Here is a 103,907-nt window from a genome sequence, read left to right as displayed (position 1 = left end):
ATAGCAATTAGGTTTGATAATTAGTTTATAACAATTTTAAGTGGGATTGGCTATATTGTTATTTTTATACAAGAACTTGATAGTTTATAATTAAGTTTGATAAAGCAAAAAATATATGTTGTAACAGCATGGAGGATAAGCGGTTAGCAACAAGGTGCGAACGGCATTTTCCTTGGAAATTTGTGAATCATTATACGAATCATCTATTTTATAAAAAATTTTATTACGTAAAAGCATTAACATTGTAGTTACAAAGCAATGATTTTCTGTATAAGAATGATAGATTCACATAAAAAAAGCGCTCTACATATGATGTAAAACGCTTTTGATAATGATTTCTTTATTTACAATTGTGGGTTGTCAGACATATGCTTTTCACGCAGTTTTTGACGTAATACTTTACCCACATTACTCTTTGGCAACTCGCTGACAAATTCGATATGACGTGGGCATTTATAGCCAGTCATATTGTCCAATGCAAATTCTTTAATGACGTCCTTGGTGACATTGTTATCGGCAGGGACGATATAAATTTTGACTGCTTCACCTTGATGCTCATCGGGAATACCAATCACCGCACAATCAATAATACCATCACAATCTAGCATCACTGATTCAACCTCATTTGGGAAGACATTGAAGCCGGAAACCAAAATCATGTCTTTTTTACGGTCTAATAATCTAAAGTATCCTTTTTCATCCATGCTGACGATATCGCCAGTGCGAAAGTAGCCATCTGCCGTAAAGTCATCACTACTGTCTCTGTTAAGATAACCTGAGGTTACGTTAGGACCTTTTACACACATCTCACCAGCTTCGTTGACACCAACGCGATTGCCTTCATCATCGATGACAATGACATCGACACTAGGAACAGGGACGCCAATCGTACCGTTAAACTTGCGATCAGTGATGACGTTAGCGGTACCTACAGCGACACCTTCTGTCATACCCCAACCTTCAATCATGGCGCAACCAGTGACTTCCAACCAGCGAGCAGCTGTCTGCTCAGTTGCTGCCATACCACCTGCTTGTGAGATGCGTAATGAGCTAAAGTCTAACTCTTTAAAGTTTGGATGATCAAGTAAGCCTTTAAATAAGGTATTAACCGCTGGCAATATATGGAACGGCTGTTTTGACAGCGTTTTAATAAATCCTGGTATATCACGTGGATTAGGTATCAAGATAAAGGTGTAGCCTGAGCGCATGCCGAGTAGACTGAGCATAAAGGCAAAAATATGATAGAGCGGTAACGCCATGACCATATTGATATAGACCTCATTAATCTCTGACGTAATCGGTTTGGTCCATGCTTCTGATTGCATCGCCGCGGCGACGATATTACGCTGCGTTAAGATAGCCCCTTTAGATAGTCCTGTTGTGCCACCTGTATACTGTAAAAATGCTTTTTGATCTAATTGCATTTTTGGTTTATGGAAAGGAAGGCTTTTGCCTTTCTTCAGCACATCAGGAAACTTGGTCACTTCGTGCTTAGGGTCATTCAACTTGTACTTAGGCACTAAGCGTTTGACCTGACGAATGATGGTATTCACTAAGATACCTTTTAAGCCCATCATGTCGCCCATTTTTGATAGGACAATCCGCTTAATATTGGTCTCATCAATGACTTGTTCGAGCGCTTGAGCAAAGTTATCAACCACAAAAATAACCTGAGCGCCAGAATCATTTAATTGATGGCGCAGCTCACGACCAGTGTAAAGTGGGTTAACTGGGGTACACACATAACCCGCCCGCAAAATACCAATCATCGTTGGCAGATACTGCGGCACGTTTGGCATCATAAGTGCGACTACACTGCCTTGAGGCAGCCCCTGCGCCTGCAACCATGCAGCAACGGCAAGTGAAGCTTTATCAACATCATCGTAGGTATGGGTCACGCCCATACAGATACTCATAGGGTGCAGACGAAAGCGCTCAAAGCATTCTTCGTACAGCTCCATGATGCTGCTATATCTATCGGGGTTGATAGTTTTTGGTACACCATTAGGATAATGGGCAAGCCAAGGTTTATTTGGCGTCATAGTCAGCGTCCTTGAAGTTTAAAATAGGGTGAATTCTGTCGTAAAGCAGTCATATCCGTGTCAATAAAACACATCAGCGCTGACGTAAACCGTTTGCCGCTGAGCGTGATAATATCCTTATCTATTGACTGGCTGCTAGGTTTTATTACTATAGTACAAAACGACTTAATCATTATTAAAGGATAATGAAGTCAATTGAACGAACAGATCGCTTAATCATAAAAGCATTTTTGCTCTTAAATAAGCTCTACCTGTTATCTAACACTAAGGTATCAGAAAATAATGATACATTTAAGCAATACAGTAGCATGAATGCCATCAAATACTATACTAATATGAGATACTGAGCAGTGCATAAATAAAGCTGAAAAATATGATTTCTATGGAATTTCACGTGACTGAATAGATGCGCTGTTTACCACTTAATAAGTATAGAAATGAATGAGTATAGAGGGGTGAGTGAAGCAAAAAATTTATCATAGCCAACATCAATATATCAACTATAGATTTGTCAGCACTCCAACTGAATGCAGTTATGCTCAATTATTCAGGTAATATCAGTTGCTTGTTTTGATTAAAAAAGCGTCGATAAATGAGTAAAGCGCTGATTGTACAGCCGAGCGTACTGCTCACACATATCAAAAACATAGTGACTATCTGATAGCGAATCGCTTGAGTGGGGTCAGCGCCAGCCAATATTTGACCCGTCATCATTCCGGGCAAGCTAACGATACCGACGACTAGCATAGAGTTCAGCGTTGGAGTCATGCCATTGACAATGGCGGCGCGTATTGGTTCATGCACTGCTTCAAATGGGCGAGCAGATAGGCTGAGCATCATCTCTATACGTCCTTGCTGCTCATGAAAGGATTCAATTAACTGGTTGCTGGTCAATGAGATAGCGGTGAGCGAGTTGCCCAATATTAGCCCCAATATAGGAATAACGAATTGCGGTGTGTACCAAGGCTGTACCTTCAAAATAATCATGATGGCTATGGCAGTGACTAATATAGCCGAAGCGCTCACTGCTAGCAAAGTGTCAGTTAACAAACCTTTATAGCTACGTTTGACGCGATTTTTGGCAGCAGCACCTGCAATCAAGGTCATGATGGTCAAAATTAACAGGACTTCATACCACTGTTCACGAGCGAAAATCCATGCCAATATCAAACCGATAAAACTAAGCTGGAGCACCGTGCGGATAGCTGCGATTAACAGCGTTTTGGTCAGCTGTAAGCGTAGCCGCCAAGAGATAATAAGAACGATGATAATTAAGCTGCTGACAAGGGCAATATCACCGTAAGTTAAAAATACTTGTATGTCATCTGTACCGCTCATAGTGGCTCATTATATAAACTGACGAATATAAGATAGACGTTAATACGAATTTGTTAAGAAAGATCATTTTAAAGAGTGACATGACAGGCTTAGCTCAACGTTAGAATATCTCAGTTAATAGCCCTGCTTGCATCTGCCAATGCTGATCGGCTAATGGCATGATGTCTTTTGTATCGTGAGTTACCCACAGTAATGTACGCTGACTATCTGCCTGTAACCAGTTCATGAGTAGATTGACGAGCTGGGCTGATGTGTCACTGTCTAAGGCCGCGGTAGGCTCATCTAGTAATAATACCCGTGGGTTCAATTGTAAGAGGCGTAACGTGTTGACCAGTTGCCGCTCGCCGCCCGATAGATGATAGATTTCTTGCTGCAAAAAGTCAGCGCTGCGTTGCAATTGCTCAAGCTGTGCGATATGCCAGTTAATATCAAAGCTGCGATGCTGATGCGCTTGTAGCTGATAAGGCATTTGCAAGTTTTCAAGCACACTGCCTTCTAATAATTGTGGGTGCTGGGCGAGTAGGGCAACATGCGTGCGCCACTGTATCGGTGCAGTATCATGGACACTACAATAAGCACTACTGGTTGATTGGTCATCAGAGCGCAAACGAACATTGCCACCGCTCATGGGCAATAGTCCAGCCAATACCCGTAATAATACCGATTTACCACTGCCAGAAGCGCCTGTCAACACGGTTACTTGACCTGCTAACAGCTTGCCTGTGGCGCCATCGATTAATAGTCTTTGACGAGCCGGTATGATTGGCTGAGAGACAGTGTTTGGTCTTAGTTTGCTGATCCATCTTTGGCAAATGGTAGATAGCGCAGATGTTGTGGCTTCTGTTGCTTCCATATTTTTGTCATTAATATTTTTATTGCCAACCTTGTCATTATTATAGGCAGGTATGCTGGCTGTACGTTTACTGTGTACTTGAATATTCTCGAATATCAGTATCGGTTTATTATTATGAAGATGCATAAGTCATTATCGCCAATTATTCAGCCACTAAGCATTCAACTGCTCGTGGATCGCTTGCTCAATGGCATCGCGTAAATGCTTTGGAACACGAATAGGGCGCATGGGCATGGCACTAGCAACCGCAGTATCTGCCTTACTATTGGATAGCGGTTTGGTTTTGACTTGGTTTTGCACACAAGCAATGACGATTTTGCCACTACTTAATAAGCTGCTAGCATTAGCATTGCTACTAGTATGATCAGGAGAAAGGCTGTCTGGACTGTGACGATGAATGCTCTGGTAAAAGATAATGCTGGCAGGTTTTAACTCGACTTTATCGATGCGCACACTGATGACTTCATCTAACAAAATAGCTCTTTTGTATTGCAAGTCTGCTTGACTGACGACAAAATGTTGGATTTCTCCATCGTCAGTCTGCAAAAAATACCCATTTAAATTCAGTTCCCCAAACCAATCACGGCGGCAGTTTTCAAAAAACACCAAATGATTGGCATGGTAGACTATACCGCCTGCATCAGTATGGTTAATATAGACATTATAATTTTTGGTAAACAATGGCACACATTCGCCGTCTACACTTGCCACTGTGTTTGTATTTTTGCTGTTATTTTTTATCATAAAGATGCTCGGTCATTGTTTTAGTAAATATTGTTCGATTTTCATGATTCGATGGCCAAAATTTGATAGCAGCCATATTAACCACAACTACTCTAGCTTAAGATATCAGGGCGCGCAATAGTTAGGGCGGTCGACGTCTGTTATGATAGCGGATTGTGCACTTTCATAGCCCATTTCTTTATATTAGCACCGTATTTTCATCAATTAGTATAGGATAATTTATGACCCGTTTTGTCAGTTTTAATATCAATGGTATTCGCGCTCGTCAACATCAGCTTGAGGTCGTGCGAGAAGTGATCGATCCTGATGTGATGGGTCTACAGGAAACCAAAGTACATGATGAGCAATTCCCCCTAGAGAACATAGAGAGTCTGGGCTATCACGTAGAGTACTTTGGGCAAAAAGCCCATTATGGTGTGGCGCTACTATCCAAGGTTGCACCTATATTTGTGCAAAAGGGTTTTCCTGGTGAAGATGACGAGGCGCAGAAGCGTTTTATCCATGCCCGCTATGAGTTTGACGGTCGTGAAATTGATGTGCTCAATGGTTATTTTCCACAAGGAGAGAGCCAAGACCATCCGACTAAATTCCCGATGAAGCGCGCTTATTATGCAGATTTGATGGCGTATATCGATACCCTAAAAGCAGAAGGTCGCTCGCTCATAATCATGGGTGATATGAATATTGCCCCAGAAGATACTGATATTGGCATTGGCGACGTCAATGCTAAGCGCTGGTTGAAAAATAGAAAGACCTCATTTTTACCAGAAGAACGCGAGTGGTATGCGGCGCTGATGTCACGCGAGCTGACAGATACCTATCGCTTACATTATCCAGAGAGCACAGAGCTATATAGCTGGTTTGATTATCGCAGCCGTGGGTTCAATGATGAGCCGAAACGTGGCTTGCGTATCGATCATATTTTGTGCAGCTCGGATCTTGTTGAGGCCTGTGTTGATGCTGGGATTAGTTATGAGCTACGGGCGATGGAAAAACCGTCTGATCATGCGCCAATTTGGTCGGCATTTGATTTAAAAAAAGGGTAATATTTATATAGGTCGTGTTTGATACTTCACCAGCCGTAGCCTCATGGTTGAAGGCTCAACGCGCCTCAGTATTTATCGCATCATCCGTTATAAATAATGATAAAAATTTTACAATAAGGATTGAACCATGGCAGTCGGAAATGTTGCAGTACCTGATATTATTTATCCTATCGAAGGAATCAAGCTAAGCGCCACTGCCGCAGGCGTACGCTATAAAGACCGAGATGATTTAGTAGTGATTGAGATCGCTGATACCGCGACCACTGCGGTTGTGACCACCAAAAACACCTTTTGTGCTGCGCCTGTACGGGTGTTGCGTGAGAATTTTGCCAAGATGAGTCCGCGTTATTTGGTCACTAACACAGGTAATGCTAATGCTGGGACGGGTGCTGATGGCAAACGTCGAGCCGTTGATATCTGTGCCGCTCTGGCGAGTAAGGCTGGCGTGGATAGTAATGCAATATTGCCATTCTCGACGGGTGTCATTGGCGAGCCATTAAATAGCGATGCGATCATCGCGGGCTTAGATAATGCACTTGCCAATTTGGGGGCTGATAATTGGCTTGCCGCGGCGAATGGTATTCGCACCACAGATACGATTCCGAAGCTCGCTAGCCAAAAAATCGACGTGGCGGGTGTTAGCTATCATATAACGGGTATGTCGAAAGGCTCAGGCATGATACGCCCTAACATGGCAACCATGTTGGGCTATGTGGCAACTGATGCCAATATTGCCGCTGACCTATTACAAGAAATGCTAAGTGCCATCAATGAACAATCTTTTAACCGCATCACTGTCGATGGCGACACTTCAACCAATGATTGTTGTGTGTTGATCGCCACGGGTGCTGCCAGCTCAGATATCATTGATAGTCCAGAACATCCGCATTATCAGGCTATATTTTCGACTTTGACCGAGGTATTTGTCCGTCTGGCGCAATTAATCGTACGTGATGGCGAGGGTGCTACCAAGTTTATGACCGTCAACGTCACTGGTGGCAAGACCACGCAAGAGTGCTGCGATGTGGCATATGCGGTCGCGCATTCACCGTTGGTCAAAACCGCGTTCTTTGCTAGCGATGCCAATTGGGGTCGTATCTTAGCAGCAGTGGGTTATGCTGGTATCGAAGACTTGGATACGGAACAAGTGGATGTCTATCTAGATGAAGTCATGATTTGCCAGAATGGTGGCGTAGCTCCTAGTTATACGGAAGAAGCGGGCAAAGCAGTCATGAGTCGCCCCGAGATTACCATTCATATTGACCTTGCACGTGGTGATGCCAGCGATACGGTATACACCTGCGATTTGTCCTATGACTACGTCAAAATTAATGCGGATTACCGTAGCTAAGGTAGCTAAGGGTTATCACTGTCAGCTAAGTAAAATACTGTTTAATGAATAACTGAGCCAGAGTGACTATCACTCTGGCTTTTTGATGTGTAAATTTTGCTCAGTATCAATTTACTCTACTATTCAATACGCGCGATTAACATCAGTTGCAAAAGCTGACGTTACTTTACAAAGCAGTTATAGAGCAGAAGACGAGTTGCGCTCTATACTGACCTCAGTAAACAAACAATAGACGACATTATTGAGACGTAATATGTTTATTCGGTAAAGCTAAATCAGAGTGAATACTCTTGCTCGGCTCCATATTGACAGCAGTATTACACCCATCATAAATATTGACTGATATTTTCAAATATATATTTACCAGCATGATGTGTCCAAAACAATAATCTCAAACCATCAATAATGTATTTATAACAATTAACTGAGGATTTAATAATGAAAAAATTAGTACTTGCAGCAGTAATGACCGCCTTTGCCCTGTCAGGTTGCTCTACCATGGGTATGGATAACGAACGTACGATGGTTGTCGATGGGCAACCTATGAATGTTAAAGTGGTTAACATTCCAAGTTTTGAAATAGAAGTAGCACCACTGAAAGCTGTCTGTGAGCTGTCAACAGCTGAGGGTACTAAGGTTGAAGCAGAATGCCTACAGTATCGCCAGACTTATCAGAAAAACTACACACCTTTAAACGGCAATATTCAGGGCTTTACTTATGAGCCAAACTATCGTTATATTCTAGATGTTCGCCAAGAAGTAATGATGGATGAAAATACTAACATGGCCAAGCCAGTTTGGATTTTAAACGAAGTGGTTTCAAAAACAGCTGAGTAATGAAGCATTGAGCATGTCTAGTTAGTAACCACATCTAACTAAAATAAAAAAGACCTCTAATTCTTCATTAGGGGTCTTTTTTTATTTCAGCAAATACTTGGGAATGTGATGTCAGGATAAGCTATATTAAACAATCGTTATGTTAGCACTGACTATATTTTACACTGACGCCATGAGTGGCAGTAGGGATACGATTGTCTGCATAAACGGCAAGACCGCCTCGTGAGGTTTCTTTGTATTTATCTAGCATATCCGCACCAGTGACTTTCATGGTTTCAATCACTTTATCTAAAGAGACAAAGTGCTGTCCATTACCACGGCAAGCAAGTCGCGCAGCATTGACAGCTTTGACAGCACCCATGGCATTGCGCTCGATACAAGGCACTTGCACTAGACCACCAACAGGGTCGCATGTTAGACCTAAGTTATGCTCAATACCAATCTCAGCCGCATTAAGGCATTTAGCTGGATCACCGCCTAAGATTTCTGCCAATGCAGAAGCTGCCATGGCACAAGCAGAACCAACTTCACCTTGGCAACCAACTTCAGCGCCAGAGATGGAGGCATTTTGTTTGATTAAGCTGCCAATAGCAGTCGCATTTAACAAAAACTTGCGTGCACCATCTTGGCTATAGCTTGATAAAAAGTCGCGATAGTAATGCATGACCGCAGGAATAATACCTGCTGCACCGTTGGTGGGGGCAGTGACGACATTTCCGCCATTGGCATTTTCTTCATTGACCGCCAAGGCATATAAATCAATCCAGTCCATGGCAGCGAGTTTGTCATTTTTGGTAATGGGTTGGTTTTTCTCGGCGCACAGCTGTAGATGTAATGCTTGGGCACGGCGCTTTACATCCAAGCCTCCAGGCAATATGCCACTGTTTTGACAGCCTCGCGTCACGCAGTCCTGCATTGACTCCCAAATAGAGTCTAAATAAGCAAAAACTTCTGGTTGATTGCGGTAATGACATTCATTCGCTAGCACCAATTCACTCACGCTTAAGTGGTGTTGACGACATTGCTCCAGCAATTCTGCGGCGCTATTAAAGGGGTAAGGAATGGCGTCAATGGTCGGCGTGGCGTTATCTTCATCCGGATTGGTGGCATCTTCTTCATTGATAACAAAGCCGCCACCTACCGAATAATAGGTTTGTTGATAATGACTGCCGTCGGTCAATAATGCACGGATAGTCAAGGCATTAGGATGGTAGGGCAAAACGGTTTCGTCATACCAATGAATATCGCGCTCTGTCTCAAAGGCAATAACATGCGTGCCTGCTATATTGAGCTGTTTGTCTGAAAAAATCGGCGACAAATATTGACTGGTCAAACGGGTATCGATCGTACTAGGAGCATGCCCAAGCAGCCCTAACAATATAGCAGTATCGGTTGCATGCCCTTTGCCTGTGGCTGCCAAAGAGCCATAAAGCTCAATTTCAACGCCTGTAATAGCCGTCAGCTCTGTTTGCTTGGTTAATGAGCCCAAAAAAAGATTGGCGGCGACCATGGGTCCTACCGTGTGTGAGCTTGATGGGCCAATACCGATTTTAAATAAATCAAAAACACTAATCATAATAACTTACCAAGTTTTTTAAGTGCACTAACATGTTGTATAGCTGCTTTAGGCACTTTCATTGAGAATATAACAGGCAGCTCTCGCTTATAGCACCGACAAAGGTGTAGAGGAAGCACCGCCCATGGAAGTATTAACGCAAAAGAGGAAAAATGGTGATTGAATAATAACTTTTATTTGTTTTGAAACTCCGCTATCATGCTCGGAGCTAATGGCTATGTAACATCCTGTAAGTTGATTGTCGCTGCAGAGTACACTGAGTCATAAGCGACCATAACCATTTTTTAGTTAAACATATCCGACCACATACATCTACCAAAACATGGTCATCATACCAAATAATACTTTTGGTTTGCCATATTGCAACATAAATGAATGAATCAGGGCGACATATTATAAATGAAAAGATGCGGATTTTACTCGTTATCGTAATTTCTAGCCACATATTCTTGCCGATTGATGCTCTGATTTAACGCAATTTTTATTTTTCATTTACTGTTGTCTATTATTTTAGCCCAGTTTACATAGGACAAGCGTGTATGCCCTCTCAAAAAGACCCTTCCTCGCCTTTAGAAAACAGCGCTCAAGCACCATCTGCTGAACATGGATTAGAGGCTGCGGCGATCAGTCCTCCGTACAATACAGACTTTGAAAATGGACGCTGGTTTCCGACATGGCGTCAGTATCAAGGCGATTTAGATCGTGATCCAGTCGGTATCAATGAATATTTGCCACCGTCAAAAAGCGTGCTATTAGGTGTACAGCATACTTTTGCGATGTTTGGTGCGACTGTGCTTGCACCGCTGTTAATGGGCTTTGATCCCAACTTAGCCATTTTGATGTCAGGTATCTGTACGGTGATGTTCTTTATGATCACTGGTGGGCGCATGCCGAGCTATTTGGGCTCAAGTTTTGCTTTCATTGGTCCTGTTATCGCTGTGACAGCTTATGCAGGCGCAGGGTTCAATGGTAATTTGAATGTCGCTTTGGGCGGCATCATGGCTTGCGGTATCATTTATGCGTTAATCGGGCTGCTGGTGATGAAAACGGGTACTGGTTGGATTGAGCGTTTGATGCCGCCTATCGTTACTGGTGCTATCGTGATGATTATTGGTCTCAACTTAGCGCCAGTGACCATTCAAGGGGTGTCTGCCAATCAGTTTGATGCTTGGATGGCTACCTTGACCGTATTACTCATCAGTGGTGTGGCTGTTTTTACACGCGGTATGCTGCGTCGTCTGTTATTACTGGTTGGTTTAATATTATCCTATTTTGCCTATTTTATCATGACCAACGTCATGGGTTTTGGTACGGCGATTGACTTTAGTAGTGTGGCAGCTGCTTCGTGGTTTGGCTTACCTACTATCCATACGCCTCGCTTTGAGATGAGTGCTATTATTCTGATTGCGCCTGTAGCCTTTATTTTAGTGGCTGAAAACTTAGGGCATTTTAAGGCTGTCGAAGGTATGACCAAAGCTCGTGTAACGCCTTATATGGGTCGAGCATTTTTTGCTGATGGTTTGGCAACCACTTTTTCGGCAGGATTTGGCGGTACTGGTGTGACGACTTATGCTGAAAACATCGGTGTGATGGCGGTGACTAAGGTATATAGCACAACAATATTTGTCGTGGCAGGCGTGGTAGCTATTTTATTGGGGCTATCACCAAAATTTGGTGCCATCATTCAGACGATACCAGCCGCTTTATTGGGCGGTGCGTCCATTGTGGTGTTCGGTTTGATTGCTATTGCAGGCGTCAAAATTTGGATAGACAGTCGTATCGACTTTAGCAAAAACAGTAACCTAATTATCGCGGCTGTGACCGTTATTATGGGTACCGGTAACTTTAGTTTGCATTTAGGCGGCTTTGATTTGGGCGGTATCGGTACGGCGACTTTAGCAGCGATTGTCTTAAATGCGTTATTTAACCAAGGATCTGAAGCAAAGGCCGCTCATCAATCATTGGCTAAATAATCAGCTTGTATGATGCTTAGGTTTTAAACCTATCAGTTAATGATGGTAACAGCATATTCATTCCATAAAAAGCGCCCATGCTACCGATAGCATGGGTGCTTTTTATGGAGTGGCAACAAGTGCAGAATAAAAGCTACTTGTAGTCTCGCTTGTAAAATTTTGAGAAAAACCGATAACGTCGTAGGGCGCGCGGCTTAGGTTTCAGTGAACCCAAATAGATTGCAAACATAGTCAGCAGAGCACCGCTCCACTGTAAGCTATTAATCGGTTTGTCCAGCCAGCTATAATCAATGACCAGTGCGGCAATGGGTTCTGATAATAATAATAACCCAGTTAACGCCAAAGACAGCTTAGGAATGGAGTAAGCAATTAAACCCCATGCCAAGCACTGCATCACTGTACCGTAGATGAGCACCCAGCCAATCTCAGACCAAGTGTTTGGCAAAATATGACCCATATCAAACACAAACATGGGAACAATCATCGCCAATACACCACCGATACTAATCAGCTGCATCAGCATAAATATGGGTGTGGGTTCAGTATCATGGGTCTTACGGATAAAGGTCATCGATGCCGCTAGCATTGCCCCTGAAACGATACCAGTGATGAACCCCCAAGTGGCGGCGCTGTTATGCGCAAACTCAGGACTGCCTATCATGGCCACACCAAACATGGCTAAAAACAAACTGATGAGCTGCAATATAGATTGGCGTTCATTAAAATATAAGAACCCAATGGCGGCTAAAAAGAAAATCTGTAGGCTATTCAGTAAAGTTGAGATGCCAGGGCCGACTGCATAAATACTCTCGTGCCAGAGCGCCAGATCTAAGCCTAAAAAGACACCTGATAATAAACCATAAAAAATAGCGCGCCTTGAGCGGGGTAGACGCTGTCCCATGATTTTGGCCAATACAGCGAATACGACACCTGAAATAGCCAAGCGCCAAAATGCCATTGCCCAACCGCCAATATCAACGTGAGCGACAATCAAACTACCTAGACCAAAGATAATACAACCAATGACCAACCCAGTAGAGGCAGAGCGTGAAGAAGCAATCGCCATATAATGTCCTTATATCCATATTATTATTTTATCTTACTGTATCAACGATGACGCCAATGAATACTGACGCTAATACAAGCCGTATTGTCTAGGTTTTGACGCTAAAATGAAATGGTCAAACCATCATTTATGCTTATTGTTTGATTTATTATCAAGATATTAGGTTTTATCTCTGTATATGCTAGGTATAAAATCAATGATGACCTTAAGCTTCACTCATATAAGAAAATCTCTATAACAATACGAATATATGGTGGAGACATCCTTACAGGAACGATGTTGGCGTGGTTATCACTATTTGTTAATCTAGTGGTTTATAATCTCTGTAGTGGCATAATAAAACAGGATAGTTTCTTATTAGTCTTTACCTCAAGTACTTCAATACCATTAGCCTAGGTTCATCTATGTTGCGACGTTCATTATCCCTACAACAACGACTATCGACATCTGGTTTTGCTATAGCCATCTTTGCTAGTACGCTATTTATGGCGCCAAGCGTACAAGCGGCCAGTTGCAAAATTCCAAAAAGTTATTATAAAAACGTGGCTTGTACGGCAAATAGCGGCTATTTTTTGGCGACAAAAGATTTCGGCGCGCCAGTTGCTCTGATTAATAGTAAGGGCAAAAGCGTCGTTGATTTATCACGTTATCAAAAAGTCGATGCCAGTAAGATATCGGCAGGTTTACTGCCTGTATTGCGCAATGGTCATGTCGGTTATCTTAATATGCAAGGTCGTGAAGTAGTACCTGCGATGTATGATGTGCTTAAAGAAGGACAGGGTTGGGCGCGTCCCGTCTCTAACGGGCGTATCGTGGTAAAGCAGGATGGTAAATATGGGGTCATTACTACTAGTAACAAAACCATCGTGCCGTTTTCATCCGCGATTAGTGACATTGATGATTACCAAAATGGTGTCGCCCGTGTACGTAAAAATCAAGCGATCAGTTGGATTGATGAAAATGGTAAAACGACCAGTGACCCAAATGGTAGTAACAACGAGCAATCCACGACGCCACGAGCACCTGCCAGCGCTAATGGCAATGCATCCTCATCCAACCAGACACTTCCCAATCGCTTTACGATGCTACAACCGCGTCAGCAAGATGGCAAATGGGGATTTATCGATGACAATAATGTGACCATGATTACCTATTCTTTTGACGAGGTGCGTCCCTTTGCCGAAGGCTTGGCTGGCGTGCGCATCGATGAAAACTGGGGCTTTGTTAATCTTGGTGGCGAGTTGGTGATTCCTTTTCGCTTTGCCAATAGCGGTGTGTCGGCTGGTGATCTTTATCAAGGCAAACCCGCCTTTACCTTTACTGGTGGTAAAGCGTGGATTGGCAATCTAAAAAACGGCAATAAAATGTGTATCGATAAAGAGGGTACAGGAGTGGGCTGTGATTAAGCGGCGCGTCCAAATCTAAAAACCTAAAGACCTACATAAAATAGCCAGCATAAAAAAGAGCGTAAATCCTATGAGTCAGTAGTAGGATTTACGCTCTTTTTTATGAATTGTGTGACAACTAAAACTATTCGTCTAATAAATGATTGCTGATTAAATCAACCATATAAGGTTGATAGTATTCAGGAATATCATGCGCCATACCTTCGATTAAATGAAACTTGGCATTCGGAATGGTCTTGGCAACCACACGACCTTGTGAGGCGGGCAGTAGTCCATCTGCGCTACCATGCAGTACGATAGTCGGTGCTTTGACTTGCTTGCTAAACCGGCTGATAGAGCCTGACGCTAAGATAGCATTGAGCTGTTGTACCGTGCCGAGCGGATGAAAGTTGCGCTGATAACGCAATTTGGCAATTTCACGCACCATCCGTACGTTGACATGCCCAGGCGTACCGACTGTCTTCATAAACCACACGCTATGGCGCACGATATCGCGCTCAGAATGACTTTCAGGGCGGTTGATCAGGGTATATAGCTGCTTAGGTTTTGGTGGTTTTAAAAATGCACGGTTGGTCGTGGTAAACATCAACGCCATACGCTGCACTAAACTTGGATAACGTGCCGCTACGATTTGCGCAATCATGCCGCCCATCGAAGCGCCAATCAGATGGGTTTTGCCCAACTGCAATGCCTTAATCAAACGAACAGTATCTTCTGCCATATCCGTTAAATTATAAGCAACTTGCGTACCTTTATTGGACAACCCGGTTTGCAGGCGCATCATCATTTTTAACTGACTGATACGCGGTAGTCCATCAATCTGCACTTTAGAAGACAGACCAATATCACGATTATCAAAACGAATGACAAAAAACCCGGCATCAATAAGGCGCTTGATAAAATTATCTGGCCAAAATATCATCTGTGAGCCAAGTCCCATAATCATGAGCAGTGGTGGATTATTAGGATTGCCACCTGCCTCAACACACAGCTCAATGCCATCGCCGATATCAATCATTGATTGATACAGATGCTTGCTAAGGTCAGAGTCTCGCCATTGGTGCGCGCCAAACTTTTGCCACTCAGGAGTAGGGTAGCCACCTAAGTCTTCTGGTAGGGTTACCGATGGTTTGATGTCATTCGATGTTGTCATGAAGTGTCCTAATTAGAGGGTCGTCTATTACAGCTCAAGCATCTCAAAATCAAGCTTGCCCACACCGCACTCTGGGCAGGTCCAATCATCAGGGATATCATCCCATTTGGTGCCTGGGGCAATCCCTTCTTCGGGACAGCCGAGTGCTTCATCATATATCCAGCCGCAGACGATACATTCATAACGTTTCATAAATAGTCCTATCGAGCATTATCAGTGTTTATAATCCGTGTTACAGGGTGTTTTTGACGTTCATATTTACAATCACAGCCGTTAAATGAGACTGTAAAAGCGCACATAGTTTAGCATATAACCGTGATTTTCGTCGTTAAGTTTACACTTGTATATTGAGATTGATTGGTTTTTATCAAGGGGTTTAGACCTTCTGTCTGTCAGTAAGCACCTGTACGCTTATGTGCTCAACTGCGATATTTCTATCAATTATGTTATAATAAGCGCCGCTAAATTCACAGTATTAGCCATCATTTATCGTTGATATATTATTATCTAAATTACATTATCTAAGTCATATACGCTAAGGGTTACCATGAGCATTAATGCTGCCGCTACATCTAAAAATGTCGAAAATGAGTCGTCTAATAAGCTCAATACGGATCATCCCTTCTGGCAAGTGATTCGCACAGTACCAGACTTCCCGAAAGTGGGTATTGATTTTTATGATATTACGCCGTTACTGCGCAGTCATATTAATGAGGTGATAGATGCATTGCTCGCCGCACTGCCTGAAGGGGTGATGGATGAGGTAGATTGTCTAGGTGCAGTTGAAGCGCGTGGTTTTGTCTTTGCAAGTTTGCTTGCAGGTCGATTGGGAAAAGGGATGATTTTGCTACGTAAACCCGGTAAGCTGCCACCGCCCGTTGCCAATAAAGCGTATGCTCTAGAATATGGTAAAGACACGCTTGAGATGCAAAACAATCTACCGCCTGAGCGTGTGCTATTGGTCGATGATATTTTAGCCACAGGCGGCACTTTAACCACCGCTTATGAGTTGTGTAAATCGGCAGATCATACTGTAGTGGGGGCGTTAGTATTGCTAGATTTGGTTGATTTGCATGGCGAATTTCCAGTGCCTGTCTATACGGTTTTAAAGGCTTAAAACTGGCAACGCTTAGTGAATAGTGTGAAATGAAGCAATCAAAAAAGCGCGCTGAATGAGTTTAGCGCGCTTTTTTAATTGCCTGTATTTGCTTTGTTTTAACGTACGTTACTTGTCTTGCTGGTAAGGTAAGTTTTACACGCCTGTTCTATTAGCATACGACTAATCGTTTTTGGCTTGGTTATCTTAAAATCTTTGGTGGTTAATATGGGTTTTTCTGATTGCCAAGATTCTAATACCTTGTTATTGGCATCATAGTTAACGTAAGCGCGTCTATAGTAACTGGCGTCTTTGCAAGAGATGAGCAATTGCTGATCGCTATGATGAATCACTTTTTCTTTACCTTCCTTATCTACTTTTGTTTCATCTTTTTGTGCAGGGTACGTTCTACGAATAGATACGGTGATGTTTTCGACATTTTTTTCGTCTATGATATTGATGTCGGAGCTTTCAATAGAGTCTAAGTCTAAGCTAAAAATTGATCCAGTAGGACTTTCTGATATTTTTGACCAGTTCACTGCATGCGTGCTGACTGCTAGAACACCACCCACTAATAACACTGATAGCCGTTTCATAATCAAGCCTTGCTTCTTGTTGTGAGAAGTGAGCCATGATAGCCAACTTACTATTAGCAGGCAAATTTCTTTTATAACCTGCGACTGAGGTTTGTAAAGTGTTGATCATACTCATCACCGTTTATAACACTCGACGCTCATATCAATGACGCATCGCTGCTAAAATCTGAGCAAGCTCATCACGAGCACCAATAAAGCCATCGATACCTTTTGGTAATAAATCTTGTGTAACCGTGTCTTGCTGATAGGCGCTACTATATTCCTCTCGCGTTAGACTCACGCGTTTCATGTCAGCCACATCTAATGACATGCTAGGTGACAGTTGCTGTATCACCTCAATATCCATCGCTGCCAGCGCGTCGATAAGGTCAGGCGCAATGGTCAATAGATCACACCCTGCTAGCGCCAATATCTGTTCAGTCGAGCGAAAGCTTGCGCCCATCACTTGCGTATTATAGTTATGCTGCTTGTAGTATTGATAAATGCGCTTTACAGACTGCACGCCCATATCATCAGAAGCGGGCACGTTTTGACGATTTTGTTGGCGTTTTTGCCAGTCTAAAATACGACCAACGAAAGGCGATATCAATGTCACACCTGCATCGGCACAGGCAATTGCTTGATGCTGTCCAAATAACAACGTTAAATTGCAGTGAATATTTTGGGTTTCAAGATAGCGTGCTGCCTCAATCCCTTGCCATGTCGCGGCCATTTTAATTAATACGCGCTCTGAGTTAACCCCTGCTTTTTGGTAAGCTTCCATAAATACTAAGGCTTTATCAATCGTCGCCTGAGTGTCATAAGACAAACGAGCATCCACTTCGGTAGAGACGCGGCCTTGAATAAGCTCTAAAATATCACAGCCAACCTGAATGGTCAGCGCGTCAATCACTGCATCTATATTGCCATTATGACGACTCATGGTTTCTGACAGCATGCCTTGGTTGTCAGGATGGAGGAGTGCTTTGGTAATGAGGCTTGGATTGGTGGTCGCATCGATAGGTTTTAAGCGCGCAATGGCGGCAAGGTCACCAGTATCAGCGACAATGGTGGTCATGGTACGAAGCTGTTGTAATGCGCTCATCAGATATCCTTTTTGATCAAAAACAGATTGTGTTCAGTTACGTGGTAATTTTCTACTTTATAGTGCTATTTGCTATCAGTTTTAGACTGTAACATAGTTTTGAGTGGATGTTCCTTCATAGTTTTGCCGTGCATCGCTGCCATATTGCCTCTGTTTGCCAATATTGACGAATTTACGCGCATTTACACATGGGCACTGTCGATAGTTTTTGTTATAGTAGAGCGGGTCAGCGATCTGGCTGCTACATTTGCATGCTGGTGTGTGTGACTAACATACGGCAATAGTAGACGATAGCGCTCGCCGTGCAGGGTGCTTTTGAGAGGCTGCCTGCTATTTAGTGTGATTTCTATCGAATATCATTGCTAGTATGCTTGACACCTTTGACCGTCATTGAGTGCTGATTCAGTAATGAGATGATTGGTTGTCGATAATTAGAAATACTTGAAGCCTTCAAAGTTAAAAAAGCAGTGCCTAATAGTAAAAAAACTCAGTAATAATTTTAGAAAAAGGATAGGCGGTAATGAGTGAGCAGTCATCAGAGCAAAATATGGATAAGCTAAATCAAGCCATCGCAGGGGCTAACGATACTGCAACTGAAAAAGCGTTTTTGGACGATATTCGCCAAAGTATTGATACAGTAGACTGCGAAATCCAGACATTGATTAATAACCGTGCCAAGTTGGCTCAGCAAGTGGCCGCAGTAAAGAAACAGCACATTGTCAATAACCCGACTGCCGACAATAGTAATCCTATTTTTTATCGCCCTGAGCGTGAAGCGCAAGTGCTAAAAGCGGTGATGGAACGCAACACAGGTCCGATCGCTGATGACAAAATGGCGCGGTTGTTCCGTGAAATCATGTCGGTCTGCCTTGACTTAGAGGCACCGCAGCGCATTGCTTTCTTGGGACCAGTAGGTACTTTTACTCATGCTGCTGCGCTCAAGCATTTCGGTAAAGCCGCTGATACCGTACCAATGACCACCATTACTGATGTATTCCGTGAAGTTGAAGCAGGCACAGCGATGTATGGTGTGGTGCCAGTCGAAAACTCGTCTGAGGGTGTGGTCAACCATACGTTAGATGGCTTTTTGTCTTCTACCTTAAAGATAATTGGAGAGGTTGAGCTGCCGATTCATCAGAATTTCTTGGTCGCTGAGCATACCAAACTTGATGGTTTAAGCCGTATTTACTCGCATCAGCAGTCACTAGCGCAGTGTCGTCATTGGCTCGATGTCAATTACCCGAATGTCGAGCGCGTGGCGGTATCGAGCAACGGCGAAGCTGCCCGCCGCTTGAAAAATGAATGGCATTCAGCGGCAATCGCCGGTGATGTGGCTGCTGCAGAATATGGCTTGCATAAGCTATATTCAAATATCGAAGACAACCCGAGCAATACCACGCGATTCCTTATCATCGGTCACGAAGCGATTGCGCCATCAGGTCAGGATAAAACGTCTATCGTCGTATCAGCACATGACAAAGCGGGTGCATTGATCGAGATTTTGAAGCCTTTGTCTTATCATGGCGTGTCGATGACCAGTATCGAAACCCGTCCTGAGCGTCCGAATAAGTGGGCATACGTGTTTTTCATCGACATGAATGGTCATATTGACGAGCCAAACGTCAGCGCTGCTATCGCTGATATCCGTCCGTTGGTAAAAGATGTGCGTGTTCTAGGTTCTTATCCAAAAGCAGTGCTATAGTCCTTCTACTGTAAAAGAGTCATGGCGTTTACCTCGTGTGAAGTATCACATAATCATCTTCACTCGGTTGCCTTGGTTACCCTTGACTCGCTTTGAAATTGAACCAACGATATAACGCCGAATGGGTCACATCACTTGCCAAAATCATATCTAAGGATAAATCATGCCGTTATCTCATTCAGTAGAGTCAAATTTATCACCGCTTGTACCTGCCTACGATAGTATTTTAGAGCTGGTGCCTTATCAAACGGGCAAGCCGATTGAAGAGTTAACGCGTGAGTATGGCGTCTCAGATGTGGTAAAACTTGCCAGTAATGAAAACCCAAGAGGCTGCTCACCGCACGTCACGCTAGCGATTACTGAGCAATTGGGTCAGTTGGCACGTTATCCTGATGGCAACGGTTACTATCTAAAACAAGCACTGGCTGACTTCAATGATGTCAGTGTCGAGCAGATTACTTTGGGTAATGGCTCTGACGATTTGCTTGATATTTTAGCGCGTAGTTTTGCTGGTGCTAACGATGCTATCGTTTACAGTCAATATGCCTTTATCGTTTATGCGATGTTGGCTAAAATACAAGGGGCCACAGGTATAGAAGTGCCTGCCCATCGCTTTGGGCATGATCTAAAAGCAATGAGTCAAGCGGTTCAAGACAACCCCAATACTAAAATAGTCTTTATCGCCAATCCTAATAATCCAACTGGCACGCAGCTTGAGCCTCAAGAGTTACGAGCATTTATGGCTAGTATACCAAGCTCGGTATTGGTGGTATTAGATGAAGCGTATATCGAATATAGCCCTGAAAGTAATAATAGGGCGTTGTTAGATGAATTTGATAATGTCGTCATCGTGCGCACTTTTTCCAAAGCTTATGGACTGGCGGGTTTACGTGTCGGTTATGCGCTTAGCTCAGTGGCTGTCGCGGACTTACTCAACCGAATCCGTCAACCATTTAACGTGAGTAGAGTGGCTTTAGCTGCGGCGGCGGCTGCACTTGCTGACTCAGACTTTATTGAAAAAACTCGTCTGATGAATGATGAGCAAATGCGCTGGTTAGAAAAGCAGTTTGACGCATTAGGCTTGGGGTTTATTAAGTCGCATGCCAACTTTATTATGGTAGAAATAGCCGTTGAGATGGAAGACATCACCGCTGCTTCTATTCATCAAGCATTGCTAGAGCAGGGTGTTATCGTCCGTCCATTAGAGAGCTATGGCTTACCGCATTGGCTGCGTATCACAGTAGGGGTGGCAGAAGAAAATATGCGCCTGATTGATACACTGCGCTCAATCTTGACTGATAATTGATAATAAGTATGTTAGGTCGTCTTGGATAAGTAAATAATTTATTAATCATTTTTATGACACTAGCGTCGGCTTGTTTTAGTCATTCTGACGCTAGTTTGTTTAACGAGAAAAGCCGTGAGTCGCCAGCAAAAAAATGTAATCAACCAAAACATAAGTAATCAAAACAATAATATGCAGTCTATTAATACTCAGCCGCCTTTGTTTAAACAGATTTGTGTGATTGGTCTAGGGCTTATCGGTGCGAGCCTTGCCCAAGCCATTAAAGATAATGGTTTGAGTGAGCGCTTGGTGGCGGTTGATAGACATACACCAAGCATCGACGAAGCCATTCAGCACGGCTTATTAGACGCTGGTAGTGCTGTTTTAAGCGAAGTAGTGTTTGGTAGTGATTTGATTGTTATCGCCGTACCAGTACAAGCGGTGCAAACCGTATTTATCGATATCAAAGCAGCGATGGATAACGGACAGCTTGCTCGCGACTGCATCATTACTGATGTTTGTAGCACCAAGGTCAATATCATTGATGCGGCTCAAGCGGTGTTCGGCTCGCTACCGACAGGATTGGTGCCTGCACATCCAATTGCGGGTGCAGAGAATTCAGGATATCATGCCAGACGTGCGACATTGTTTGTTAATCATAGCGTGATTATTTGTGAGCTACCTACTACAAGCAATGTAGCAATTACCAAGCTGCGGCAGTTATGGGAATCAGTGGGTGCAAATGTCATGTCAATGGACGCCGAACACCATGATCGCATACTGGCGCATACCAGTCATTTGCCACATTTGCTTGCCTTTAATTTGGTCGAGCAATTGGCAAGTCATGATGACAATTTAGATATGTTTCGCTATGCAGCGGGCGGCTTTCGTGACTTTAGCCGTATCGCTGCCAGTGACCCTAAAATGTGGCATGATATATTTTTTGCCAACGAAAGCGCGATTGTGAGCGCCCTTGATGAGTATGGTGTCTATCTACAGACCATGCGCCAGCTTATCATTGATAAAGATTCAACCGCCCTGATGGGACTTTTGGGCCGAGCGCAAGCCGCACGGCGACATTTTGGCCATATGTTAGCCAGCACCCCTTATACGGATACTTCTGCCATGTCAGCTTCTTATAATATTACTCCTAGCAATACTGTATTGGGCACTATTGCCATTCCTGGTGACAAGTCTATCTCGCATCGCAGCATTATGCTGGGCAGCCTTGCGACAGGCGTGACCAATGTCACTGGGTTTTTGGAAGGAGAAGATGCGCTTGCCACCTTGCAAGCCTTCCGTGATATGGGCGTGACCATTGAAGGGCCTGATAACGGAAAATTGACCATTCATGGCGTGGGTATGAACGGTCTGAAACCGAGTAAAACACCATTGTATATGGGCAACTCAGGTACTAGCATGCGCCTGCTGGCTGGTATTTTAGCGGCGCAATCATTTGACAGCGTGTTGACAGGTGATACCAGCCTAAACAAGCGCCCAATGGAGCGTGTGGCCGCACCTTTACGCAAGATGGGTGCAGTCATTCAAAGTACGGGTCATAGTGGTACGGCGCCACTTAGTATCACTGGTCGAGCGACAATCGGTAAGCCATTACAAGGTATCGATTATGAGATGCCTGTGGCTTCTGCGCAGATTAAATCTTGCTTATTGTTGGCTGGACTTTGGGCAGAAGGCACCACAACCGTTACCCAACCGGAAGTCAGTCGTGACCATACCGAGCGTATGCTTTCAGCTTTTGGTTATCCAGTAACGGTCGATGGCAACCGTATCAGTGTGGCAGGTGGCGGGCAACTCACAGGTGGTGATATCGCGGTCCCTGCTGACATCTCATCTGCGGCATTTTTTATGGTCGCTGCTGCGATCAGCCAAAATAGTGAGCTGACTTTGACGCAAGTAGGTATTAATCCGACACGCACGGGCATTATCGATATCTTAAAATTAATGCAAGCAGATATTAGCCTAAGTAATGAGACACATGTCGGCGGAGAACCAGTCGCTGATATCACTATTCGTAGCTCAAGCCTAAAAGGTATTGAAATCCCAGAGCATTTAGTGCCATTAGCGATTGATGAATTCCCAGTATTGTTCATTGCTGCCAGCTGTGCGCAAGGTCGTACGGTGTTGACTGGTGCCAAAGAGCTGCGCGTAAAAGAGTCTGATCGTATTGCAGTCATGGCAGAAGGATTACAAACACTGGGTATTGGTTGTACAGTGACGGAAGATGGGCTAATTATTGAAGGTAAGGGCATTGAAGGCGAAGGTATTGAGAGTCAAAATAGCAACGTCAATAATAGCCAGCCTGTCTTTGGTGGCGGTCATATTACCTCGCACCATGATCATCGCATTGCCATGAGTTTTGCCATTGCCAGCTTACGTGCATCTAAGAAAATTACTATTGAAGGTGTTGAAACCGTTAATACCAGTTTCCCAGGATTTGCAGAGCTTGCCAATCACATTGGAATGTCTATTAAAGTTGATAATGCTGCGGTTTAATACCACAAACTCTATTGACTTGCTGAATAGTATTATTGGCTTTTGCAAGGTTGAGCTTTAAAGTACTGACTTGTAAAATGCTGGCTACAGCATTCCATAAAGTCTAAAAAGTTGCTCATTAGCCTTGATGTAAATGTTGTTTTTAAAGTTGTTATCGTTAGCAATGTGTTGATGCCTATATTGGCATGAGCGCATTGCTTTTTAACTTGTATCCTATCTGTAGTAACCCTGCGCTTTTGCCATTGAATTGATATAAAAATTAATATGGGGCAAGAGTGCGCTTTGCTCTAAAAAGTTGTACTGTACTATGACCACCCAAAACGTCATCAAAAAACCAGTTACGCCCATTAAAACAACCAGACGTGGCATCATCACCGCCCTCATTGCCTTTTTTATCTGGGGTGGGTTTCCATTATATTTTAAACAATTGGCCGCCTACGATGCGACCGAAATTATCGGTCACCGTATTATTTGGACGTTTGCTTGCTTGCTTATCGTGTTGGTAGTCACCAAGCGCTGGCAGTGGATTGATACCTTAAAGAAAAATCCGAGATGGATCGCGTTCTCATTTATATCGGGTTTGATTATTGCCACCAACTGGCTCACTTATGTATGGGCCGTCAATCACGACCGCATTCTCGAAGCCAGTTTGGGGTATTTTATCGGACCATTGGTGGGCGTTGCGCTATCGATGATTTTATTCAAAGAGCGCTTACGTACGCTGCAATGGGTTGCCATCGGTTTCGCCTTATTATCCGTGGTCATTCAAGTAGTTATGATTGGTAGCTTGCCATGGATATCACTGATTTTAGCCTTTAGTTTTAGTACTTATGGCACCATTCAACGGCAGACGCCTTTGACAGCTGTCGATGCTATGTTTGTCGAAACAACGATGTTGGTGCCGATTTGCTTATGGTGGTTCTGGCAAGCAGATGTGGTCAGTAGTCAATTGAGTTTTTGGTTTAGTCCGAATATTTGGCTACTAATGATTGCAGGGCCGATTACCTTGATACCGCTGTTATTGTTCAATAAATCTACCAAGCTCGTTGCTTATAGCATTTTAAGTTTTATGAATTATCTGACGCCGACCTTTATTTTCTTTTTAGCGGTGTTCTATTATAACGAGCCATTTGATTTACAGCGTCTAGCAGTGTTTGGTCTGATTTGGTTTGGTCTGTTATTATTCAGCATTGACTTATGGCGTCATCGCCCTAGTAAAGCGCTAAAAGCCGCGCGTTTGCGTGAAGAGGCATTGCAGAAAACCAATTGAAAAACCTGAGTTCAAAATCTAATTAAAATTTAGCAAACAAGGATGAGAGCATGTTTCATACCGAATCTGATGTGGTATTCGTTAAAGGCTTGACAGTGGAAGCCGTCATCGGTGTTTACGCGTGGGAGCGCGCAATCACGCAGCCGCTGCTGATTGATATAGCACTTGAAACAGATATCAGCCGTGCGGCTATCTCAGATGATGTCAATGATGCGCTGAATTATAAAGCGGTTTGCGATGATGTGAGCGCGTGGTGCCAAGCGATTAAAGCGCAGTTGCTAGAGCATTTAGCGGGGCAAATCGCTGATAAGTTGCTTACCAAATATAGCTGTCATAAAATCACTTTAAGCATTGCTAAGCCTACTGCTATAAAGCAGGCGGGTGCGGTTGGGGTACAGATCACGCGTTATGCAACGGTCATTGAAAATAAGCCAGTTGTAAGCAAGGACGATGATGCATAATATGCATAAAAATTTGGCTGATTTGAGTCTTGAAACGCTAAAAAAGCAGACGCCTGAACAGTTGCAAACGCAGTCTGTGACGGCAGTATTATTGGCTTTAGGCAGTAATTATCAAGCTGAACATTATCTGCTGCTTGTCCGAAAAGATCTAGCGGTGCTAGGGGAGATACATTTATCTACTGCGTTTGAAAATCCTGACTTTACATCGACCGAAGCGCAACCAAAGCCCGATTATACCAATCAGTGCGTTTATTTGCGCTTAGTAGAGCCCATGACACTGCAACAGTTACAGCAGGTTTTTAAAGATCTTGAAGGTGACTGTCATAGGCAGCGTCTAACAGAAACTCAAATGCCAATAAAAAAAGTTACGATGGATATCGATATTCTATTGATAGAAACGCTATTAATAGAAGTTGTTTCTGATGAAAATAGCCTAAGCAAAAATAAGGACTTTAAAGAGTCTAATTGGATTGTAATGGCAGACCGTTACCCATTCAAAGCGCATGAAAGAGCAGGGGTAGAGGAGTTGATTGAAGGTCATTTTTAAAAGGTCACATGAAGCAGCCCAGATGCTATTCTAAATAAATAAAAGTTATTGAGGACACGCCTTAGTGTTTTTCTTAAAACCTCTCAAAATAAAAGCTGAGCAAAATGCCCAGCCTATATCACATTTAAAAAGTTTAACTATTACGCCTACTGTGCCGTCAAACCACCATCAACGACAAACTCTGAACCCGTCGAGTAGCTTGAGTCATCTGACGCTAAAAGTAGCACCATGCCGCTGACTTCTTCTGGCTGCGCCACACGTCTCATCGGAATAGTTTTGGCAAATGCTTCAACCGCATCTTTGGTATCACCTTGCATAATCATCGGTGTGGCAATGACACCTGAATGAATGGAGTTCACGCGAATGCCATGAGGGGCACACTCTAATGCTGCCGCTTTGGTCATACCGCGTACCGCAAACTTAGAATCGGTATAACCGATAGCGCCGCCAACCAAGCCATTAATTGATGAGATATTGATGATAGAACCTTGTTTGGCGGCTTTCATCGTTGGAATGACTGCTTTCATGCCTAAAAAGACCGATACTTGGTTAATCTCTAGAATCTTGCGATATGCTTCTACTGAAGTATCTAAAATAGATTTGTGAGTGGTAATACCTGCATTATTTACCAAGACATCAATTTTGCCAAATTTATCTTGGGTGGCTGTAACAACTTGCGTCCAATCTTCTTCACTAGTGACGTCATGCTTAATAAATAGAGCGCTATCGCCAAGCTCTTTTGCTAATGCGTCGCCTTTATCAGAATTAATATCGGTCAAGACTACCTTAGCGCCTTCTTGCATACACAGACGCGCATGCGTTTCGCCCATGCCTTGGGCGGCACCTGTGATAATAATCACTTTGTCTTGTAAACGCGCCATGAGTTTTCCTGTTTTTTTAGTTATGAATAATGAGAGAGTATAGGACAGAATCGCTAAATACTCCTTAGTGAATATGAAACCAAAAGTGAATACTTTACGTTTTTAAAAGATAGCTTTGAATAATGCTTTTGGCTGACTGTTTTAAATAATGTAGTGAGGAAATGATGTATAACGACATATTAAATTTCTGTTTTAACGAGGTGGGTAGTGAGAAGTTTTTTGAGAAAGACATAGCGTTTGATAAATTACTAATAGAGCGATACAGCGATATACTTGAGCAAGCGAAGGATGCAGAGTTTTATACATGGCGAAGCATCATAAAAGGGCGTTTAGCAGAAATTATTATATTGGATCAATTTTCACGCAATATTTACCGTGATACGCCGGCGGCTTTTGCCCAAGATGCGATGAGTCTCGCGCTCGCGCAAGAAGCGGTTGCTGCCGGTGCATTAGAGGCGCTTGAAACGATGGATGAACGTAAGTTTTTATTGATGCCTTATATGCACAGCGAATCAAAACTGATTCATCAGCAAGCAGAGAAGCTATTTAAGCAATATACCAATGCAGATACCGTGGATGCTGAGCTTAGACATAAAGTGATTATCGATCGTTTTGGTCGTTATCCGCATCGTAATGACATTTTAGGACGGGTTTCAAGTAGCGAAGAAATAGCATTTTTGACGCAGCCTGACTCATCTTTTTTATAAATATTGTCTGTTAAATAGCTAGTCAGTAAAGCGTTATTTATCAATTGGTTAAAATAGAAAAAGAGGCTGTTTAGCCTCTTTTCATTCAGTATCGACGACAGCTAGAAGATTACTTCTGCTCAGCGCCTATCTCATCTATATCGGCACGGCCAATCACATCGATATCCTCTAAGCATAGTTTGTCATATTCTTTTTTACAAAAGTCAGGATCGATTTTGCACATCGCTGCTTGTAATTGATCGAGGCGATTTTCTGATTGCTGAATATGTTCGAGCATTTTAGCAAACGCTTCAGCCACAGGATCTTGTGAGGTTGGATCGATACCATAAGCTTGAAAAGCAGTTTCGCGTGCTGAGCGGTTGTTGGCTTTTTCATCTATTGATTTTTTATCTACTGCCTTTTTATCTATGCCATTATCTGTAGAAGCAGCTTGCGCCACTTTTTCTTGTTGCTTGGCATCATCGATTTTTTTGACAATTGGATTGCCCTTTTCATCATGATGGTCTGATATCATCCGAGCTGCGCTGCCGACCATAGTCGCACCTGCTGGTACTGCCTTTACTACGACGGCATTTGAGCCAATTTTGGCGCCTTTGCCGACAGTAAATGGCCCCAATACTTTGGCACCGGCACCGACAATAACACCGTCTTCTAAAGTAGGATGACGTTTGCCATTATTCCAAGAGACGCCGCCAAGCGTGACCCCGTGATAAAGCGTCACATCATTGCCAATCTCTGCCGTTTCGCCAATGACGATACCCATACCATGGTCAATAAAAAACCGTCGACCGATTTTGGCAGCAGGGTGTATCTCAATACCTGTGATGATACGTGATCCATATGAGATAACGCGCGCCGCCAGTTTTTGCTCGTTTTGCCACAGACAATGTGCACCGCGATGCAAAATAAGTGCATGAATACCAGGGTAGGTCAGGATGACTTCCAGACTATTACGTGCTGCTGGATCACGGTTAAATACCGCATCGATATCTTCTGTTAGGTCTTTTTTGATGCGTGAAAGTGATTTGAATAAGGCAGTTGGCAATGACATAAATTGTCCTATCATATTTTTGATTACAATCTATTTAGTTATAGCAGCTTTGCAGCACAAAATATAGCGATGAGCGATAAATAAAAACAGACGACTGACAGATAAAATGCCAGTCATTGACAATTTATCTACAGGCAATTATTTATGATTTAGCTATCACTGACAACATATTTTAGCAGTTCAACAACTTGCTCTGGCGTTTGCGCCCATGCCATTGCCGCCGCATCGACTTCTTTTAGCGGATGGATAATATCTTCAGCATGAAGGGTAATGTACGGCTTGCCTAAAGCCGCGCAGTAGCCAGCATCGAATGCAGCGTTCCACTGCTTATATTTATCACCAAAGCGAATGATAGCAATGTCGCACTTTTGAATCATGTTTTTGGTGCGAATCGCATTCACTTTTGATGATTTATGGTCGCGCCAGAACCCATTATCTTCTTTACCGAGTACGTCACCAGCGGCGTCACTGGCTTCATGTTCAGTCACTGCGGAGGTAAAGGTAATATCTAAACCTTTGTCTTTCGCGCCTTGCATGATTTTTTGTCGCCAGTCGCTGTGTATTTCTCCAGACAAATAAACATTCCAATTCATCATCAATTCCTTTTTATTATTGAATCATATCATTTTTAAAATCATAGCATTTGTAGATGCTACGGCTGCTAATGCAATAGCAACTCAACGCCAGAAACCTTGCACATTAAAATCTTTAGTCTTTTGCAAGTTTGGCAATTAATGCGCTTAATAGCTGATACTCTTTTTGATCAAGCTGTAGGCGTGAGCCCAGTCGTGACAGCCGCGATGGTAATGACTTCAAGTTTTCGCTATCGGCTAAACCTCGTTGAACCATCAGTTCAGTGGTGCGATGAGTCAGCTGTTGCAATTGCTGCTGGGTAATGGCGGGTTCATCCCATTGCTGACGCAAATGTACATCGAGCATTGGCTGAGTAGTAGTGCTCAAAGCAGTATCTACACTATCCGCTGTCTGAGTGTGTGATTGCGCGTAAGCAAAAATAAAGCTAGCGATTACTTGCACGGCTGACGCGACATTGAGTACAGGATAAGCAGGGTTGGCATCGATTTGGATATGATAATCGGCATAAGCCAATTCTTCATTGGTCAATCCACGATCTTCACGCCCAAACAGGATAGCGATATTTGGTTTACTAGCAGTAACAGCCGATAGGGTATTAGCGTTGCTATCGTCTTTGCTCGACGCCGACTGTTTATCGATAAAATCAAAAATAATCTTAGCAGCTTGCGTGGGTGTCACGACAGGGCGGGGCAAATGCCGACTGCGACTGCTGGCAGCAAATACCAACTGGCAATCCGCAATAGCAGATTCTAAAGTAGGTGCAATCAAGGCTGATGATAGCAGCTCGCTGCCACCTGCTGCATGAGACACACTGGTTTCATCAATTGGTAGCTTAGGATCGACAACCGTCAAACGAGACAAACCCATTGTGTGCATCGCGCGCGCTGCTGAGCCAATATTGGCAGGCAAAGTGGTATTAACCATGACGATTTGAACACAAGACAAATAGTCGCTCACTGTATGATGGACAGTAGATGCTGCTAATATAGGGGTAGAATCATTACTCATTACAACCCCAATCTTAGATTGATTTCTTGTTCTGCGCGTTGCAATGCGACGGCGATATTTTCAATCAGTGCCGCTTGCTCGCTGATAAGACGCTCGCGGCAGCGCTCTTGTAACTGGCTGCTCAAGTTCATTAATTGGGTCGTGCCCAAGTTGGCGCTGGCCCCTTTTAACGCATGAGCAACCTCAAAACCATTGGCATTGTCATTTTCTTGCTGAGCGACTCGCAGCGCACTTACTCGCTGCTGACTATCAGTGATATACACTTGTATCAAATCAGCAAAGTCTTCTTCTAACAAATCACGCATGTCTTCAAATTGCTCATGATTAATGATTTCTTCAGCTTGGTGAGCCATATTTTTATTTGGGGTTTCATCCATGGTTTTATGTCCAATTCTAAAAGTTAAAACGGTAAAGGGTTTGTAATAAATACGTCAATGTTCTTCAGGTATTAGGGCGTGTCCTCAATTCAATCAATTACTCTCTAAATGGGCTAAATTTTGTTAAACATCGTCAATAGCTTATCAATATCTCGATATTAACGGCGCTATCTTCCTTGTTTGACGGCAATTTATCTCATTTTTATCACCATTTTTAAAATGAGGATACGCCCTAGCTATAATGGAAATGCAAATTGTCTTCACTAACCATATTCTTTAATTGCTGTAAGTTGTCATCGTTGGGGTAGATGCGCCAGTGCTCAGATAGCCCTACGTTAGCGATGCCAAATTCCTCATAAATGCTCAGTCCCAGTGGCAGACAATTATCATTAATGGAGGCATCGGTATTGCTCAAAGCATTATTGGCATAACTTTGATTAGCACTATTTTGATTTATGTTATTTTCTAGTGCCAATAAATCATTGCCATTTTCATCATATAAACTTCCGCCCATCGCAGCATCGTAGCCACTGTTGCCATTAAAGCTGCCACTTTGCTCGTCTTGCTCGTTGTCATGAGACAGTTTTGGTGTTGGAATAATGCTGGCTTGTGCAGACTTGAGTAACGGTTGCAGTCGCGTCAGCAGATTGATATCGCTGCCATGAATTTTGATACTGATTTTTTTCATCCATCTTAGGCGCGCATCGACCATGCTCATGGCACTATCAAGACGGGCAAATAAACGCCCATCACGCTCACGAATGCTGCCTTTGATGATGACGACTTCATCAATTTTCAACTGTTCTTTGACACGATTGAAACGCTCGGCATAGCAACTGACCTCCAACCTTGATGTACCATCGTCTAAGATAATGACATTACGATTACCAAAGTTGGCAATATCAATAATCAATCCGGCGAAATAACAGCTACCGTTATAGCCCGTGTCAGTCAGTTTATCGAGACGAGTGCCTGAGGTATAGTGTTTTAACTCATCCAAGTATTCATTGATTGGATGACCCGTCAAATACAATCCTAACGTGTTCTTTTCTGCTTTTAAACGATGTTTATCACCCCAGATTAGCTCTGGCGTCATGACCAGTGGCGGCGCGGCGACGACACCATCCATTTCACCAAACAAATCCATCATGCCGATTTCGCGGTTTTGACGGTCTTGTTCAGCCGCTTGTACGGCACTTGGCAGCTGACTCATTAATGCGCCGCGAATCTCGTACGCTTCATCGGCTGGTAAATCTGGTCGCAGGGTAGCTGCAAAGTCATCAAAACATCCCGCGTTTATCAGCCCTTCAAGGGTGCGTTTATTAACCTTTTTGATATCAACGCGGCGACAAAAATCATATAGGTCTTTAAACGGTCCTTCACGGCGGCGTGCATCAACGATAGACTCGACCGCGCCTTCACCAACGCCTTTAATCGCACCCAAGCCATAAATGATATTGGTTGGGGTATCGGCAACGAAATGCCATTCACTGCGATTTACCGATGGATTAACCACGGTCAAATCAAAGTTTTCACGGCAGTCATTGATAAAGAACACCACGTTATCTGTGTTATTCATATCGGAAGTTAATACCGCCGCCATAAATTCAGCAGGGTAATACTGTTTTAGGTATGCGGTCTGATAAGCGAGCACGCCATATGCGGCAGAATGTGAGCGGTTAAAACCGTAACCGGCGAACTTCTCCATCAAATCAAACACACCACCTGACGTCGCCTCATCAATACCTTGCTCTGTTGCACCCGTGATGAAGATATCGCGCTGCTTAGCCATTTCTTCAGGTTTCTTTTTACCCATCGCCCGGCGAAGCATATCCGCGCCGCCCAAGCTATAGCCCGCCATCACCTGCGAGATTTGCATGACTTGTTCTTGATAGACAATAACGCCATTGGTATTTTCTAAAATCGGCTCAAGATTGGGATGGTCATAGATGACTTCCTCACGACCATGTTTGCGGTCGATATACATCTCTACCATGCCCGCATCGAGTGGGCCTGGGCGATAAAGCGCACACATGGCGATCACATCTTCGATGTTGGTCGGTTGCAATTTCGCCAGATACTTTTTCATGCCCATACTTTCTAGCTGAAAGACGGCAGTGGTCTTGGCATCTTGCAAGAGCTTGTAGGCTTTTTTATCATCTAACGGTAGGTCTTCTAATACCAACGCATCTTTGCCTTCTTTGGCACGGCGCAGATTGATATTTCTGACAGCGGCATCAATCACCGTCAAGTTACGTAGACCCAAAAAGTCAAATTTTACTAGCCCAACCGCTTCAACATCATCTTTATCAAACTGGCTGACACGGTGACCTTCATCATCACAATAAATCGCGCTAAAATCTGTGATTCTGTGCGGCGCAATCAATACACCACCAGCATGTTTACCCACGTTCCGGCAAATACCTTCAAGCTTAATCGCCATCTCCCACACTTCAGTGGCATCTTCGTAATCCATGTTGTCAGGATTGGAGATTAAGTCTTTGAGCTGCGGCTCTTGTTCAAGCGCTTGACTGAGGGTAATCCCCGGTGTTTTAGGTATCAGTTTCGACATTTTGCTGGCAAGGAAATAGGATTTACTTTGCGCGCGCGCGACATCACGTACCACCGCTTTTGCTGCCATCGTACCAAAGGTAATGATTTGCGAGACCGCTTCACGACCATAGGTTTGCGCCACATAATCAATAACGCGGTCGCGACCTTCGATACAGAAGTCAATATCGAAATCGGGCATGGACACACGCTCGGGATTCAAAAAGCGCTCAAATAATAAGTCGTAATGAATAGGGTCGAGGTCGGTAATATTGAGCGAATAAGCAACGAGCGAGCCTGCACCAGAACCACGACCAGGACCGACTGGTACGCCATTGGCTTTTGCCCAGCGGATAAAGTCCATGACGATGAGGAAGTAACCAGGAAAACCCATTGAAAGAATAACTTTTAGCTCATACTCTAAGCGGTCATCATATCTTTGGCGAAACTCGCTCCAATTATCGCTACGTTTTTCGATGGGAAATAGTTTATCTAGTCGATTATTAAGCCCACGGATTGATTCTGCACGGAAAAACGATTCAATCGTCTCACCTTCAGGCACAGGAAAGTCAGGCAGGACATTGATACCAAGCGTCAACGTCACATTACAGCGGCTTGCTAAGTGCAAAGTATTGTCGATAACCTGCGGAATATCAGCAAATAGCTGCTGCATTTGCGCTTGGGTTTTAAGATATTGCGCATCGGAATAAGTTTGCGGGCGATTTTGGTCGGCAAGTACGTAGGAGCCTGCGATACAAACCCGCGCTTCGTGAGCATCGAAATCATCCTGCTCTAGGAAACGCACGTCATTGTGAGCAATGATAGGAATATGATGCTTAGCACCAGAGTGAATAGCCGCTTTAATAAAGGCGTCTTCACCTGAGCGATTGGTACGCTTAATCGCAAAATATAAGCGATCAGCAAATTGCGCTTGCCATTCTATTAGCAGCTCATCGGCTTTTTCTGGCATTGAGCCGACCAGTGCCTGCCCGACATCGGATTTTTCCGTAAACAAGACAATCACGCCTGCCGCATGCGCTAGAATATGACTGCGCTTGACCACTGGTACACCATGATTGGCATCGTCGGCGCGCCCTTCGGTAAAGCCAAGCGATACGATACGAGTGATATTTTGATAGCCCTCGTTGTCCATCGCAAGTAGGGTGAGCCGAGTGTCTTCATTTTCCATGATGACTTCACTGCCGATAATGGGCTTGATACCCGCACCTAGGCAGGCACGATAAAACTTCACTGTGGCATACAAATTGGACAAATCGGTCAATGCCAGCGCGCGCTGATGGTCAGCCGCCGCAGCTTTCACTAGCGGCTTGATACGCACGATAGAATCAGTGATTGAATATTCGCTGTGGATGCCAAGGTGTACAAATGCCATAAAAGACTCTTACTAGTACGATCAAAAGCAATAAGCTATCGATAAAATAAAGGATGTTTATCCGTTATTTATATGGATGTTCAAAGGTAAATAAGACCTCGATAGCCATGTTGATACGTTTTAAATGGGGTCGTCAATAATAGCATTATTTGCCGTAGACAGCCACTGATTCAAAGGGTTTAATCTGAGTGAGAGGATTTGTTTTTCTTATTTATAAAGGTGAAATTTTGCTGTGTTTTGTCTCAATAGTTGGTAGCATAAACATTTGTCCTTAAGTTATTGCGAAACAAAGCCCATTTGACGCCTTATTTCACACAATAATGTTCATGTAATCAAACAAAGACGATAATATTATGAGTAACATTACGAAGCTGCCAGCATTTGGTGACATGTTAAATGCGGGTATACAAACCATAAAAAATTTGAGTACGCGGAACACCGTTGGTCGCACGGTATTTTATAGAGAGTTTGAAAAGTTAGCACAAATTGTCAATGGTCATAAAGAAATCAATTACATGAGTAATTATGATATACGCCATGAGTGTCATAATGGCTCACCTTGCTATGATGACATCGTTGATCTAATTTTATTACTTTTGATGAAAAAGTAACGCCTAAAAACATCATACGTTTAGACCCGTTTGGCAAAGTCTATTTTTGGTTAGCAGGAAACAATTTTACTCAATACATTAACGAAGGCATTCCAAATAGTGATTATATTGCTAACTTGACCCGTTTTGATAATAAAGCCTTTGCTGATCTGCAAAAAGTCAATATTGCGGCTTATGGTAAAAACGGCGATGCACTTATTAATCATTTGATAGAAGAAACTCAGCGCCGAACGTCTATGTTTATGAACAATTATGCAGATGCCACTGTGGGCAATGATTTTGTCAAAGTAACGCCTGATATGATTATGGCACAGCTTGAAAGCTTGTCACCTTTGCAGTTTGAGTGGTTTTGCCTAAAAATGATTGAACGATCTTTAGAGATTGAAAGTCCTGAGAGTAATTTGACCTCGCGTCATACTGGGCGCTCGAATGACAATGGCATTGATGGGCTGATTATTCAGGATTTCCCAGATGGTGAGGTGCATAACTATTATATTCAAGCCAAATTATATAGTGCCGGTAATAATATATCTAATGGCGATTTGAGAAACTTCATAGGGGCTTATCCACCACAAAAAACCAATCATCATGGCTTGTTTATTACCACGACAAGCTTTACCAAGCCTGCGCAGGAATATGCCAATGCTACGGATTCGCACAGTCTGATACTCATCGATCAAATGAATCTCATAGAGCTTATGATGCAACATAAGGTGGGTCTAAAAGAGGTTAATGCCAGACCGAAATTGTTATTAGACAATGACTTCTTCAACAAGATCAAGTTGTATTGATGGTATCTTTCAATACTTTTCATATCTATTAAAAAAACGCTCTTTATTATGATAGAGAGCGTTTTTTATTTATACATATCAAGTAAAAATCAAATTAATACCCAACTACCGCTGCATCAACGATACGTGGATCAGAAGAACCGTAAACACCATTTGGAGTCAACATAATTGATTGCGTTGAGCCCATGGCTGATTTTGGACTGACTGTATGACCCATTGACTCAAGCTTTTTAACCGTATCAATATTCAGTGCTTTTTCGACCCGAATCTCATCAGGCAGCCATTGGTCATGGATACGCGGTGCGTGAGTGGCCTCAGCAATATTCATATCATGATCGATGACATTCGAGATTATTTGGGTGACAGTGGTAATGATGCGGCTACCACCAGGGCTACCCGTGACGATATATGGTTTACTGTCTTTAAAGACAAGGGTCGGACTCATAGAAGATAATGGGCGCTTATTGCCTTCAACGGCATTTGCTTCACCGCCCAATAAGCCATAACCATTAGGCACACCCGGTTTGGCAGAAAAATCATCCATCTCATTATTGAGCAATATCCCCGTACCTTCAGCGACAAGACCTGTGCCATAAGAAAAGTTCAGCGTATAAGTATTGGCTATCGCATTGCCCTCTTTATCGACAACAGAGAAATGCGTGGTCTGATCACTCTCATAGGGTAGAGGGTTGTTGGCTTTGATAGTAGACGCTGGTGTGGCTTTGTCTGGATTGATTAAGGTGCGTAGTTTATCCGCATAAGCCTGAGAAGCTAAACCGCTGGCAGGCACATCGATAAAGTCAGAATCACCTAAATACTCTGCGCGATCCGCATAAGCCAACTGCATTGCTTCAGCCATTAAATGAATGGTTTGTGCGCTGTTTTGACCGTAGTCTTTTAGTGGATAACCTTCTAGGATATTTAAAATCTGCACGATATGAATACCACCAGAAGACGGCGGTGGCATCGAGACAATCTCATAACCACGATAATCGCCTTTGACTGGCTCGCGAGCGATGGCTTCATAGTTGGCTAAATCCTGTAAGCTCATGCTACCGCCAGCCTCATTGACCGCTTTGACCAACTTACTTGCGGTTTCTCCTTTATAGAATCCATCGGCGCCTTTTGCGGCAATCAGCTTAAGCGATTTTGCCAATTCAGGCTGTTTTAAACGCTCACCGGGTTGATAGGCGCTGCCATCAGGTTTAAAGAATATCTTTTTGGTGCTTGGCCATTTTTGCATGCGATCGCTTAATGCTGTGAGTGACTCAGACAGACCCGCAGTCACCTCTATACCGTTCTCAGCTAAGGCAATTGCAGGTGCCATCACTTGTCCGCGGCTCATGGTGCCATGATCTTCTAACGCTTTAAGTAATCCTGCGACCGTTCCCGGTACGCCAACTGCTAGACCGTGATAACGAGACAAGTCGCTGACCGCATTGCCATCCTCATCGAGATACATATCACGCGAGGCGCTACTCGGCGCTTTTTCACGGTAATCGAGTGCCACCGTTTTGCCTTGCTTGGCATCATAAATCATCATAAATCCACCACCACCAATGTTGCCTGCGCGCGGCAAAGTTACTGCTAAGGCAAAGCCAACGGCGACGCCAGCATCAACCGCATTACCACCGTCTTTTAAAATCTTGAGTCCAATATCAGAGGCGAGGGCTTCTTGGGTGGCGACCATGCCGTTCTTTGCCCAAACAGGGTGATGAATCGCATCTTCAGAATAAATGGCTTGATCGGTATTGGCATTGTTAATCGTGGAAGTGAGGGCAGTGGTTTTGGCTCTTGTCACACGCTGAGTTTCAGATATTACAGTAGGATTATCAGCCATAATCGCGAGATTGATGGCGCTAGTGTTAATCGATGTTTGGTTGATAGTAGTTGATTGATTGGTTGTCGGCTCAAGCGCGTGAGCAGATAGTGATACTAAAAATGTGCTACTGATTAACAAAATAGCCGCTTTAATATTTGCTCTACTTTGAGGATTATTGTCAGCAGTGCGTATGTTGTTTTTTGATATCGAGGTTGGCATTGTAAAGTCCTTTTTACTTGGGCGAGAAAGCAGTAGTGAGAAAGTTGTTTTGTATAAAAAAATCTAAATATTTTATTAAGAAACAGTCGCTAATATTACTAAATTGTAACGCATTGTGATATAAATAATGGTACTAATGTACACTAATTATAGACTGGCTATTTATACAAAGAGATTACTATGTCATCAAATCATATTAATAATCATAATCGACAGTGCTACTCTGAGATGACGAGTCATCATTCGTCTATCAATAATAACGACCATGTATATCAGGCAGGTAAATTGACGTCTATCGCCTTGCTGGTTGGCACTACGTCTCTGGCCCTTTTGGGCTGTCAATCAAGCCCAGCGGTATCGTCGCCTGCGGCATCAAAAAGTATGATTGATTTTAGTACCGCTGATAGCGCGCAGAGCCAAGCACAAGGACGCGCATTTAATGCCAGCCTCACAGCCAAATCTGAGCGTTATCAGCAATTATTTGACCAAGAAAAATATCCTAATACTGACAATCAAGCAAAGTCTCACTTACTGTCGGCTATTCGTCAGCATCTGGCAACAGAGCACGTGGCAGTCGCGCAAGCCAATTATCAAGCGGTACCTTTTATTGATCCAGACAGCATTGATGCAGGCTCTAGTAGCTTACTTAGAACGATTATAGAAGCTTATGTTTATAAGCCTGACGGTGACTATGATGAAAGTGATTATGAGGACAGGCAAACTGAGGCTATGGCAGAGTTAGCAGCGGTAAGTGCAGAGTCGAATAAATGCAATGACAATGAGGACGATGACGCTTATGAAGTCTGTGTTGTAGAGGATGTTAACTATGACGAAAACGGTTATAGTCGCAGTGACTATCAATCAGAGAGTTACGGCGAAGGGAACTATGACACCGATGATTATGAATCAGACAGTGCTTTTTCAAAGTTATCAAAATTAAACCCAAAAAGCATGATAGAGCAGTATGAAGCCATACAAACGGCTAAACAAGAACCAGAGGATGTAGAACAAGGTAGCCAATCAGCAACATCTACGGGCGTCATTGGTCAAATGCTGAGTATGTTCCATCGCACGCCGGAACAGATAGCTGCGTCAAATGCTTATCAATATCAAAATTTAACGTTTAATAGTGTCAGTCAGTACAAACCCAAACAGCGACAACTACAGAGCGTCTATAGCTATGACTATGTGACGCCGACGATTGCCTCATCCATACAGATACCGCTAGCGTTCGATTTTAACCATAGTACAGTTACGGTAGACCCATCGGCAATCATGCCTATTGTGGCGCTTGTTAATCCTGAAAACACCCCTTTACCTAACCAAATGACCTCACATACCGTTAGTTTTGGGTTGCCTGAGAGTATTACCGCGCAGCTGCCGCCAGCAGTGCTTTACGATGCCGCCATTGCTGCCATACAGAGCAGCATGGCAGAGCTAGCGCCTGAGCATTTTAGCGCGGTAGATATTCGCAGTGATGCTTTTGCCAAAGAAGTCGGGGCGAGCCAAGCGGTAAAAGTCTATTTTGGCAGCAAGCAAAGCGGTGAGATGATCGGCAAAACCCTAAAATACATGACAAAGTCGCTACAGGATTATGTCGATGCCAATCCACAGAAATATCCTGATGGCGCTATGCTAAAAACTGCGCTTGCGAAAGTGCAGCTATACAATAAAGGCTACCAAAGTGCGGATGTAGGTTCGCTTTTGCAGCTAATTGAAGCCATCGGTCCGATATCTTTTAATCAGATAAATTACTATTATTTAGACCGCTCAGATCGCCTGCTTGCTAAGCAGCAACGGGTAAATATCGGTGGCGATTTGATGGGTTCGACAACCAGCGTGCTGAATCAAGTACGCTATGATAAAAGCAGTTTTAATAAACATGTACTAACGCCTTTGTTGACCGAGTCTTTTGGCCCAAATGCTAAAGCCGCTATCGATGGCAACGCATGGATAGCAGAGCAACGCCAACAAAAAGACAGACTGCAAACGGCACGTGATGCCCGCTATGACTATAGTGGGAGTAGTGATGATTACAATGATGATGACTATGGTAGCGATTATGCAGATGGTGATAGCGGCTATGAGGCAGCAGAATATGACATTGTTGATAGTCAAGATGACACTGATATCGAAGACGATGTTGCAGATGATGCTGACAACAGGGTAGACGGTCAATAACGCTATCTTGTCATGTTCAAGCCTATATTTATTAAGGATAAAAAATGAAAAAAGCACATCAAATCATTGCAAGTCGTCTTCCGTCAGCGAGCCTTGCGTCAGTTCTTAATGGCAATCGCCTATTTGCTGGTGCATTAGTCACAGGGGCATTGTTATTAACGGGCTGCCAATCTACCAGTCTTGACCAATCCAATGCTATGACTGCTAAGCAAACGCCAGTGGCAGCAAAGACAGCGTTGGCGACTGCGTTACAGAAACAGCGCCGACAGTCTTTTAGTTACCATAGCAATCTGGAGATCAGTAACGAGCAGCAGTTTAGCGATATAAATATGGAAATAGATGACAAAGCGCCAGTCGCCTCAGTTTATATCGATGAATACTGCGAAGACATACACGATCAAGCGTATGCCACCTTAATTACCCAAGCAGAAGCGCAAAATAAAGATATTTTGGCGGCAGATTATGATGCTCAGCGAACGGTGCTCAAAGACACTTATCTTGAGTGTACGGATGCCTATGAGGCATGGGTAGAGAGTAAATATGATAGTGAAATCAATGTGCCAGCGTTTTACCAACAGTTGTTTGATAATTACGACGACCGATCGACAGCGCAAGATATCAAAAAAGCAAAGTTGCTAGATGCTTATGTGCTAAAGCCGCTGTCTATCAATGCGCAAGGCGTCTATCAACCGATGGCTGGCAAGGCGACGATGTTGGCGAGCGTGCAGTATCAAGCACGCAATCATCAAAGCAGTATCAATCAGCCGATTTATCTGGATTTGAAAAACGGTAATATTTATCTATGGGCAGATAATTTTGCGATGTTTAATTCAGAGCTATTAGACGATAAGCTCGGCACAAAGTGGCGCAACAAATGGTTAAAGCTAGCCATTGATGATGGCACCTTACCCAAAGGCTTTGGTAGTGAGTTGATAAAAAGCCACTTTGCCGCGTTAGATGCCACATTTGATGCCGCACCTATTAGCCAGTTTGATTATGTCGCCCCTAATACGCTAGCATCGCTCTCTCCCAAGTTACCCGCGCATCAGCTACCAGCAATGCTAGCAAGTAACCAAGTTATTCGCCGTGTACAAAGCGCTGAGAGTTATGAGCAGTTTTATCAAGATTATATGCGTATCATCTACGCGCGGCTAAGTCAGCGATATCCAGAACTGGTTAAAGAAAGTGAGCCTTACGAGGCAAGCGACACAAATGCTAAGAAATTTACCAGTAAAGCGTTAGTGCAGCAAATGTTGGCAATGATAAAGAGTGGCATGGATAGTGGCAGTGAGCCAGTAGAGGAATCAATGGCAGAGGCAAAAGAAAAGACGGCAGAAAGTGCAATACTATCAAATGTAGATACGCAAGAGTTGTATGGATTTGATAAGCGTGGTCAGCTCAAATGGCAGCATATGCGCAGTGAGCTTCCGAGCGAAACTGCCGCTAGTAAGAACATGGTCATAGATGTTTTGCAGCAGTATTCCGCTATCAGCGCCAAAAACATGGTATTTCCCAATTTACCAAGTGATGTGCAAGTGCCTAATGCCAGTAATAGTATTGATATGCGCGAGTATGGTAGAGAATTAATGCAGTACTATCGTGATGGCAATGGTACTGCAATGGGCAAAATGATGTTTAGTGTCATGCCAATGGTTGAAGAGAAGTTTGGAGCGATTGAATAAACAAAACTAAATCAGACTAAATCTATGACATTGAGGACGAGCTAGTGAATTTTGTGACCATTGACGTTGAAACTGCAAACAGCGACGTAGGGTCTATTTGTCAAATAGGCTTGGCTAATTTACCGCAGACGTCTTTTAGTCGTCAAAATATAGAGGTGCATGGTATTACCAGTAGTATGGTAAAAGATGCACCGTCTATGTATGACATTTATGGAAAAATATTAAAATTTATCGGTGAAAACGTTGTCGTTAGCTATACCAATTTTGATCAAAGAGCGTTGACAAAAAGTCTAGAACTTCACAAATTACCAATACCAGAGCTACAGTGGGTCGATGCCACGGTATTGGTACGTAAGGCGTGTCAGCGCTTTTCGGTCAAAGGTTATAATCTGGCGAATGTTTGTAGAGAATGGAATTATCGGTTTGACCATCATGACGCGCTAGAAGATGCCAAAGCATGTGGCTTTATAATCGTAACCATTCTTAGAGAAAATGGTTTATCCATTCATGATTGGGTAAAAGATAGTCAATACAGTCGTAATTATCCTCAGCAACCACGCACAAACGGTAGAAGTTACCCCAGCCATATCACAAAAGTTGGAGATGAGTCGGGGCAATATGCAGGACTCAATATCTGCTTTACAGGCAATCTTAGTATCAGTCGCGCAGATATTGCTGAGATAGCGGCCAAAAATGGTTTTAATGTTAAAGCGGGTGCTTCGAAGACATTAGATTATCTTGTGGTTGGTGTTCAAGATTTAACGTTGCTTGCTGGTCATGAAAAAAGCAGTAAGCATCGCAAAGTAGAAGAGCTGATTCAGAGTGGTTTAGATACCAAAATTCTTGAAGAGCGCGCCTTTTTACAGTTAATTAAAATATCAAAGTAATGTGAACCTCAACATTAAAACTAAAAAGCGCACCGTTTATACGATGCGCTTTTTTATGTGTTCATAATCAGTCTTATAGGACATTCAGAATGAATGCAAAATAGCCTATTAATGACGAATTACATGCCTTGGTGGTGTTTGCCATGCATTTTACCGTGCTCTGAGCCTTTATGACCTTTCGCCATTTTTTCAGCTTTTAATGTAGCGAGTTTTGCGCGTTGCTCAGCAGTCAATACTTGAGAGATAGCATGTTGAGTCTGTACTCGCTCAATGAAGCGCTGCTTGGTTTTAGCCGCTTGCTGATCAGCTAAGCGATTAACTGCGGCTGTATTTAGAGTGCTACTATTAGTCAATGCTTGCATCTGTTGCTGCATTTGCGCCCGTTCCAATTTGTTTTTTGTACGGTCAGCTTTACGATCGCCGTGTTGTGCTTGCATGATGGCTTTGATTTGCGCTTGTTGCTTTGCTGTTAGATCTAGTTGCGACATTGGACCTCTCATGCCGCCTTTTTTCATGCTATCTTTATGCTGCATTTTACTGGTCGTTGGTGTGGTATCAGTGGTTGCATTAACACTGGTACAAGCCGTTACGGTGAAAATGCTAGACATTGCTAATACTGAGCCCATTAATAATTTTTTCATCATCATTACCTTAATTTATGGTGCATACGTTATTGGTTGCGAAAAAGTCAGTTTTTATCTGATCAGCTTATGAGTGGTAAGTGTCCCGGATAGCCACTATCTATCACAGCTTGTTATCAGTATTTGTCGCTGATAAACGCTATATTACGACAGTTAGAGGTTACGAACATTTATGAAGTATTAAGAAAGGTAACGTTTATAGCGAATCGATAAGCAATTGACTGATAATATGGCCAATAAAGCGATTTAACGCTTAAGGAGAAAGATGTGCCACACATACTACTAGGCGATGATGACGAAGAGTTGACCCAATTGTTACAAGAATACTTGCACAATCATGGGGTGACATGCGACTGCGTTCACGATGGTGAGGCTGTCATACATAAACTCAAAACTGCGAGCAATAATGTGCTTAATGGCGCTGCTGCTTACGACCTGTTAGTGCTAGATATTATGATGCCAAAAATCGATGGATTGAGTGTCTTGCGTCAATTGCCCAATATCAGTGATATCCCTGTCATTATGCTGACGGCAAAAGGGGAGGAGATTGATCGTATCATTGGGCTTGAACTTGGTGCTGATGATTATATTACCAAACCCTGCAATCCTAGGGAGCTGCTGGCGCGTATCAATGCCGTCATCAAACGCACCAGCGCAGCGATATCAGAGCATACGCCGCTACCAGAGAGCCGTTTGCATCTGGATCAAAACCAGCGGCTTTGTCAGATAGATGGGGTAGAGCTACAAGTGACGGGGACAGAGTTTGATTTGTTGGTTGCGCTACTGAAACAAAAAGGCGAGGTCGTAAGTAAAGCATGGCTGTCAGAGCATGTCTTACAACGCGAATTACAGCCTTTCGATCGTAGCCTTGATGTGCATGTCTCACGACTCCGCAAAAAACTCCAACCTTTTCATGATGAGCCGATTAAAGCGGTTCGTGGTAAAGGTTATCAGCTGGTATTATAATGATGGACTCATCGATGAACGCTTCCAAGAAAGCTATTAACCATAAAACGCTTAAGCAAACACCAAAGTTTAAAGTGCGAATCACACTATTTTGGCGTTTGTTTCTAAGTCTATTATTAACAATTATAATCACCTCTATTTTATCGATCATGGTGGAGCGTTGGCTGGTCGAAAAAGCACTAACGGCTCGCATGAACTTACAAATTGATAGTTTATTGATTAAGCGTCAAGAAATGGTTGAGGCATTAAGAGCGGGTGATTTAAGTACAGTTAAGCAGATGTATCGTCAGGACCGTCAACTCATGAATCAGATAAGTGTTTACGATGAAGAAGGGGCGATTATATTTCCGCGTTATCGCAATAGAGATGAGCGTAGGCAAAAAGGTATGCAGGGTAGTCGGCGTGAAGTAGGGCAACCATCAATGCAATCAATGGCAGCTCAGCCCAATGTGGACAATAACAGGATTAATAGTCACGATGATAATAAAATGTCGAATGATAAGTCGTTATTCTTAAACCATATTCTGCAACCGATGATGCCAAATAGCGCTACGCTAGCTGATTTCGACAGTCGCCCTGAGCTGGCTGATGTGACGGTCGTCTTACCAGATGAGCAGTCTGTCATTATACAATTACGTCCGCATTTGCGTTTTGCTGATGTTATGGCGCTGCAACGTGGCAATTTTCCCATACGTTTGCTATTTATTCTCGTTTTTAGCGTCTTGGTTTGTATTTGGCTGAGCCGTACAATGACTCAGCGTATCCGCCGTGTACAAAATACCGTACACCGTATGATTGATGGCGATTATCAGACCCATCCAGACCTATCAAAAATGGGAGATGATGAGCTTGGTTTACTCGCGAAAGATGTGGCTAAACTATCAAAACGGTTGGCTGAGAGTGAGCTGGCACGCAAACAGATGCTCAGTGATATCTCGCACGAGCTACGATCGCCACTGGCACGTCTAGACGTTGCGACTGAGCTGACTCGCGACTTTGCACCGAATGCCAGTCGTTATCTCGACCGTATAGATAAAGAGTCGGCGCGGATGAATGAGTTGATTGAGCAAATCATTCATATTCAATCTCTACAAATGCAGCAATATACCATCGACAATATAGAAAACGAAGCGGTTGATATTTCTGACATCATTAGTGAAATTGGACAAGACGTTTGCTTTGAGTTTCAGCATAAAAATGTGCGTTGGCAATGGCAGCCGAGTCATGCATTGGTGGCAGACGCTTCATCTACCACTGATTCAACAACGCCTTGGACTGTGCTTGGCAACCAAGAACAGCTGCATAGTGCGCTTGAAAATGTCATTCGTAATGCTTTTATGCATACGGCCTCTGATTCAACAGTCATTGCTGACATTAAGAAAGTGGAGATGGAAGGCAATAAGCCTGCACTTCAAATCAGCATCACAGACGAGGGTGGTGGCATCGCGGATAAGGACTTGGCGCGTATTTTTCAGCCCTTTGTACGGCTTGACTCGGCTCGCCATCGTGAAACGGGGGGTTATGGTTTGGGGCTGGCAATCGTTCATGCCGTGGTAATGGCACACAAGGGTCAGATTCATGTCTATAATCGCCAAGATGATATCCAAGGGCTGGTGATGCAAATAACATTGCCTGTTAACTCTGAAGGGGACTAAGAGCAGCATAAAGTGGCGAACACGCGCTTAAAACATCTCTAAAGTGTGTGTATAAGCGTGTGTTTTATTAAGTTTCAAAGCGGATTATTTCAAAAAAGTGGGAGCATTCAATATAAGCAAGGAGCAAAAAACATCTATATATTCATTTTTTGTTATATAATTGGATGAACGGTAACAAATGCCCGATGAGCGGCATTGTCTCTCTCTATATATTCGGTAATACTAATATATAGAGAGAGCGATTAGGGCTTTTCAAGATAAAAAGTGTTAGTTGTTGGTTAACAAGATAAATAATGAACAAAAAACATTTAATCGTTATCCGCCGATAACGTGTTTTATTTTGTGATATCGACTCTCTGCAAGATGGATATTATCTCTGATTTTTAAATCTGACCAGTCTGTAAGGGAGTGCACACTATGAACCGCATCTATAAAGTAATATGGAATGAAGCCTTGAGCTGTTTTACCGCAGTTGGTGAATATGCAAAGGGGCGCGGCAAATCTTCCAAATCTAGCGTGAGCGCAAACGCGACCATCAATACGACTTCTAATCTTTCTTCTACCCAATTTTTCCGACTATCCACGATCGCCATAGGGATGCTGGCGGCTGGATTTACAATGTCACCGCAAGCTTTTGCACAAGTGAATGTCGGCGGTGGTACGGGATCTGGTACGGCAATTTCTTCTTGTAATACAAACAGTACTGAAGCGAATGCTGAAGGCAGCTATTCGGTTGCCATTGGCTGTGAAGCGGACGCTGGGCAAAACTTCAATCTGGTCGATAGAGGCAATCCGTCATTTACTTGGACGGGTGGTTCACAAAACAACTCTGGTAGTACCGCCATTGGCACTGGGACAGAAGCCGGTGACGTCGCTACTGCTCTAGGCACTCAAGCAAAAGCCATTGGTCGGTCATCTGTGGCAATTGGGGCGGCAGCGTATTCTAATGGAAATACCTCGTTAGCGCTTGGACGTCAATCGGCAGCGACTGCTGACTTTGCTCAGGCTATTGGTAATGTCTCATCAGCAACGGGTCAAGGCTCTCTTGCTGTTGGTCATTCAGCACTTGCCTCAGGCAAACGTGGTATTGCGATTGGTTCAACTGATTTTGAAAATGCAGGTACAGTGGCTGATCAAGCAAATGTAGGTTATAGAGCGAATGGACAAACTCAAGCAGTTGGCAATGATACGATTGCCTTTGGTAGTAATGCAAAAGCGACTGCTGATAACAGTCTTGCTTTTGGTGTCGGCTCTCGATCTAACGCAGTAAATGGCATAGCATTAGGTTCAAACTCTATTGCAAATCGTGCTGGTGGTGCCAGTGGTTTTGTGCCAGTAGGAGCAGATAGCTCAGTCATCCAAGCAACGGATAGCGTTACACTTGGCGCGGTCTCTGTAGGAACAGGAGCAGCGGGTGGCAACCGTCAGATTGTAAACGTCGCAGCAGGTAGCAGTGACAGTGATGCTGTCAATGTGGCTCAGCTAACGGGGCTGTCGAATACTGTCGCTAATAATAAAACCAAGTATTATAGCGTGGACTCAGCTGCTGTCGGTAATGCTAATAACGACGGAGCGACAGGTTATAACGCCATGGCGCTGGGCGGAAATGCAAAAGCCACAGGCAGCCAAACCATTGCGATTGGCAGCTCAGAATTTGGGCAACAGACGATGGCAAGTGGTGAGCAATCGATTGCTATCGGTGCTAACGTCGTGTCTAGAGGGGCATCGTCTATCGCAATAGGCGGTGATGACCTAAATTTTGCATCGAAAACCAATATCGATGGTAGTCCGCTGTCACCACTAAATAATGGCACAGTTAATGATGTTTTCAAATCCTACGTAGGTAAAGATTTGGTAGAAACTAATCAGTACGATGTCAATACCGAAGCTGGAGGTGCTGCGTCGATAGCTATTGGTGCAAAATCGCTGTCTAAAGGTGATCTGTCTACAGCCATTGGTGTTCATTCCAATACCTCGGGAACTGCTTCTTCAGCGTTCGGTGTTGGCGCATCAGCGAGCAAAGATGGTTCAGTCTCTTTAGGTGCAGGCTCAACAACAGCAACAAGTGCAAGCTCTGAAAAGACGATGACAGTTGGTGGCGTGGTATATGATATCGCCGGTAATGTCATTGATGATAAGGGCATGCTACGAGAGGGTGCGCAAGTATCCGTGGGCGTAGTAGGATCTGAGCGTCAGATCAAAAACGTCGCTGGTGGAGCTGTCACTGCGGCTAGTACAGATGCAGTGAATGGTAGTCAATTGTATGCGACCAATGAAGCGGTGGGAAATAATACCACGACTATTAACAAGGGCTTTGCGCTAAAAGCTGCTGATGGTAATACAGTACAGAAACCATTGGGACAAGCCGTTGAGGTGGTTGGCTCTAACAGCAACATCGACACCCGAGTAAAAAATGGCAAAATTGAAGTTGAGCTCAATGACAACTTAAACCTAGGTACAACAGGCAGCGTTAGCACAGGTAACTTGCTAAATGGCACAACGGTCAATGGTCTAGGTATTGTCACTGGCGGCGTGCTTACTGGCGTCACTACCGTTAGTGGTGCAGGTGTCACGGTAACGGGTGGAAGCATATTTAACCCTACCAATGCCACGTTAACCAGTAATGGTCTGACCATTTTAAATGGTCCAAGCATCACCAAAAGCGGGGTCAATGCGGGTAATAAGAGAGTTATTAACGTTGATGATGGGGTTAACGCAAAAGATGCGGTGAATTTTAGTCAGTTAGAAACGACTAATACTAATGTCACGTCCAATACTAACAACATCTCAACCAATACCACCAATATTGGCACCAACACTGACAATATTGCTAAAGGCATCAAGTTTAATGTGAATGATGCAAGTAGCGGCGGCACTCTCAAAAAAACCTTTGCCTTGGGTGAAGAAATTAAGTTTGATACAGACAGCAATTTAACTACCACTGGCTTATCAACGAGTGATGGAATCAAACTTGGCTTAGCCAACAACTTAACAGGTCTGAATAGCGCAAGCTTTAATAGCGGCGTTAGTATCTCATCTACTGGTATCAACGCAGGTGATAAAGTCATCTCAGGAGTGGCTAGCGGTGGCACAACAGAAACCAATGCAGCAAACATCGGTGATGTACAAATGGCAGCCGCAGAAGCGAGAACCAAAGTAGTTAAAGGTACGAATGTTGCCAGTGTTGACTTTTCAACCGATAGCGATACTGGACAGGATGTCTATACTGTCAATGCCAATGGCACCAGTGTTTCTACTGCAGATGCTAATGCACTAACAGTTAGCACTAGTGTCAAAGATCCTGATACCAATATCACCGACTATCAAGTTGACCTAAGCGAAGGTAGTAAGGCAAGCTTGGTAAAAGCCGATAGTGCGATGCAAACGGTAGTGACACAAATCAATGGTGCTGATGTCAAGACTTTGGATAAAGACAATAATACAGCCAACTTTATTACTGGTGATAATATTGTCTTGACCGCTGACAATGGCGGTATCAAAATTGCTACTGCTGCCGATTTAGTCTCAACCAGCTTGACCACAGGAACTACAGTCGTCAACGCTGATGGTGTCACATTCACGGGTGGGACTAATCAAACGGTCAGACTTAGTAATAGTGGGCTGGACAATGGTGGCAATCAAATTACTAATGTCGCTAACGGTACAATAGCCAGCGATGCCGTAAACTTTGGTCAACTACAAGCCACGACCACGACCATCGATAAAGGTTTTGATTTCGATGGTGACACGGGTACTACCGTTAATCGTCAGCTTGGTGACAAGCTGACAGTCAAAGGTGGCGCGACCGTGGCAAGTGACTTGTCAAATGGCAACAACATTGGCGTCGTTGCTGACGGTACCAGCACATTGACCGTGAAACTTGCGAAAGATTTAACTGGTCTTAACAGCGCAAACTTTGGTAGCGGTGTCAGCATCTCAGCCAATGGTCTAAACAACGGTGGCAATAAAATTACTAACGTTGCAGAAGCGACCACAGGTAAGGATGCGGTAAACTTCGACCAATTGTCAGCAACCAATAGTCTCGTGGCTAAAGGCATCAAAATCGGTGATGGCAATAGTGCCAACGACCAGCAGTTTGCTTTAGGTGATACCATCAACGTCACTGGTGATAGCAACATTACGACGACAGCCTCGGCAACGGGTGTTCAGGTGAAACTGAATAACCAGTTGAATTTAGGCAATGAGGGTAGCATGCAGATTGGTAATAGCATTATGAATAGTAATGGCTTTACCTTTACCGATAATGGTCCGGGTAGAACGGTTAGACTGAGCAGTAGTGGTCTTGACAATGGTTTTAACAGAATCACCAATGTAGCTGCTGGTATTGCAGATACAGATGCGGCGACTGTCGGACAGTTGAACGCCACGACGTTTGCCCTTGATCAAGGTTGGGGACTAACGGCTCAGGGTGATGTTGCCACTATGATCAAACAAGGCAGCGCCATCGATTTGAACAGTACAGATGGTAATATTAAAGTGTCTAGATCAGCGGACAATAATGTTAGTGCTGGCCTACGTGCTGCTGCACCATTGGCAGGCGTCAATGACATTAGCTTCGATTTAAATCCAGACCTGAATTTAGATAGCGTAACGACGGGTGATACCATTATGAATAATAATGGACTGACTATTACAGGTGGACCTAGTGTCACCAAAGCGGGCATCAATGCTGCTGACACTAAGATTACAAACGTTGTGAACGGCGATGTCTCTGAAGGTAGCAAAGATGCTATCAATGGTGGTCAGCTCTATGCACAAGGTAGTGGCATCAGTAGTATCATTGGCGGTGAGACAGTCTACAATCCTGTAGATGGTACCTTTACCAATAGTAATATTGGTGGTACTGGTCAAAATAGTATCGACGGTGCGATTGCTTCTATTAAGCAAGGAGAAATCGTTATCAATGAAAACATCCAAGCCAACACTACCAATATCCAAACCAATACCACGAATATTGCCACGAATAAAACAAACATCGACACTAATACGACCAATATCAAAGTGAACAAGGATAAAATAGATGCGGGTCTCAATTTTGGTGCTGATAGCGGTGCTACCATCAACAAACCAGTAGGCGATGGCAGTGTCCTCACCTTCACAGGTGGTAATAACATCACCACAACAGCAGCAGGCAGTAGTATTAAGTTTGATCTAAACGGTAATATTAATATCGATAGCGTCAAAACTGGCAATACGACAATCAATAATAATGGTGTCAGCATTGTCGGTGGTCCTAGTATGACTGCAAGCGGTATCAACGCTGCTGGTAACAAGATCACTGATGTGGCTGATGGCATGGCACCCAGAGACGCTGTGAATATGGGTCAATTAGATGCTGTTAGTCAAAGACTTGGCAACAACATGAATGAGCTAGGTTATAAAATTGGTGAAGTCGAAGACGATGCAAATGCTGGTATCTCAGCCGCCATGGCAATGTCTTCACTACCGCAAGCTTACATCGCTGGTAAATCCTTAATCGGTGGCGGTATAGGAACGTACAATGGGGAAAGTGCAGTTGCTATTGGCTTCTCGAAGTTATCCAATGATGGTCGTTGGGTCATGAAGGTAAACGGCACCGCTGATACCCAAGGTAATGCTGGCGGCTCGATTGGTGCAGGCTTCCATTTTGATTAAAGCAATCAAGCCTACTATCAAGTAAAGTGATTTGTTAATTATAAAAATTAGTCATAAAAAAGCAAGACATCAGATGCCTTGCTTTTTTATGACATGAGCATGAAGACGTTTTCAGCGTGATGATTTGGTAGTCACTATTTGGTAATCACTATTTGGTAGTCACTATATGATTTTTACCAATGATTTGTTTTTCTTTGGCTCAATAGCCAAGCGATAATAAGCCCTCATTCTATGAGGGCTTATTTATTTTTATAAAAGCAATTCTATACTCTGAACATGGCTGCATTTGGGGTCAATCCGACATAAGCCATGCCAGCTTGCTCCATCCAATGTGGCTGCACGATACCATGTTGTAAAATAGCATGAATGTCTCGATGCGCTCTTTCTATTCTATGTTTTTTATATAGCGAGACCGTACCAGCGACCGCATAAATCTCCGATACCATGGCTCTGGCTTCTCTCGCTGCCTCACAGGCTGCTGACCACACATCAGCCAGCTGTATATCGGTAAAGGCATTCTGTTGCTGTGCTTCGTTCCATAATATCTCGACACTATTGTGTAGTTGTGCGCGCCTAGACGCTAATAGTGTTTTGCTTTTAGCGATAGTCGCTTGCACCGCTGCACGATCACGTAAATCTGGGCTTTTACCGGGCGTTACTTTCTCAAGGCAAATTTGGATTAACTCGTCTGTCGCTGCTTTTAAGACACCTAGTGCCATCGCTGCACAGCCAGCGGCATTAATACAACCGATTGGTAGGCGACTATACACATTATCGATGGCGACAGGGCTATCAAAATCGACCGCATAACGCTCCTGCACAAACGCGTCTTTGATGACGATGTCGTGACTGCCTGTACCATTTAGTCCACCAACATGCCAAGTATCAATCACTTCCACATCTTCTTTTGGAATAAAGAACAGCTTTAAGTTTGCACCCGGTCCAAGGGTCGTAGGCGCGCCTTCGGATATTACCAAGCAGCGCAGCACAAACCAGTCTGCCAATTCACAACCTGATACTAACGTCCATCGACCTGAGACCGTATATCCTTCAGCGGTTTGTTTAGCAATCCCTTCAGGGCGAGCTGAGTTGGCATAGACATGAGAGGGGTCACTGTATATCTCCTGCATACTAGGCTCGTCTAAAAACCGTCCAAATGTGCAGGCCAAATGATTGTTCCAAACGATCCAAGCAACTGAGGCTTCAGCACTGGCTAGCGTCTCATAAACCTTTAACGTTTCCACAGGATTGCCTTGCCATCCTCCCAACGATTTTGGCAGTCCCATCTTAAATAGCGACAACTCTGACAGTTTTTTGACCACTGTCGGTGCAATTTTTCTACAGGTTTCTGTTTCTTCTCTAGCCGATAGGGCTAAATCATAAATATCTTGAGCGGCATGGGATGGTAGAGCGTCTTTGTTATTTGATAAAGGTGTATAACTCATAATATCCAACCTTATTTTAATGAATAAAACAGTATGTTTATCTAAAATCAATTCTAAATTTGAGATATAACAACGCCTATACCAAGAATAGCCAACAGTTGACTGCTATACAACCAATAATTTGAATATATGGAATATTATATTGAGATAAAAAGTGGAAGTGATGATTCGATGAAATATTGAATGCTGTATTTGGCTTAAGAGTATCGATGCTTTGTCTATTTTCAGGCAGTCATTCGTTTTGATTGCTTTGTCTGAGCCCTGAGCCCAGAAATTATAAGGGCGTTTCGTTATTAAATTCTCTAATCATTTAATTTTCTAGTCATTTAATAGTAAAACACCCTTACTGAAAGCACCCTTTTGATTATTTATTGAGACTTGGGCGCATCAGGCTGCATACTAGGATCAGCGTCGGCAAATGCTTTGAACGTACGGCAATGCGTGTCAATTTCGACGATATTGGGATAGGCACTTAAATCCACGTTAAAACGTCGCGCCGAAGAGACCTGAGGAATCAAATAGCAATCTGCAAAAGTAGGACTGTCACCGTAGCAAAATTTTCCACGGCTTTTGTCTTTTGCTAGTATTTTTTCTAACGCCGCAAAGCCCTCACTCATCCAACGGTTGCACCACGCCATGACTTTTTCTTCGTCTACCGTCAGCTCATTGCGTAGATATTGTAAGATACGGCGATTATTAATAGGATGAATATCACAACCAATCATAGCGCTAATGGCACGTACTTGCATACGTCCAGCCGCGTCTTTAGGCAATAGCGGGTTTTTAGGATGAACCTCTTCTAACCATTCTAAAATGGCTGGGCTTTGATATAGTAATAAATTATCAGTCTGTAAAACAGGCACTAATCCTTGTGGATTGAGTGATTTAAACGTATCTGCTAACTGCTCATCTTTTGCTAAATTGACCGAAATATAATCATAATCTAAGCCTTTGAGATTCATCGCGATACGAGTACGATACGAGGTGCTGCTGCGAAAGTAGCCATAAAGTGTCATCATTGTGAATTCCTTTTATTATGGTAGGTTGTGAATGAGATAAGCGGTTATAATTAATAATACGAAATGTATGTTATACAATTAAAGAACTCTTATGACGTTACCTCTTCATTTCAGTTTTTCATGAATATATTAGATTAATATGCCAAGTAAATTACTCATTGAGCAAAACATGCCAGCAGCTGAAAACCCTTTAGAAAATCCCGTGACAACCAATAAAAGTCAAAGTGGCGTCCAGTCACTGGAGATTGGCTTGTCGGTATTAGACGTTCTTATTGATCATAACGAGCCGATGATGCTAAAAGATATTGCGCAAGTGATGCAAATGCATCCAGCAAAGTGTCACCGCTATTTGGTCAGTCTTATTCGTAAAAACTATGCGCGTAAGCTTGATGATGGTCGCTACGGGCTAGGCGATAGGATTAACACATTGGCAGCATTGGGGCACTCTGGGTTTAGTCAAAACAATATTTTAGAGCGGCTAACGCACATCGCTAATGAAATCAAAGACACCCTGAATTGCGGTGTGCAGATTGCCAAATGGTTTAGCGAAGGTCCTATTATTATTCAGTCCGTTGAACCAGATAGTCCGATTAGTATTATCACTCGTATCGGTTCACGTATGCCGCTGACGACATCGGCGACGGGGCAATTATTTGCCAGTTATCAGCCAGATGCCGTCATTCAGCCATTGGTCACAGCTGAATGGCAGACAGACAATGAAGCAATAATCACAGAAAAATGGCAGAATTTCAGTCACTTGCAAGCCAAGATTCGTACCCAAGGCTATGCGACAGTGACGGGTGATATGCTCATGGGTATTAATGCCATTACGATTCCTGTCATAGTGCCGCCGTTTGTTAATAGCGCTGTTAATCTATCGGCTGTTAGTGGCAAAACTGCTAGCAAAGGACTACCACTAGAATACGCCATCACTATCATTGGAACGACACAGCAATTGCCTATGAGTGAGCAACACAACGTGGTTGAGCAAATTCTAGCAATCGCGCAGCGTTATCAAATTGCGTAGCTGGTATTTTTACTATATAAGTTTTAATCATATAAATTGACCGGCTATCGCGTAAAGGTTGAATATCATTTAATGATATTCAACCTTTAGACCATGCAGGCGCTACTTGCTGCTTTTGCTTTTTCGTATACATTATTAGCATCTAGACCAGTGGCATTGACTTCATCTAGATAGTGCTGCGAGCCTTCCATTAATGGACCTTTCCAGTCTGGGTCATTGAGTGGGTCAGGGATATCGATCATGATATCGCCTTTTTCTTTGGCTGCGGCCATTGCTTTGGCGTTACTGACGTCAAATACTTTGGAGACACGTGCTGCCATCTCGGCACCTGAATTATTATCAATTACTTTCTTGAGATCATCGGGCAAATTGTCGTATTTCTCTTTATTCATACTGATAACAAAAGTAGAGTTATAAAAAGGAATGTTGGTGTGCGTATTGATTAACTCATCAAGACTAAATGCTTGAATGGGCTGCCAAGTAAAACTAAGTCCGTCAATGACACCGCGTTGAAGGGAAGTATAAGTATCACTGGCAGGCATGCCAACGGGCGCCGCGCCAGTCGCTTCGATAATGTGACTGGCAACCGCAGAAGGTTGGCGAATACGCAAACCTTTCATATCAGCTGGCGTGCGAATAGGCTTATCTACAGTATGCAGAGCGCCTTGTCCAGTGCCTATCAGCGCTAGCAGGTGAGTATCTTCGTACTCATTTTTAATGACACCATCATCATACAGTTTATGAAGTATGCAGCTCTGCTGCTGTGCAGTATTGGTGATACCTGGCAGCTCTACAATTTGAGTTAAAGGAAATCGCCCTGCTGTATATCCTTGCGCTTGCATACCAATATCAACGATACCTTTCGCGGTAGCATCATAGGTAGCGCCCGGTTTGCTAAGAGTAGCCGAAGGGTAGATCTCAATCTTTAAGCGGCCTTTTGATTCTTCTTCGATTTTCTTTGCCCATGGCTGCAATGCTTCGGTGTTTATGTTGTCATTGGCAGTCATAAAGTGTGAGAATCTTAGAGTAGTCACATCGCCTGTATCTACATCAGCGCTGACCGCTTGATCGTTATTGGAGCAGCCAGTCATCGCAATCGAGGCAGCGAAGAGTATTCCTAAAGGGGTTTTTATTTTCATCATTGAATCCTTTCATGATGGTTAGATATTGTTCGCTACCTAGGACGTATCATCAATTAGTATATTGATACATTTAGTGGTTTTAAAATGATGGCACGCCCTAATTAATCATATAAAAAGAGATAGCGAACACAATAACAGGTCAATTACTCACCGACAGGCGCGACTTCTCTTGCTTCAGCCAGTTCCTCTGCATGTAAAAACTGGGTATGAGCTGGTGCGCGTTTGGTACGTGACCATTCTTCTAACATCTCATACTTCATGGCTTCAGTAATCATCGAGACTTTTTCTTCTGAGGTAATATCATCGTAGGTGAGTTCCATACGATGGCCATTAGGATCAAAGAAATAGATAGAATGGAAAATACCATGATTGGTCACGCCGACCACATCAATACCATTTTCTTCTAAATGCTTTTTTGCTGCCATTAAGGCATCACGGTCTTTTACCTTCATGGCTAAGTGTTGCACCCAATTTGGGGTATTCGGATCAAAACCCATTTCAGGCTGATTCGGCACTTCAAAAAACGCCAATACGTTACCATTACCTGCATCTAAAAATACATGCATATAAGGATCAAAGGCTTTGGTCGAAGGCACGTGGTCTTCAGCAAATGCAAGGATGAAATCCATGTTTAGGTATTTTTGATACCATTCAACGGTTTCTTTGGCGTCTTTGCAGCGATAGGCCACATGATGGATTTTTTCAATTTTAAAGCTCATATCAAACTCCTTTTGATAGGGAATGCAGTGAGTAATAGGCTGCCAGTACCGATTGACTATAGGTCGATGGTTGCTTGGCAGCTCAAAACAACTGTGCTCACATTTTTTCTAGACTATTTGTCAAAATCAAAGTTAAGCGCGGGCAGTACTTTGCCACGTACTTCACCAAACCCGACACGAATGCCGTCTTTTTCGCTATAGCCTTTCATGATTACTGTGTCGCCATCTTCAATAAAACTGCGGGTCTCGCCGCCTTTTAAAGTGACAGGTTTGGTCGCATTCCAAGCAATCTCTAACATTGAGCCATAAGAATCTGGCGTTGGTCCTGAAATCGTCCCTGAGCCCATCATATCGCCAACTTCCACTTTACAGCCAGTGATGGTGTGGTGGGTGAGCTGCTGCGCCATTGACCAATACATATGCTTGAAGTTGGTCTCACAGACCACAGTGGCGCTATCTGAGTTTTCAGGCAATAACTCAACTGATAGATGGATATCATAGCTATTATTATTGCTGTCTTTTTCGTTTAGATATGCCAATGGTTTTGGCTCTTGAATCGGGCATGCTATTTTAAAAGGTGCCAACGCATCCATAGTCACAATCCAAGGCGAGACTTCAGAAGCAAAGGTTTTGGCATTAAATGGACCTAAAGGCACGTATTCCCATTTTTGAATGTCACGGGCTGACCAGTCGTTGAGTAAAACCATGCCAAAAATATGCTCAGAGGCATTGTCTACTGCAATTGGTTGACCAATGCTATTACCTTTACCAACCACAAAAGCAGTCTCAAGCTCAAAATCTAAACGCTTGCAGGCTGAGAAAATAGGGCGGTCGTCAGCGTTTAGCTTTAATTGACCAGAGGGGCGTATCACATCAGTGCCACTGACGATGACGGTGCTGGCGCGTCCGTTATAGCCGACTGGCATTTCAGTCCAGTTAGGTAGCAGGGCGTTGTTTGGATCACGGAACATAGTGCCGACGTTGGTGGCGTGCTCTTTAGACGAATAGAAGTCAGTAAAACCTGGGACGTGAACAGGCAGATGCATGGTGACGTCTACTTGATTAAATAGCGCTTTTTTCTGCAAGTCTTGATTATCACGCAAGGTGTCGCTAGCACTAGATAGTAGGGTTTGGATGGTTGAGCGTGCCTGCGTCCAATTGTCTCGACCTGAGTCAATAAAAGCGTTTAGCGTTGGTTGATCAAAATATGGACCGCCCTCTAAGCTCAGTAAACCTTCTGCTTCGAGCACAGCCAAATCCAACACGTACTCACCGATAGCCACACCAGCGCGGCGCTTATTATTATCAGCAGCGTCTTTGGCATCACTAAAAATACCGTAAGGCAGGTTATGAATGGAGAAGTCAGAATCAGCGGCGATATCGATAAAGGATGTGAGGGTGTTGTCAATCGTTGACATAGGTTGCTCCTTGCTAAAGCATATAATGAATTACGTTATAATTAACTACTTACGCATAATGTAATTTATCAAAGTGGAGATTGCAAGGGTTTTTGTGCAGTGTTTTCTTAAAAGAGATGTGATACTAGGGACGTTGATGTTCTTTGGTAAAATAAATAGGAAAAATGCAGGACATAAAAAAAGGCTGAGCACTCGCTCAACCTTCTTATGAATCGCTATTACTACTACCACACCGTTTTAATGCGTGCTCACTCAGTCTTTTAAGACGTCTGCCATGGCATTGGCCACATAGTCGATGTTGCTAGTGTTCAGTCCAGCCACACACATACGTGAGTTGGAAACCATGTAAATGCCAAACTCGCTTTGTAAGCGTTCGACTTGCTCAGGCGTCAGACCAGTAAAGCTAAACATGCCGTTTTGACGAGTAATATAGTCAAAGTTGCGGTTCGGGATTTTGGCTTCTAATACTGATTTTAGCTGTAAACGCATGGCTTTGATGCGGTCGCGCATCGCATAAACTTCGCCAACCCATTGCTTATGTAGTGCTTCGTCGTTCATAACGATATCGACTACACGACCACCATGTGAGGGCGGGCTTGAGTAAATACGACGTACGGTAGCATTCAGCTGACCGAAGACGCGCTCTGTCTCGTCAACCGTTGGACAAACAACTGATAGACCGCCGACACGCTCACCATATAGCGATAAGTTTTTAGAGAATGAGTTGCTGACAAACAATGGCAAGCCCATATCGACAGCTTTACGAATCGCATAAGCATCGCTGTCCATGTCTTCGCCAAAGCCTTGGTAGGCAATGTCCATAAATGGAATCAATTCGCGCGCTTGAATGACGTTCAGCACGGTATCCCATTGCTCACGGGTCAAATCTAGCCCTGTTGGATTGTGGCAACAAGGATGCAGCAAGATTACATCATTTTTGTTCAACGTCTCAAAAAACGCAATCATTTCATCGAACTTGATGCTGCTGTTGGCTTTGTCGTAGTACGGGTATTTACCCACTTCGACATCAGAGCCCTCAAAAATGGCAATGTGGTTGCCCCATGTTGGGTCACTCACATAGCATTTAGATTGTGGAAACCATTCATGGATGAACTCAGCGCCGACTTTTAACGCGCCAGAACCGCCGATCGTAGCGATAGTAGCGACCAAACCGTCTTTTAAAATCTGTGCGTCTTTACCGAATAGTAATTCCTGACAGCCTTTACGATGTCCTGGCAAGCCTGCCATCGGCAGATAAGGACGCGGCGCAATAGGATCGGCAATGCGTTCTTCGGCTGTTTTTACACAGTCAAGTACAGGCAATACACCATTTTCATCATAATAAATACCAATGCCTAAATTGACCTTTTTAGGATTGTTATCTGCTGTATATTTTTCCATCAGCCCTAAAATTGGATCACCAGCGTAATAGTCGATACGTTCAAACATGTTGTTTCCTTATGAAATATAAATCAAGCCGCCAAAAATCATAGAGCAAATTGACGGTTAACTCAATATGAGATTCAATTATCTTGCATAATTAATAAAATAGTTGGTTGAAACCATTGTGTTTCAAGGCTTTTTAAGCACCGATGATCTCTGTATCAGCGATACTTAAGTATGCTGTAAGTCATTAAAATGACTGGAAAAATAGCTCTGCAAGAAGTCTTTGAAAGCAATGGTAGCAGGCGATAACGCACGAGAAGCACGCTGATAGATAAAAAACTGCCGCATTTTAACGGGTTGTGCCAGCGGCCTCATTTGTAAACCATTGGCGCTAACCCAGTCGATGACTTCGGGCATATAGGGCAAACATAAGGTAATGCCGAAGCCTTGACGGGTCATCTCAAGCGCGGTGGACATAAAATTGACCTTGTAACGCGCCTGTTGAATATGACTGGCGATCTGGTCGTCCAATTCGGCTGTCACTTGTTCAATGAAAGGGCCTTGCAGCGTGATGAGCGGAATGTCTAATAAATCCTGCCACGTTATTTCATGTTTTTGTGCCAGCGCATGGTTGTCAGGCATCACCACACAAAATGGCAGCTGATATAACAAATCAGCATTGATGTCGTCCTCAGCCTCCATAAATCCAAGCTCAGTACCGACACCCAAATCTACTTCAATGTCCTGAATATGTCTGAGTAAGTTTTCTGCCGAACAATCTAATAACGATACGCCAATCTCGGGGTGTTGTTTGGAAAACTGGGCGATGACCGCTGGCATAGAGGAGGCTGCAAACTGCGAAACAGCGAGTCGTACTTGACCTTGCGCCAAGCTCGTTAAGCTGCTTGCCTCATTTTCAAACAGCTGCATCTCATTCAAGATACGCCGTGCTTGCGGCAATAAATGCCGTCCTACTACCGACAACGACAGCTGGCGGGTAGTACGGTCGAACAGCACAATACCGAGGCTGGACTCTAGCTCTTTAATCAAGCCGCTAACGGCAGATTGGGTCAAATGCATCTGATCGCTGGCACGGGTAAAACTGCCATTGTCAGCGACTTGGATGAAAGCGGTTAATTGGCGAATGCTGATATTCATAAGTAAACCTGATAAATAAATCATAAAAAACAATTAGTCTTATAAATAAACCTAATCTAATATAAATACATCGTCAATAAGAATTATTGATTGAAGACATTTTTTATTGCATTTTTACCACCAATTGAAATTAAGGATGATTACAATGGCAGATTTATTTGACAACCCAATGAACCTGAATGGGTTTGATTTTGTTGAATTCGCCTCACCTCAACCGGATGCGGTCGACGCATTGTTCAAACAGCTTGGCTTTGCCCATGTCGCCAACCATCGCTCAAAAGATGTGGCGCTATACCGTCAAGGTGACATCAATCTTATTCTAAATCGTGAACCAAAAAGCGAAGCGAGTTATTTCGTTGAAGAGCATGGTGCTGGTGCTTGTAGCATGGGCTTTCGTGTGCAGAATTCCAAAAAAGCTTATGAGCGTGCCATCGAAATGGGCGCGCAGCCAGTAGACGTGCCCACTGGTGTAATGGAGCTGCGCTTGCCTGCTATCAAAGGTATCGGTGGCTCACTGATTTATCTTATTGATCGTTATAAAGATGGTGAGTCTATTTATGACGTCGATTTCGAGTTTTTTGCTGATGTAGACCGTCGTCCTGTCGGGCATGGTTTTAAAGTTATCGACCATTTAACCCATAACGTCTACCGTGGTCGTATGGCCTATTGGGCAAACTTTTATGAGCGCATCTTTAACTTCCGCGAAATCCGCTTTTTTGACATCAAAGGTGAATATACGGGTTTGACCAGTAAAGCCATGACAGCGCCTGATGGCAAAATCCGTATTCCATTGAACGAAGAGTCAAAGCAGGGCGGCGGTCAAATTGAAGAATACTTGATGCATTTCAACGGTGAAGGTATTCAGCATATTGCTTTAGCCAGCGATGATTTGTTTGCCAGCATCGATAAATTAAAAGCAGCGGGTATCCCGCTCATGACCGCTCCAACTGCGACTTACTACGAAATGCTGAGTGAGCGTCTACCAAATCATGGCGAAAATGTCTCTGAGCTACAGATGCGCGGTATCTTGTTAGATGGCACCACTGAAGGCGGCACACCGCGTCTGCTACTACAAATTTTCTCTGAAACTATTTTAGGTAGCCCTGTTTTCTTCGAGTTTATCCAGCGTAAAGGTGATTACGAAGATGGCTTTGGCGAAGGTAACTTCAAAGCCCTATTTGAATCCATCGAGCGCGATCAAGTCCGTCGTGGCACGGTTGGTCAGCCAGAAACTGAAACACCGTAAGCGCCTCTACCTTTAGGGAAAAATCCATAAAATAAACGGGCAGGGCAAAAGGAGTTTGTCTTGTCCCTAATAACCACTGCGCTCTGTAATACCATGTGTTCAATGCGATGACTGAGCTATGGTTCAGTCATGATTGAAAACGACTAGCAAAAATTCAGAGCGGTAATGGCAATAAAAGGAATACAGGCATGGAACGCCTACCACATACGAATTCTGTTAATAAAGCTATCGGTGCCAACAGCGTTGCTTGCAAAACGCTAGGCACTGATGCTGCCAGTCACGATGATTCTGCTCATAAAAAGCAGGATTCTATGCCTAAAAAACAACCTTACGTGTCGCATCAGCCAGATAGCCATGGTCATATTCACTATAGTGATGATGAAAATGGTATGTGGCAGGCATTGCTTGAGCGTCAAGCCGAGCAAATACCCAATCGCGCCTGCCCAGCCTATCTAGACGGTTTAAAAAAGCTGAATTTGCCTGCTACGCGTATTCCGCAATTGCATGATATTGATGAGGTATTGCAAGCTACGACTGGCTGGCAAACTGCCGCTGTCCCTGCATTAATCAGTTTTGGTAAGTTTTTTAAATTGCTTGCCAATAAATCCTTTCCGGTGGCAACTTTTATCCGTCGATTTGATGATATGGACTATATCGAAGAGCCTGATATTTTTCATGAAATCGTTGGACATTGTCCGCTTTTGACCCATCCTGCCTTTGCGATGTTCAATGAAACTTATGGCAAGCTGGGTCTTAATGCCACTAAAGAAGAACGGTGGTTTTTGGCACGGCTCTATTGGTTTACCATCGAGTTTGGTTTGGTGGGACAAAATAAAGGCAGTCGCCGAATCTATGGCGGAGGCATCTTAAGCTCACCGTCTGAGACGGTTTATGCACTCAATGCTGGTTCTGAGCAGCAAGCAGAACATCAACCGCAAAATAAACCAGAGCACCGAGCGTTTGACTTACTTGATGTGTTACGTACCCCTTATCGTATTGACCATATTCAACCGATTTATTATGTCATTGATGATTTGGATACATTATTTGATATCGTCAATAGCGATATCATGGGAATGGTCAAACAAGCCATGTCGCTAGGATTGTTCGAGCCTAGTTATGCGGTAAAAAACGCCTAATGCATGGTTAAGACAAACGGCATCATTTGAATGATGTAGCCGTAAATGACAGCGTCAACATGGACGTAACTGTATTAAACATAACAGTATTAAAAAAATGAATAGTTAACATAAAAGGACATTATAATGACGACATTATCACAAGCCAGCTGTGAGGTCTGCCGCATTGGCGCGCCAACGGTCAGCGACATCGAAGCACAAGAGCTATTACAGAAAATTCCAGATTGGTCATTGATCGAGGTTGATGGCATCAAGCAATTACAACGTCAATATAAATTCAAAAACTTCGTCAAGGCGATGGAGTTTGCCAATCAATTAGCAGATATCGCCGAAGCAGAAGGGCATCATCCTGGCATATTGGTAGAGTGGGGCAAGGTGACGGTTACGTGGTGGTCACACAGCATTAAAGGTCTGCATCGCAATGATTTTGTCATGGCAGCTAAGACCGATAGTCTGCTGGATCAATAATGAGGGTAGCAATCGCTATTGCAACTCATTAAACTTGTCCGACTCAAAGCCAACCCTAACGCCAGATTTGACTGGCAAGCTAAGGATGTGTGATGCCTCCAAAAATATTAACCCAAATTTCACCTCAACTGGCATTTATGATTTCTGCCATTGTCATCGCTATTATGGGCGTTACCATGATAGGTTTTGGCTGGGTACCGCATTTATCATTGATACTCGCCATTTGTGTCTTGCTGGGCATTGGTCTGTTTAAAGGCTTGACCTTTGATGACATGCAAGCGCAAATGGCATCGGGTGTCATGCGTGGTATCGGTGCGATCTATCTATTCTTCTTTATTGGCTTGATGGTCGCCGCTTTAATGATGTCTGGTGCTATTCCAACGCTGATGTATTTTGGTTTTCAGTTGATTTCACCAGAGTATTATTACATTTCAGCCTTTGTATTGACCTCCATTATTGGTATTGCCTTGGGCAGTAGTTTGACCACCGCGGCGACATTGGGCGTGGCTTTTATTGGTATGAGTAATGCCTTTGATGCCAACGTGGCGATTGCGGCTGGTGCTGTGGTTTCAGGGGCGTTTTTCGGTGATAAAATGTCGCCGTTATCAGACACCTGTACCATTGCTTCATCGGTGGTGGGTATTGATTTGTTTGAGCATATTCGCAATATGATGTATACCACGGTACCAGCGTGGATACTCACGGTCATTATTTTTTGGTTTTTTTCTGGGCAGACCGCAGGCTCTGACTTGAGTCAAGTAACCGTATTGCAAGGTCAGTTGATTGAAAGTGGCTTGGTACATGGTTATGCGGTATTGCCATTCGTGGTACTGGTTGGGTTGGCGGTTTTTCGTGTCAATGCCATTTATACGATTATCTGTACCATTGTGGCAGCATTGATTATTACTTATTTGCACAGCTCGCCGAGCTTTGGACAATTAGGCGGCTATTTATTTGCAGGCTATGCACCAGCTGAATCGTTAGAGCTGGGTGAAGTCGGTGGTATGCTATCGCGCGGCGGTGTGCAGAGTATGTTCTTCACTCAAGCGATTGTGATATTGGCACTCAGTCTTGGTGGCTTGCTCACAGCATTGGGTATCTTGCCAGCACTGTTATCAGGGATTAAAGACACCTTAACCACATCAGGACGCGCCATATTTGCCGCTGCCATGTCTGCTCTGAGTATTAACGTGCTTATTGGCGAGCAGTATTTGAGTATTTTATTATCTGGTACTGCCTTTCGTCCGACGTTTGAGCGTTTGAATTTACATCCTAAGAATCTGTCTCGTACCATTGAAGATGCAGGTACGGTCATCAATCCTCTAGTGCCTTGGAGTGTGTGCGGTGTGTTTATCAGCCAAGCATTAGGCGTGCCTGTGCTTGATTATCTGCCTTATGCGTTCTTCTGTTATTTATCGCTGTTACTAACGATATTGTTTGGTTTTACGGGAATTACCATCAGCCGACTCAAGAGTCAGTGACCCGAAAAACTTTTGTCTCTAAACTCTGCATTAAAACGCTAGGGCTTGTGTCTTCTAAGACAACATAACAAGCCCTAGTTTTTATTTATACCCTTGCAATCATGACATTGTTGTCATTTAAGACGACCTGATAGGCATCCAGCATCACGCTCTCATCGTCTAAACACTGACCAGTAGCTAGGTTAAAGCGTTGCTTATAGATGGGCGAGGCCACATAAAGTACTTCTTTTGCTGTTCCTGTATCATCTGTAATTGTGGTGCCACCAATCAACCCTCTAGACAATACATTGGCTTGACTGAATGGATCGTAATTATCAAGAGCAAATAAATCGTTCTGTTTGGTACGAAAAATAGCAATTTGTTTGCCATCTACCAGTGCGCACACACCAGTGTCAGGAATGATATCGTCAAGTGTACAAATAGTCTGTTGGTTCATGAGGCGGTATCCTTAGTGATGATAATATTGCTCTGTATGAGTGATAAATCGTGAGTAACAAGTTACGAGTTGCAAAACATGAGTGGGAAAAACAGCACCTTGCTTTTTGTGATAACTAACAAGGCACTCATCATTGGCTAAGCCAGTTCAACTAAATTAATGGTTGCTTTTTCCGCGTCAGTCGCTGGACGAATCTGTTCACGATCAGTCACGAAAACGACATTCTCATCGCCTTGCTCACTGTTTACAAAATGACGGAAACGTTTGAGTTTTTCGGTGTCGTTAATCGTTGCTGCCCACTCACACACGTAATTGTCGACCAACAATTGCATTTGCGCTTCGAGCTCATCTGCTATGCCTAAACTGTCATCGATAATGATAGCCTTCAGATATTCAAGCCCACCATCTAAGCTTTCACGCCACTTTGAAGTGCGCTGTAGCTTGTCCGCTGTTTTGATATAGAACATAATGATGCGGTCGATGTATTTGACCATGGTTTCGGTATCGAGATCGGTGGCGAACAGCTCGCCATGACGCGGGGTAATACCACCATTACCGCAGACAAATAAATTCCAGCCGTTTTCAGTCGCAATCATGCCAAAGTCTTTACTTTGCGCTTCCGCACATTCGCGCATACAGCCTGACACACCCATCTTGATTTTGTGCGGTGAGCGTACGCCTTTATAACGATCTTCTAATCTTAAGGCGAGGCCAATGCTGTCATCGACTCCGTAACGGCACCAGTTATTGCCAATACAAGATTTCACGGTACGTAAAGATTTACCATAGGCATGGCCAGTCTCAAAGCCTGCTTGCACCAGTTGCGTCCAAATATCAGGCAACTGCTCCATGCGTGCGCCAAACAGATCGACCCGCATCCCACCAGTGATTTTGGTGTACAAATTAAACTGCTTCGCCACTTGACCCAGTACGATGAGCTTGTCTGCAGTAATTTCACCGCCCGGCACACGAGGTACGACGGAATAAGTGCCGTTTTTTTGGATGTTACCTAAGTAGTAATCGTTACTGTCTTGTAGTGGTGTTAGCTCAGTTTTGAGTACATAGTCATTCCAGCACGATGCCAAAATAGAGGCGACCGTTGGTTTGCATATCTCACAACCATGACCGCTACCATGTTCAGTTAGTAACTCATCAAAGGTTTTGATACCGTGCACGCGAATCAGGCTATATAAATCTTGACGAGAGTAGGCAAAGTGCTCACACAAGTCATTGTTTACTTCAAAGCCCATGGCGGTAAGTTGATAGCTGACCGTATCTTTGACCATAGGTGCACAGCCTCCACAGCCACTACCGGCACTGGTCACGGTTTTTACATCGCTGACGGAGTATGCGCCGTTTTCAACTGCCGAGCAGATAGCGCCTTTGGTCACGTTATAACAAGAGCAAATCGTGGCGGTATCTGGCAGATTGTCGATGCCCATCACGGGTTTTTCGACATTGGGTAGTATCAGACTTTCGGGATGTGCGGGTAGGTCAATGTCATTTAAATACAGTTGCAGTAAGTTGTTATAGTCTTCGGTGTCGCCTACCAATACGGCACCAAGCAAGCGTTTGTTATCTGGCGTAGTAACCAGTTTTTTATAGATGCCCTCCGCAGGGTTTTGATACAGATAGCTTAAGCTACCGTCACTCGTACCATGTGCATCGCCAATACTGCCTACATCCACACCCATCAGTTTTAACTTGGTGCTCATGTCGGCACCCGTAAATATCTGCTTGCTATCACCAGCAATTTGCGCGGCACAGATACTGGCCATGTTGTAGCCGGGAGCCACCAGACCAAATACTTTATTGTCCCATACTGCGCATTCGCCCACGGCATAAACATGATCGGCATTGGTGCGACATTGCTCATTGATCAAGATACCACCGCGCCCGCCCATTTCGATACCGCACTCGGGGTTGTTTTTAATGAGACCATCTTGCGGTCTAATACCGGCGCTAAACACAATCATATCGGTCGTTAGAGAAGTGCCATCTGTAAACTGCATGGTTAAATGTTGATCGTCACTGCTGGTGTCATCAGAGTTGGGTGCAGTATTAGACAGAATCTCTTTGGTGTTTTTCCCCGTCAGCACTTTGACACCCAGTGCTTCTATTTTTCGCTTTAAAATCTCACCACCAGCGGCATCAAGCTGAACGCCCATCAATTGCGGCGCAAACTCGACCACATAGGTATCCAGCCCTAGCGTCACGAGCGCTTTTGCGGCCTCAAGTCCCAGTAAGCCACCACCAACCACCACGCCTTTTTTGACAGTGGGTAGCTCAGCAATTGCCAAAATTTCATCTAAATCTGCAATGGTACGGTATACGTGGCAATGCGGATGCTCACGGCCTGGAATAGGTGGCACAAAAGGATATGAGCCCGTCGCTAGTACCAACTCAGAGTACTCAATAATCTCGCCTGCCTCAGTAGTAATACGCTGACTGGCCGAATCAATATCTACAATACACTGATTCAAATGTAAATGAACTTTTGATAATTCATAAGCTGTTAAATCTACTAGGTTCAACTTACTGGCATCTTTATGTTCAAAGTAGCTCGACAAATAAACACGGTCATAAGCAGGGCGGTCTTCTTCAGCAAACACATGAATGTCAAATTGCTGGTGTAGTCCTTGCTCAATTGCTCGTTCAATAAAGTGATGACCGACCATACCATTGCCAATCACCACCAAATTGCCTTTACTTTCTGTGCTCAATGCAGTGCTACTCATGCGTCTGTCCTTAGTAATGGGGCTGGTTGGATACGGTCATCGTTTATTTTTTTATCACGCTATAAACGGCTCCGTCCCTCAACAACAGCTGATAAACAGCGTTTAATACCTACTATTACAGAGCATTCAATAATCATGCCATGGCACTTTGATTATCTGGGTTTTTGCGCGTTGCTATTAGGCATAAAGGCATGCCGTATCGGGACCAGTCGCTTATGTAATAAGGTTTTTACATCAGTATGGATAGCTCCATTACTTGCCAAAAATCACGATAGATACCGTTATTGCCGACTGCGATGTCAGAAGTTAATGCACCAAAATAGACACTGCGGTGCCCCATGTTGGATGTTATTGCTGTTTATAAAGGAGGCTAGTTGAGTGTTTTAAACCTGCTGTGTTAATGCTTTATTAGCATAAGCGTCAGGTGTGGCGATGGTTATAGACCCGCCAGTAAAGGCGCTTGGATAATTAACGAGTACTGACCTTTATACAGATTTGGCAGCGTACACAAATAACTGGCATAACCATTGCACCGCCTGAAACATCGCTACTCATCATATTTGAAACTGCATTTTTTGAACACTTAGTACCTTTAGTACGTTGTCAGAACCCTGAAGTTAATCATTTGAGGAAGTTGCCTATGTCATCATCAGCCCCCGTTGCGCCTAGTAAAGACAAGCTTAATGTTTTGTCATTTACGGGTAAAAATAAAATCCTTCATTTAGGTTGGATGGCATTTTTTCTTACCTTTTTTGTATGGTTCAACCATGCACCATTTCTATCAGCGATTGGAGAAACACTCAATCTGAGTAAAGATCAAATCAAAACGTTACTCATTTTAAACGTGGCATTAACCATTCCTGCCCGCGTGATTATCGGGATGCTGACAGATCGCTTTGGCCCTCGCATTGTATATACCGCTATTTTAGCCATTGGTGCTATTCCTTGTTTTACCTTTGCGTTCGCGCAGGATTACAACACCTTGGCGCTGTCTCGGTTTTTACTGGGTTTTGTGGGTGCAGGTTTTGTAGTAGGTATTCGTTTGATGAGTGATTGGTTTCCAACCAATGAATTGGGGACAGCTGAGGGTATTTATGGGGGTTGGGGTAATTTTGGTTCGGCAGCAGCGGCACTGTTATTACCAACTATAGCGATTGGTGCCGCAGCAGTATTCGGCGGTGATGAAGGGTGGCGTTATGCAACAGCCACATCAGGGGTCGTGATGGCGCTTTATAGCATCATTTTTTATAAGATGGCGCGTAACACACCCAAAGGGGCTACTTATTTTAAACCCAAAAAATCAGGGGCCATGATGGTGACATCATCAGGTGATTTTTGGTTAATGATGGTTTTTAAACTGCCTATGTATTTGGCATTGGCGCTATTGGCATGGAAATTATCACCTGATGGTGTGAGCTTATTGAGCCAGTCTAGTGTCACCATGGTCTATATTGGCCTTGCGATATTGTATGTTTACGAATTCGTTAGTAGCTACCGTTTTAATAAAGAGGTTTTCACCACGCCTGTACCAGTGGCGCATCGTTATGATTTTAAGCAAGTGGGTATCTTAAATATTTTGTATTTTGCCACGTTCGGCTCAGAGCTTGCCGTCGTGTCGATGCTACCTTTGTTTTACCAAGAAACTTTTAGTTTATCGATTGTGATGGCAGGGGTATTGGCATCGAGCTATGCCTTTATGAATCTCATGTCACGCCCAGGTGGCGGTTGGCTCAGTGATAAGTTTGGTCGCAAAATTACTTTGTTGATTTTGACAGCTGGTTTGGCTATCGGGTATCTGTTGATGGGCTTCCTTGACTCAACGTGGCCGCTTGCATTGGCATTGTTAATTACAATGTTTTGCTCATTCTTTGTACAGGCTGGTGAGGGTGCTGTTTTTGCGGTGATTCCTCTGATCAAACGCAGCATGACAGGGCAGTTTGCAGGGATGACAGGCGCGTATGGCAATGTTGGATCAGTCGTGTATTTAACGGTGCTTAGTCTGGTGTCTTATCAGGTGTTTTTCTTTGTGATTGCTGCCACAGCAGTCGCTGGATTCTTTGCATTGTTTTTCTTAAAAGAGCCAGAAGGCATCATTATTGAAGAGATGCCGGATGGTACATTTGCTGAAATACAAGTGAGTCATAGATAGCACGAGGTGAAAAAAGATGGCGATAACAAGTGTTGCAAACGCCAATAGAAATAATAGTCAAAGTACTGATGAGATGGCTGTTCATTTCAATAAAGGCAATCCGTCATCCTTAATAGAGTCAGGTCAGTTTGTTGCTATTAGTGAGACTGATGAAAGTAAGAATGTTGATGATGGCAGCACTGCATTATGGTGGTTTGATTTTTTCACTATGGCAGGTCGCAAGGCGGAAAACCAAGACAGTGTACTTATTACCACCTGCTTGCCCTATCAATGTTCAGGTGAAGAATCATCTAGTGCCAATCGCTCAATATCTCAAGCAAGATCTCACCCGCCATCATCAACCCCATTATTGGTGCTGATGGCAGATGGGGTCAGCGCTTGTCAGTTTCCAAAACAGGCAAGTCGATTGGTGGTGAATACCATTGCTCACAAAATCACATTGGGGTTGACTGCACTGGCACACTCACAAGATGAGACGTCATCCATCAGTTTTGATGATGATCAAGTCGCTAGTATCATCAAAATAGCAGTCAACAAAGCTAACGATATCTTATATTTTCCTCAAGCGTATCAACGGGTACCGCCGTTGCTGTCTACGTTATCAGGCTTGCTTTGTATCGGTGACCGTATTCACCTGTTTCATACAGGCGACTCTCGAATATACCGCGTTGGGGTAGATTGTTTGACGGTATTGAGTAAAGACCACCGCGTGCACCGCGGCCAAGACAAAGGAGCGCTTGCTGCAGCTATTGGTGCAGATAGCCAGATGGAGCTACAACAATCGGTATTTACCCTCCATCAAAACGAGTGTTTGGCCATCATGACGGATGGGGTGTATGAGCATATAGAGCCCACAGAGCTACAATTTGAGCTGTGCAGCAGTGCGACTGATATATTTCAGTTGATGGCTACTACGCACAAATTACCGCTAGGGTTTAACACCAGTCAAGCCGTGTGCGAGCAAGCCTTTAGTGCAGGCAGTCATGACAATCTAAGCATGGTTATGCTGAGTATGAACACACGATCAGCCCATTTTACTTCTATCAATAGCTCGAAAGGTATTGGTTATTTGAACGGCCTTGACTTTGATAATCTCGATACGGTCATACATGATGTAAATCGCTATCAGCTACCAACAGATTTACAGATAGGCGATTATATCGATGGTTTTACTGTGATTGGTATCATTGCTCGTACGACTCGCAGTCATGTGTACTGGGTGAAAGATGAAGACAACCGCGACTTTGTCTTAAAATCGCCCAGTTTAGACTCTGTTACCGATGGTCACTACCTGCGTGATTTTTTAAAAGAACGTAAAATTGGTTTGAGCCTATCCAAACATCGCCGCGCGGGCGAGTCAGCTTATAATCAAGCTGATCCCAACCGACTACCTGTTAATTCTGCATCTACCAATATCGGTAGTAGGTTAGGTTCTGGTCTCAGTGAGTCAGGGCTGCTGCGTTACTATCCGGTGCCAGCAAGTACCACATATTTATATCATTTGACTGAATATATCGCTGGTGAGAGTTTACGGGACTTTATGGATCGTCATGCGCCTTGTGATGTGTGGCAAACTTTTGATTTGCTCACCAAAATTGGCATGGCAGTTCGAGTCATGCATCGCAACTATCTATTGCACCAAGACATCAAACCCGAAAATATTCTCTTAACCAAATCAGGCGCTGTCAAACTCATTGATTTTGGTTCCGCCAGCTCATCCATTCTAAAAGACAGCACTAGACCACCGAACGGTGATTTGCACTATGCTGCACCAGAATATTACACCGATGCACCAAAAGGCGTGCATTCTGACTTGTTCTCAATTGCAGTGATTGGCTATGAATTGCTGACGGGACAGTTACCATTTAACACCCAGACACTCATGATGCCAAACCAAACATTACTGATGCCCGCACAGCCTCTACGGCAACAGAATGTACCTGACGCCAGCCAACAGGCACTCATGCGTGCGCTGCATGTCAATACTAACGCGCGCTATCAAGCCATTGGCGAGTTTTTACAGGATTTTAACCCAGATAATAAGGCGCATAGCCGTGACCCAGAACCCCTCATTAAGCGCAACCCTCTACTAGTATGGCATGGCATTTGCTTCATAGAGTTTGTCATCATTTTATTGCTGTTGGCGTATTTTTCATGACACGCTGTTTTGCATTCAATGCTGCTCCGCGCGGCTAAGGGATTTATTGTCTATGTCATTATCTATATCGCAAGCCACCACTACGGTAGATACTCATTCCAACAATCACGCCTTAGCATCAGGTCATCAAAAAAACGCTGGCATCGTCATTATCGGGGCGGGCATGGCAGGCAGTCGTTTTGCCATTGAGCTTGCTCGCACACAATCGAATGATGATAAGTCTCGTTTGCCAATTACTTTAATCAGTAAAGAGCCGCAAGTGGGCTACAACCGCATTATGTTGTCACCCGTACTGGCTGGCGACACAGCATTTGAAGATACCTATTTATATGACAACTCAGAGTATGAGCAGCTAGGTATCACCGTACTGGCTGGGGTTGCGGTAGAGACAATAGATACCAAGTGCCAGTGTATTGAGCTAGATGATGGGCAAAAACTCAATTATGCTAAGTTAGTAATGGCTACAGGGTCAACTGCCCGAGTCATTCCGTTCCCCAATCACACAGCTAAGGGCGTGCATGTGTTTCGAGACCTTGCTGATGTGACCGCTCTGATGGACTATGCTAGCCAAGGAAAAACGGGTTTGGTAATTGGCGGTGGCGTACTGGGATTGGAGGCTGCCTGCGCGTTAGCGGCACAGGGCGCGAGCATGACGGTCATTCATATGGATGGTTATGTACTCAATCGTCAACTAGACCTGCCAGCGGCCGAGCTTTTGCAATCTGAGCTCAGTCGCCGAGGGGTTGGTCTCGCGGTTTCTGTACATACTGAGGCCATTGAGATGAATGATGCAGGAGAAGTATGTGGATTGTCTTTAAAAGACGGGCGCATGCTAGCGGCCGATTTCATCGTGATGGCAGTGGGCGTGATACCCAATACAGCGCTTGCTAAACAAAGCGGGCTTGAGGTTAATCGCGGTATTGTCGTCGATGATTTTATGCACACCAGTTGTCCCAATGTTTATGCCATTGGTGAGTGTATAGAGCGAGAGGGGGAGCTATTTGGAATGGTGGCTCCGGTCAATCAGCAGGTAGATACATTGGTCACAGTTTTAAAAGATGCTTTGATAGAAAATGATATAAATGTGATAGATGGTAAAGCCGCCGTGCCAGATCACTGGATTCCTTTTGTGAGCAAACCATTATCATTAAAATTAAAAGTGTCTGGTATGTCGGCATTTTCTGCAGGGCAAATCGCTTTTGATGACGAAGCAGCTGACACCATTGAGACCCTCGTATATCGTCAGCCTGACTTAAATCATTATCATTGTCTGTACCTCAAAGAAAACAAACTTATTGGTGCTGTACTTTATGGTGACACAAGTGATGGCAACTTTTACAGTCAGTTAATTATAGATAACGTTGATATTACGCCTATCAAAGACACACTCATATTTGGCGAAGCGTATTGTCACTTGGATGAAATCACGCTTAACAATTCGCCAACTACGGAAGTAGATATAGAATTTAATGAGACAGATAAGAACGTCAATCATCATAAAGCGGCCGAACTGTTAGAGGATGCATTATGAATGACACTATTGCCAATAAATCTGCTGCTAGCAAAGTAGTATCAGCTAATAAATCGAACAGCCTGCCTAATAGCGTGCAAAAAGCAACAGACCGAGTCATTGAGACACATGATATAAGTGCTGCCAAAAATATCAAAAAAACACCGTTGTCATCTAATGGTGATTTGATTAATAGCTCGATTGATAGCTCGATCACCACTATCCGCACGACGTGCCCTTATTGCGGAGTGGGATGCGGTGTTTTAGCGAACGTGAATGAGACAGAGGTGCTGAGCGTCAAAGGAGATCCTGAACATCCGGCTAACTTTGGTAAATTGTGCTCAAAAGGAAGCGCACTGGTACAAACATTGGGCACCGCGCGCCGCTTGACCGAGCCATATTATCAAAACAAGCAAGCGGTCATGCAACAGTATCAGCCCCTGCAATTGGATAACGATTTCAATGCCAAACGTAAATCTGACAAGCCACTTATAGAGCAGACAGATTGGGAGACCGTACTAGAGGATGTGGCTAGCCGTTTAAATGACACCATCGACAAATATGGGCGAGACAGCATTATGTTTTATGTCTCAGGCCAGTTACTAACCGAAGACTATTACGTCGCTAATAAATTTATCAAAGGGTTTATTGGTAATAACAACATCGACTCGAACTCTCGGCTTTGTATGTCATCTGCAGTAGCTGGGCAAAAACGCGCGTTTGGCGCAGACCTTGTGCCGGGTAATTACGAGGATTTAGAGGCTTGTGATTTATTGGTACTGGTAGGCTCCAATATGGCGTGGTGCCATCCTATTTTGTTTGGTCGGTTTTTAGCAGCCAAAAAAGCCAATCCTAATAAAAAACTGATTGTGATAGACCCACGCCGTACGGACTCTTGTGAATTTGCCGATTTGCATTTACCAATTGCTGCGGGCACCGATACGCATTTGTATAATGGCTTGCTACATTACCTAGATCAGCAAGGTTGCCAAAATGATGAATATGTTAACCAAAGTTTGGGCGTTGATGATGCGGTGAATGCGGCCAAAGCATGGAGCATCGACAAAGTTGCACACGCCTGCCAAGTATCGGCGGACAGTATCCGCCAGTTCTATGAATGCGTTGCTGCCACTGATAAAACAGTCACTGCTTTTAGCATGGGTGTCAATCAGTCACAAAGTGGGACTGATAAGGTCAATGCCATTATTAACACTCATTTGTTCACAGGGCGTGTGGGCAAAGTAGGGGCCAGTCCGTTTTCACTCACTGGACAGCCTAATGCGATGGGCGGACGAGAAGTAGGCGCTCTTGCTAATCTATTAGCGGCTCATTTAGAACTAGACGATGCCGATCATCGTCAGCTCGTGGCAGACTTTTGGCATTCGCCTCAGCCTATCTCCCCAAACGTGGGTGTGAAAGCCTGCGATGCTGCCGCTGCGATATTAGATGGTCGTATCAAGGCTATTTGGATTATGGCAACCAACCCTGTGGTCAGCTTGCCAGATGCCGATAATTTTCGTCAAGCGCTTGCTGAGTGCGATCTAGTGATTGTCTCTGATTGCTCGGTAGACAGTGACACGGTGAAGTGTGCCGACATTGTATTGCCCGCTCAAGGGTGGGGTGAAAAATCTGGAACGGTCACCAATTCTGAACGGCGCATTTCTCGGCAGCGGACATTAATGCCTGCGGTAGGGCTCGCCAAACCGGATTGGTGGATACTGTCTCAAGTTGCCACACGCATGGGGTTACCGGGATTTGATTACAAACAGCCAAGCGAGATATTCAATGAGCATGTGGCACTGACCGCTTATGGTAATGCAGACGACCAAAGCACATCTAATTCTAATAAGAACTATCCTCGCTATCTGAATCTTAGTAAAGACTTGTCTGCTTTAATGACAGAAATGACAGATGAAGTGCCAGCCGATAAATCTGTTCGCCAGCCTATTAGCCAGAACAGCAATCAAATACATAGACCAATCGTACTCAGTCAGCAAGCATACGCAGAGATGTTACCGTTTCAATGGGGTGGCACCCGTATCTCCATGATTGATAAGATAAAACCTTTAAAAAATGATATCAATAATCTCGCGGCTACTGTTACCAAGTCACAGTTAATCGCTATTACCCCCTCTAATGAAGCGAGCATAGCCAATGTGCATCGACGTCCAAGAAGGAATCTCCCCCAACCGATTGGTGAGCATCAATCGCCCTCTAAACAAGAGCTTGAGCATGATACTCAACCTGAAAATCAAGCGATTAATTTACGCCTGATTACTGGCAGGCTGCGTGATCAATGGCATACCATGACTCGTACTGGCCTTGCACCGCAATTAAATCAACATCAACCAATACCCACACTGACCATACATGCTAACGATGCACAGCAACTGGGCGTTCAAGACAATGACTTTGTGCAACTGCATCGTAGGTATGAAAACTACGAAAAGTATGAAAGCTATGAGAACGGCGTGACCAGTGATGGCATAGTCAGTGATATCGCGATGAGTACGGCTAAGGATAGTAATAAGCCAGCGAGTACCGTGATGGCGCAAGTTGCCATTAGCGATACGTTGCGCGTTGGTGATGCATTTATGCCCATGCATTGGAGCAATGCTTTTGCTAGCTTCGCTCGTGTAGGCCCCCTTATTCCAACAGTAGTCGATCCGCATTCAGGGCAGCCAGAGCTCAAAAATTCGGCGATTAGTGTCACACCCGTTTCTATGCAATCATTTGGCAAGATTTTGGTGCATCCTGAGTGGAAAGACGCCGTTATAGTGCAATTACGTACTATTTTGGCCAATTTTTCTGCCAAAGCGTCAGAGAAAGAATGGTCTGAGACAAAATGCGAGGCACGTTCAAATAATATTTTTCCACACGTATTACCTGCACTCACGTGGAGTCTGAGCCATCAAAATAACAGCGTCTTGATTACTCTCGCTAGCCCGATGATGGAGGCTATCAGTACCTTAGCGTACCCCGAGTTTTGGCAGCAGTTTATAGCGTCTATGCAATCATTATCACCGCCCAGCTCTCAAGAGGGTGTCATGCATACGGCGTTTACTGTCGATAATGTGCAGAATCAATTGCGTTTTATTGTGACCCAAACTGAGTCTAAGGTAGGAGCAGATAGCCTTGTTATCAACCGTCAAGTTTCCGATGATGAAAGGCCTAGTACACAACTGATTATGGCTGTTTATGTTGCCCCAACGCAAAAGCAATTACCGAGTGTCCGCTGGCTCGATAGCTGCTTTACGGATACTAGCCAAATACCTGTCAATCAACGATACAAGTGGTTGCTCGCGGGGCGGCCTGCCAGTGGTTATGTTGATCCAGGACCTTTGGTCTGCTCTTGTATGTCGGTTGGAAAAAATGCCATTCTCAACGCTATTACGCAGCATGATTGTAGTAGTGCGGCGGCAGTGGGTAAGCATTGCCGCGCAGGTACCAATTGTGGGTCTTGCGTGGGGCAAATCAACGCATTAATCGCAGAATGCGCCCCATTAGCGCAAGCTTAAATGATGGGATGGCACGTCGCTTGCAACTTGTTATGTAGAATTAGTTGCACTGTGTTAACACAGGTTAGCCGAGCCTGAACGCTTATCTGGTCGGTCGATTTCTATCGAATAACCTTATTTTTATTACATGGTTTTCTGTATTTATACTGTCATTAGGAACTATCATCATGATGGATTTATCTGTCCTTATTGCAAACAGCCCAACATCTTATTTGGCAGGGCAAGATTGTATAGAAAATGCTAAAAATTCTCATAAAAAAGGCATGGTATATTTGGTCGGCGCAGGCTCTGGTGATCCTGAGTTATTAACCTTAAAAGCATGGCGAGTGATGCAGCGCGCCGAGGTGGTGCTTTATGACAGTCTGGTGTCTGAGGATATTTTGGATATGTGCGCGAGCACGGCTGAAAAAATATTTGTAGGAAAGCGCCGCGCCAATCATGCCTTATCACAACAGAGCATTAACGAGCTATTGGTCAAACACGCACTGGCAGGCAAAATAGTGGTGAGGCTAAAAGGTGGCGACCCTTTTATTTTTGGACGCGGTGGTGAAGAGCTGCAAGAGCTGGTACGTCATGGTATTTATTTTGAATCTATTCCGGGTATTACGGCGGCCAGTGCTGCTGCAAGCCGCGCAGGGATTCCACTAACACACCGTGATCATGCGCAATCGGTTAAGTTCATCACTGCTTGCAGAAAAAATGGCGCGCCGAATAACGATTATAAAGAATTGCTTGATACTACCCAAACGGTTGTTTTTTATATGGGCTTACACCGTTTGCATGAGATGACGAAAGGCTTGATAGAGGCTGGTCGAGACAGTGAAACCCCTTTTGCTATTATCAGTCATGCCAGTCTACCTACGCAGCAATTGCTTGTCGGTACGCTTGCCAGCATCGCTGAATTACAAGCCACCGCCAAGCTACCGACACCTGCTTTACTTATCATGGGTGATGTGGTCACTCTGCATGCCGAGCTTGCCGATTACAATATAAATGCTATCAAACAAAAGGCGCTTCACTTCATCAATCATAGCAATATCACGCCCAGTGACGAGCCAGACAGTGCTTTGCCCGCTGTGAGTGTTGCTTAAAGACTGGATTTGTCTCTCAGCTTGCGCTTTCAACGCAAACTTTTTATATGCTTGCTGTTTGAGAAAAATTTATCGGGTTTGCAGCTCGCTAAGTTGTGTAGTAGGCGCTGTACATGAGATTAAAAACGTTTGTTCAAGAGATTGAGCAGACGTTTTTTTGTGTCTTTCAATAATACTTGTACAGCCATTGCTTCGACATAGATAGTCGTTACTGACGTCGGTATTCGACAGCTCTTCGGTGGTTAAAGAAATAAAAGCGACTAAAAACCCAATCAGCTTATCTCAACTCATTGATATGAGTAATGGTTTGTGCGAGTTCAAAAATGATTAAGGTGATAAAGAATTAGGCTTGTATTTAAGGGTTGCTTGTCACAGATAAAAGAAAATCGGTCGTATATATACTTACAAGCAACAGCGAACGGGAATGAAAAGAATGGTATTTTAAGTTAATGATAATTGTTTTTATTATCGTTTACGAGTAAAATCGGTTTTTATTGGCTGTCCAATATATACACAACGATTTAAATTAATGATGAGTACCGATATGTTACGTGCAAACCAATTGACCATCAGTCGCCAAGGAAATACCTTACTAGACAATGTAAGCTGTGAGATTGATAGCAACCAATTAGTCGCTTTGGTTGGACATAATGGTTCAGGAAAATCGACTTTAATCAAAGCGTTGGCAGGCGAGATGATGAGTAGTGGCGGTAGCATCAGCTTGGATGAGCGCCGTATCAGTGATTACAGTAGCAAAGCGCTGGCGCGACAAATGGCATATTTGCCACAGCAACTACCAGAAGCCGCTGGGTTTTCAGTACGTGAGCTGGTCATGCTAGGACGTTATCCACATCAAAAATGGCTGCAAAAGCCCAACCAAATGGACAAAGATAAAGTAATAGAAGCCATGCGCATCACCCAAACAGAGGCGTTCGCTGACCGCATTACGGCCACGCTTTCAGGTGGTGAGCGTGCTCGCGTTTGGCTTGCTATGTGTCTGGCACAAGACACCAGATATTTATTACTTGATGAGCCATTAGCTGCGCTTGATATGCACTATCAGCTTGAAGTTATCCAGCTTATCCGTCGTTTGGTGGATGAGCAGGGCTTGAGTGTGGTGATTATTTTGCATGATATTAATTTGGCCGCGCAGTATGCGGATCGAGTTATCGCCTTAAAAAACGGTCGTATTTGCCATAATGGTGATATCGGCAGCACCATGCAACCGACAGTATTGCACAAGATTTTTAACGTCGATATGCAGCTGCTTAGTCATCCTATAACGGGGCAGCCAGTCGCCGTTGCCTAGTAGGGCATATCATCAATCTGAACGAAAATGAATAAGTAGGCTAAAAAGGGTTAAATTTTTATGACCGTTTTTAAAATGAGGGCATGCCCTAGTATTTGCCTCATCGTTTTCATTTCTTATTTTCTCTTATTCGCGCAAAAGATAGGCCGCTATGTTTCCTGTTCTTTATAAATCTCTGTTCTCTTTAATAGCCATAAAACCTTTCATAAAACCTTGTATAAAAGCTGGCTCAAATATCACTATCAGTAAATATAAGTGGTTGGCGCTTATAGCAAGCTTAACACTGACCACCGTGCTGACGGCCTGTCACCAACCAATAACGTCACAAAAAGACGCTCAAGTGGGCAATGCAGATAACGCTAACATCAATATAGTCTCACCTGATTGGGGCAATGCGGCAACCTTGACCGCCATGGGTTACCCCCCGATAGCGACGGGTGATGTGAGGGTGTGGGACAGATGGGTAGGTACGCCTGAATTGCCAACCTCAATCATTGATTTGGGCATTCGCTATCAGCCTAATGCGGAATTGGTTGCCCAATTGCCTGTCGATTTGGTCGTCGATAACTTCTTTTATGAGCATGCCCGCAATCTCTATGGAGATGTGCCTTCTGAGTCGGTCATGTTCGCCGCTAAAGGTGATACTGCAACTTGGGCAGATTATACTGAGCCGACTCGTCAGTTGGGACAGCTAATTGATGAACCAGCTTTGGCTGAAAGCTATATTAAAAAAAGTCAGACAGATATCAAACTGGCAAGTGAGCGTCTGCAGCAGCGCTATCCAAAAGTAAAGAGATTTGCCGTTGTGCAGTTTGCTGATGCCAATAACATGCGCATGTATGTCAAAAATAGTTTGTTTCAGCCCGTGCTAGAAGAGATGGGCAAAGAGCTGGATGTATTAGGCAAAGGCAATCAATGGGGGTTTGTCCCTATTCGAATGGGCGACTTGGCTCAATTGGATAATGAGACCTGCCTATTAATCATCGATCCTTTAAGCCCGATAACCCGAGCTGAGATTAAAGACAGTTTGGTTTGGCAGCGTCTAGGCTATGGCGACGAGCGTTGCGTGGGTGAGCTGCCACCCATATGGATTTATGGTGGCATGTCGTCACTGGTCGGTTTGGCAAATAATTTATCAATAGTGACATTAAAAGGTGGGGCAGCATCATGACTATCAATACTGCCACACAGACTCATCATTCTCATACCAATAATACTACTGATTATGTCAAACCTATGACTTCACTTGCAGCGTCTCAGTCGCCCACATTGAAAACACCATCAGAGCAACACTCCAAGCTTATGCAAAAACCTCCCAATCCAGCACCAAAACCACCTCGGCAACCACCTTCGGTATTTGCAGATACATGGCGCATCTGGGCAGTAATGATTATCCTTGTGGTGTTGTCAGTATGGAGCACGTGGGCATTAATCGCTCAGGAGTGGACACGTCCAATCAGTGATTTGTTTATTCCAAGCTCGCAATTGGATATTATCAGTCTTGCGACGCAGCTGCATATAGTGGCGACCAGCATAGTGGCGCTATTGGCAGGTGGTCTGCTTGGGGTTGTCAGTATTTTGCTACAGCAATTGGTCAAAAACCCATTAGCGTCAGACACCACATTGGGCGTCGGTGTTGGTGCACAATTGGCCATGCTCATTGTGACCTTGTTTTTGCCAAGTTTAGCGATTTATGGCGGACTTTATGTGGCCTTTGTCGGCGCGCTTATTAGTATGGGACTGGTCTTTGTATTGTCAGCACCCAGTCGTTTTAATCCGCTCATTTTAATATTGGCAGGCTTGGTGGTAAACATTCTACTTGCCGCCGTTGCCAATGTTTTGGTGTTGTTTTTTGCTGAACGTAGTAATGGTATGCTGTCGTGGGCGGCGGGATTTTTGGCACAGAATAGCTGGCATACCAGTACGATGCTAGCGATAACGGCCGTCGCGATGGCGGTTGTCTGTCTACCCTTGTTAAAACCATTAACCTTGATGAGTCTCGATGACTCACAAGCCAAGCGCTTGGGCGTGCCGATTAACGGTATTCGTGCATTGGTAGTGCTTATTGTGGCGGTTGTTACCGCTTTAGTGGTTAGCGAAGTTGGCTTAATTGGTTTTATCGGTCTTGGCGCTGCCAGTCTGGTCAATGCGTTGGGGGTTGCTTCTATTAGCAAACGTCTGCTTGCAGCCTTTGTCTTAGGGGCGCTGCTTTTATGGCTGACTAGCAATGTTGCTTTATTACTCGAACCCATACTAAATATGCAAATTCCAGCAGGGGCGATGACGGGTATTCTCGGTGCACCACTGATTATTTGGCTGATTTTGCGTCAGCGCCGCGAGCGGATAGAAACAGTGACTCCAATGCTAACGGGCAAGCATGCACCTGTGGCATGGTGGCGCTGGGGTATTGGCGTGGTAATGATAATTATGCTTGCCTGTGTTTTTGTCCAAGACGTCAGTGGTTGGGGACTAAGTACCGATTGGGCGATCACCCAGCAGTATCGGCTACCGCGCAGTTTGAGCGCTGCGGCAACGGGTCTGATGTTGGCCATCGCTGGTGTATTATTGCAAACGCTCACCCGCAACCCGATGGCAAGTCCAGAAGTATTGGGTGTGAGCTCGGGCGCGGCGCTTGGGGTTATCTTAGGGTTTTTACTACTACCAAGCTTAGGACTGTCTGCTGGCTCAGGCACGTTGTTGATCTCAGGATTATCAGGAGCGATGGCTGTATTATTGCTGGTTATTTGGCTGGCACGTAAGGTAAGCTCTGGCTATCTATTACTGGTCGGTATCGGTATTGCCGCGATGATGGATGGGGTGATGCACATGGTCAAGCTGTCTGGCGATCCACGCCTAGAAGCAATGCTTAGCTGGCTATCGGGAACCACTTATAGCGCTCAGCCTAGTACCGTGTGGTATCTTATCGGCATTGCTCTCATTTTATTTACCCTCAGCTTACTGCTTATCAAACCCTTAAGAGTGCTTGGTTTGGGTACGGGAGTCGCTCGTAATTTAGGGGTGGCAGTGACACCAGTGACACTCGCGTTATTGGCACTGGTGGCGGCGCTAAGTACTGCCAGTACGCTTGCGGTTGGGCCATTGAGCTTTATTGGTCTAATGGTGCCACATTTGGCGACGTCACTCGGTGCGGTAAGGCTTGAGCGCCAGTTGCCATTAGCGGCTTTGTTAGGCGCAGGGGTGATGGTAATAGCAGACTGGATTGGGCGTTATGTCATTTTCCCTTATGAGCTGCCTGCGGGTACGATTGCGGCTATCATTGGTGGTGCGTACTTTTTATGGCTGATTCGTAAAGTGCCAGTCGCAGTAAATGGATAGTTTTTATGGGAAATTAATGACTGACGAATAACTATAATCAGCCATCATGATCAGTCATTAATACATACCGTCCAGCGCTTAAATAGCGCTATATCTTCAAATCACCAATGTTCGTCATATTCAGTAAGTCATTTGACATTACTTTTAAGGGGTTTTAAACTTTTTTATTCAAGCTCTTTTTTAATAAATGATCGAATATAAACGGACCAAGGGGCAAAAAGGATCCGAGTACCCCTGCTGGCATCGCCCAAAGCGGCATTTTGATTTTGGTGGTGGCTATCAACAGCATTAAAATATACGCAATGAACAAGCCGCCATGAGCCATCCCTATGTAGGTGACCGCTTCTGCAATACCCATCATATATTTTAGCGGCATGGCGATGCAAAGTAATAATAAGAAGGACGTACCTTCTAAATAACCCATGATCGTAAGAATCTTTAATACAGAGTTCTGATCTTTTGTGAGATGAGGTGTTTCTGTGATAGTTGTCTGAGCCTGCGACACTATATCTTCCTTTTGTTTTATAATAAATAAGGTAAGGGTTTTTCAATATCGCTATGATACTGGCTTTGTTCAATGCTTTGAAGTATTAATTTTACCAACCCTTAATAGAGATCAGTAACGAAACTAAATGACTCTTGATGTTAGTGACTCTAAGGCTGCTGATCTCGTTTTAACTGTGAAAAAATATATGACTGCTTACTCCCTTTCTTGTCTTTACTCTTTTCGTCGCTGTCCTTATGCCATGCGCGCGCGTCTTGGCCTGTTGTTTGCCGATTTGCCAGTAGAGCTACGGGAGATCACCTTAAAAAACAAACCTGCGAAAATGCTAGCGATTAGCCCAAAAGGCACCGTGCCAGTTTTACAGCTCGCTGATGGTGTTGTGATTGAAGAGAGTCGGGACATAATGGAGTGGGCGCTTGAACAGCAAGATCCACAAGAGCTGTTGAACCCTAAGACTTTGCATCAAGGTAATACGTTAATTGAGCAAAACGATCAGGAGTTTAAGCATTGGTTAGATCGCTATAAATATGCTGACCGTTATCTTGAAATGACTCAAACAGAATATCGGCAAAAAGGTGAAGCATTTCTACAGATTTTAGAAGCACTGCTTACTAAAAATACTTATTTGCTAGGAGACAGTGTGACCATTGCCGATATCGGTATTATGCCATTTGTCCGCCAATTTGCTCATGTAGATCGCGACGTTTTTTACAGTTTGCCTTATCCTAAACTGCAAATATGGCTAAAAAACTGGCTAGCGCATCCATTATTCATACAAGCCATGACCAAGTTTCAACCTTGGCAAGATGGCGATGAGCCATTGATTTTCCCTTCTTAGCAAAAGTAGCTCATTCATTGCTTTGTAAATATTTCATCAATCTATTTTAGATATGTCTAGCAAGAATCCACGCGTCATTAAACAATTCCTAATAATGAGGGAGCTGTTTACCCTCACTATCTTGATAGACCTCAACAGTACTATTCTCAAAATAAATATCAATCTATGGTGGTTTGATAGCCGCTTTTCATAACCTTTATATCAAAAGGGTTGAATGCCTATTGTGTACACTTGTACTCCTAGGTTAGAATGAACATAAGTGTATCATTATATAAATATTCTTGAGTGACCTCAATTACGAATTGATTGGCATGGTTGTGAAAGTAACTTTTATACGAGTGTGAATATAAGAGTGGGCAAACAACGAATCCACGTGCTAATTATAGTGACGCCGATGGCTTTGCTTTTTATATGCGATAACCACTTAATTCATCCCTAATCCCAACATTTACGAAGGACTGTTTGAAATGTTAAAAAGTGCCATTAAAGAGACTGAATTAGAAAAAATCGATATCATATTAGTAAAAAATATTTTAGAGATTGGTATTCAAGATGATTATGCTGACAAGATAGCGGCTGATTATATCGAGACGTTAGCCCGCGCAAAAAGTGATAAAAACAGTCTCTTATATAAATCATCTAAGGTAAAAGAGTGCTATAGACAGTCGGATCTGCATAAATCTATCAACCGTATTATTTATAAGATCGAGCCTTTAAGGGTTGCTATTATGCGTGAAGGCCTAGCATTGCAGCAGGCAGTGGCTGAAGGCAATAAGGAGATAGCAGATGAGATTATTAAGGTTGTCGTTAGAATGAAGCTAGAAAAAAGTAAACTTGAGAAAAATCTTGGCGCACTTATGGGTAACGTAAAAAAGCTTCAGCTCGCTAGCTAATAAAATAACAACAAAGCAAGGCCATGCTTGAAAATGGCGTCAGCCTTTTTGAGCTACGTAGCCAAGCTGCGTCTGGTGTACACGCTGACCATCTAGGAGCGTTCAGATCGTCAAAAGCCAGTCTTCACGCGAAAACCTTTGCGGTAGATGGAAAGCGCATTTTTATTGGCTCGTTCAATTTTGACCCCCGTTCGGCTGCTCTCAATACTGAAATGGGTTTAATGATCCACAGTGAACAGATGGCACAGAAACTGCACAAAGCATTTGACGAGGGCATAGTTGGTCTTACTTGGCGAGTAGAGCAGCGTAATGGAAGGCTTGTCTGGATCGATTCCTATACTGGATCGATGAGCGTCTCGGAGCCTGGACAAAGTGCCCTGCGTAACATTATCTTAACGATAGTAGGGTGGTTACCAGTTGAGTGGCTTTTGTAGCTATAGAAAATAGTACTATATATGATGAGCAGTACTATATAGGATTATCAGCTATAATATCCAATATCTGGCACATTCATTCAGTAATGTGATAAATATAAAAAATTGGCTAATGCTATGTCTGTCATAGTGCTTGGAATGTTTTTACGTTCTTTTAATTAACAAAAGCAGCGGTGCTACAACTATTAATAATTATTTTTACTATTTTTTAAGATGATTTGTTAGCGTCTCTATCCTGCTTGTTTTTAATCGTTTATGCTCAGGTACTTTACAAATACTCACTAAGATATCTAAAAAACAATTAAGGGAAATTTATGCATATCACTGCTAATTTCGATGCTGGTAATATTGATGTTATTAATTTAGAAGATAAAAAAAATATCCAATTGGCTATTCGTCCGGACGTCGGTGGCGAGTTTTTTCAGTGGTTTAATTTTCGCCTGACAGGTCAGGTTGGCGAGCAATATGTGCTCAATATTATGAATGCAGGGGATGCGGCATTCCCTGCAGGGTGGGAGAATTACCAAGCGGTGGCGTCGTACGATCGCGACTATTGGTTTCGTCTGCCAACCTCTTATAAAGGCGGCAAACTAACCATAACGGCAGAGTTGGAATGTGAAACCATTCAAATTGCGTTTTTTGCCCCTTACAGTGATGAGCGTCATCAAGATTTATTAGCAGCGGTGCAAATGCATCCATTAGTGACGTTAGAGCATTTAGGGGAGACCCTTGATAAGCGCGACTTAACCTTAGTTAAAATTAGTGATGGCGCTAGCAATAGCGATGCGCCTAAACGCAATATTTGGATTACGGCACGTCAACATCCTGGTGAAACGATGGCTGAATGGTTGGTCGATGGACTACTGCATAGCCTGTTAGATGGTGATAATGCCACGGGTAAATTATTATTAGATAAAGCTAACTTTTACATCGTGCCCAATATGAACCCAGATGGCAGCGTGCGCGGGCATCTGCGTACTAATGCAGTTGGGACTAACCTAAACCGTGCTTGGTCAAATCCAAGTTTGGAAACCAGCCCAGAAGTCTTTCATGTCATTAATAAAATGGAAGAGACGGGTGTTGACCTGTTTTATGATGTACACGGTGATGAAGAAATACCTTTTGTGTTCCTTGCTGGCTCGCAGGGTACACCAAATTATAGTGACCGCCTCGCACGTCTACGCGATAGATTCTCAGAAGTGTTAAAGATCGCCAGTGCCGACTTTCAGATGGAAGAGGGCTATGACGTTGATGCACCGGGTACTGCGAACATGACGCTTGCCACTCACTGGGTTGCCGAACGTTTTGACTGCCTTGCCAATACCTTGGAGATGCCATTTATAGACAACAATAATGTCCCCGATGCGGATACGGGTTGGTCACCAGAGCGCTCTATGAAATTAGGGGAAGCCTCATTAGTGGCTATGTTGGCGGTCGTGGATGATTTACGTGAGTGAATCATTTAGGTGGATTGTTTGGGTTATGAAATCAGTCCATCCACTCAAGGGTTACTTGTTCAACACTCTCTATGCCATTCCAAATTTCCTTAGATACGCCATCAGGTTGATCTGCTGCCAGACCTTGCGAGTGCCATAACGGCACTTGCAATCCTACCAGACGCGCTCACTCTTATCGATATAACAATCGTTATACTCACTGTGCAGTGAGCGTTTGGGTGGGCGAATTTTGCTCATAACGCTCTTTTCCCATCAAACTATCCCAGATTATTTTGCTTATCTAAGACAGCCCTGAAGATTAAATATCCTTTAATATAAATATACAGGTATGTTAGCTTTGTGCTTTAATAAATGACAGTTGTCATTTATGAGCATGGTTAATGTAAGTGGCATAGTAAGTGACATAGATAGCCTTGATTTTATCGACGATTAGTTTTTGGACTTATGGATCGAGCTATGAATAAAGTATTTAAAAAGATTTGGAGTCAATCACTAGGTTGTATAGTGGTGGTATCTGAAAATGCTAAGAGCGCTGGTAAGACCAGCGGCACGACTGGCACTATCGCCCAAATAGCTCGCTCAAATGACTATAAGATGTTGACCCTAAAAGGGCTTGCCTTCAGTATCGCAGCGATCAGTGGTTCGACAGTGTGGGCAGGCGTGGTATGCGTAACGGATCCTGTTTCTGGAGGAAGTACGGCAAGAGGTGCAATTGCACTAGCCTGTGGAATAAATAATGCAGCAGGCGGTATTAATAGTAGTGCCTTAGGTATTGACAATAAAGCTTCAAATGAAGCGACTAGTGCGCTAGGTTATGCAAATGAAGCAACAGGTAACTCTAGCAATGCAGTGGGGTTTTTCAATAAGTCCTCGGGTAGTTATAGCAGTGCGGTTGGTTATACTAATGCAGCATCAGGTGATTATAGTAGTGCGTTAGGCGCTAATAATGAAGCTTCAGTTGAGTACAGTAGTGCCGTTGGTTATAACAATACCGCATCGCGTATCAATAGCAGTGCGATAGGATCTAATAATATCGCCTCAGAGGGTTATAGTAGTGCATTTGGTTATAACAACACGGCATCGAACATAAATAGCAGTGCAATTGGCTATAAAAATACCGCCTCGAATGTAAATAGCAGTGCCGTCGGTTATAATAATACAGCATCAGGTGAAGACAGTAGTGCCATCGGTTTTGAAAATACATCAGAGGGTGACTACAGTGTTGCAGTTGGTTATCAGAATACCGCATCAGGTACAGACAGCAGCGTGTTTGGCAGTAATAGCCAAGCAACTGCGACAGGCGCAACCGCCATCGGTAGTTTCTCCATTGCAGATGAAAGAGATACGATTTCAGTTGGTAGCAAGGGTTTCGAAAAACGTATCACTAACGTGGCAGATGCAACAAATGATACAGATGCGGTAAATAAACGATATACCGACGACAAAGCAACCGAGACTTTAACTGCCTCCAAAGGCTATACCGACGACAAAGCAACCGAGACTTTGACTGCATCGAAAGGTTATACCGACGACAAAGCAACCGAGACTTTGACCGCCTCCAAAGGTTATACCGACGGCAAAGCAACCGAGACTTTAACCGCATCGAAAGGCTACACCGATGGCAAAGCCACCGAGACTCTAGCATTGTCACAAAGTTATACAAATGATCAGGTGCTAATCGTTAAACAGGACATTGCTGCACAGCATAAATACCTAAGCATCAATGGTGGTACGTCTGCAGAAGCGATTGCTAGTGGAGACAACGCAATGGCTTTAGGCGCTAACGCGGCGGCGCAGGGCAAGCAATCTATTGCAATGGGAGATGGTGCTCAAGCAATCGGCGAGCAAGCTATCAGCATTGGCACTGGTAATAAAGTGACTGGAAATCATTCAGGTGCGATTGGCGATCCAAGTACGGTCAGTGGCAATAACAGCTATAGTATGGGCAATAATAATACCGTGTCTGGCGACAATACTTTTGTGCTCGGTAATAATGTCAATACTACTGCAAAAAACGCCGTGGTACTCGGCAATGACTCTAGCTCTAACCGTGAAAACACAGTGTCGGTTGGTTCGGATCTTAACCAGCGTCAGATTATCAATGTTGCTAATGGTACCGCTGATAATGACGCAGTCAATGTCAGTCAGTTACAAGACGCAAAAACAAGCGCTATCGAAACCTCGAACACTTATACTGATACTAAATTTAATGCTCTAAATGACTCTATTCACAATTATCTGCAAGACAATGGACAGCGTTTTAAGGAAATTGATGATCGTTTTGATCGTCAAGGTGCGATGAGTGCTGCGATGTTAAACATGGCAACCAGCACGTCAGGTCTACAAGGTAAGAACCGTATAGGCGTGGGCGCAGGTTTTCAGGGTTCTGAGCAAGCGGTTTCCTTAGGATATCAGCGTGTCATTAATCCCAATACCAGCTTTAGTCTCGGTGGTGCTTTCACAAAAGATGAGAACTCTGGTGGCATGGGTATGGGCTTTAGCTGGTAAGCATTGAGTAAACCAAAAGCCAGAAAAAGGACATTAATTTGTCCTTTTTTTCTAGGATGTGTCCTCCGTTTAAAAGTGGTGATAAAAATGAGATAAAGGGTAGTCAAACAAGGAAAGTACCGCAAATAATATCCAGATATTGATAAGTTATTTGACTATGTTTAGCAAAATTTAGCCATTTTTTAATCTATTTAGAGAATAATCGATTGGATTGAGGACACGCACTAGTTAAAAAATGCTAAAGCGGTATAAAAAATGATGACATCAGAAGCGATGTTTTTTTGAGTTCAGAAAGTGTGAACAGAAGGAAATTAAGAAGCAAACGTACTAAATGATGTTAACTCAACTAAAAGTAAGTTTTGTTTTTGGCTAAAGCACGTTAGCCATTAGGCTTGGTAGCTATCTTGGGGTGAAGTCTGACATTTAGTTTTTATAATAGGATGCTGATCTATGCTGAAGAAACCATAAATTCACCCTGCGTAAGTAAAATATTTATTCGCTTATTTGTACCAGTACCAGTAAAATGCGAGACTGTTTTCTACACGAGTTTATGAGTAACCAATGATACGTTTAACTGAAATTAAATTGCCATTAAATCATGCACCTGCAGATCTAACGACGGCTATAACGACAAAACTTAAAATCTCTGCTGAGCAAATGGCGTCATTTGTGATGTTTAAACGTGGTTATGATGCTCGTAATAAAAGAAATATCCAATTAATTTATACGCTAGACATTACACTGACCGACTCGGATTTGACCAATGATTTACTGGTTCAATTTGAGTCAGATAACCATGTCAAAGCAACACCAGACACCAGCTACAAATATGTAGGTGAGGCGCCAAAAGATTTAACTGAGCGTCCTGTTGTTATTGGTTTTGGACCTTGTGGTTTATTAGCAGGACTCACCCTTGCTCAAATGGGTTTTAAACCCATTATCATTGAACGTGGTAATGAAGTCAGACAACGCACCAAAGACACCTTTGGTTTTTGGCGTCAGCGTAAATTAAACACAGAATCTAACGTACAATTCGGTGAAGGCGGAGCGGGTACCTTCTCTGACGGAAAACTGTATAGCCAAGTAAAAGATCCAAATCATTATGGCCGTAAAGTCATGACTGAATTTGTAAAAGCTGGTGCACCAGATGAGATTTTATTTGTCAGTAAACCGCACATAGGTACTTATAAATTAGTCACCATGGTAGAAAAAATGCGTGCCGAGATCATAGAGCTTGGTGGGGAAGTTCGTTTTGCTACCCGCGTAGACGACTTGCACATCACTGACTCAAAAGTAACAGGCGTGACACTTAATACTGGCGAAACCTTAAAAACTAGCCATGTTATTCTTGCTGTTGGTCATAGCGCTCGTGACACCTTCCAAATGATTCATGATAAAGGCGTGTATATTGAAGCAAAACCTTTTTCGATTGGCTTTAGGATTGAACATAAACAGTCAACCATAGACCAAGCACGCTTTGGTGACAATGCTGGAAACGAAATACTTGGCGCTGCGGATTACAAACTGGTTCATCATTGTAAAAATGGTCGTTCTGTTTATAGCTTTTGTATGTGTCCAGGTGGAACCGTGGTTGCCGCAGCATCAGAAGAAGGCCGTGTTGTCACTAACGGCATGAGCCAATATTCAAGAAATGAGCGTAACGCCAACAGTGCTATTGTGGTAGGCATCGACCCAGAGCGAGATTACCCAAACCATCCTCTTGCTGGTATCGAATTACAAAGACAACTAGAAACTTTAGCGTTTGAATTAGGCGGCAAAGACTACAGTGCACCAGCGCAAACCATTGGTGATTTCTTAAAAGGCAAACCAGACTCAGAATTGGGCGATGTAAAACCGTCTTACACACCGGGCATTACCTTAACCGACTTAAGCAAAGCGTTACCTGACTTTGCCGTGGATGCCATACGTGAAGCCATTCCAGCGTTTAATAGAAAAATCAAAGGATTTTCATCTGATGATGGCTTATTAACTGGCGTAGAAACCAGAACATCGTCACCAATCAGTATTAAACGTAATAAAGAATTCCAAAGCATTAACACCAAAGGCTTATTCCCAGCAGGCGAGGGTGCTGGCTACGCAGGTGGCATATTATCAGCAGGAATTGATGGCATTAAAGTGGCAGAAGCCGTGGCAAAATCGATGTTGAACCTAGAGTAAGAGCGGCTCTAAACGGTAAGCAAATCCTAATATTAAAACGCCTACCTAGATAAAAATATGCGATCGAAAAAGCCTTTCAAGCTATTAAGTATAAAGCTTGAAAGGCTTTTTTGTGTTTTGCAGGTATGCTGTATGAAAATGTATCGTAAGTTATGCAATGTTATGATGCGATATGCTAATATATTAAAAAACCCCGCAACTGGTAGGTTGTGAGGTCTTTTGATTACTTTTGACAATGTTTGTTGGTGCGCCCACAGGGACTCGAACCCCGATCGATCGCTTAGGAGGCAACTGCTCTATCCTGTTGAGCTATAGGCGCATTTTGGAATAACATTGTAGGAAAAATCGCTCATAAAAGCAATCAACAAAATATAAAGATTTTATCATTACTTGCCATTACTCAAGGCGTCAGCGACATTCACAGTGTTGGCATTTGCTGCTTCTTGTGCACGTGATGTTGGATTAAACAAGTCATTTACACTGTTTTTATAACCTTCGATATTATAATAATCGTACTTTTCTAATATATCTTGTCCGGTACTCGAAAGTAAAAAATTACGGAAGTTAATAGCAGCAGTATTCTCTGTCAAAATAATCCCTTCAAGCGCTTGCTTGCCTCTCAGTGCATAGCTGAAAGAATTTAGGGTACGTGCCTCTGCATTGTCAGTCTCAATGGCACCAGTCTCAGCAGTATCTACTTTTTTATCATCAGTATTGCTGATATTTTCTTTGTCTTGGTTTATTTTATTTTGAGCCGCTTTTAGCTCTGCTTGTAACGGTGTCAGACGGTCTACAGATAGACTGTCGTTAGCGATGATCATGTCTATATCAGCGCCTAATTCTGAGCGTTTATCATGGTTAGGATTGGCGTTTGATAATGTTAAGAGGTCGCTGGCGGGTACATAACTTGGCACAACCTGCACATGAGGATAACGAGATTCGAAGCTAACGATGATATCGTCCAAGGGTGCTTGTAAATCCTCTTCTGCCTTTATATACAGCGTACTGTCGGTGAGGGTATTTACCTCGTCTTGAGTGGTGGCTGACGACTCATTTGCATTTGCCATGATCGGTAGGGGATCTATATTTTTACGGTTACTGCTCCATAACCACGTAAAGATTGCAATAAAGATTATCAGCAGCAGTAAAATTAGTCCAGCCAGTAGCAGCTTGTAGTCTCTCATATGTTACTGCTCTTCTCTTAATGGGTTTGTGTCAAGTTTACATAAAATGCGGTGAGTGACGTATTATTTTTAAAGCTGTTGGTGCAACACTTCATCTGCTAAGTCCGCCAGCATATCTGCAAAAACATCGGTTTCTGAATCAGGTAAAAGTTTTTTCTCGCTAGTATTCTTATGACTAATTGTACTATTTTGATTGGATAGCACAGGTTGATCGTTTGAAGGGGAGGTAACATCATTGTCAATGGCTTTTATTTGGTGTGCAGCCAATGGCGATTCGCCCATCGTAAGCTTGTCTTTAAGCCATTCAAAACCATGGGCTTCCCACCATGCTTCAAAGCGTGGCAGTGTGCTCCCACGCACCGCGACAGGCAGATTCAATGTTCGCAGTTTTTGTGCAAGTATGGGGTCGTTAATGGCTTGATGGATGCTCAAATAAAGCGAGCGACTATCATCAGTATAGGGCTGTCTGTTTTGCCACGATCTGTCGTCAATTTTCATACGTGGCAATTGCCACAATTCACCGCGATAGTATACAACATATAGACGTCGTTTAGGATGAACGAAAATGGCATCAATGGGACGCAAGGGCATAGTATTAAGTTATTCCGTTAAAAAAGGGTTATGGACATAAAAATTACAGCAATTGATCTGACAGCAGCACTGACTTCTCTATTCATAAATATGAGACTTATCAATGCGACACTATCTGTCGTAAGATATTATAATAGTGGCACATATACTAGTAAACGATAGCTATCGATGGCACACTAATCAGCAGCCTATTTTATGATTGTTATAAATAATCACTGATGATGCAATGATAGTTAATCATTGTTGTCATTTGCATCATGTTTATGACAGCCATGCTATCAGAAATACATTGTAGTAACGACCGCGAAACATAGATTGGTGAGTATCCTTCGTGGTATTCCTTAGCAGCCACCAATATACATTAGAAAGTTAACGCAAATGCTATTCCATTTCAGGCATTCACGACCGTCTACATCACACTATCACTCATATTATAACTTCAATCAGATTATCCTCTATGTTTACCATTATTCAATCGCACCGTACCGAAAACCTTGTTGATCAACTGCTTGTGCAATATCAGTCTAAGGATCAACCTGTTTTTGAGCCTTTTATTGTCATTGTGCCCTCAATGGTATTGGGCGATTGGTTGGACAAAACCATTGCTAGCCGTGCTGGTATTAGTACGTTGGTACGTACTAAGTTTTGGGGTCAGTACCAGTGGACGCTCATGCAGGATGTATTAACCTGCCATAACGCGTATTTGTTAGAGCAGAATCCAGAAGCGGCAACCCTAAATGTGCCAGAAGTGGCGGTGTTGTCACCAACGGTGATGCAGTGGCGATTGTTTGGGTATTTGACCTACTATCAAGAGGCGATTGTTGCAGATGAAAAACATCCGGTTAATCCATTACTAGCATCTTTGATTGATGAGCTGCAGGTAGATACTCATCAAGACAATGTGCGACAGGACATTATAAAGGACAAGTCACAACAAGACGCCCGTATCTGGCAGCTGGCAAGCGATTTGGCAAGAGTGTTTAACCGATACTTAACACACCGTGAGGATTGGCTGGCGCTATGGTCGCACAATAAACCACTGAATGTAGATGAATTGATCGCAGATAAAGATGCATTGTCATTGCGTTTTGATAAATATGCGCGCGGCACGCCTGAATGGTTGGTTGAGCATTATGTTGAGTTAGAGGCTGCGCAACGATTTTTGTGGTCGCATTTGTTTGCTGACGTTCATCTACACCGTGTGGCACTTGAAGACGTCTTCTGGTCGGCTTTGAAAGATAATAAGGCGAATGAGCGTGTTCAGTTGCCCAAAGTACTGCGCATTTTTACCATTCAGCAACTGCCACAGACCGAGCTTGATTTTTTACAGCGCTTGTCAAAATACATGAATATCACGCTATTGCATTATAACCCATCAAAGCTGTTTTGGGCAGATATCGTCGATAAATCATGGTTACAGCGCCAACAGATTATTAACCCTGAGAGTGTGTTTTTGCGTGATTATGGTCATAGCTTGCTATCATGTTTGGGCAAACAGTCGCGCGATGCTTTTGCGATGCTTGCCAATCTTTCAGGTAATGAGCAATACGACGATGCACTGGTTGAATGGCAAGATAATTTTGATAGTGGTGCAGATGAGAGTATTTATGATGATTTCAGTGCTCAAGATGCACAACATAGCCCAAGTTTATTACGACGTTTGCAGAACGATGTGCTGATGCTTGATGAGCAATCGACCCAGCAAGCAACGGCTGCTACGGTCTCGCAAGCAGTGAGTCAGCAGATAGCGCCAAGCCTCGATGAGGATAAGCAAGCAACGGCTTGGTATGACGATGAGGCGTTGGAGAAGAAGCGCTTTGAGAAAGACCGTTTTTGGGCAATCTCTTCGCAAGACAATAGCCTAAGCATTCACTCATGTCATAGTTTGCAGCGTCAACTTGAAGTGCTGCGTATCATGATTGGTCGTTGGCTAAATGAGCCTATCAAATCTGGTGAGAAAAAACGCCACATATCCGATATTGTTGTGTTGCTACCCGATGTTGAGCGTCATCATGCACTGATTGGCTCTATCTTTGTCAGTGGCAGAGGTCAAGATGGTCTGACTTTGCCTGCTAAGGTAACTGGTGTTGTCGATGCCGATATTCGTCAGTTATGGGAAGCGATTATTGGTTTTTATAAATTATTAGGCAGCCATAGCGCCCGTTTTGAAGCAGCTGAAGTCTTAGACTGGTTGATGTTGCCGCCCTTGTTTGAAAGCTTTGGACTGACTCATGAGCAAATGAGCCGTGGCTGTGATTTATTGGTAGAGGCGGGCTTTATTCGCGGTTTTGACGAGCTGCATCTTAAGCAAACGTTGGATAGTAATGATTACGACTATCGCTTTAGCTTTGCTCAAGCGTTAGACAGATTGACCCTAGGTCTGGTCATGCCAGAAGCTGAGTTGAGTGATTGCTTATATGCTCTAAATGAAGATGAATGGCCAAGCACTGCGTTGCCAGAAATGACCTTACCGCTACCACAAGTGAGCCTAAATGATGCGTTGATTGTTGAAGCGCTTTGCCGCATTTATACTGGCTTGGTCGCACGTCGTGATGATCATACACAAAAAATGAAAGCGGAAGACTGGCTCGATCAGATTGAGACACAAGTTATCCATCGCTACTTTGGCGACGTGGACCAAACGCGTACCATGCGCGCTATTTACAACGCAATGAATGGCTTTAAATCGAGCTTGCGAGCCAATCGTCACTATAGACAGTACGCTAGTGGTGATATCGACAACAGAGAAGTAGAGCAAAGGCTGGCAGGTGTGGAGCAATTGCCGCTCAAGCTAAGCTTTATGCTAGACAGTATCGAAAACGAGCTTGAAAGTCAGCAAGTCAGTGCGGAACCGACAGGTGTGATTACCTTTGGTCGATTCGGTGCACTAAGAAACGTGCCTTTTGAGTTGGTGGTCATGCTAAATATGGATCTCTCAGAGTTCCCTGGGCGTGACCGTGATAACCGCTATGATTTGATGAAAGCGACTAATTCACGTCGCGGCGACAGAGTCAGTGAAGATGATGATAATGGCGCATTTTTAGATGCCATGCTGTGCGCACGTAGTGCTTGTTGGATGTTCTACAATGGTCAAAGCCTGACGGACACTCATGAGCACCTGCCAGCCAACCCAGTAAGCGAATTGCTACAGTTCTTGCAAGGTGAAGTGCAATGGCAGGTGAACTCGCTGGCGACATTACCTGAGAATATTGATCCCACCACCGAAAGTCTCAAGCGCTACTTACCAAAATTGATTAAGCAGTGGTTGGTGACTGAGCATCCTGCTCTGCCTTTTCATGAGAGTCTGTTTGAAACAGAAATTGAAGGTACGAATGTTTCTGAGCAAGCGTCTTCTGATATTGATGACAATGCTAATGCCAACATTAATATCAATGCTCAGGATTCCAGCCCTGTCAATACGATTGATGAGCTGGATGCTTTATTGAATACAGCCATGCGTAAAACTAAATTGGCTCAGAAAAAACAGTTTCCGCCTGCGCCGCTTTGGCAAGCTGTATTTAATACACTAAAGGGCAGAGTGTCTAGTGAGCAGGTACAGTTGGTTGGCTTGCCCACAAAGACACAGTACGAAGCAATGGCTCAAATACTTGGTCAAGGCTTGGGTCAGTTAGGTCAAGTAGACAATCAAACCTTGTCTGCATTGGTTGAACTGTTGGCATTAGAGGTCGTTGTTGATACTAGCAATATCAGTGATATGACTCAGGTGCTCACCCAAGCTTTATCTGATAGCGTATTTAATATTGGGGAGATAGATGTTGAAGGGGTATTGGCTTATCAAGTGCGCCATCCTGCCAAAGCGTTCTTACGGTCTCAGAAGGTGCATGTGGTGCAAGGTGAAGAAGCACTATCACATCAAGAGCCATTATTTTTAGACAGTTTGACTACCTATCAAATCAAAGATCATTTGATTAAGCAATTGGTCGCCGATGAGAATAAGGCCAATGGCGGTGATACAACTGCTGAAAGTTCCACTCCAATCCTGATGTATCAAAAAATTATGCCCGCTGGTGTCGCTCGCCAAACTACATTACCCAATCAACAAAAGAAACTACAACAACAATGCGTGGAATTTAAAGAGCAATTAATTGCAAATGGCTTTGATGAAAGCAGCATTCTTGATGAAGGTGGAGCAGACAGTGCCACAGTATTACAGCTATTGACGCCAACTGCCGAGCATCCTGTTCAGATAGAGCTAAACAATATACTGAGTAACATTGATAACGATTCAAAAGACCAGACAGGTATGGAAACACTGCTTAAGCTGTTGCCAAAAGTCATTAAGATCAAAGGCTCAGTACCTATATTAGCACCCATATCAATTATTCAGGCGGGCATGCCTTATGCTCAGCAATCACCCAAGCAGTGGTTAAATATATTGCCCAATTCTGCCAGTCCTAGGCATTTACTCAAGTTTTGGTTATCACATTTGTATTGGCAAGTGGCCAGACGTACCACTGCCGAGCAAGCGGCATTAAATGATGGCGTGAGTATTTGGCGCTTTAATAAGCCCAGCTCACAAGTCAAAAAATATGACAAAGTAATCGCATTTAAACTAAGCCCCATTGTCTATGAAGACGCTGTGATTGAGCTGATAAAATGGGCGATTTTTTCCAAGCTATCTGGGCAAGTGCCTATTACTTTATTGCCTGAATATGCACTCAATTATCTTGATAAGTACCTAAAAGCTGAAGAAAGTGAAGGCAGTAGTTATTGGCCAAAACGAGCAGACTTTTCAGATTGGTTACGGTCTGGCTATCATACAGACACAGTATATGATACTTGCTCGCAGCACGCCATTTGGCAGTACGTATTACGTGATCAAGATGCATTTAAAGCTTTGTTAGGGGCGTTGACCACCTTGGCGCGACCATTGTACGAGCCGATGTTTACTGCGTTAATTGACTTAGATGGCTAATTAGGGCGTGTCTTCAATTCACTCAATAGTCATCTAAATGGGCTAAAAATGGATAAATATTGCCAAACATCGTCAAATAGCTGGTTAATATCCCGATATTATCTACGCTATTTTTCTTGTTTGACGGCAATTTATCTCATTTTTATCGCCATTTTTGAAATGAAGACACGCCCTAGTCATTTAGAATAATCGATTTCTGCTCTCTTGATTTAATAAATAATAATTAAAAGTATGCGCCCATATGACAGACTTGACTGATCTAACCAATATCATTGAACTTTCTACACAGCCACATTTATTTGATGAATACTCAGATGAGCCTCACTCAGATCCTATGAGTGAGCGTAAGGCTGATGTGATACCAGCAGTTGATGTTGACCTAACGGGCAAGCACCTGATTGAAGCGTCTGCTGGTACTGGTAAAACTTGGACGCTAACAGGCATTGTATTGCGCCTGCTAATTGAAGCACGACGTGCGCCAGAGCAAATTATTGCTACTACCTTTACGCGAGCCGCTGCCGCTGAGATGCGTCAGCGTATTCATGATCGTTTGGTGGATTTTTATCAATTATTGCAGTGGGTCAACAGTTTAAGTGCTGACATCAGTAATAAGGAGGCTTTGTATCCCAATATATTGCAGGTGATGCCTGAAAGCGATAAGGATAAACAAGAGGGCAAACAATCAAGTACGGATTTAAATACTGAGATAGGCGCTGATGAGTTAAACCAAGACCTTGCTACTGATAAGCAAGCTGCTGCCACAAAGCGTGCGCAAGCAAAAAAAGACCGTGAAGACTGGTTGGTAGCACAGGCTAAATATGTGCGCTTGGATGGCATCATGCAAGATCCCATTAACCTGCATCTCATCGGTTATTTGCTGGATCACGTGTACAGCTATCCAATGACGGAAGCTATCAGGCGTACCGCACTGGTTTTAACCACGTTGGATAAACTGTTTGTGGGTACGCTCGATAGCTTGGCACAAAAATGGCTGAAGGAGTACAGTAGCGAGACAGGTCATCAGCAAGGTATGGCTATTATCGAAGAGAGCAGTATCGAGCAGGTGACAGATAGTATTATTCATGATGAGCTGCGTCAGTTTCAAAGCCGCTTGCATCATGAGCAGCCTAAACTGTATGCGCTTATGGATCAGCAAGGTAAGCTGACTGCCGTGAGTGATCATAAAAAATATGTGACTCGCTCGCTTAACTTTATTTCAGCACCGATTGATGAGATAAAGCTAGAGCAAGGTTTTGACTTTACTGCGTATGAGAAATTAATTTATGAGTTTGCCCAATTAGATTTAGCAGACATTCAGCCTTATTTAAACCCTGATTATAGAAAGTCTCAAGGATTTCGTGGAAATTCTAATTTAACCAATCATTTTGATGCTCTTGTAGATGTCCATCAAAAGGTAGCGCAATATCAGCTAGCATTTAACAGCCATTTGAACGAGCGTGAACATAAGATTCTGACATCTTTGCAGGATGCGAGATATCCAAATGAAGATGGCAAAATTAAAAACTTCAACAAAGATAGAGAAAAAGAGCATCAGACACTTTTTGAGCTAGAAACCATTAGTAAATTAATGGTGCTCTTAGATATGGTCGAAGGGTTAAATCAGCATATTTTATTGGTCTTAGCCAATCTTAATCGTCATGTCGTGTTGGCGGTACGTGACAGGCTACCCATTATTTTGGAAGAGCGTGGTGAGACGACCTTTAGCCTGCAAATGGTACGTCTAAACCAAGCATTAACTGGTCGTCAAGGAGAGAAGCTGGCACGTTATATTCGTCATCATTATCCAGTCGCTCTGATTGATGAATCACAAGATATCAATGGCGCGCAAGCCATTATGATTGAAAGTATCTATTTGCCAAAGAAAAAGGGCAAGGTTGCTGATAATGCTAAACAGTCAGCTACTAAAAAAGCCAGCCATGAATTTTTATTATTGGTTGGCGATCCCAAGCAGGCTATTTATGGGTTTCGTGGTGGCGATGTGGCCAACTATAACTACATGAAAGCTCAATTTGATAAAAGCACGCTTTGGACGCTCGATATTAACCGCCGCTCAAATGCTGGTGTGATTAATGCCCTAAACTGTTGGTTCGGCATGGCTGATGTAACCACTGGCGAGAACAAATTAGCTCAATTAGGCGCAGGTATTTATTACCAGCATATCAAAGCGGCAAAACCAGAAAATCAGCTGTCTTGGTTTAATGAACCAGACGCTCACAGCACTACTTTAGTGAATGAGGTGCTCTCTGCCCAGCCAGTGAGCGTCTTACACTTACCTTATGATAAAGACAAAGAGCTTGAGTACGATGAGCATGAAATCACAGCGCGTCATATTGCGACTTTGCTTAGTAGTGATCAGACGCTGAAAGGTAAACCGATCCAGCCCAGTGATATCGGCGTGCTGGCACGTACTAAGAAAGACTTAAAACGGGTTGAGGATGAGTTGGTTAAGCTTAATGTACCGACCTTGACTACCAGTGATGTCAGTATCTTTGAAACCATCATGGCAGAAGATGTGGCGGCGCTGCTGAGTGCCATGCTATATCCGTATCGTCATGACATGATTAATCGGGTGTTGACCAGTCATCTATATGGACTGAGTATTAAAAACATCAAAGCCATGATGACGGATCATGAGTCAGGAGTTACTGATAGCAGCAGTACCACAAGCGCCCATTCACACAACTCTAATTCGAAGGATACCTCAGTTAATGAGGCTACTGATAATAAAAAAAGTTATCAAGATTTTATTACTTATTTAAAAGAAGGCGCACAACGATGGCAGCACTTTGGCATCTTGTCGGCATTGCATTACTTGTTAGATAAAAATCCCATACAGCCGCAAGGCGTTTGGCAAGCGCTAGCGGCTCATCCAGAAGGCGATCGTCATATCATGGATTTGCGTCATGTGATGGATATCTTGGCACAGTATGGCCTAGGTATGGGTGAGCATGAGCTACTGGCTTGGTTTAGACAAAATATAGATGCAGCGCCCAATAGTGATTGGGCTAAGCAATATCCGCTACCGACAGAGTCTGGTGTACAGCTGATGACCATTCATAAGTCCAAAGGGCTCGAGTTTCCTATTGTCTATGTGCTGGGCATGGGATCTGCTAGTCACAAGGCAGGAGATCGTGAAAAATATGGGCTATATTTATATAGTGTTGACTCAGACATATATTCAACCGATGTAGATAAAGCTAATAGTAATCAACGTAGGTTTTCTCCTGTCAAAGGGACAGTACAAAATATCGATTATTATGCTGAATTAGAGACTGAAGAGAACCTTGATGAGAGAAAAAGATTAGCTTATGTCGCATTTACTCGAGCCAGTGAGCAACTGTATATCGTATTAAGTGATCCTAATAATTCTAAAGAAATGGAGCGTAAGCCTGTATTTAATTGGTTTGATATACAAAAACCTCAGCTAGCTGAGTATCAGTTACCTGATAGACTCAAAGGTACCATAGGCATGCTCAGAGGCCATAAGATTAATGAATTCTACGACAACAATTATGCCAACAAAGATGCTAAATTAACAAGCTTGACGAGTGACACCAAACTTGCCACTACCAAATCAAGTGCTCATAAGCTTGCCACAGAGACTATTGAGTACGCGCTTTTTTCAGAGGTCATGAAGACCAATTATTTTTATGGCTGGGCTAAGACCAGCTTTACCGCTTTGGCTCGTCAGCTCGATGAATCTACACAAGCAATGGCGATAGTGGATGAGCGTATTGATGATGCGATAGACATCGATATGACAGAGTCTTCAGTTTCAGATCTCCATTCACTTAATAGCAAAGAGTCTCTCGAAAAAGACAGTGAACTAAGCCTCAAGCTAGAAGATGATATCCGCTTTACCTTTGTTAAAGGTGCTAATGCGGGTACGTTTTTGCATGAGATATTTGAAAAAATTGATTTCAGCAATAAAGTGCAGTGGTCTCAGGTTATCGATAGAGCTATCAACAGCTATCAACTGCCTCTAGTTTATAGTAGCGCTGAGCAGCAAAGCCGTCGATCACAAGCGAAGAAGCAAGAGCAAGGCGATGACGGTTCATTTAATACTGGTTCACTTGATCTTGCTTCAATAGATGCTACCAAGCATGAGGCACTAATCAATTGGATTGAAGAGGTGCTACATGCGCCGCTATTGGCCTCCAATCAACCATTAAACTCTCTTAATGCAGGTCAGCGGTTTTCTGAGTTAGAGTTCAATATGGGGTTGTCAGAGAAATTTAAAGTACAGGATATCACTAAACTCTTCCAACAATATCTCCCTAATGAGATGGACAAACACGTCACTCTTATTCCGCAAAATAAAGCACATTTGTATCGTTATCTGCGTGGCGAAATTGACTTAGTGTACGAACATGCTGGCAAGTATTACGTTGTCGATTATAAAAGCAACTTTCTAGGAAATAGCCTAAGCGATTATAATGAAGATACACTTAAGCAAGCAATGTCCAAGGCAGGGTACTGGCTACAAGCAGCGATTTATCAAGTAGCTTTACATCGATTCCTTTCAATGAGAATACCTGATTATGCAGGCAATGAAGATAAGTATTTAGGCGCTGTGGAGTATGTTTTTTTACGAGGTGTGTATGATCCCAATTCTCAAATAGCTGATGATCTATCACAAGATGTTAAAGAGGCTGATAATAGCCACTCAATGCACAACGATCGCTATGGACTAGTGACTTGGGATATTCCAATCGATTTTATTAAAGGTTTGGATGCGTTGTTTGGCATACCCGACTAGTAGGCTATAAGTAATGATTAAATGCTAAAAAACATGATATCGATTAGGGCGTGTTGAACATTCATAATTTCAGCCAGATATAGGCACAAGCGAGAGCCA

At 43.6% G+C, this 103,907-nt stretch carries 72 protein-coding genes and 1 tRNA gene; 42 read left to right on the top strand and 31 right to left on the bottom strand.

From position 1 onward, the window contains the following. Positions 1 to 344: 344 nt before the first annotated feature. The 4 genes from I3257_RS04875 to I3257_RS04860 form a co-directional block, all read right to left on the bottom strand. The gene (locus tag I3257_RS04875; protein WP_087815277.1) at positions 345 to 2,042 is read right to left on the bottom strand and encodes an AMP-binding protein; all 1,698 of its coding nucleotides are present in this window, start codon (positions 2,040 to 2,042) and stop codon (positions 345 to 347) included. Between the two features lie 543 nt (positions 2,043 to 2,585). Further along, complete coding sequence (fetB, locus tag I3257_RS04870; protein ID WP_238048994.1) at positions 2,586 to 3,380, bottom strand: iron export ABC transporter permease subunit FetB; 795 nt, start codon at positions 3,378 to 3,380, stop codon at positions 2,586 to 2,588. Positions 3,381 to 3,480: 100 nt separating this feature from the next. Further along, positions 3,481 to 4,359: an ATP-binding cassette domain-containing protein gene (locus tag I3257_RS04865; RefSeq protein WP_238048993.1), complete on the bottom strand. Its 879-nt coding sequence runs from the start codon at positions 4,357 to 4,359 to the stop codon at positions 3,481 to 3,483. Positions 4,360 to 4,386: 27 nt separating this feature from the next. Continuing rightward, the gene (locus I3257_RS04860; RefSeq protein WP_238048992.1) at positions 4,387 to 4,977 is read right to left on the bottom strand and encodes a thioesterase; all 591 of its coding nucleotides are present in this window, start codon (positions 4,975 to 4,977) and stop codon (positions 4,387 to 4,389) included. A 221-nt stretch (positions 4,978 to 5,198) separates the two neighbouring features. Between I3257_RS04860 and xthA the strand changes: the two genes are divergently transcribed. The 3 genes from xthA to I3257_RS04845 all read left to right on the top strand — a co-directional run bounded on the left by xthA (position 5,199) and on the right by I3257_RS04845 (position 8,211). Next, positions 5,199 to 6,023, top strand: coding sequence for an exodeoxyribonuclease III (gene xthA, locus I3257_RS04855; RefSeq protein ID WP_238048991.1), 825 nt, complete (start codon positions 5,199 to 5,201; stop codon positions 6,021 to 6,023). Positions 6,024 to 6,150: 127 nt separating this feature from the next. Beyond that, complete coding sequence (gene argJ, locus I3257_RS04850) at positions 6,151 to 7,374, top strand: bifunctional glutamate N-acetyltransferase/amino-acid acetyltransferase ArgJ (protein WP_238048990.1); 1,224 nt, start codon at positions 6,151 to 6,153, stop codon at positions 7,372 to 7,374. Positions 7,375 to 7,812: 438 nt separating this feature from the next. Further along, entirely contained in the window at positions 7,813 to 8,211 is a 399-nt protein-coding gene (locus I3257_RS04845) for a DUF4377 domain-containing protein (RefSeq protein ID WP_087815288.1), read from the top strand. A gap of 142 nt (positions 8,212 to 8,353) precedes the next feature. On the opposite strand, the gene I3257_RS04840 is transcribed toward I3257_RS04845, so the two are convergent. After that, complete coding sequence (locus I3257_RS04840; RefSeq protein WP_238048989.1) at positions 8,354 to 9,787, bottom strand: L-serine ammonia-lyase; 1,434 nt, start codon at positions 9,785 to 9,787, stop codon at positions 8,354 to 8,356. 539 nt (positions 9,788 to 10,326) lie between these two features. On the opposite strand from I3257_RS04840, the gene I3257_RS04835 reads away from it, so the two are divergent. After that, entirely contained in the window at positions 10,327 to 11,760 is a 1,434-nt protein-coding gene (locus I3257_RS04835) for a solute carrier family 23 protein (protein WP_238048988.1), read from the top strand. Between the two features lie 133 nt (positions 11,761 to 11,893). Here the strand turns inward: I3257_RS04835 and I3257_RS04830 are convergent, their stop codons facing one another. Next, entirely contained in the window at positions 11,894 to 12,826 is a 933-nt protein-coding gene (locus tag I3257_RS04830) for a DMT family transporter (protein WP_045447840.1), read from the bottom strand. Positions 12,827 to 13,230: 404 nt separating this feature from the next. Here I3257_RS04830 and I3257_RS04825 point away from each other — a divergent pair, with 404 nt between their 5' ends. Continuing rightward, complete coding sequence (locus I3257_RS04825) at positions 13,231 to 14,232, top strand: WG repeat-containing protein (protein WP_201501340.1); 1,002 nt, start codon at positions 13,231 to 13,233, stop codon at positions 14,230 to 14,232. A 124-nt stretch (positions 14,233 to 14,356) separates the two neighbouring features. On the opposite strand, the gene I3257_RS04820 is transcribed toward I3257_RS04825, so the two are convergent. Together I3257_RS04820 and I3257_RS04815 are read right to left on the bottom strand one after the other, a co-directional pair. Next, complete coding sequence (locus tag I3257_RS04820; protein ID WP_238048987.1) at positions 14,357 to 15,385, bottom strand: alpha/beta hydrolase; 1,029 nt, start codon at positions 15,383 to 15,385, stop codon at positions 14,357 to 14,359. A gap of 27 nt (positions 15,386 to 15,412) precedes the next feature. Beyond that, positions 15,413 to 15,577: a rubredoxin gene (locus tag I3257_RS04815; RefSeq protein WP_011280463.1), complete on the bottom strand. Its 165-nt coding sequence runs from the start codon at positions 15,575 to 15,577 to the stop codon at positions 15,413 to 15,415. Between the two features lie 355 nt (positions 15,578 to 15,932). On the opposite strand from I3257_RS04815, the gene I3257_RS04810 reads away from it, so the two are divergent. After that, complete coding sequence (locus I3257_RS04810) at positions 15,933 to 16,502, top strand: adenine phosphoribosyltransferase (protein WP_055124107.1); 570 nt, start codon at positions 15,933 to 15,935, stop codon at positions 16,500 to 16,502. Positions 16,503 to 16,600: 98 nt separating this feature from the next. On the opposite strand, the gene I3257_RS04805 is transcribed toward I3257_RS04810, so the two are convergent. Both I3257_RS04805 and I3257_RS04800 read right to left on the bottom strand, forming a co-directional pair. After that, complete coding sequence (locus tag I3257_RS04805; protein ID WP_045448276.1) at positions 16,601 to 17,077, bottom strand: hypothetical protein; 477 nt, start codon at positions 17,075 to 17,077, stop codon at positions 16,601 to 16,603. A gap of 142 nt (positions 17,078 to 17,219) precedes the next feature. Beyond that, the gene (locus I3257_RS04800) at positions 17,220 to 18,161 is read right to left on the bottom strand and encodes a transaldolase (RefSeq protein WP_238048986.1); all 942 of its coding nucleotides are present in this window, start codon (positions 18,159 to 18,161) and stop codon (positions 17,220 to 17,222) included. Positions 18,162 to 18,681: 520 nt separating this feature from the next. Between I3257_RS04800 and pheA the strand changes: the two genes are divergently transcribed. The 6 genes from pheA to I3257_RS04770 all read left to right on the top strand — a co-directional run bounded on the left by pheA (position 18,682) and on the right by I3257_RS04770 (position 25,940). Continuing rightward, the gene (gene pheA, locus I3257_RS04795) at positions 18,682 to 19,863 is read left to right on the top strand and encodes a prephenate dehydratase (RefSeq protein ID WP_045455471.1); all 1,182 of its coding nucleotides are present in this window, start codon (positions 18,682 to 18,684) and stop codon (positions 19,861 to 19,863) included. A gap of 163 nt (positions 19,864 to 20,026) precedes the next feature. Beyond that, the gene (gene hisC / locus I3257_RS04790; protein ID WP_238048985.1) at positions 20,027 to 21,169 is read left to right on the top strand and encodes a histidinol-phosphate transaminase; all 1,143 of its coding nucleotides are present in this window, start codon (positions 20,027 to 20,029) and stop codon (positions 21,167 to 21,169) included. Positions 21,170 to 21,340: 171 nt separating this feature from the next. After that, complete coding sequence (locus I3257_RS04785; RefSeq protein ID WP_238048999.1) at positions 21,341 to 23,662, top strand: bifunctional prephenate dehydrogenase/3-phosphoshikimate 1-carboxyvinyltransferase; 2,322 nt, start codon at positions 21,341 to 21,343, stop codon at positions 23,660 to 23,662. Positions 23,663 to 23,969: 307 nt separating this feature from the next. Then, positions 23,970 to 24,932, top strand: a complete 963-nt coding sequence (gene rarD / locus I3257_RS04780; RefSeq protein ID WP_055124102.1) for an EamA family transporter RarD — start codon at positions 23,970 to 23,972, stop codon at positions 24,930 to 24,932. 50 nt (positions 24,933 to 24,982) lie between these two features. Next, positions 24,983 to 25,393 (top strand): dihydroneopterin aldolase, encoded by a 411-nt coding sequence (folB, locus tag I3257_RS04775; protein ID WP_238048984.1) that lies wholly within the window; start codon positions 24,983 to 24,985, stop codon positions 25,391 to 25,393. After that, the gene (locus I3257_RS04770; RefSeq protein ID WP_238048983.1) at positions 25,386 to 25,940 is read left to right on the top strand and encodes a 2-amino-4-hydroxy-6-hydroxymethyldihydropteridine diphosphokinase; all 555 of its coding nucleotides are present in this window, start codon (positions 25,386 to 25,388) and stop codon (positions 25,938 to 25,940) included. The genes folB and I3257_RS04770 overlap by 8 nt, the downstream gene beginning before the upstream one ends. A 146-nt stretch (positions 25,941 to 26,086) precedes the next feature. Here the strand turns inward: I3257_RS04770 and I3257_RS04765 are convergent, their stop codons facing one another. Then, positions 26,087 to 26,821 (bottom strand): glucose 1-dehydrogenase, encoded by a 735-nt coding sequence (locus I3257_RS04765; RefSeq protein WP_238048982.1) that lies wholly within the window; start codon positions 26,819 to 26,821, stop codon positions 26,087 to 26,089. Between the two features lie 161 nt (positions 26,822 to 26,982). Between I3257_RS04765 and I3257_RS04760 the strand changes: the two genes are divergently transcribed. Beyond that, positions 26,983 to 27,528, top strand: a complete 546-nt coding sequence (locus tag I3257_RS04760; RefSeq protein ID WP_238048981.1) for a DUF924 family protein — start codon at positions 26,983 to 26,985, stop codon at positions 27,526 to 27,528. Between the two features lie 109 nt (positions 27,529 to 27,637). Here the strand turns inward: I3257_RS04760 and cysE are convergent, their stop codons facing one another. The 5 genes from cysE to dnaE form a co-directional block, all read right to left on the bottom strand. Continuing rightward, positions 27,638 to 28,579 (bottom strand): serine O-acetyltransferase, encoded by a 942-nt coding sequence (gene cysE / locus I3257_RS04755; RefSeq protein ID WP_269135322.1) that lies wholly within the window; start codon positions 28,577 to 28,579, stop codon positions 27,638 to 27,640. A 149-nt stretch (positions 28,580 to 28,728) separates the two neighbouring features. After that, the gene (locus I3257_RS04750; protein ID WP_238048980.1) at positions 28,729 to 29,172 is read right to left on the bottom strand and encodes a YtoQ family protein; all 444 of its coding nucleotides are present in this window, start codon (positions 29,170 to 29,172) and stop codon (positions 28,729 to 28,731) included. Positions 29,173 to 29,287: 115 nt separating this feature from the next. Further along, positions 29,288 to 30,181 (bottom strand): RNA methyltransferase, encoded by an 894-nt coding sequence (locus I3257_RS04745; RefSeq protein WP_238048979.1) that lies wholly within the window; start codon positions 30,179 to 30,181, stop codon positions 29,288 to 29,290. After that, positions 30,181 to 30,558 carry an Hpt domain-containing protein gene (locus I3257_RS04740; protein WP_045455494.1) on the bottom strand — a complete coding sequence of 126 codons (378 nt, stop codon included), beginning with the start codon at positions 30,556 to 30,558 and terminating at the stop codon, positions 30,181 to 30,183. The genes I3257_RS04745 and I3257_RS04740 overlap by 1 nt, the downstream gene beginning before the upstream one ends. Positions 30,559 to 30,790: 232 nt before the next feature. Next, entirely contained in the window at positions 30,791 to 34,501 is a 3,711-nt protein-coding gene (gene dnaE / locus I3257_RS04735; RefSeq protein WP_238048978.1) for a DNA polymerase III subunit alpha, read from the bottom strand. Positions 34,502 to 34,854: 353 nt separating this feature from the next. Here dnaE and I3257_RS04730 point away from each other — a divergent pair, with 353 nt between their 5' ends. After that, entirely contained in the window at positions 34,855 to 35,112 is a 258-nt protein-coding gene (locus I3257_RS04730) for a hypothetical protein (RefSeq protein WP_238048977.1), read from the top strand. 116 nt (positions 35,113 to 35,228) lie between these two features. Further along, positions 35,229 to 35,903 carry a restriction endonuclease gene (locus tag I3257_RS04725; RefSeq protein ID WP_238048976.1) on the top strand — a complete coding sequence of 225 codons (675 nt, stop codon included), beginning with the start codon at positions 35,229 to 35,231 and terminating at the stop codon, positions 35,901 to 35,903. Positions 35,904 to 35,997: 94 nt separating this feature from the next. Here I3257_RS04725 and ggt read toward each other — a convergent pair whose 3' ends face one another. Continuing rightward, positions 35,998 to 37,944, bottom strand: a complete 1,947-nt coding sequence (ggt, locus tag I3257_RS04720; RefSeq protein ID WP_238048975.1) for a gamma-glutamyltransferase — start codon at positions 37,942 to 37,944, stop codon at positions 35,998 to 36,000. A 180-nt stretch (positions 37,945 to 38,124) separates the two neighbouring features. Here ggt and I3257_RS04715 point away from each other — a divergent pair, with 180 nt between their 5' ends. The 3 genes from I3257_RS04715 to I3257_RS04705 are packed head-to-tail and all read left to right on the top strand — an operon-like array spanning position 38,125 to position 42,694. Next, positions 38,125 to 40,125 (top strand): hypothetical protein, encoded by a 2,001-nt coding sequence (locus I3257_RS04715; RefSeq protein WP_238048974.1) that lies wholly within the window; start codon positions 38,125 to 38,127, stop codon positions 40,123 to 40,125. A gap of 44 nt (positions 40,126 to 40,169) precedes the next feature. Beyond that, positions 40,170 to 41,807 carry a hypothetical protein gene (locus I3257_RS04710; RefSeq protein ID WP_238048973.1) on the top strand — a complete coding sequence of 546 codons (1,638 nt, stop codon included), beginning with the start codon at positions 40,170 to 40,172 and terminating at the stop codon, positions 41,805 to 41,807. Between the two features lie 44 nt (positions 41,808 to 41,851). Beyond that, complete coding sequence (locus I3257_RS04705) at positions 41,852 to 42,694, top strand: exonuclease domain-containing protein (protein WP_238048972.1); 843 nt, start codon at positions 41,852 to 41,854, stop codon at positions 42,692 to 42,694. A 119-nt stretch (positions 42,695 to 42,813) separates the two neighbouring features. Here I3257_RS04705 and I3257_RS04700 read toward each other — a convergent pair whose 3' ends face one another. Further along, positions 42,814 to 43,335 (bottom strand): Spy/CpxP family protein refolding chaperone, encoded by a 522-nt coding sequence (locus tag I3257_RS04700; RefSeq protein WP_238048971.1) that lies wholly within the window; start codon positions 43,333 to 43,335, stop codon positions 42,814 to 42,816. Positions 43,336 to 43,602: 267 nt separating this feature from the next. Between I3257_RS04700 and I3257_RS14220 the strand changes: the two genes are divergently transcribed. The 3 genes from I3257_RS14220 (at position 43,603) to I3257_RS04685 (ending at position 51,611) form a co-directional block, all read left to right on the top strand. Beyond that, positions 43,603 to 44,301 carry a response regulator transcription factor gene (locus I3257_RS14220; RefSeq protein ID WP_238048970.1) on the top strand — a complete coding sequence of 233 codons (699 nt, stop codon included), beginning with the start codon at positions 43,603 to 43,605 and terminating at the stop codon, positions 44,299 to 44,301. A 14-nt stretch (positions 44,302 to 44,315) separates the two neighbouring features. Continuing rightward, a complete protein-coding gene (locus I3257_RS04690) occupies positions 44,316 to 45,956 on the top strand; it encodes an ATP-binding protein (RefSeq protein WP_238048969.1) in 1,641 nt (546 codons plus the stop codon). 417 nt (positions 45,957 to 46,373) lie between these two features. Beyond that, on the top strand, positions 46,374 to 51,611 hold the full coding sequence (locus tag I3257_RS04685; RefSeq protein WP_238048968.1) for a YadA-like family protein: 5,238 nt from the start codon (positions 46,374 to 46,376) through the stop codon (positions 51,609 to 51,611). Between the two features lie 263 nt (positions 51,612 to 51,874). On the opposite strand, the gene I3257_RS04680 is transcribed toward I3257_RS04685, so the two are convergent. Next, complete coding sequence (locus tag I3257_RS04680) at positions 51,875 to 53,056, bottom strand: acyl-CoA dehydrogenase family protein (RefSeq protein WP_238048967.1); 1,182 nt, start codon at positions 53,054 to 53,056, stop codon at positions 51,875 to 51,877. A 368-nt stretch (positions 53,057 to 53,424) separates the two neighbouring features. Further along, complete coding sequence (gene maiA / locus I3257_RS04675) at positions 53,425 to 54,072, bottom strand: maleylacetoacetate isomerase (protein WP_238048997.1); 648 nt, start codon at positions 54,070 to 54,072, stop codon at positions 53,425 to 53,427. 142 nt (positions 54,073 to 54,214) lie between these two features. Here maiA and I3257_RS04670 point away from each other — a divergent pair, with 142 nt between their 5' ends. Then, the gene (locus I3257_RS04670) at positions 54,215 to 55,102 is read left to right on the top strand and encodes an IclR family transcriptional regulator (protein WP_227678110.1); all 888 of its coding nucleotides are present in this window, start codon (positions 54,215 to 54,217) and stop codon (positions 55,100 to 55,102) included. Between the two features lie 86 nt (positions 55,103 to 55,188). Here the strand turns inward: I3257_RS04670 and I3257_RS04665 are convergent, their stop codons facing one another. The 5 genes from I3257_RS04665 to I3257_RS04645 form a co-directional block, all read right to left on the bottom strand. Further along, the gene (locus tag I3257_RS04665) at positions 55,189 to 56,241 is read right to left on the bottom strand and encodes a TRAP transporter substrate-binding protein (RefSeq protein WP_238048966.1); all 1,053 of its coding nucleotides are present in this window, start codon (positions 56,239 to 56,241) and stop codon (positions 55,189 to 55,191) included. A 146-nt stretch (positions 56,242 to 56,387) separates the two neighbouring features. After that, positions 56,388 to 56,963, bottom strand: a complete 576-nt coding sequence (locus tag I3257_RS04660; RefSeq protein ID WP_055124084.1) for a VOC family protein — start codon at positions 56,961 to 56,963, stop codon at positions 56,388 to 56,390. Between the two features lie 113 nt (positions 56,964 to 57,076). Next, a complete protein-coding gene (fahA, locus tag I3257_RS04655; protein ID WP_238048996.1) occupies positions 57,077 to 58,372 on the bottom strand; it encodes a fumarylacetoacetase in 1,296 nt (431 codons plus the stop codon). Between the two features lie 261 nt (positions 58,373 to 58,633). Then, on the bottom strand, positions 58,634 to 59,830 hold the full coding sequence (locus tag I3257_RS04650) for an amino acid aminotransferase (RefSeq protein ID WP_055124082.1): 1,197 nt from the start codon (positions 59,828 to 59,830) through the stop codon (positions 58,634 to 58,636). A gap of 165 nt (positions 59,831 to 59,995) precedes the next feature. Then, positions 59,996 to 60,925, bottom strand: coding sequence for a LysR family transcriptional regulator (locus I3257_RS04645; RefSeq protein ID WP_198330808.1), 930 nt, complete (start codon positions 60,923 to 60,925; stop codon positions 59,996 to 59,998). Positions 60,926 to 61,070: 145 nt separating this feature from the next. Between I3257_RS04645 and hppD the strand changes: the two genes are divergently transcribed. The 4 genes from hppD (at position 61,071) to nhaC (ending at position 65,259) form a co-directional block, all read left to right on the top strand. Further along, positions 61,071 to 62,171 (top strand): 4-hydroxyphenylpyruvate dioxygenase, encoded by a 1,101-nt coding sequence (gene hppD, locus I3257_RS04640; protein WP_201539157.1) that lies wholly within the window; start codon positions 61,071 to 61,073, stop codon positions 62,169 to 62,171. A gap of 188 nt (positions 62,172 to 62,359) precedes the next feature. Then, on the top strand, positions 62,360 to 63,310 hold the full coding sequence (phhA, locus tag I3257_RS04635; protein WP_238048965.1) for a phenylalanine 4-monooxygenase: 951 nt from the start codon (positions 62,360 to 62,362) through the stop codon (positions 63,308 to 63,310). A 126-nt stretch (positions 63,311 to 63,436) separates the two neighbouring features. Next, positions 63,437 to 63,778 carry a 4a-hydroxytetrahydrobiopterin dehydratase gene (locus tag I3257_RS04630; RefSeq protein WP_055124080.1) on the top strand — a complete coding sequence of 114 codons (342 nt, stop codon included), beginning with the start codon at positions 63,437 to 63,439 and terminating at the stop codon, positions 63,776 to 63,778. Between the two features lie 92 nt (positions 63,779 to 63,870). Next, positions 63,871 to 65,259 (top strand): Na+/H+ antiporter NhaC, encoded by a 1,389-nt coding sequence (nhaC, locus tag I3257_RS04625; protein WP_055124079.1) that lies wholly within the window; start codon positions 63,871 to 63,873, stop codon positions 65,257 to 65,259. Positions 65,260 to 65,344: 85 nt separating this feature from the next. Here the strand turns inward: nhaC and nirD are convergent, their stop codons facing one another. Continuing rightward, positions 65,345 to 65,695, bottom strand: coding sequence for a nitrite reductase small subunit NirD (gene nirD / locus I3257_RS04620; protein WP_238048964.1), 351 nt, complete (start codon positions 65,693 to 65,695; stop codon positions 65,345 to 65,347). Positions 65,696 to 65,832: 137 nt separating this feature from the next. Beyond that, entirely contained in the window at positions 65,833 to 68,433 is a 2,601-nt protein-coding gene (gene nirB / locus I3257_RS04615; RefSeq protein WP_238048963.1) for a nitrite reductase large subunit NirB, read from the bottom strand. A 478-nt stretch (positions 68,434 to 68,911) separates the two neighbouring features. On the opposite strand from nirB, the gene I3257_RS04610 reads away from it, so the two are divergent. The 8 genes from I3257_RS04610 to fhuB all read left to right on the top strand — a co-directional run bounded on the left by I3257_RS04610 (position 68,912) and on the right by fhuB (position 83,504). After that, positions 68,912 to 70,582, top strand: a complete 1,671-nt coding sequence (locus I3257_RS04610) for a NarK family nitrate/nitrite MFS transporter (protein ID WP_346014809.1) — start codon at positions 68,912 to 68,914, stop codon at positions 70,580 to 70,582. 16 nt (positions 70,583 to 70,598) lie between these two features. Next, positions 70,599 to 72,740 (top strand): protein kinase, encoded by a 2,142-nt coding sequence (locus I3257_RS04605; RefSeq protein ID WP_346014808.1) that lies wholly within the window; start codon positions 70,599 to 70,601, stop codon positions 72,738 to 72,740. A gap of 52 nt (positions 72,741 to 72,792) precedes the next feature. After that, positions 72,793 to 74,271, top strand: coding sequence for an FAD-dependent oxidoreductase (locus I3257_RS04600; RefSeq protein WP_238048962.1), 1,479 nt, complete (start codon positions 72,793 to 72,795; stop codon positions 74,269 to 74,271). After that, the gene (locus I3257_RS04595) at positions 74,268 to 77,768 is read left to right on the top strand and encodes a molybdopterin-dependent oxidoreductase (RefSeq protein WP_238048961.1); all 3,501 of its coding nucleotides are present in this window, start codon (positions 74,268 to 74,270) and stop codon (positions 77,766 to 77,768) included. The genes I3257_RS04600 and I3257_RS04595 overlap by 4 nt, the downstream gene beginning before the upstream one ends. Before the next feature lie 167 nt (positions 77,769 to 77,935). After that, entirely contained in the window at positions 77,936 to 78,859 is a 924-nt protein-coding gene (gene cobA / locus I3257_RS04590; RefSeq protein ID WP_238048960.1) for a uroporphyrinogen-III C-methyltransferase, read from the top strand. A 544-nt stretch (positions 78,860 to 79,403) separates the two neighbouring features. Further along, positions 79,404 to 80,168: an ABC transporter ATP-binding protein gene (locus I3257_RS04585; RefSeq protein WP_109590062.1), complete on the top strand. Its 765-nt coding sequence runs from the start codon at positions 79,404 to 79,406 to the stop codon at positions 80,166 to 80,168. A gap of 151 nt (positions 80,169 to 80,319) precedes the next feature. Then, positions 80,320 to 81,339, top strand: a complete 1,020-nt coding sequence (locus tag I3257_RS04580; protein ID WP_238048959.1) for an ABC transporter substrate-binding protein — start codon at positions 80,320 to 80,322, stop codon at positions 81,337 to 81,339. Further along, a complete protein-coding gene (fhuB, locus tag I3257_RS04575; protein ID WP_238048958.1) occupies positions 81,336 to 83,504 on the top strand; it encodes a Fe(3+)-hydroxamate ABC transporter permease FhuB in 2,169 nt (722 codons plus the stop codon). Before I3257_RS04580 ends, fhuB begins: the two co-directional genes overlap by 4 nt. A gap of 154 nt (positions 83,505 to 83,658) precedes the next feature. On the opposite strand, the gene I3257_RS04570 is transcribed toward fhuB, so the two are convergent. Continuing rightward, positions 83,659 to 84,009, bottom strand: coding sequence for a DUF3817 domain-containing protein (locus tag I3257_RS04570; protein WP_227675982.1), 351 nt, complete (start codon positions 84,007 to 84,009; stop codon positions 83,659 to 83,661). A 187-nt stretch (positions 84,010 to 84,196) separates the two neighbouring features. Here I3257_RS04570 and I3257_RS04565 point away from each other — a divergent pair, with 187 nt between their 5' ends. The 6 genes from I3257_RS04565 (at position 84,197) to I3257_RS04540 (ending at position 92,317) form a co-directional block, all read left to right on the top strand. Beyond that, a complete protein-coding gene (locus I3257_RS04565) occupies positions 84,197 to 84,847 on the top strand; it encodes a glutathione S-transferase (protein ID WP_238048957.1) in 651 nt (216 codons plus the stop codon). A 467-nt stretch (positions 84,848 to 85,314) separates the two neighbouring features. Further along, on the top strand, positions 85,315 to 85,740 hold the full coding sequence (locus I3257_RS04560; RefSeq protein ID WP_238048956.1) for a hypothetical protein: 426 nt from the start codon (positions 85,315 to 85,317) through the stop codon (positions 85,738 to 85,740). Between the two features lie 23 nt (positions 85,741 to 85,763). Beyond that, a complete protein-coding gene (locus tag I3257_RS04555) occupies positions 85,764 to 86,174 on the top strand; it encodes a phospholipase D-like domain-containing protein (protein WP_238048955.1) in 411 nt (136 codons plus the stop codon). 314 nt (positions 86,175 to 86,488) lie between these two features. Beyond that, the gene (locus I3257_RS04550; protein WP_238048954.1) at positions 86,489 to 87,631 is read left to right on the top strand and encodes a M14-type cytosolic carboxypeptidase; all 1,143 of its coding nucleotides are present in this window, start codon (positions 86,489 to 86,491) and stop codon (positions 87,629 to 87,631) included. 456 nt (positions 87,632 to 88,087) lie between these two features. After that, positions 88,088 to 90,139: an ESPR-type extended signal peptide-containing protein gene (locus I3257_RS04545; protein ID WP_238048953.1), complete on the top strand. Its 2,052-nt coding sequence runs from the start codon at positions 88,088 to 88,090 to the stop codon at positions 90,137 to 90,139. Positions 90,140 to 90,700: 561 nt separating this feature from the next. Then, positions 90,701 to 92,317 (top strand): NAD(P)/FAD-dependent oxidoreductase, encoded by a 1,617-nt coding sequence (locus tag I3257_RS04540; RefSeq protein ID WP_238048952.1) that lies wholly within the window; start codon positions 90,701 to 90,703, stop codon positions 92,315 to 92,317. Positions 92,318 to 92,560: 243 nt separating this feature from the next. Here I3257_RS04540 and I3257_RS04535 read toward each other — a convergent pair. The 3 genes from I3257_RS04535 to I3257_RS04525 all read right to left on the bottom strand — a co-directional run bounded on the left by I3257_RS04535 (position 92,561) and on the right by I3257_RS04525 (position 94,092). Continuing rightward, positions 92,561 to 92,636 (bottom strand) — tRNA-Arg (locus tag I3257_RS04535). A 67-nt stretch (positions 92,637 to 92,703) separates the two neighbouring features. Continuing rightward, positions 92,704 to 93,501 (bottom strand): hypothetical protein, encoded by a 798-nt coding sequence (locus tag I3257_RS04530; RefSeq protein ID WP_238048951.1) that lies wholly within the window; start codon positions 93,499 to 93,501, stop codon positions 92,704 to 92,706. Positions 93,502 to 93,570: 69 nt separating this feature from the next. Further along, the gene (locus tag I3257_RS04525; RefSeq protein ID WP_198330917.1) at positions 93,571 to 94,092 is read right to left on the bottom strand and encodes a hypothetical protein; all 522 of its coding nucleotides are present in this window, start codon (positions 94,090 to 94,092) and stop codon (positions 93,571 to 93,573) included. A 457-nt stretch (positions 94,093 to 94,549) separates the two neighbouring features. On the opposite strand from I3257_RS04525, the gene I3257_RS04520 reads away from it, so the two are divergent. After that, positions 94,550 to 99,028: an exodeoxyribonuclease V subunit gamma gene (locus tag I3257_RS04520; RefSeq protein WP_238048950.1), complete on the top strand. Its 4,479-nt coding sequence runs from the start codon at positions 94,550 to 94,552 to the stop codon at positions 99,026 to 99,028. Between the two features lie 241 nt (positions 99,029 to 99,269). Further along, positions 99,270 to 103,808, top strand: a complete 4,539-nt coding sequence (locus tag I3257_RS04515; RefSeq protein WP_238048949.1) for a UvrD-helicase domain-containing protein — start codon at positions 99,270 to 99,272, stop codon at positions 103,806 to 103,808. The last annotated feature ends 99 nt before the right edge of the window (positions 103,809 to 103,907 follow it).

It is taken from the genome of Psychrobacter sp. Ps7 (genome assembly GCF_022129225.1).
Lineage (GTDB): Bacteria > Pseudomonadota > Gammaproteobacteria > Pseudomonadales > Moraxellaceae > Psychrobacter > Psychrobacter immobilis_A.
This window is presented reverse-complemented; position numbering and strand designations above follow the sequence as displayed.

Bases quoted from the DNA above. Each gene is read 5' to 3' on its own strand.
- hppD (WP_201539157.1), top strand. From the start codon at position 61,071: ATGGCAGATTTATTTGACAACCCAATGAACCTGAATGGGTTTGATTTT.
- I3257_RS04820 (WP_238048987.1), bottom strand. From the start codon at position 15,385: ATGACAACATCGAATGACATCAAACCATCGGTAACCCTACCAGAAGAC.
- I3257_RS04860 (WP_238048992.1), bottom strand. From the start codon at position 4,977: ATGATAAAAAATAACAGCAAAAATACAAACACAGTGGCAAGTGTAGAC.
- I3257_RS04545 (WP_238048953.1), top strand. From the start codon at position 88,088: ATGAATAAAGTATTTAAAAAGATTTGGAGTCAATCACTAGGTTGTATA.
- pheA (WP_045455471.1), top strand. From the start codon at position 18,682: ATGAGTGAGCAGTCATCAGAGCAAAATATGGATAAGCTAAATCAAGCC.
- I3257_RS04660 (WP_055124084.1), bottom strand. From the start codon at position 56,963: ATGAGCTTTAAAATTGAAAAAATCCATCATGTGGCCTATCGCTGCAAA.
- I3257_RS04690 (WP_238048969.1), top strand. From the start codon at position 44,316: ATGAACGCTTCCAAGAAAGCTATTAACCATAAAACGCTTAAGCAAACA.
- I3257_RS04665 (WP_238048966.1), bottom strand. From the start codon at position 56,241: ATGAAAATAAAAACCCCTTTAGGAATACTCTTCGCTGCCTCGATTGCG.
- I3257_RS04585 (WP_109590062.1), top strand. From the start codon at position 79,404: ATGTTACGTGCAAACCAATTGACCATCAGTCGCCAAGGAAATACCTTA.
- I3257_RS04685 (WP_238048968.1), top strand. From the start codon at position 46,374: ATGAACCGCATCTATAAAGTAATATGGAATGAAGCCTTGAGCTGTTTT.
- folB (WP_238048984.1), top strand. From the start codon at position 24,983: ATGTTTCATACCGAATCTGATGTGGTATTCGTTAAAGGCTTGACAGTG.
- I3257_RS04875 (WP_087815277.1), bottom strand. From the start codon at position 2,042: ATGACGCCAAATAAACCTTGGCTTGCCCATTATCCTAATGGTGTACCA.
- I3257_RS04815 (WP_011280463.1), bottom strand. From the start codon at position 15,577: ATGAAACGTTATGAATGTATCGTCTGCGGCTGGATATATGATGAAGCA.
- I3257_RS04680 (WP_238048967.1), bottom strand. From the start codon at position 53,056: ATGAGTTATACACCTTTATCAAATAACAAAGACGCTCTACCATCCCAT.
- I3257_RS04650 (WP_055124082.1), bottom strand. From the start codon at position 59,830: ATGTTTGAACGTATCGACTATTACGCTGGTGATCCAATTTTAGGGCTG.
- ggt (WP_238048975.1), bottom strand. From the start codon at position 37,944: ATGCCAACCTCGATATCAAAAAACAACATACGCACTGCTGACAATAAT.
- I3257_RS04540 (WP_238048952.1), top strand. From the start codon at position 90,701: ATGATACGTTTAACTGAAATTAAATTGCCATTAAATCATGCACCTGCA.
- nirD (WP_238048964.1), bottom strand. From the start codon at position 65,695: ATGAACCAACAGACTATTTGTACACTTGACGATATCATTCCTGACACT.
- maiA (WP_238048997.1), bottom strand. From the start codon at position 54,072: ATGACACTTTATGGCTACTTTCGCAGCAGCACCTCGTATCGTACTCGT.
- I3257_RS04670 (WP_227678110.1), top strand. From the start codon at position 54,215: ATGCCAAGTAAATTACTCATTGAGCAAAACATGCCAGCAGCTGAAAAC.
- I3257_RS04515 (WP_238048949.1), top strand. From the start codon at position 99,270: ATGACAGACTTGACTGATCTAACCAATATCATTGAACTTTCTACACAG.
- fhuB (WP_238048958.1), top strand. From the start codon at position 81,336: ATGACTATCAATACTGCCACACAGACTCATCATTCTCATACCAATAAT.
- hisC (WP_238048985.1), top strand. From the start codon at position 20,027: ATGCCGTTATCTCATTCAGTAGAGTCAAATTTATCACCGCTTGTACCT.
- I3257_RS04715 (WP_238048974.1), top strand. From the start codon at position 38,125: ATGTCATCAAATCATATTAATAATCATAATCGACAGTGCTACTCTGAG.
- I3257_RS04605 (WP_346014808.1), top strand. From the start codon at position 70,599: ATGGCGATAACAAGTGTTGCAAACGCCAATAGAAATAATAGTCAAAGT.
- I3257_RS04630 (WP_055124080.1), top strand. From the start codon at position 63,437: ATGACGACATTATCACAAGCCAGCTGTGAGGTCTGCCGCATTGGCGCG.
- I3257_RS04700 (WP_238048971.1), bottom strand. From the start codon at position 43,335: ATGAAAAAATTATTAATGGGCTCAGTATTAGCAATGTCTAGCATTTTC.
- I3257_RS04760 (WP_238048981.1), top strand. From the start codon at position 26,983: ATGATGTATAACGACATATTAAATTTCTGTTTTAACGAGGTGGGTAGT.
- I3257_RS04595 (WP_238048961.1), top strand. From the start codon at position 74,268: ATGAATGACACTATTGCCAATAAATCTGCTGCTAGCAAAGTAGTATCA.
- I3257_RS04525 (WP_198330917.1), bottom strand. From the start codon at position 94,092: ATGCCCTTGCGTCCCATTGATGCCATTTTCGTTCATCCTAAACGACGT.
- I3257_RS04550 (WP_238048954.1), top strand. From the start codon at position 86,489: ATGCATATCACTGCTAATTTCGATGCTGGTAATATTGATGTTATTAAT.
- cysE (WP_269135322.1), bottom strand. From the start codon at position 28,579: ATGTCATTGCCAACTGCCTTATTCAAATCACTTTCACGCATCAAAAAA.
- nirB (WP_238048963.1), bottom strand. From the start codon at position 68,433: ATGAGTAGCACTGCATTGAGCACAGAAAGTAAAGGCAATTTGGTGGTG.
- I3257_RS04825 (WP_201501340.1), top strand. From the start codon at position 13,231: ATGTTGCGACGTTCATTATCCCTACAACAACGACTATCGACATCTGGT.
- I3257_RS04520 (WP_238048950.1), top strand. From the start codon at position 94,550: ATGTTTACCATTATTCAATCGCACCGTACCGAAAACCTTGTTGATCAA.
- I3257_RS04530 (WP_238048951.1), bottom strand. From the start codon at position 93,501: ATGAGAGACTACAAGCTGCTACTGGCTGGACTAATTTTACTGCTGCTG.
- I3257_RS04810 (WP_055124107.1), top strand. From the start codon at position 15,933: ATGAGCATTAATGCTGCCGCTACATCTAAAAATGTCGAAAATGAGTCG.
- I3257_RS04800 (WP_238048986.1), bottom strand. From the start codon at position 18,161: ATGAGCGCATTACAACAGCTTCGTACCATGACCACCATTGTCGCTGAT.
- I3257_RS04840 (WP_238048989.1), bottom strand. From the start codon at position 9,787: ATGATTAGTGTTTTTGATTTATTTAAAATCGGTATTGGCCCATCAAGC.
- I3257_RS04845 (WP_087815288.1), top strand. From the start codon at position 7,813: ATGAAAAAATTAGTACTTGCAGCAGTAATGACCGCCTTTGCCCTGTCA.
- argJ (WP_238048990.1), top strand. From the start codon at position 6,151: ATGGCAGTCGGAAATGTTGCAGTACCTGATATTATTTATCCTATCGAA.
- I3257_RS04560 (WP_238048956.1), top strand. From the start codon at position 85,315: ATGTTAAAAAGTGCCATTAAAGAGACTGAATTAGAAAAAATCGATATC.
- nhaC (WP_055124079.1), top strand. From the start codon at position 63,871: ATGCCTCCAAAAATATTAACCCAAATTTCACCTCAACTGGCATTTATG.
- dnaE (WP_238048978.1), bottom strand. From the start codon at position 34,501: ATGGCATTTGTACACCTTGGCATCCACAGCGAATATTCAATCACTGAT.
- I3257_RS04765 (WP_238048982.1), bottom strand. From the start codon at position 26,821: ATGGCGCGTTTACAAGACAAAGTGATTATTATCACAGGTGCCGCCCAA.
- I3257_RS04835 (WP_238048988.1), top strand. From the start codon at position 10,327: ATGCCCTCTCAAAAAGACCCTTCCTCGCCTTTAGAAAACAGCGCTCAA.
- xthA (WP_238048991.1), top strand. From the start codon at position 5,199: ATGACCCGTTTTGTCAGTTTTAATATCAATGGTATTCGCGCTCGTCAA.
- I3257_RS04740 (WP_045455494.1), bottom strand. From the start codon at position 30,558: ATGGATGAAACCCCAAATAAAAATATGGCTCACCAAGCTGAAGAAATC.
- I3257_RS04830 (WP_045447840.1), bottom strand. From the start codon at position 12,826: ATGGCGATTGCTTCTTCACGCTCTGCCTCTACTGGGTTGGTCATTGGT.
- I3257_RS04745 (WP_238048979.1), bottom strand. From the start codon at position 30,181: ATGAGTAATGATTCTACCCCTATATTAGCAGCATCTACTGTCCATCAT.
- I3257_RS04750 (WP_238048980.1), bottom strand. From the start codon at position 29,172: ATGAATTGGAATGTTTATTTGTCTGGAGAAATACACAGCGACTGGCGA.
- I3257_RS04600 (WP_238048962.1), top strand. From the start codon at position 72,793: ATGTCATTATCTATATCGCAAGCCACCACTACGGTAGATACTCATTCC.
- I3257_RS04710 (WP_238048973.1), top strand. From the start codon at position 40,170: ATGAAAAAAGCACATCAAATCATTGCAAGTCGTCTTCCGTCAGCGAGC.
- I3257_RS04770 (WP_238048983.1), top strand. From the start codon at position 25,386: ATGCATAATATGCATAAAAATTTGGCTGATTTGAGTCTTGAAACGCTA.
- I3257_RS04580 (WP_238048959.1), top strand. From the start codon at position 80,320: ATGTTTCCTGTTCTTTATAAATCTCTGTTCTCTTTAATAGCCATAAAA.
- I3257_RS04805 (WP_045448276.1), bottom strand. From the start codon at position 17,077: ATGAAACGGCTATCAGTGTTATTAGTGGGTGGTGTTCTAGCAGTCAGC.
- I3257_RS04565 (WP_238048957.1), top strand. From the start codon at position 84,197: ATGACTGCTTACTCCCTTTCTTGTCTTTACTCTTTTCGTCGCTGTCCT.
- I3257_RS04865 (WP_238048993.1), bottom strand. From the start codon at position 4,359: ATGCATCTTCATAATAATAAACCGATACTGATATTCGAGAATATTCAA.
- I3257_RS04555 (WP_238048955.1), top strand. From the start codon at position 85,764: ATGCTTGAAAATGGCGTCAGCCTTTTTGAGCTACGTAGCCAAGCTGCG.
- I3257_RS04785 (WP_238048999.1), top strand. From the start codon at position 21,341: ATGCAGTCTATTAATACTCAGCCGCCTTTGTTTAAACAGATTTGTGTG.
- I3257_RS04730 (WP_238048977.1), top strand. From the start codon at position 34,855: ATGAGTAACATTACGAAGCTGCCAGCATTTGGTGACATGTTAAATGCG.
- I3257_RS04645 (WP_198330808.1), bottom strand. From the start codon at position 60,925: ATGAATATCAGCATTCGCCAATTAACCGCTTTCATCCAAGTCGCTGAC.
- fetB (WP_238048994.1), bottom strand. From the start codon at position 3,380: ATGAGCGGTACAGATGACATACAAGTATTTTTAACTTACGGTGATATT.
- cobA (WP_238048960.1), top strand. From the start codon at position 77,936: ATGATGGATTTATCTGTCCTTATTGCAAACAGCCCAACATCTTATTTG.
- rarD (WP_055124102.1), top strand. From the start codon at position 23,970: ATGACCACCCAAAACGTCATCAAAAAACCAGTTACGCCCATTAAAACA.
- phhA (WP_238048965.1), top strand. From the start codon at position 62,360: ATGGAACGCCTACCACATACGAATTCTGTTAATAAAGCTATCGGTGCC.